100 protein-coding genes and 5 pseudogenes (2 of these 105 only partly in view) are annotated in these 113030 nt (G+C 70.5%); 46 read left to right on the top strand and 59 right to left on the bottom strand.

Annotated elements, in window-relative coordinates:
- A protein-coding gene (locus O1Q96_RS28395) for a SulP family inorganic anion transporter (protein ID WP_269250858.1) crosses the window boundary here: on the bottom strand, nucleotides 1–421 show its 5' portion. It extends 1085 nt beyond the left edge of the window; only the first 421 of its 1506 coding nucleotides appear in the window; it begins with the start codon at nucleotides 419–421; its stop codon lies beyond the left edge, outside the window.
- Nucleotides 422–837: 416 nt separating this feature from the next.
- On the opposite strand from O1Q96_RS28395, the gene O1Q96_RS28390 reads away from it, so the two are divergent.
- Complete coding sequence (locus O1Q96_RS28390; protein ID WP_269250857.1) at nucleotides 838–1248, top strand: MerR family transcriptional regulator; 411 nt, start codon at nucleotides 838–840, stop codon at nucleotides 1246–1248.
- A 169-nt stretch (nucleotides 1249–1417) separates the two neighbouring features.
- On the opposite strand, the gene O1Q96_RS28385 is transcribed toward O1Q96_RS28390, so the two are convergent.
- From O1Q96_RS28385 to O1Q96_RS28370, 4 genes are all read right to left on the bottom strand, one after another.
- Complete coding sequence (locus O1Q96_RS28385; RefSeq protein ID WP_269250856.1) at nucleotides 1418–2293, bottom strand: GAF and ANTAR domain-containing protein; 876 nt, start codon at nucleotides 2291–2293, stop codon at nucleotides 1418–1420.
- A 204-nt stretch (nucleotides 2294–2497) separates the two neighbouring features.
- Nucleotides 2498–3211 (bottom strand): GAF and ANTAR domain-containing protein, encoded by a 714-nt coding sequence (locus tag O1Q96_RS28380; protein WP_269250855.1) that lies wholly within the window; start codon nucleotides 3209–3211, stop codon nucleotides 2498–2500.
- A gap of 448 nt (nucleotides 3212–3659) precedes the next feature.
- Entirely contained in the window at nucleotides 3660–4115 is a 456-nt protein-coding gene (locus O1Q96_RS28375) for a DUF4383 domain-containing protein (RefSeq protein WP_269250854.1), read from the bottom strand.
- 224 nt (nucleotides 4116–4339) lie between these two features.
- The gene (locus O1Q96_RS28370) at nucleotides 4340–5506 is read right to left on the bottom strand and encodes an epoxide hydrolase family protein (protein ID WP_269250853.1); all 1167 of its coding nucleotides are present in this window, start codon (nucleotides 5504–5506) and stop codon (nucleotides 4340–4342) included.
- 63 nt (nucleotides 5507–5569) lie between these two features.
- On the opposite strand from O1Q96_RS28370, the gene O1Q96_RS28365 reads away from it, so the two are divergent.
- Both O1Q96_RS28365 and O1Q96_RS28360 read left to right on the top strand, forming a co-directional pair.
- A complete protein-coding gene (locus O1Q96_RS28365) occupies nucleotides 5570–6532 on the top strand; it encodes a helix-turn-helix transcriptional regulator (protein WP_269250852.1) in 963 nt (320 codons plus the stop codon).
- A gap of 181 nt (nucleotides 6533–6713) precedes the next feature.
- Nucleotides 6714–7337: a TetR/AcrR family transcriptional regulator gene (locus tag O1Q96_RS28360; RefSeq protein WP_419586962.1), complete on the top strand. Its 624-nt coding sequence runs from the start codon at nucleotides 6714–6716 to the stop codon at nucleotides 7335–7337.
- An 83-nt stretch (nucleotides 7338–7420) separates the two neighbouring features.
- Here the strand turns inward: O1Q96_RS28360 and O1Q96_RS28355 are convergent.
- The 6 genes and pseudogenes from O1Q96_RS28355 to O1Q96_RS28330 all read right to left on the bottom strand — a co-directional run.
- Nucleotides 7421–7732: pseudogene (locus O1Q96_RS28355) on the bottom strand (DUF6191 domain-containing protein); the annotation flags it as partial.
- A 78-nt stretch (nucleotides 7733–7810) separates the two neighbouring features.
- Entirely contained in the window at nucleotides 7811–8590 is a 780-nt protein-coding gene (locus O1Q96_RS28350; RefSeq protein ID WP_269250850.1) for an SDR family NAD(P)-dependent oxidoreductase, read from the bottom strand.
- A 62-nt stretch (nucleotides 8591–8652) separates the two neighbouring features.
- The gene (locus O1Q96_RS28345) at nucleotides 8653–8808 is read right to left on the bottom strand and encodes a hypothetical protein (protein ID WP_269250849.1); all 156 of its coding nucleotides are present in this window, start codon (nucleotides 8806–8808) and stop codon (nucleotides 8653–8655) included.
- 94 nt (nucleotides 8809–8902) lie between these two features.
- Entirely contained in the window at nucleotides 8903–9250 is a 348-nt protein-coding gene (locus O1Q96_RS28340) for a VOC family protein (RefSeq protein WP_269250848.1), read from the bottom strand.
- Between the two features lie 37 nt (nucleotides 9251–9287).
- Nucleotides 9288–11501 carry an RNA polymerase recycling motor ATPase HelR gene (gene helR, locus O1Q96_RS28335; RefSeq protein ID WP_269250847.1) on the bottom strand — a complete coding sequence of 738 codons (2214 nt, stop codon included), beginning with the start codon at nucleotides 11499–11501 and terminating at the stop codon, nucleotides 9288–9290.
- Nucleotides 11502–11762: 261 nt separating this feature from the next.
- Nucleotides 11763–12203 (bottom strand): Lrp/AsnC family transcriptional regulator, encoded by a 441-nt coding sequence (locus O1Q96_RS28330; RefSeq protein ID WP_269250846.1) that lies wholly within the window; start codon nucleotides 12201–12203, stop codon nucleotides 11763–11765.
- A gap of 124 nt (nucleotides 12204–12327) precedes the next feature.
- On the opposite strand from O1Q96_RS28330, the gene O1Q96_RS28325 reads away from it, so the two are divergent.
- Entirely contained in the window at nucleotides 12328–13251 is a 924-nt protein-coding gene (locus O1Q96_RS28325) for an SMP-30/gluconolactonase/LRE family protein (RefSeq protein ID WP_269250845.1), read from the top strand.
- Between the two features lie 52 nt (nucleotides 13252–13303).
- Here O1Q96_RS28325 and O1Q96_RS28320 read toward each other — a convergent pair whose 3' ends face one another.
- Complete coding sequence (locus tag O1Q96_RS28320; RefSeq protein WP_269250844.1) at nucleotides 13304–13600, bottom strand: hypothetical protein; 297 nt, start codon at nucleotides 13598–13600, stop codon at nucleotides 13304–13306.
- A gap of 218 nt (nucleotides 13601–13818) precedes the next feature.
- Here O1Q96_RS28320 and O1Q96_RS28315 point away from each other — a divergent pair, with 218 nt between their 5' ends.
- The 4 genes and pseudogenes from O1Q96_RS28315 to O1Q96_RS28300 all read left to right on the top strand — a co-directional run bounded on the left by O1Q96_RS28315 (nucleotide 13819) and on the right by O1Q96_RS28300 (nucleotide 16524).
- Nucleotides 13819–14322, top strand: coding sequence for a hypothetical protein (locus O1Q96_RS28315; protein WP_269250843.1), 504 nt, complete (start codon nucleotides 13819–13821; stop codon nucleotides 14320–14322).
- Between the two features lie 240 nt (nucleotides 14323–14562).
- Nucleotides 14563–15294, top strand: a pseudogene (locus O1Q96_RS28310) (MFS transporter); the annotation flags it as partial.
- Nucleotides 15291–15932, top strand: coding sequence for a TetR/AcrR family transcriptional regulator (locus O1Q96_RS28305; protein WP_269250842.1), 642 nt, complete (start codon nucleotides 15291–15293; stop codon nucleotides 15930–15932). The pseudogene O1Q96_RS28310 and the gene O1Q96_RS28305, both read left to right, overlap by 4 nt.
- A 109-nt stretch (nucleotides 15933–16041) precedes the next feature.
- Nucleotides 16042–16524, top strand: a complete 483-nt coding sequence (locus O1Q96_RS28300) for a GNAT family N-acetyltransferase (RefSeq protein WP_269253754.1) — start codon at nucleotides 16042–16044, stop codon at nucleotides 16522–16524.
- 121 nt (nucleotides 16525–16645) lie between these two features.
- Here the strand turns inward: O1Q96_RS28300 and O1Q96_RS28295 are convergent, their stop codons facing one another.
- The 3 genes from O1Q96_RS28295 to O1Q96_RS28285 all read right to left on the bottom strand — a co-directional run bounded on the left by O1Q96_RS28295 (nucleotide 16646) and on the right by O1Q96_RS28285 (nucleotide 20072).
- Entirely contained in the window at nucleotides 16646–18220 is a 1575-nt protein-coding gene (locus O1Q96_RS28295; protein ID WP_269250841.1) for a carbohydrate-binding protein, read from the bottom strand.
- A gap of 342 nt (nucleotides 18221–18562) precedes the next feature.
- On the bottom strand, nucleotides 18563–19429 hold the full coding sequence (locus tag O1Q96_RS28290; RefSeq protein ID WP_269250840.1) for a class I SAM-dependent methyltransferase: 867 nt from the start codon (nucleotides 19427–19429) through the stop codon (nucleotides 18563–18565).
- A 190-nt stretch (nucleotides 19430–19619) separates the two neighbouring features.
- Nucleotides 19620–20072 carry a flavodoxin family protein gene (locus tag O1Q96_RS28285; RefSeq protein ID WP_269250839.1) on the bottom strand — a complete coding sequence of 151 codons (453 nt, stop codon included), beginning with the start codon at nucleotides 20070–20072 and terminating at the stop codon, nucleotides 19620–19622.
- 241 nt (nucleotides 20073–20313) lie between these two features.
- Here O1Q96_RS28285 and O1Q96_RS28280 point away from each other — a divergent pair, with 241 nt between their 5' ends.
- A complete protein-coding gene (locus O1Q96_RS28280) occupies nucleotides 20314–21309 on the top strand; it encodes an NAD-dependent epimerase/dehydratase family protein (RefSeq protein ID WP_269250838.1) in 996 nt (331 codons plus the stop codon).
- Between the two features lie 79 nt (nucleotides 21310–21388).
- Here O1Q96_RS28280 and O1Q96_RS28275 read toward each other — a convergent pair whose 3' ends face one another.
- Nucleotides 21389–21559 carry a hypothetical protein gene (locus tag O1Q96_RS28275; RefSeq protein WP_269250837.1) on the bottom strand — a complete coding sequence of 57 codons (171 nt, stop codon included), beginning with the start codon at nucleotides 21557–21559 and terminating at the stop codon, nucleotides 21389–21391.
- 350 nt (nucleotides 21560–21909) lie between these two features.
- Here O1Q96_RS28275 and O1Q96_RS28270 point away from each other — a divergent pair, with 350 nt between their 5' ends.
- From O1Q96_RS28270 to O1Q96_RS44665, 3 genes and pseudogenes are all read left to right on the top strand, one after another.
- Nucleotides 21910–22668 (top strand): glycosyltransferase family 2 protein, encoded by a 759-nt coding sequence (locus tag O1Q96_RS28270; RefSeq protein ID WP_269250836.1) that lies wholly within the window; start codon nucleotides 21910–21912, stop codon nucleotides 22666–22668.
- Entirely contained in the window at nucleotides 22665–23282 is a 618-nt protein-coding gene (locus O1Q96_RS28265) for a TIGR04282 family arsenosugar biosynthesis glycosyltransferase (protein ID WP_269250835.1), read from the top strand. The genes O1Q96_RS28270 and O1Q96_RS28265 overlap by 4 nt, the downstream gene beginning before the upstream one ends.
- A pseudogene (locus tag O1Q96_RS44665) lies at nucleotides 23279–23788 on the top strand (class I SAM-dependent methyltransferase); the annotation flags it as partial. The gene O1Q96_RS28265 and the pseudogene O1Q96_RS44665, both read left to right, overlap by 4 nt.
- A 188-nt stretch (nucleotides 23789–23976) precedes the next feature.
- Here O1Q96_RS44665 and O1Q96_RS44660 read toward each other — a convergent pair.
- Together O1Q96_RS44660 and O1Q96_RS28250 are read right to left on the bottom strand one after the other, a co-directional pair.
- On the bottom strand, nucleotides 23977–24468 hold the full coding sequence (locus O1Q96_RS44660) for a hypothetical protein (RefSeq protein WP_269250834.1): 492 nt from the start codon (nucleotides 24466–24468) through the stop codon (nucleotides 23977–23979).
- Nucleotides 24468–25712 (bottom strand): molybdopterin-dependent oxidoreductase, encoded by a 1245-nt coding sequence (locus tag O1Q96_RS28250; protein WP_269250833.1) that lies wholly within the window; start codon nucleotides 25710–25712, stop codon nucleotides 24468–24470. Before O1Q96_RS28250 ends, O1Q96_RS44660 begins: the two co-directional genes overlap by 1 nt.
- A gap of 113 nt (nucleotides 25713–25825) precedes the next feature.
- On the opposite strand from O1Q96_RS28250, the gene O1Q96_RS28245 reads away from it, so the two are divergent.
- From O1Q96_RS28245 to O1Q96_RS28235, 3 genes are all read left to right on the top strand, one after another.
- Nucleotides 25826–27178 (top strand): hypothetical protein, encoded by a 1353-nt coding sequence (locus O1Q96_RS28245; RefSeq protein WP_269250832.1) that lies wholly within the window; start codon nucleotides 25826–25828, stop codon nucleotides 27176–27178.
- Nucleotides 27179–27295: 117 nt separating this feature from the next.
- A complete protein-coding gene (locus O1Q96_RS28240) occupies nucleotides 27296–28045 on the top strand; it encodes a response regulator transcription factor (RefSeq protein ID WP_269250831.1) in 750 nt (249 codons plus the stop codon).
- A gap of 2 nt (nucleotides 28046–28047) precedes the next feature.
- Nucleotides 28048–29160 (top strand): sensor histidine kinase, encoded by a 1113-nt coding sequence (locus tag O1Q96_RS28235; RefSeq protein WP_269250830.1) that lies wholly within the window; start codon nucleotides 28048–28050, stop codon nucleotides 29158–29160.
- A 76-nt stretch (nucleotides 29161–29236) separates the two neighbouring features.
- On the opposite strand, the pseudogene O1Q96_RS28230 reads toward O1Q96_RS28235, so the two are convergent.
- The 4 genes and pseudogenes from O1Q96_RS28230 to O1Q96_RS28215 form a co-directional block, all read right to left on the bottom strand.
- Nucleotides 29237–29619: pseudogene (locus tag O1Q96_RS28230) on the bottom strand (DUF899 family protein); the annotation flags it as partial.
- 286 nt (nucleotides 29620–29905) lie between these two features.
- Nucleotides 29906–31411 carry a DUF1996 domain-containing protein gene (locus O1Q96_RS28225; protein ID WP_269250828.1) on the bottom strand — a complete coding sequence of 502 codons (1506 nt, stop codon included), beginning with the start codon at nucleotides 31409–31411 and terminating at the stop codon, nucleotides 29906–29908.
- A 326-nt stretch (nucleotides 31412–31737) separates the two neighbouring features.
- Nucleotides 31738–32412 carry a cutinase family protein gene (locus tag O1Q96_RS28220; RefSeq protein ID WP_269250827.1) on the bottom strand — a complete coding sequence of 225 codons (675 nt, stop codon included), beginning with the start codon at nucleotides 32410–32412 and terminating at the stop codon, nucleotides 31738–31740.
- A gap of 327 nt (nucleotides 32413–32739) precedes the next feature.
- The gene (locus O1Q96_RS28215) at nucleotides 32740–33999 is read right to left on the bottom strand and encodes a PucR family transcriptional regulator (protein ID WP_269250826.1); all 1260 of its coding nucleotides are present in this window, start codon (nucleotides 33997–33999) and stop codon (nucleotides 32740–32742) included.
- Nucleotides 34000–34283: 284 nt separating this feature from the next.
- Here O1Q96_RS28215 and O1Q96_RS28210 point away from each other — a divergent pair, with 284 nt between their 5' ends.
- A complete protein-coding gene (locus O1Q96_RS28210) occupies nucleotides 34284–34613 on the top strand; it encodes a hypothetical protein (RefSeq protein ID WP_269250825.1) in 330 nt (109 codons plus the stop codon).
- A gap of 120 nt (nucleotides 34614–34733) precedes the next feature.
- On the opposite strand, the gene meaB is transcribed toward O1Q96_RS28210, so the two are convergent.
- From meaB to O1Q96_RS28195, 3 genes are read right to left on the bottom strand one after another with little or no spacing between them, the layout of a single operon-like run.
- The gene (gene meaB, locus O1Q96_RS28205) at nucleotides 34734–35717 is read right to left on the bottom strand and encodes a methylmalonyl Co-A mutase-associated GTPase MeaB (RefSeq protein ID WP_269250824.1); all 984 of its coding nucleotides are present in this window, start codon (nucleotides 35715–35717) and stop codon (nucleotides 34734–34736) included.
- Nucleotides 35714–37888, bottom strand: coding sequence for a methylmalonyl-CoA mutase (gene scpA, locus O1Q96_RS28200; RefSeq protein WP_269250823.1), 2175 nt, complete (start codon nucleotides 37886–37888; stop codon nucleotides 35714–35716). The genes meaB and scpA overlap by 4 nt, the downstream gene beginning before the upstream one ends.
- On the bottom strand, nucleotides 37888–39696 hold the full coding sequence (locus O1Q96_RS28195) for a methylmalonyl-CoA mutase subunit beta (RefSeq protein WP_269250822.1): 1809 nt from the start codon (nucleotides 39694–39696) through the stop codon (nucleotides 37888–37890). Before O1Q96_RS28195 ends, scpA begins: the two co-directional genes overlap by 1 nt.
- Nucleotides 39697–40009: 313 nt before the next feature.
- On the opposite strand from O1Q96_RS28195, the gene O1Q96_RS28190 reads away from it, so the two are divergent.
- From O1Q96_RS28190 to O1Q96_RS28180, 3 genes and pseudogenes are all read left to right on the top strand, one after another.
- Nucleotides 40010–40261: a hypothetical protein gene (locus O1Q96_RS28190; protein WP_269250821.1), complete on the top strand. Its 252-nt coding sequence runs from the start codon at nucleotides 40010–40012 to the stop codon at nucleotides 40259–40261.
- Nucleotides 40261–41196, top strand: a pseudogene (locus O1Q96_RS28185) (cation transporter); the annotation flags it as partial. The gene O1Q96_RS28190 and the pseudogene O1Q96_RS28185, both read left to right, overlap by 1 nt.
- A gap of 8 nt (nucleotides 41197–41204) precedes the next feature.
- On the top strand, nucleotides 41205–41423 hold the full coding sequence (locus tag O1Q96_RS28180) for a copper chaperone PCu(A)C domain-containing protein (protein WP_269250820.1): 219 nt from the start codon (nucleotides 41205–41207) through the stop codon (nucleotides 41421–41423).
- A gap of 98 nt (nucleotides 41424–41521) precedes the next feature.
- On the opposite strand, the gene O1Q96_RS28175 is transcribed toward O1Q96_RS28180, so the two are convergent.
- The 5 genes from O1Q96_RS28175 to O1Q96_RS28155 form a co-directional block, all read right to left on the bottom strand.
- Complete coding sequence (locus tag O1Q96_RS28175) at nucleotides 41522–42208, bottom strand: LysE family translocator (RefSeq protein ID WP_269250819.1); 687 nt, start codon at nucleotides 42206–42208, stop codon at nucleotides 41522–41524.
- Nucleotides 42209–42320: 112 nt separating this feature from the next.
- Complete coding sequence (locus O1Q96_RS28170) at nucleotides 42321–43040, bottom strand: DinB family protein (RefSeq protein WP_269250818.1); 720 nt, start codon at nucleotides 43038–43040, stop codon at nucleotides 42321–42323.
- A gap of 176 nt (nucleotides 43041–43216) precedes the next feature.
- Complete coding sequence (locus tag O1Q96_RS28165) at nucleotides 43217–43975, bottom strand: class I SAM-dependent methyltransferase (protein ID WP_269250817.1); 759 nt, start codon at nucleotides 43973–43975, stop codon at nucleotides 43217–43219.
- A 79-nt stretch (nucleotides 43976–44054) separates the two neighbouring features.
- The gene (locus O1Q96_RS28160) at nucleotides 44055–44963 is read right to left on the bottom strand and encodes a GlxA family transcriptional regulator (protein ID WP_269250816.1); all 909 of its coding nucleotides are present in this window, start codon (nucleotides 44961–44963) and stop codon (nucleotides 44055–44057) included.
- 10 nt (nucleotides 44964–44973) lie between these two features.
- Nucleotides 44974–45573 (bottom strand): isochorismatase family protein, encoded by a 600-nt coding sequence (locus O1Q96_RS28155; RefSeq protein ID WP_269250815.1) that lies wholly within the window; start codon nucleotides 45571–45573, stop codon nucleotides 44974–44976.
- Nucleotides 45574–45760: 187 nt separating this feature from the next.
- Between O1Q96_RS28155 and O1Q96_RS28150 the strand changes: the two genes are divergently transcribed.
- Nucleotides 45761–46198 (top strand): NUDIX domain-containing protein, encoded by a 438-nt coding sequence (locus tag O1Q96_RS28150; protein ID WP_269250814.1) that lies wholly within the window; start codon nucleotides 45761–45763, stop codon nucleotides 46196–46198.
- 163 nt (nucleotides 46199–46361) lie between these two features.
- On the opposite strand, the gene O1Q96_RS28145 is transcribed toward O1Q96_RS28150, so the two are convergent.
- Complete coding sequence (locus O1Q96_RS28145; protein WP_269253753.1) at nucleotides 46362–48986, bottom strand: carbohydrate-binding protein; 2625 nt, start codon at nucleotides 48984–48986, stop codon at nucleotides 46362–46364.
- Between the two features lie 745 nt (nucleotides 48987–49731).
- On the opposite strand from O1Q96_RS28145, the gene O1Q96_RS28140 reads away from it, so the two are divergent.
- From O1Q96_RS28140 to O1Q96_RS28105, 8 genes are all read left to right on the top strand, one after another.
- Nucleotides 49732–50787: a LacI family DNA-binding transcriptional regulator gene (locus O1Q96_RS28140; protein WP_217456344.1), complete on the top strand. Its 1056-nt coding sequence runs from the start codon at nucleotides 49732–49734 to the stop codon at nucleotides 50785–50787.
- Between the two features lie 175 nt (nucleotides 50788–50962).
- A complete protein-coding gene (locus tag O1Q96_RS28135; protein WP_269250813.1) occupies nucleotides 50963–52210 on the top strand; it encodes a sugar ABC transporter substrate-binding protein in 1248 nt (415 codons plus the stop codon).
- Nucleotides 52211–52229: 19 nt separating this feature from the next.
- Nucleotides 52230–53210 (top strand): carbohydrate ABC transporter permease, encoded by a 981-nt coding sequence (locus O1Q96_RS28130; RefSeq protein WP_269250812.1) that lies wholly within the window; start codon nucleotides 52230–52232, stop codon nucleotides 53208–53210.
- 80 nt (nucleotides 53211–53290) lie between these two features.
- On the top strand, nucleotides 53291–54052 hold the full coding sequence (locus O1Q96_RS28125; protein WP_419587072.1) for a carbohydrate ABC transporter permease: 762 nt from the start codon (nucleotides 53291–53293) through the stop codon (nucleotides 54050–54052).
- Between the two features lie 108 nt (nucleotides 54053–54160).
- Complete coding sequence (locus O1Q96_RS28120) at nucleotides 54161–55960, top strand: amylo-alpha-1,6-glucosidase (protein ID WP_269250810.1); 1800 nt, start codon at nucleotides 54161–54163, stop codon at nucleotides 55958–55960.
- The gene (locus tag O1Q96_RS28115; RefSeq protein ID WP_269250809.1) at nucleotides 55960–56220 is read left to right on the top strand and encodes an erythromycin esterase family protein; all 261 of its coding nucleotides are present in this window, start codon (nucleotides 55960–55962) and stop codon (nucleotides 56218–56220) included. The genes O1Q96_RS28120 and O1Q96_RS28115 overlap by 1 nt, the downstream gene beginning before the upstream one ends.
- A 95-nt stretch (nucleotides 56221–56315) precedes the next feature.
- Entirely contained in the window at nucleotides 56316–57302 is a 987-nt protein-coding gene (locus O1Q96_RS28110; protein WP_269250808.1) for a LysR family transcriptional regulator, read from the top strand.
- An 82-nt stretch (nucleotides 57303–57384) separates the two neighbouring features.
- The gene (locus tag O1Q96_RS28105) at nucleotides 57385–57927 is read left to right on the top strand and encodes a DapH/DapD/GlmU-related protein (protein ID WP_269250807.1); all 543 of its coding nucleotides are present in this window, start codon (nucleotides 57385–57387) and stop codon (nucleotides 57925–57927) included.
- A 133-nt stretch (nucleotides 57928–58060) separates the two neighbouring features.
- Here the strand turns inward: O1Q96_RS28105 and O1Q96_RS28100 are convergent, their stop codons facing one another.
- The 9 genes from O1Q96_RS28100 to O1Q96_RS28060 all read right to left on the bottom strand — a co-directional run bounded on the left by O1Q96_RS28100 (nucleotide 58061) and on the right by O1Q96_RS28060 (nucleotide 69287).
- Complete coding sequence (locus O1Q96_RS28100; RefSeq protein ID WP_269250806.1) at nucleotides 58061–59263, bottom strand: acyl-CoA dehydrogenase family protein; 1203 nt, start codon at nucleotides 59261–59263, stop codon at nucleotides 58061–58063.
- Between the two features lies 1 nt (nucleotide 59264).
- Entirely contained in the window at nucleotides 59265–60251 is a 987-nt protein-coding gene (locus tag O1Q96_RS28095) for a 3-hydroxyacyl-CoA dehydrogenase NAD-binding domain-containing protein (RefSeq protein WP_269250805.1), read from the bottom strand.
- Nucleotides 60248–60994 (bottom strand): acetoacetate decarboxylase, encoded by a 747-nt coding sequence (locus O1Q96_RS28090; protein WP_269250804.1) that lies wholly within the window; start codon nucleotides 60992–60994, stop codon nucleotides 60248–60250. Before O1Q96_RS28090 ends, O1Q96_RS28095 begins: the two co-directional genes overlap by 4 nt.
- A 1-nt stretch (nucleotide 60995) precedes the next feature.
- Nucleotides 60996–61763, bottom strand: a complete 768-nt coding sequence (locus O1Q96_RS28085) for a crotonase/enoyl-CoA hydratase family protein (RefSeq protein WP_269250803.1) — start codon at nucleotides 61761–61763, stop codon at nucleotides 60996–60998.
- 80 nt (nucleotides 61764–61843) lie between these two features.
- A complete protein-coding gene (locus O1Q96_RS28080) occupies nucleotides 61844–63013 on the bottom strand; it encodes a CaiB/BaiF CoA transferase family protein (protein ID WP_269250802.1) in 1170 nt (389 codons plus the stop codon).
- A gap of 154 nt (nucleotides 63014–63167) precedes the next feature.
- On the bottom strand, nucleotides 63168–64070 hold the full coding sequence (locus O1Q96_RS28075) for a LysR family transcriptional regulator (RefSeq protein WP_269253752.1): 903 nt from the start codon (nucleotides 64068–64070) through the stop codon (nucleotides 63168–63170).
- Between the two features lie 102 nt (nucleotides 64071–64172).
- Nucleotides 64173–64922 (bottom strand): maleylpyruvate isomerase family mycothiol-dependent enzyme, encoded by a 750-nt coding sequence (locus tag O1Q96_RS28070; protein ID WP_269250801.1) that lies wholly within the window; start codon nucleotides 64920–64922, stop codon nucleotides 64173–64175.
- A gap of 35 nt (nucleotides 64923–64957) precedes the next feature.
- A complete protein-coding gene (locus tag O1Q96_RS28065; protein WP_269250800.1) occupies nucleotides 64958–66124 on the bottom strand; it encodes a barstar family protein in 1167 nt (388 codons plus the stop codon).
- A gap of 154 nt (nucleotides 66125–66278) precedes the next feature.
- Nucleotides 66279–69287: a 3-keto-alpha-glucoside-1,2-lyase-like domain-containing protein gene (locus O1Q96_RS28060; RefSeq protein WP_269250799.1), complete on the bottom strand. Its 3009-nt coding sequence runs from the start codon at nucleotides 69285–69287 to the stop codon at nucleotides 66279–66281.
- A gap of 350 nt (nucleotides 69288–69637) precedes the next feature.
- Here O1Q96_RS28060 and O1Q96_RS28055 point away from each other — a divergent pair, with 350 nt between their 5' ends.
- Nucleotides 69638–70834, top strand: coding sequence for an MFS transporter (locus tag O1Q96_RS28055; RefSeq protein ID WP_269250798.1), 1197 nt, complete (start codon nucleotides 69638–69640; stop codon nucleotides 70832–70834).
- A gap of 277 nt (nucleotides 70835–71111) precedes the next feature.
- Here the strand turns inward: O1Q96_RS28055 and O1Q96_RS28050 are convergent, their stop codons facing one another.
- Complete coding sequence (locus O1Q96_RS28050) at nucleotides 71112–72377, bottom strand: DUF418 domain-containing protein (RefSeq protein WP_269250797.1); 1266 nt, start codon at nucleotides 72375–72377, stop codon at nucleotides 71112–71114.
- Nucleotides 72378–72894: 517 nt separating this feature from the next.
- Between O1Q96_RS28050 and O1Q96_RS28045 the strand changes: the two genes are divergently transcribed.
- The 3 genes from O1Q96_RS28045 to O1Q96_RS28035 all read left to right on the top strand — a co-directional run bounded on the left by O1Q96_RS28045 (nucleotide 72895) and on the right by O1Q96_RS28035 (nucleotide 75676).
- Nucleotides 72895–74682, top strand: coding sequence for an ABC transporter ATP-binding protein (locus O1Q96_RS28045; RefSeq protein ID WP_269250796.1), 1788 nt, complete (start codon nucleotides 72895–72897; stop codon nucleotides 74680–74682).
- 91 nt (nucleotides 74683–74773) lie between these two features.
- Entirely contained in the window at nucleotides 74774–74944 is a 171-nt protein-coding gene (locus O1Q96_RS28040) for a hypothetical protein (RefSeq protein ID WP_269250795.1), read from the top strand.
- 183 nt (nucleotides 74945–75127) lie between these two features.
- Nucleotides 75128–75676, top strand: a complete 549-nt coding sequence (locus O1Q96_RS28035) for a DUF1062 domain-containing protein (RefSeq protein ID WP_269250794.1) — start codon at nucleotides 75128–75130, stop codon at nucleotides 75674–75676.
- A gap of 116 nt (nucleotides 75677–75792) precedes the next feature.
- Here O1Q96_RS28035 and O1Q96_RS28030 read toward each other — a convergent pair whose 3' ends face one another.
- The 4 genes from O1Q96_RS28030 to O1Q96_RS28015 all read right to left on the bottom strand — a co-directional run bounded on the left by O1Q96_RS28030 (nucleotide 75793) and on the right by O1Q96_RS28015 (nucleotide 78847).
- Complete coding sequence (locus O1Q96_RS28030) at nucleotides 75793–76938, bottom strand: RNA polymerase sigma factor (RefSeq protein ID WP_269253751.1); 1146 nt, start codon at nucleotides 76936–76938, stop codon at nucleotides 75793–75795.
- Nucleotides 76939–76946: 8 nt separating this feature from the next.
- On the bottom strand, nucleotides 76947–77354 hold the full coding sequence (locus O1Q96_RS28025) for a YciI family protein (protein WP_269250793.1): 408 nt from the start codon (nucleotides 77352–77354) through the stop codon (nucleotides 76947–76949).
- 588 nt (nucleotides 77355–77942) lie between these two features.
- On the bottom strand, nucleotides 77943–78323 hold the full coding sequence (locus O1Q96_RS28020) for a hypothetical protein (protein ID WP_269250792.1): 381 nt from the start codon (nucleotides 78321–78323) through the stop codon (nucleotides 77943–77945).
- Nucleotides 78324–78349: 26 nt separating this feature from the next.
- Nucleotides 78350–78847, bottom strand: coding sequence for a GNAT family N-acetyltransferase (locus O1Q96_RS28015; protein WP_269250791.1), 498 nt, complete (start codon nucleotides 78845–78847; stop codon nucleotides 78350–78352).
- A 249-nt stretch (nucleotides 78848–79096) separates the two neighbouring features.
- Here O1Q96_RS28015 and O1Q96_RS28010 point away from each other — a divergent pair, with 249 nt between their 5' ends.
- Genes O1Q96_RS28010 through O1Q96_RS28000 form a run of 3 tightly spaced genes read left to right on the top strand, consistent with a single transcriptional unit; the run spans nucleotide 79097 to nucleotide 86050 of the window.
- Nucleotides 79097–82306, top strand: a complete 3210-nt coding sequence (locus tag O1Q96_RS28010; protein WP_269250790.1) for an ABC transporter permease — start codon at nucleotides 79097–79099, stop codon at nucleotides 82304–82306.
- Entirely contained in the window at nucleotides 82303–85110 is a 2808-nt protein-coding gene (locus tag O1Q96_RS28005) for an FtsX-like permease family protein (RefSeq protein WP_269250789.1), read from the top strand. The genes O1Q96_RS28010 and O1Q96_RS28005 overlap by 4 nt, the downstream gene beginning before the upstream one ends.
- Nucleotides 85103–86050: an ABC transporter ATP-binding protein gene (locus O1Q96_RS28000; RefSeq protein WP_419586961.1), complete on the top strand. Its 948-nt coding sequence runs from the start codon at nucleotides 85103–85105 to the stop codon at nucleotides 86048–86050. Before O1Q96_RS28005 ends, O1Q96_RS28000 begins: the two co-directional genes overlap by 8 nt.
- A 108-nt stretch (nucleotides 86051–86158) precedes the next feature.
- Here the strand turns inward: O1Q96_RS28000 and O1Q96_RS27995 are convergent, their stop codons facing one another.
- Together O1Q96_RS27995 and O1Q96_RS27990 are read right to left on the bottom strand one after the other, a co-directional pair.
- Nucleotides 86159–87061, bottom strand: a complete 903-nt coding sequence (locus tag O1Q96_RS27995) for a serine hydrolase (RefSeq protein ID WP_217456370.1) — start codon at nucleotides 87059–87061, stop codon at nucleotides 86159–86161.
- Complete coding sequence (locus O1Q96_RS27990; RefSeq protein WP_269250788.1) at nucleotides 87058–87948, bottom strand: LysR family transcriptional regulator; 891 nt, start codon at nucleotides 87946–87948, stop codon at nucleotides 87058–87060. The genes O1Q96_RS27995 and O1Q96_RS27990 overlap by 4 nt, the downstream gene beginning before the upstream one ends.
- 137 nt (nucleotides 87949–88085) lie before the next feature.
- Here O1Q96_RS27990 and bla point away from each other — a divergent pair, with 137 nt between their 5' ends.
- Entirely contained in the window at nucleotides 88086–89039 is a 954-nt protein-coding gene (gene bla / locus O1Q96_RS27985; protein ID WP_269250787.1) for a class A beta-lactamase, read from the top strand.
- Nucleotides 89040–89105: 66 nt separating this feature from the next.
- Here bla and O1Q96_RS27980 read toward each other — a convergent pair whose 3' ends face one another.
- The gene (locus O1Q96_RS27980; protein ID WP_269250786.1) at nucleotides 89106–90770 is read right to left on the bottom strand and encodes a serine/threonine protein kinase; all 1665 of its coding nucleotides are present in this window, start codon (nucleotides 90768–90770) and stop codon (nucleotides 89106–89108) included.
- A gap of 561 nt (nucleotides 90771–91331) precedes the next feature.
- Between O1Q96_RS27980 and O1Q96_RS27975 the strand changes: the two genes are divergently transcribed.
- Both O1Q96_RS27975 and O1Q96_RS27970 read left to right on the top strand, forming a co-directional pair.
- Entirely contained in the window at nucleotides 91332–92501 is a 1170-nt protein-coding gene (locus tag O1Q96_RS27975) for an epoxide hydrolase family protein (RefSeq protein ID WP_269250785.1), read from the top strand.
- A 163-nt stretch (nucleotides 92502–92664) separates the two neighbouring features.
- Nucleotides 92665–93129 (top strand): MSMEG_6728 family protein, encoded by a 465-nt coding sequence (locus O1Q96_RS27970; RefSeq protein WP_269250784.1) that lies wholly within the window; start codon nucleotides 92665–92667, stop codon nucleotides 93127–93129.
- A gap of 233 nt (nucleotides 93130–93362) precedes the next feature.
- Here the strand turns inward: O1Q96_RS27970 and O1Q96_RS27965 are convergent, their stop codons facing one another.
- From O1Q96_RS27965 to O1Q96_RS27955, 3 genes are all read right to left on the bottom strand, one after another.
- A complete protein-coding gene (locus tag O1Q96_RS27965) occupies nucleotides 93363–94100 on the bottom strand; it encodes a hypothetical protein (protein ID WP_269250783.1) in 738 nt (245 codons plus the stop codon).
- A 79-nt stretch (nucleotides 94101–94179) separates the two neighbouring features.
- Complete coding sequence (locus tag O1Q96_RS27960; RefSeq protein ID WP_269250782.1) at nucleotides 94180–95790, bottom strand: sodium/solute symporter; 1611 nt, start codon at nucleotides 95788–95790, stop codon at nucleotides 94180–94182.
- Complete coding sequence (locus O1Q96_RS27955; protein ID WP_269250781.1) at nucleotides 95787–96215, bottom strand: DUF485 domain-containing protein; 429 nt, start codon at nucleotides 96213–96215, stop codon at nucleotides 95787–95789. Before O1Q96_RS27955 ends, O1Q96_RS27960 begins: the two co-directional genes overlap by 4 nt.
- Before the next feature lie 601 nt (nucleotides 96216–96816).
- Between O1Q96_RS27955 and O1Q96_RS27950 the strand changes: the two genes are divergently transcribed.
- Complete coding sequence (locus tag O1Q96_RS27950; RefSeq protein ID WP_269250780.1) at nucleotides 96817–97470, top strand: hypothetical protein; 654 nt, start codon at nucleotides 96817–96819, stop codon at nucleotides 97468–97470.
- An 83-nt stretch (nucleotides 97471–97553) separates the two neighbouring features.
- Here the strand turns inward: O1Q96_RS27950 and O1Q96_RS27945 are convergent, their stop codons facing one another.
- The 4 genes from O1Q96_RS27945 to O1Q96_RS27930 form a co-directional block, all read right to left on the bottom strand.
- Nucleotides 97554–97709 carry a hypothetical protein gene (locus O1Q96_RS27945; RefSeq protein WP_269250779.1) on the bottom strand — a complete coding sequence of 52 codons (156 nt, stop codon included), beginning with the start codon at nucleotides 97707–97709 and terminating at the stop codon, nucleotides 97554–97556.
- Nucleotides 97710–97814: 105 nt separating this feature from the next.
- Nucleotides 97815–100691, bottom strand: coding sequence for a SpoIIE family protein phosphatase (locus O1Q96_RS27940; RefSeq protein ID WP_269250778.1), 2877 nt, complete (start codon nucleotides 100689–100691; stop codon nucleotides 97815–97817).
- 248 nt (nucleotides 100692–100939) lie between these two features.
- Entirely contained in the window at nucleotides 100940–101728 is a 789-nt protein-coding gene (locus O1Q96_RS27935) for a hypothetical protein (protein WP_269250777.1), read from the bottom strand.
- A gap of 134 nt (nucleotides 101729–101862) precedes the next feature.
- Nucleotides 101863–102390 carry a CGNR zinc finger domain-containing protein gene (locus tag O1Q96_RS27930; protein WP_269250776.1) on the bottom strand — a complete coding sequence of 176 codons (528 nt, stop codon included), beginning with the start codon at nucleotides 102388–102390 and terminating at the stop codon, nucleotides 101863–101865.
- Between the two features lie 454 nt (nucleotides 102391–102844).
- Here O1Q96_RS27930 and O1Q96_RS27925 point away from each other — a divergent pair, with 454 nt between their 5' ends.
- On the top strand, nucleotides 102845–104425 hold the full coding sequence (locus tag O1Q96_RS27925) for a TIGR03086 family metal-binding protein (protein ID WP_269250775.1): 1581 nt from the start codon (nucleotides 102845–102847) through the stop codon (nucleotides 104423–104425).
- Between the two features lie 66 nt (nucleotides 104426–104491).
- Here the strand turns inward: O1Q96_RS27925 and O1Q96_RS27920 are convergent, their stop codons facing one another.
- Complete coding sequence (locus O1Q96_RS27920) at nucleotides 104492–104767, bottom strand: helix-turn-helix domain-containing protein (RefSeq protein WP_269250774.1); 276 nt, start codon at nucleotides 104765–104767, stop codon at nucleotides 104492–104494.
- 62 nt (nucleotides 104768–104829) lie between these two features.
- Between O1Q96_RS27920 and map the strand changes: the two genes are divergently transcribed.
- Nucleotides 104830–105597 (top strand): type I methionyl aminopeptidase, encoded by a 768-nt coding sequence (gene map, locus O1Q96_RS27915; protein ID WP_269250773.1) that lies wholly within the window; start codon nucleotides 104830–104832, stop codon nucleotides 105595–105597.
- 50 nt (nucleotides 105598–105647) lie between these two features.
- Here map and O1Q96_RS27910 read toward each other — a convergent pair whose 3' ends face one another.
- Nucleotides 105648–106649 (bottom strand): glycoside hydrolase family 43 protein, encoded by a 1002-nt coding sequence (locus O1Q96_RS27910; protein WP_269253749.1) that lies wholly within the window; start codon nucleotides 106647–106649, stop codon nucleotides 105648–105650.
- A gap of 304 nt (nucleotides 106650–106953) precedes the next feature.
- Here O1Q96_RS27910 and O1Q96_RS27905 point away from each other — a divergent pair, with 304 nt between their 5' ends.
- The 3 genes from O1Q96_RS27905 (at nucleotide 106954) to O1Q96_RS27895 (ending at nucleotide 110494) form a co-directional block, all read left to right on the top strand.
- A complete protein-coding gene (locus O1Q96_RS27905) occupies nucleotides 106954–108183 on the top strand; it encodes a right-handed parallel beta-helix repeat-containing protein (RefSeq protein ID WP_269250772.1) in 1230 nt (409 codons plus the stop codon).
- Nucleotides 108184–108845: 662 nt separating this feature from the next.
- Nucleotides 108846–109178 carry a hypothetical protein gene (locus O1Q96_RS27900; RefSeq protein WP_269250771.1) on the top strand — a complete coding sequence of 111 codons (333 nt, stop codon included), beginning with the start codon at nucleotides 108846–108848 and terminating at the stop codon, nucleotides 109176–109178.
- Nucleotides 109175–110494, top strand: a complete 1320-nt coding sequence (locus O1Q96_RS27895) for a phytase (protein WP_269250770.1) — start codon at nucleotides 109175–109177, stop codon at nucleotides 110492–110494. The genes O1Q96_RS27900 and O1Q96_RS27895 overlap by 4 nt, the downstream gene beginning before the upstream one ends.
- Nucleotides 110495–110537: 43 nt before the next feature.
- Here the strand turns inward: O1Q96_RS27895 and O1Q96_RS27890 are convergent, their stop codons facing one another.
- Nucleotides 110538–110906, bottom strand: a complete 369-nt coding sequence (locus O1Q96_RS27890; protein WP_269250769.1) for an ArsR/SmtB family transcription factor — start codon at nucleotides 110904–110906, stop codon at nucleotides 110538–110540.
- Between the two features lie 145 nt (nucleotides 110907–111051).
- On the opposite strand from O1Q96_RS27890, the gene O1Q96_RS27885 reads away from it, so the two are divergent.
- Together O1Q96_RS27885 and O1Q96_RS27880 are read left to right on the top strand one after the other, a co-directional pair.
- Nucleotides 111052–112425, top strand: coding sequence for an NAD(P)-binding domain-containing protein (locus O1Q96_RS27885; RefSeq protein WP_269250768.1), 1374 nt, complete (start codon nucleotides 111052–111054; stop codon nucleotides 112423–112425).
- A gap of 37 nt (nucleotides 112426–112462) precedes the next feature.
- The gene (locus O1Q96_RS27880; RefSeq protein ID WP_269250767.1) at nucleotides 112463–112885 is read left to right on the top strand and encodes an ArsI/CadI family heavy metal resistance metalloenzyme; all 423 of its coding nucleotides are present in this window, start codon (nucleotides 112463–112465) and stop codon (nucleotides 112883–112885) included.
- Nucleotides 112886–112931: 46 nt separating this feature from the next.
- On the opposite strand, the gene O1Q96_RS27875 is transcribed toward O1Q96_RS27880, so the two are convergent.
- Nucleotides 112932–113030, bottom strand: the 3' portion of a protein-coding gene (locus O1Q96_RS27875) for a DUF2332 domain-containing protein (RefSeq protein WP_269250766.1). 999 nt of this gene lie beyond the right edge of the window; only the last 99 of its 1098 coding nucleotides appear in the window; the start codon falls outside the window, past its right edge; its stop codon occupies nucleotides 112932–112934.

The raw sequence follows: 113030 nt of genomic DNA, 5'->3' as shown, positions 1-113030 counted from the left end.
CGAGGGAGTTGACGAAGCCGACCATCACGCTGCGGGGCACGAACCTCATCAGCTTCGCGACGCCGATCGCGCCGAGAGCGATCTGGAAGACACCGGCCAGGATGACGGCGGCGACCAGGTACCCCAGGCCGTGCTCGCGATTGAGCGGAGCGATGACCAGGGCGACGGCGCCGGTGGCGGCGGAGATCATCGCGCGGCGTCCGCCGACGACGGAGATGGTCACGGCCATGGTGAACGACGCGAACAGGCCGATGGCCGGATCGACCCCGGCGATGACGGAGAACGAGATCGCCTCGGGGATCAGGGCGAGCGCGACCACCAGGCCGGCCAGGACCTCGGTACGCCAGACCTTCGGGTCGGACAGCCAGTCGGGGCGCAGGCCGCGCAATCGTGCGGCCGGGGACAGTGCGGACGTGGACACGGAAGGTACCTGTCGTGCTCGGGCACGCCCGGCGTCACGCGGGCGGGCGGGAAGAGGCAGGAGGGCCGGGACGGCCACCCGCGAAGCCCACGATCGGTGGGCCGGAGTCGGAAAGCGGCAGCGGGTGCGACCACGCGGTCCGGACGCTGCTCAGGGGCGAAGGGTCACGGCGGGCAGACGGCGGCGCGGGGCGTCATGGGCATGCGCACGCTCTCTCCTGCGGACATCGGTCTTCGTCGGGGGCACCGTCGGCCCCGACACGGCTCTCGGCCCCGGGAATGATCTTTTGCGCACCGTGGGAGTGGGAACGGCATGGAGCGGACCGATGATCACATACTCTACCGTGACGTCACGGTAGAGATCGCCGTCGGCCGTCCACGCACGGACGGCAGGCACCGCTGAGGAAGGGCGCCCGAATGAGCAGTGTGCACATGCAGATCGGCGAGGTCGCCACGCGGACGGGGCTGTCGCTGCGCTCCATCCGCCACTACGAGATGACCGGTCTGGTCACCCCCTCCGCCCGTTCCCAGGGAGGCTTTCGCCTCTACACCGAGGACGACGTCGCCCGTCTGACGGTCATCCGCCGTATGAAGCCGCTCGATCTCACGCTGGACGAGATGCGCGACCTGCTGGATGCCACCGACCGTCTCGACTCCGGCGAGGAGCTGACGCCGGGCGCGCGGCGGGCTCTGCTGGAGCGCGTCCGCGGTTACGAGCAGGGCGCAGCCGAGCGGGTGGAGAGGCTCCGCACCCAACTGGCGCAGGCGGAGGAGTTCACCCGGTCCCTGCGCGTGCGCCTGCACAGGGACCGGGTCACCACGGCTTGAGCGGCTGACGCCTTCGGCGGCTGCGACCAGCCGTACGCCGGTCGGTGGTGGCGGCGCCCCGTGGGCGGTCGCCCGGCCGGTGGATCGTCGCGCTGCGCAGGTGAAGGACCGTCCGGTGAAGGACCGCCGTGAAGGGCTCCACACCGGCGGAAGTCCGCTGTGGTGACCGTCAGTTCCGTGTGCCGTTCCTCGCTGTGGTGTGGAGTTGCTCCAGGGCGTCCAGGACGACGGTGTTCCAGTGCCAGGACAGCCAGCGCCCGGAGTCGACGCCCGTCTGCCACAGTGCCGCCAACTGGGCGTGGGTGAAGCCGGCGAGGGGCTGTTCATGGTGCGAGGACACCATTCCCAGCGGCACGCCCGCCCGGTTGACCAGCGGAACACTGTGGGCGGCCCGGCTGTTCGCCTGCAGGACGGCATGCCGGGAGGCCTCGTCGAACAACGGCGAGGTCGCGACGTCCCGCACGGTGACCTGCCGGCGCTCGGCGGCCGCCTGCGAACACAGGGTGGTGGAGGCGTCCACGAAGGCGAAGAAGTCCGTGAAGTACTTGTTGAGTCCGGCGTGCCGGGCCAGGCGCAGCCGGCCGCTCTCGGCCAGCTGGACGTTGCCCATGGGCGTCTGGGTGATGGACAGCACGCGGTGCAGGACCGCCTTCAGGACAAGGCCCTGACTCGTGTGTCTGTCCCGGCCGCCGGGCAGAAAGGGAAGTCCGGGCGGGTCGTAGCGGGGCCGGTTGGGAAACCACAGCTCCGTGTCGTGATCGGGGGCCGGCGTGCGCACGACCGCGTCGGCGAGCGTGGCGAGCTTGATGTTGCACCGCTGGGAGATGTCCTTCAGCAGAGCGAACGCCTCCCCGGTCGAAGCGAAACCGTAGCGCTTGACCAGTACTTCCTGAGCGCGGGCCACGCCATGGTGGCCGTACAGGCGGTTGCGCTGGTCGAGATCGTTCTGCCGCCACCGCGATGCGCCGGAGCCGGAGCCGAGGCCGGTGTCAGGACCAGCGGCCGGGCAGCCTTCTTCGGCAGGGGGCTGGGACAACTGATTCATGCAGGGTGCTTCCCTCCGGGCGCAGGCAATGACGCGGAGGCGCTCGGCTCAACCGAGCCGCCGCCGCCGTACCTGCTTCCCAAGCACTGCAACCGAGCCTAGCCGGGCGCTCGTCGATCGAACTGACCGTCCCGCCGTCCCTGCTCGCTGTGAGACCGCTCGTGCAGACGGTCAGGAGACCGTCGTCGTCACGTCGTCACGTCGTCACGTCGTGCGGGGCGGCTGTCGGAGAATGTCCGCGGTGATGTCGGCCAGGGTCCTCCCGGTACGGAACGCCTTGGCGCGCATGACGGCCAGAGCGTTCTCCGGACTGAGTCCTCGCCGGGAGACCACCAGGCCGACGGCGCGGCGGACGTCGAACCAGTGGGCGCGGACGACCTCTTCGGGTTCCCCGGCGGGGGCTTCCCGGCCGGTGATGAGCAGGTCACGGTTCGGCAGGAGAGCGGCGGCCACCGCGTCGGCCGCGTGCGACGCCTGGGCCAGGATGCTCCTGTCGAGCGTGTGGGATCGGAGGCCCAGCAGGTCGATGGACCCAAGAACGTAGTCGCCGAAGAAGAGGGGGAAGGCGTACACCGAGGTCACCTGAGGCAGCTTCTCCCGCATGCTCGCTCCGAAGAGGGGCCAGGGAGACAGCGAGTACCGCAGGTCGTCCACCAGTACGGGCTCGCCGGTGGCCGCGGCGCTGACGCACGGGCCCTCGCAGACGGTGAACTGAATCTCTTCCAGCAGCAGCGCGGTGTCGTCCGAGGCCGCGAGCATCTGCCGCGACGGCGTGTCGGTGAGCAGCGACAGAGTCGCTCCATCGGCTCCCAGCGTCTCGCACAACGCCCTGCACAAGCGCTGCGGGACCTCCCTGGCGGGCGCTCCCACGACCGACTTCGCAACCAGCCGCGCCGCTTCCATGTCCTCGGTCGTCATCTGCTGCTCCGGTGCGGGGGCGGCCCGTCCTGGACCGCACACTGGGTGCTGTCGGTCGCGCATGCGCGGCCGGCCGGCGACGCGGCGTCGTAGTGGTGTGCCATGGCTGCGGAGTACCCAGCGAAATGTCCGTGCAACACGATGGAGCCGACTGCTTGCCGACGGTGTGCATGTCGTTCAACGCACGCTGGCGCGATCTGCGAGGACCGGTCCCGGACCGGAGCGGACCTTCGCGTCCTGACGCGAACGACGAGCCCGGGCACGTCTGCCGGCCGTGTACCAGCCCACTCCCACCACCACGGCCAGGGCCGCCTGCACGACATCGCCGCCGTAGTACATGAGCTGGGCGCCGCTGTGCAGGTCAGTGGTCGCGTTGAGTCGGTCGCCGTGTCCGCAGCCGGCCGCCCCCGCAGGCCTGCGGCGGACGCGCGCAGCAGCTTCCCGGTGCCTACCGGCGGACGCCGCCCGCACCGGTGTTCCGACGGGTGAGCAGCACGGCCAGTGCGATCATGCCGACGCCGAGAACGAAGTGCAGCCAGTCGTCGGCCGTGTTCAGGGGTACGAAGTTGGCGGCGCTGTGATGGTCGATGATCAGGCCGTACAGCCACAGCACCAGGTAGACGGCGCCTCCGGCGAGCAGGTAGGTGTTGGCCCCGGACGCGCTGCGGGCCAGCGCGAGGCCCGCCACGCCGAAAGCGAGGTGGACGAGGTTGTGCAGGACGGAGATCTGGAAGATCCCGAGAAGCTCGGCGCCCGAGTCGTGCGAGGCGAACTCCATCGTGCCGTAGTCCGTGGTGATCCCCGGGACGAACCCGAGGATGCCGACCAGCAGGAACACGGCTCCTACCAGGAACGCCGCCTGCTGTACGGGGGTTTTGGTCGCAGTACGAGTGCGCGTCGTCATGGCAGTCCAGCCCTTCTGGGGAGGGCGCATCGGTGTGCGCGTGCGGCGCGAGTACCCATGCCCTGCGGTACAACCCTGCCGAAGCGACGGGTTCGGGACGGCGGCACCTTTGCGCCACGGTCCTCGACGGGACCGCCCGCCGGACGATGCGGCCGACGCACCCATGACCACGGGTCTTCCTCGGTCCTGACCTCCGCGGGCACGCGGGCAGCGGATCGCGCGCGTCACCGCAGCGAGCGGAAGAACTCCCTGATGTCACCGGTGAGTGTCCCGGGCTCCTCCAGCGCCGCGAAGTGGCCGCCGCGGTCCACGTCCGTCCACCGCACGATGGTGTTCTCCCGCTCCGCGTACCGCCGGATGCCGACGTCGTGCGCGAAGACGATCGCCGCCGTGGGGACACCGGAGTTCGCCTTGGGCGCGCCCCAGGCGGCCTGCTGGGCGTAACCGACGTAGGCCGCCGACGCCGCCGTGCGGGTGAGCCAGTAGAGCATGACGTTCGTCAGCAGACGGTCCCGGTCGATGACCTGCTCGGGAAGGGTCGGACGGGGGTGGGTCCATTCCCGGAACTTGTCCATGATCCAGGCGAGCTGGCCGACGGGGGAGTCGGTGAGACCGTGGCCCACGGTCTGCGGGCGCGTGGACTGGATGGCGATGTAGCCGAATTCCTCCTGCATGAACGCCTCGATGCGGGCGATCCGGTCCCGTTCGAGATCGGTGAGGGCTGCACGTTCCGCCTCCGGCAGCGGCATGGGAGGCATGGGCCCCGGGCCGCCGTTGACATGGACGCCGATGACGTGGGCCGGTGCCACCCGCCCCAGTTCCGGGGCGACGGCGGCGCCGATGTCACCGCCCTGGGCGCCGTACCGCCGGTACCCGAGTCGCCGCATCAACTCGGCCCAGGCCCGGGCGATCCGGGTGGTGTCCCAGCCGGCTTCCGACGTCGGGCCGGAGAACCCGAAGCCGGGCAGGGCCGGGATCACCACGTGGAAGGCGTCCGAAGGGTCTCCGCCGTGCGCGCGGGGGTCGGTGAGCGGGCCGATCAGGTCGAGGAACTCGACCACCGAGCCCGGCCAGCCGTGGGTGAGGACCAGAGGGGTGGCGTCGGGTTCGGAGGAGCGCACATGCAGGAAGTGGATGCGCTGGCCGTCGATGACGGTGGTGAACTGCGGGAACTCGTTGAGCTCCCGCTCCGCCCTGCGCCAGTCGTAGCCGTGGCGCCAGTGGTCGGCCAGTTCGCGCAGCCAGGACACCGGCACGCCGGTGTCCCAGCCGTCTCCCGGCAGCGGAGCGGGCCAGCGGGCCGCGTCCAGCTTCGCGTGGAGGGCGTCGAGCTCGGACTGCGGGATGTCGATCCGGAAGGGGTGGACGGCGTCGTGCGCTGCTGTGGTCATGAGTACAAGGCTAGGAGGCAAAGAGGACAGGTTCCGCCCTAGCCGACTGGAATACTTCTCCGCATGCTGGAAACCTCCGCGCGGCTGCTGCGCCTGCTGTCCCTGCTCCAGGCACCGCACGACCGGACGGGTGCGGACCTCGCGGCCCGGCTCGGCATCGACGTGCGCACGGTCCGCCGCGACATCGACAAGCTGCGCGCCCTCGGCTACCCCGTCGACGCGACGCCCGGCGTGGCCGGATACCGGCTCGGGGCGGGGGCGGACCTGCCGCCGCTGCTTCTGGACGACGACGAGGCGGTCGCCGTCGCGATCGGTCTGCGTGCGGCGGCCGGCGGTACGGTCTCCGGCATCGAGGAGAGCTCGCTGCGCGCGCTGACCAAGCTTCGGCAGGTACTGCCCGCACGGCTGAGGCACCGGGTCGACACGCTGCGGTCGGTCACCGACACGATGCCCGTCGGCGGCCCCGCGATCGACGCCGACGTACTGATCGCCCTCGCCACGGCCTGCCGCGTCCACGAGCAGCTGCGGTTCGACTACACCGGCCGTGACGGCGCGCCCGACGTCCGCCGAACCGAGCCGCATCGCCTCGTCCACACCGGCCGACGCTGGTACCTCATCGCCTGGGACCTGGATCGCGACGACTGGCGGACCTTCCGTGTCGACCGGCTCCGGCCGCGCATCCCCACCGGTCCGCGCTTCACTCCGCGTGAGGCCCCCGAGGCCGGTTTCGTCGAGCACACGGCGCGTGGGATCTCCACCTCGGCCTACCGGTACCGGGGCCGCTTCACACTCCATGTGCCCCTCGCCGTCGTCGCGGAGCAGATCCCGCCGACCGTCGGCGTGCTGGAGTACGTCGACGACTTCACGTGTTCCCTGTCCGCGGGGTCGGACTCGCTGAGCGAACTCGCCCTGTACGTGGGTCTGCTGGGGTATCGCTTCGAGGTGCACGAGCCCCCCGAACTCGTGTGCCACATCCAGGAACTGACGGCCCGTCTCACCGCCGCGGTAGCTGCCTCGCCGGACTGAGAGGGGCGGGTGCGTCGCGCCGAACGCGAGGGAGCTGACCCGCACTCGGCGCGGCCCGACGTGCGGTACTGCATGACCATGAAGCGTGAGGGCGATGCGTGGCTTGGTCGCCAGGTCCCCGCTCTGGCATCATGAGCAAACGGAACATCGTTCCGGAAAGAATACGGAACATGGTTCCGATATGGCAAGTCCGGCAGCGGAAAGGAGCGGCGCGGTGAGCGGCAGCGACGAGGGCGCAGGGCAGGCGGCCCAGTCCAAGCGGAAGGACGCCCGGCGGAACAAGGAGGCCCTGCTCGACGCGGCCGCCTCGGTCTTCGTCACGTCAGGTGTGGAAGCGCCGGTACGCGACATCGCGGCCCAGGCAGGCGTCGGCCTGGGCACGATCTACCGCCACTTCCCGACGCGGGCGGATCTCATCATCGCCGTGTACCGGCACCAGGTCGACGCCTGCGCCGAGGCCGGTCCCGCCCTGCTGGCGACCAGCGCGACACCGCACGCCGCGCTGGGGCAGTGGGTGAACCTCTTCGTCGACTTCCTGGTCACCAAGCACGGCCTCGCCGCCGTGCTGCAGTCCGACAACGCCGGCTTCGACGCGCTGCACGCGTACTTCCTCGACCGCCTCGTGCCCGTCTGTGCCCAGTTGCTCGAAGCCGCGGAGGCCGCCGGAGAGATCGACCCCGGCCTGGAGGCCTACGTGCTCATGCGCGGCGTCGGGAACCTCTGCGTCGGCGCGGGAAGCGACCCCCGCTACGACGCACGCCGTCTTGTCGACCTTCTCGTCGCGGGACTGCGCCGACCGCAGTGACTTCGGCGCGGCCTCGGACTCCTGGCGGGCCCCGGCTCCCGCGCCTTCGGACCTGAAAGCCTGCGGGCCTTCCAACGGTCGGCCCGCGACATCCGGACGACCGCGAGGCCTCCCTCCAGATCCACCGATGTGAGGTTCGGCGGAGCCCCGTCCTCCTCGTCGTCCCGCAACAGCAGGGACGACTGCCGCTCCTTGAGTTCGTTCTGCTTCCCGGGCGAGAAGCTCGCCGCATGGAGCTGCTCGAACCCGGTCGCCGATATCTGGCCCTGCCGGGCGCTGTTGCGCCACGGCAGGAGTCCGGCCCGCCCGGCACGGAGCAGCAGCTGATCCACGAAGGCCACGACGGTCGGCGCGATGACCAACCCGGGCAGAGTCATGAAGACGGCGAACTCCACGCCCTCAGTGTCCGGGGCAGGGAGCGAACCGGAAGGGCCGACGGCAGATGTCCGTCGACCCGGGACCTGCCGGTGGTGTCAGTGGACGGAGAAGCCGCCGTCGACGTGGATCGCCTGGCCGGTGACGTACGCCGAGGCACCGCTCGCCAGGAAGACCGCCGCGCCCGCGAAGTCCTCCGCCAGCCCGTTGCGCCCGGCCAGCGTGCGCGCGGCCAGGGCCGCGACCTTGTCGGGGTCGGACGACAGGCGCCGGTTCAGCGGCGTCATCACGAAGCCCGGCACCAGCGTGTTGACGGTGACGCCGTGCGGGGACCAGGCCTCCGCCTGCGAGCGGGCCAGCGATTCGAGCGCTCCCTTGGACACGCCGTAGGCGCCGCTCTGCACGAAGGCGCGGTGGGCCTGCTGGGAGGTGATGTGGATGATCCGCCCGTGACCCCGCTCGGCCATGGCCGGGCCGAAACGCTGGCCCAGCAGGAAGGGGGCGTCCAGGTTCAGCGCCATGGTGCTGTCCCAGACCTCTTCGCTCAGCTCACTCATGGGCGGCCGCAGGTTGACCCCGGCGCAGTTGACGAGGATGTCGGGCTCGCCGAAGACTTCGGCTGCCTGCTCGGCAATCTCTCGTACGCCGGCGCGGGTGCTCAGGTCGCCGCTGACCCAGGCCGCGCGGCAGCCGAGGGCGGCGAGCTCCTCGACCGTGGCAGTCAGTTCCGCTTCCCTGCGCGCCACGATGACGACGCTCGCCCCCGCGCGGGCGAGGGCCTCGGAGACGGCACGGCCGATGCCGGAGCTGCCGCCGGTCACCAGGGCGACCCGTCCGGCCAGGGAGAACAGTTCTGCGAGGTAGGGCTGCGAGGTCATGGCGAAACCCTAGAAGGGCGCCACTCCGAGCGGACCGGCGGGGCGCGGTTCGTCCCACTCGGTCACTTCCGCCTTCTCCTCACGGCGAGGTCGCGGTACCGCCGTGCGACCTCGTGGAACGCCTCCTTGGGGCGGGTCGGGCCGGCCACGGCCACGAATCCGAAGCCCGCCTTGTCGAGGTCGGCGCGAGGGTCGTCGTGATGCGGGAAGTCGGGCATGGCGAAGGTGAAGACGAAACAGCCGTGGACGCCCTCCGTGTCGTACTGGTCGATGAGTTGCCCGAGGTGCCGGGCCGGGCCGGTCGGGGATCGGTCATCGGTGACTCAGCACGTTGACCACCCTGCCGTTGGGGTCACGGACGAAGAAGCGGCGCACCCCCCACTCCTCGTCCTGCAGGGGGTGCACGATCTCCGCGCCGCTCTCCCGCAGCGTCGCGTAGGCCGCGTCCACGTCGTCCACCTCGACGCTCATGTCGGGCACGACCGGCGCGGACCTGTCGTGGGTCATGAAGGTGACTTGCGCCGTGGGGTTGGAAGGAGAGGCCAGCGTCATGACCCAGCCGAGGTTCATGACCTCCTCGAACCCCAGGAGACCGTAGAAGTCGCGGCTCTCCTCCATTGCCTCTGTTCGGATGTCGGGCATGACGCGGCGGACGGACACGGGTGGCTCCTGGCGCGGTCGGGAGCGAACGTGGCTCTCATTGTGTCCACCCGCTCGTGAGGACGACGAGTTGACGCGTCGCCCGGGTCATCGCGACATAGCGGTCGACCGCTCCTTCGGTCCCCGTGCCGAACGCCTGCGGATCGACGAGGACGACCAGGTCGAACTCGAGCCCCTTCGACAGCTCCGGGGTCAGTGACCGGACGCGGGGTGTGTCCCGGAACGCGGGATCGCCGATGACGCAGGCGATCCCGTCGGCATGCGAACCGAGCCAGTCGTCGACAACCGAGTCCAGATCCGCGACGGATCCGTGTACGACGGGAATGTTGCTGCTGCGGATGGAGGTCGGCACGTTGGCGTCCGGGAGGGCGGCCCGGATGACCGGCTCGGCCTCCGCCATGACCTCTTCCGGCGTCCGGTAGTTGATGGTCAGGGAGGTCACGTCGACCCGGTCGAGCCCGACCCGCTCGAGCCGTTCCCGCCAGGACTCCGTGAACCCGTGCCTGGCCTGGGCGCGGTCCCCGACAATGGTGAAACTCCGGGACGGGCAGCGCAGCAGCAGCATCTGCCACTCGGCGTCGGTCAGTTCCTGTGCCTCGTCCACGACGATGTGCGCGAACGGGCCGGCGAGCAGATCCCGCTCGTCGGGGGCCAGTTCGGACTCGTCGACCAGGCTGACCCGGGCGTCCTTGCCGCGCAGCATCGTCACCAGGCCCTCGCCGTCGTCACCGTCGGCGCCGGAGTCGGCGGCGGCCCCGATCAGGTTGTCCACGACCTGCGTCATGCGCTCGCGCTGGGCGGCGAGCGTCGCCTCGTGCCGACGCCTGCGGCGGGACGCCTCCGGATCGCCGAGCCGCTGTCGTGCCGCGTCCAGGAGCGGCAGATCGGACACCGTCCAGGCCTGCGTGTCCGTGCGCTGGAGGCTCCGGACGTCGTCGGGGCCGAGCCAGGGAGCACACATCCGCAGGTAGGCGGGCACCGACCACAAGTCCCCGACGAGGTCGGTCGCTTCGAGCAGAGGCCACGCGCTGTGGAGGGCCCCGGTCAGCTCCCTGTCGTGCAGCAGCGACTTCCGGAACAGGTCGGGCGAGACGTCACCGTCGAACTTGTCCATGAGGATCGTGACCAGTTCCTCCCAGACCTGGTCACGCGCTTCGTTGTGCGGGGCTCCCGGTCCCGGTGCGCCGAACGCCTCGGCCCAGTCGTCCGCGCTCAGCCAGATGTCGGACCAAGGGGTCGTGACCGTCATCCCCTCGGTGGGGGGCGCCTCGTAGAACCTGACAGCCGTCTCGATCGCCTTCACCATGTCCGCGGAGGACTTCAGCAGGGCCACGTCCGGGTCGGGCTCGGTCGCTGCCGCGTTCCCCTCGGCGACGAGGTCCCGCAGGGTGCAGGTCTGCACGCCCTCCTCTCCGAGGCTGGGCAGGACGTCTGCGACGTAGGCCAGGTAGGGCTGGTGCGGACCGACGAACAGCACTCCGCCCCGACGGTGACCGAGACGGGGGTCGGAGTGGAGGAGATAGGCGGAGCGGTGCAGGGCCACGACGGTCTTGCCCGTGCCCGGGCCGCCGTCGACGACGAGAGCGCCGCGGGATCCCGCGCGGATGATGGCGTCCTGGTCGGCCTGGATGGTGCCGAGCACGTCGCGCATCCCGGCCGACCGGTTGCTGCCGAGGCTGGCGATGAAGGCGGACTGGTCGTCGAGCGCGGCGTGGCCGACAATCCCGTCCTGGGTGAACACCTCGTCCCAGTAGTCACTGATACGGCCGCGGGTCCAGCGGTACCTGCGGCGGCTCGCCAGGCCCATCGGGTCGGCATGGGTCGCTCCGAAGAACGGCTCGGCCGCGGGGGAGCGCCAGTCGATCAGCAGCCGACGCCCGGTGCTGTCGGTGAGGCCGAGTCGCCCTATGTACAGGGGCTCGGGGTCGTCCGCGCCGACGATGTGTCCGAGGCACAGGTCCAGGCCGAAGCGGCGCAGGGCGCGCAGACGACCGGTCAGGCGGTGGATCTCCGCGTCCCGTTCCATCGCGGCCCGGCCCGTGCCGCCGGGCGCCCTGAGCTCGGCGTCGAGGCGGCCGGACAGTTCGGTGATGGTTTGTTCGAGGCTCTCCGCCATGGCCGCGAAGTGCGCGTCGTCGCCGGCGATCAGTGCCGGGTCGGCCTTGGGGGAAAGGTGGCCGGGGAGGTCGAACGCGCTGGCGGTCAGAGCGTTCGTGTCGTCAACTCCGGCCTGCGGTCGAGTCCGTGCCACCGGCTCGACGCCACCGCACGGCCCGTCATCCGACAACAAATCATGCACTCCGCGAATCTCCTATGTCTCAGGCTCCGGCTTACGGCCAGTGATTCTGCGGTAGGACCCGGGCCTTGTGGCAAGCCCCCCGGTGCGCTATAAGTTAAGAGTGGCAAGGGAATGATTTATCTCCCTTGCCTTTGTTGTTCGCTGTGGGCGGGTGATCGTGCACGGGTGTACAGCGCCCGGCCGCCGGTCCCGCGGCCGAGGTGTCCCCGGCCGTCAGGCTCCTGTCGACACCGGCCTTTCGAAGAACGTCTCCAGCACCACCGTCGCGTGGGTGCCGCTCACACCGTCGATCTCGTACAGGCGGCGTAGTACGTCCTGCAGTTGCTCGGTCGTTCCTGTCCGGACCTTGACCAGGACCGATGCGCTGCCCGCGATGATGTGGGCCTCCTGCAGCTCGGGGATCGCCGCGAAACACCCGCCGGAGTCACCCATCCACGCCGACGAGTCGACCATGACGAAGGCCAGCACCCCGCTGCCGACCGCGCCGGGGTCCACCTCGACGGTCGTGCGGCGGATCACCCTCGACTCGCGCAGCTTGCGCACCCGCTCATGGGCCGCGCCGGCGGAGAGCCCGACCTCCTTGCCCAGGGCGGCGTACGCCTGCGAGGCGTCCTCCTGAAGGAGGTTCAGCAACTTCCGGTCCACAGCATCCATGACGCTCTCCACCAAACCAGTCCCATGAGTTCCTTGCGTAGACCATACAACATCCTGCAATACTCGCTCGTTACAGGATGCTGTTCAGGATCCGAACCCGGAATCGACTGTAAGGAGAGCGGACATGGCCACTGGTCGCCCCGCGCTGTACGAAGTACTCGACGACAGGTTCCGTACGGAGAAGTGCACCGCGGGTGATCTGCAGCTGGAGACGCTCCACGTGGGGTCGCGCTGGGCGGAGGGGCCGCTGTACGTACCGGCCTGGCGCCAGCTGATCTGGAGCGACATCCCGAACGACCGCATGCTGCGCTGGGACGAGGTGACCGGTGCCGTGAGCGTCTTCCGCTCGCCCGCGGGGCACTCCAACGGCAACACCCTCGACCGCGAAGGTCGTCTGATCACCAGTGAGCAGGGCAATCGCCGGGTCACCCGCACCGAACACGACGGCTCGGTCACCGTGCTCGCCGACCGCTACCGGGGCAAGCGCCTCAACAGCCCGAACGACGCGGCGGTGAAGTCCGACGGCTCGATCTGGTTCTCGGACCCGGACTTCGGGATCACCAGCGACTACGAGGGCGTGCGCGGCGAGAGTGAGATCGGCGCCAACAACGTCTACCGGATCGACCCCGGCACCGGCGAGGTACGCCTCGCGGCCGACGGCTTCGGCGCTCCCAACGGGCTGGTCTTCTCACTCGACGAGAGCGAGCTCTACGTCTCCGACACCCGGGCCGGCCAGATCCGCGCATTCCAGGTGCGCGCGGACGGCACCCTCTCCGAGGGCCGGGTGTTCGCCGAGATCAAAGGGGTGGAGGGCGGCCGCTTCGACAACCTCCGCTTCGACGACCAGGGCCATCTCTGGGCCGCGGCCATGGACGACGGAGTGCACTGCTACGCCCCCGACGGCACTCTCCTCGGCCGCCTCCTGGTGCCCAACACGGTCTCCAACATCCGCTTCGGCGGCCCGCGGCGCAACCGCCTCTTCCTCACCGCGAACGACACGCTCTACTCACTGGTCATGGGGGTCACGGCAGCGCCCGCGGCGCTCTGACCCCTCCATGTCTTCGCCCGCCCCGGGCCCGGGGCGGGCGTGTGGACCGGGCCTAACGGGTGACCACGTTGAACACCGGGTAGGTCCGCGGTTGTACGTCCGAGAGGCCCAGTTCCTGGAGGATCGGGACGAGGGTCTCCCCGAACTGCTGGAACGCCTCCTCGGACTCCCAGACGTCCACGACCAGCCAGCCGGTGTCGGTGGGGGCGGCCGTGTGCGAGATGAGTCCGGCCACCGGCCAGTCGGCGGGGCTCTTGACCGGGCCGGGCCGGCCGGCCACCTTTTCCGCGCTCTGCTCGTACTTGGCCTGGGTCATCCCGGGCATGTCGAGAACCACGACGATCGCCATACAGAGTTCCCTTGCGAAGAGGCACTGAGTCTTCCGGCCAGTTGACCACCCTTGCGAGCCGCCCGCGCGTCGGTCCGGCCGGACGGAGGGCCGCCCGGTCGGGCGGCCCCGCGGGACTCCTCGGTGGCGCGGGCGGTGAACGGCCCGCCCCCCTTGTCCGTACCCCCTGTCGATGTCATGCCCGCTCGCTCAGGACCAGCCAGGATACGGAGAGGCACGTGCCACAGCAGCCACCACGAGGACGTACCGGCCGCACTCTCGTCGCCCGCTCGGTGCGCGGCGCCGCCCTCGTCGGCACCCTGGCGCTACTTCCTCTGGCCACTGCCTGCAGCGGGGACGGGGACGGCTCCGCCGAGAGCAAACAGACGAAGACATCCGCGAGGACCGCACCCTCGGCCGGCGTCGTGGCTCCGGCGAAGGTCGAGGTGATCGCCGCCCTGACCGGATGCAAGGTCAAGATCCGAACCGACGCGGAGGAACTGCGCGAGGGCGTCTGCCGCACTGCCGCGGGCGACTACCTCATCACGACCTTCCCCGCGGAGAAGTACAAGCTGACCTGGCTCGACAGTGCCGCCATCTATGGAGGCAAGTACCTCGTCGGCCCGCAGTGGGCCATCAGTGCGAAGCCCAAGATGCTGGAGCCGCTGCGGGCGAAGGTCGGAGGGACCATCCAGGACCTGAATGCCATGCGCACGGCGAGCCCCGCCCCGAGCGCCTCGTAGCGCAGCCGGTGTCCTCCCTGTGAGCTCGGCGCGGAACAGGGGGCGACGCCGACGTGCCGGCCGGTGGTCCGGAGGGCCCGGAGAGGTGTCGTGTCTTCGTGAGGGTTCGCGCCGACCGTCGGGAGTCCGGGTGAATGGAAATTCATCCGTAGCGGACGGTGGCTGGTGAATAGCTATTCATCTACCGTGGTGAACTGCTATTCACCATGCCGGGCCTCATGCTCAGGGAAGTGCCCATGCAGGATCCGAGCCGCACGGCCGTTGGTCGACCCCAGGCTGGCCGCTCTGCCCCAGGTGGCGCTGCCCCACCTGACCGCGCTGCTCGTCGGGTTCGCCTTCTACGCCAACTCCCTGGTCACGGCCCAACTGGTGCCGGCACCGACGAACACGGGCTACGGCCTCGGCCTGTCGATCGTCGGAGCGGGACTGTGCCTGCTGCCCAGCGGCGTGATCATGCTGTTCCTGTCGCCGGTATCCGCCCGCATCCCGACGGCACGCGGCCCACGCGTGACGCTCGCGCTGGGGGCCGTTGTGATCGTCTTCGGGTACGGGACGCGGATCGTGGACAGCCGTCACCTGTGGGTGATCATTCCGGGCGGAGCCATCGTGTCGGCCGGCACGGCTCTGGCGTACTCCGCTCTGCCGACCCTGATCCTGGGAGCGGTACCGGCCGAACAGACCGGCTCCGCCAGCGGCGTCAACGTACTGATGCGGACCATCGGCCAGGCCGTGTGCAGTGCCGCCGTGGCCGCCATACTGGTGCACCACACCGGTCCGGTCGGCGGAGTGTCCCTGCCCAGTCTGCGCGGTTATCAGCTGGCCTTCGCCATGGCCGGGGCGGTCGCGCTGGCCGGGTGCGCGATGGCCCTGGCGATACCGGGCAGGAGTGAGCCGCACAAGCCCGGCCGGCCGTCGCGGCGGCGCCGTGGACGGGCCGCGGACAAGTTGCTGGAGGGAGCAGGACAGTCATGAGGTCAACGAAGTCCGTCGACACCGTGCCGGACCGGACGGGAGTGGCCCAGGAGTCCGCGGCCGCGCTCGAAAAGGCGACGGACGGCGGCCCGGGGCGCAGGGACGCCGAGGCCACCAAGGCGGCGATCCTGCGTGCGGCCCGCTACCTCCTCGCACGTCATGCCCACGGGGACATCACGCTCAAGGCCGTGGCCGAACGCGCCGGTGTCAGCCCACCCCTGATCATGAAGTACTTCGGCAACAAGGAGACCCTCTTCGCGCACGTGATGTCCTTCGCGCAGGACGCGGCCGCCCTGCTGGACGCACCACTGGCGGACCTCGGGAGCCACATGGTCCGCCACGTACTCGTCAGCCAGACAGAGCAGGGCGCCGACCCTCTGCTACGCATCGTGTTCGCCCCTCTCCACGGCAGCCAGGGAGACACGCTCCGCGCCAACTTCCGTACCCAGGTGGTCGACCGGCTCGTCCGGCGCCTCGACGGCCCCGACGCCGCCCTGCGTGCCGAGCTCGCCGTGAGCATGCTGCTCGGCCTCGGAGTGATGTTCGGCATCGCGCGCGGCGAAGAACTGCGTGCGACACCGCTCGACCTCGTCGTCGCACGGTACGGACCCGCGGTGCAGGCGAGCCTCACGCCCTGAGCGGGGCACAGTGACCGTTCCTGCGACGCATGTCGTCGCCGCGGCCCACTGACACAATCCGGCCATGGACGCGAGCACAGAGGTGGACGAGACACAGGCGGGCCGGGTGATGCCCGGCCCCGCGCCGGACCGGCTCCTGCAATGGGCCACGCGTCCCGCCGAGTCGGCGGACGTGGAGGCGATCGTGGAGTTGCGGGCGACGGTCATGCGCCCTGATCTGGAGCGGCTGGGCCGTTTCGACGAGTACCGGGTCAGGCAGCGGCTGCGGGACTCCTTCTCCTCCCGGCACACGTCGGTCGTTCTGGTCGGTGGCGCCTTCGCGGGCTGCGTCGCCATGCGGCCGGCCGAGGACGGGCGGTGGCTGGAACACTTCTACCTCGCGCCGGGTGTGCAGGGCCGGGGGCTCGGATCGGCGGTGCTGCGAACGGTGCTGGCCGACGCCGACGCCGACGGCGTGCTGGTTCGCCTGAACGTCCTGCAGGGCAGCGCCGCCCGGCGGCTGTACGAGCGCCACGGGTTCACCGTAAAGGCCCAGGATCCGGTCGACATCTACATGGTGCGGCTGCCGTACACAGGCGCCCTCGAAGCGTGACGAGGGCGCCTGCGTACGCACAAGTCCAGTGCAGGTCGCGGGCCGGCCGGCCCGTCCGGATGCATCGGACGGGCCGGCCGGGGCGTTGCCGCCTCCGACACTCGGTCGGCGGTGGGATCGGTTACGGCGTGACCTGGTTGCCGCCGAAGGTCACCACGAGGCGGCCGTCCGCGGCGAAGGACCACTTGAGGGCGCCGCTGTACGAGGAGCACCGGGAGCCGTTCGTGCCGGACCAGAACTGGTTCGAGCTGTCGGTGTTGCCCACGATCCTGTCGTTCGTCCCGCTGCCTCCGCGGCACGACGTGTTGCCGCGGAACACCGAACTGCCCGCGTCGAACGAGTAGTTGCGCTCCTCGTTGTCGATGCTGACGTTGTCCGACACCGTCATGCTGCCGAGGTTCCTGTTGTAGGTGAACCCGTGCTTGCCGTTGTTGTAGGCGATGTTGCGCCGGATGACGTGGTTGACCCCGATGTCCTCGCCGCCGAGCTTGTAGCCGTTGCGGTCGCCGTTGCCGGCCTGGCCGCCGTTGCTGAGGGTGCCGTTGTCGAGGGCGAGGGAGTCCTCGATCGTCACCGGGCCGATGGCTCCCGTGTCCGACTTGGTGTAGAGGTCCCAGCCGTCGTCGATGTTGTTGTGGGCCACCGCGTAACGGAAGACGTTGCCGGGGCCGGAGGTGAGCTTCGCAGCGAATCCGTCGGCGTCCTCGCCGTCCGAGTCGGCGTTGTCGTGCGACTCCGCGCCGAGGACGAGGTTGTTGGACGGCCACTGTTCCTTGGGGGTACTGGACAGCATCCGCGAGAGCTGCAGACCCGTGTCCCGGTTGTAGCGGGTCACCGTGCGCTCGAAGACGTTGTTGCTGCCGCCGACGAAGATGCCGTTGTCGCCGGCCCGCTCGACGACGATGCCGGAGACGTGCCAGTACGATCCGTTGACGGCCAGCCCGCGGTTCGCCGTGTCCTCGCTCTGGGCCGAGAAGTCCAGCACCGGGGTCTCACCCGGATAGGCGGAGAGTTTCGTCCGGGCGCTCGCGGTGCCGTTGTTGCCCGCCGGGATGGTGATGGTCTGCGAGGGCCGGTAGGTCCCGCCGCGCATGTAGATCGTCCCGCCGGGTGTGATGCGGGTGATCGCCGAGGTGAGTGTCGTCGGTGCCGACTGTGTTCCGGCCGCGCTGTCGGTGCCGCCCGGTGCCACGTACAGCGCGCTGCTCGACGGCGGCGGGGTCGTGTCGCCCGTCTCGGCGTCGAGGTGGTCGATGTTGGGCAGGCCGCCCGCGTTGGTGGGGCTGAGGCGGATGGTGTTGCTGCCCGCCGTCACCGGCACGGTGAGCGTCTTCGTCGCCCATGTCCCCCAGGCGCCGGTGCCCTCGAACGAGACCGAGGTGGCCGCCGAGCCGTTCACCGTGAGACTCGCGGGCCGCGCGGCGGTGGTTCCGTTGGCGAACCGGACCTTGAGCGTCGCCGTTCCTGACGCGGCTGCGGTCACCGTGAACTGCGCGTGGGCGCCGGTCGCGTTGGTGCCGTTGCAGAACCCGCTGCCGGTGTAGCCGGCCCAGTCGGAGTCGATGGTGCCTGTGCAGATCGCCGGGGAGGTCTCGGCCTCGTACCGGGTGGTCGCGGCGTGTGCCGTGGTGCCGGAGAGTGCGACGAGTGTGCCGGCCACGAGGGCGAGGGACGCTGTCACTGGTCTCGGTTGCATCGTTCGTCTCCAGGTTGCTTGGCTCGTCCGACCGGAGTTCGGTGAACGAGTGCCGAGGAACTGTGCGGTGGGACGTTCAGTGCGCCCGAGCTGCCGGTGAGGCGTGCCGGCCCCGTAGTTCCGGGGTCTCGCATGTGGCAAAGTTGCAGGTTCGAATACATGAACCGGTCGCATGACGGGGACACTGCATCGCAAGGGGAGAAAGCGCTTTCCCGGAAGTTAGAGGCTGGCGATGCGGGGCGTCAATAGACGTGTAGGTGATTGGTGTTCATCATCATGAACGGCGGGTGGGCGTGGAGCCCCCGCCTCATCGCCCGACCGTGGGATGCCTTCCTGGCGGGCTCAGGAGGCCGGTGGAGACGTCGGCCCGGCAGGACCCTTCCGCCAGACGAACACCTCGGTGCTCGGCAGGCGTTCGGAGAACAGACCCGAGGGGGACGCCTCCCGCAGTACCCGGCGCAGGTCTGCCTCGAAGTCGTCGCGGCGCGGGCCGAACAGGTGCGGAGCCGAGAACGACATGGAGAACACCCCCGCGACGACGTCGTCACTCGTGCGTTCCAGTGCCTGTCCGCCGGGGACGACATGACGCTCGGGGCCGGCGAATCCCGCCCGGGCGAACACCGAAGCCTCATCGCCGGGCGTTCCCCGCGGCAGCACCCCTCGGCCGGCCCGTCGGACAGGCCCCAGATAGCGCCTGACCAACTCCTCCAAGTCCGCACCGGGCACTGCCGGATGCCCAAGCCCGTCGACCGACCTCGTCTCCGACTTGAGGTCGGAGATGTGCACGAGCGCCCCGCCGGGCCGGAGCATGTCCCGGATGGTCGCGGCCACCAGCTCGCGGTCCATCCAGTGGAACGACTGGCCGAAGGCCGCGACGCTGAACGTGCCGAGACCGGCGGGCAGATCCTCCGCCCGGGCCCGCACCCACCGCGCCTTCCCGGTCAGGGCACGCTCGGCGGCTTCGCGGGAGGCTTCGGCGATCATCCCGCGGTCCGGGTCCACACCGACGATCCCGCCGAACAGGTGCGCCAGGGTCAGCGCGAGGGTGCCCGGCCCGCATCCCACGTCGATGAGGGTTCCTCGTCCGTCGAGCCCGAGAGTCTCGGCCAGTACGTCCGCCAGGGCGGGGGCGTACGGCAGCCTTCCGCGCCGGTAGTGGGCCGCCGTGCCCGCGAACAGCGTCTCGTCCCATTCCCAGTCGGCGGACATGTCCACCCACCGCCTCTCGCAGACATCGGATTCGTTCCGGTCCTGCGCCGAGCGGCGCAGCCGCCCCGGTGCGTGGCGCGGGGTCCGCATTGCCGGGTCCGGTCGCTGACCAGGGCTGCCGCGGACGTGCTCGGCGCCTGTACCGGCTCCTCCGTGCGACCCGCCTGCCCATCCCTTCCGGGCGACTCGGTCAGCTCATCAGCCCCGCGGCGAGGGTGGCCCCCAGCTCCCGGCACGCCTCGATGTCCGCCTTGTTCGGCTCGCCCGTCACGGTCACGGCCTCGGCGGAACGCTGCCAGCCCAGGCCCTTGGTGAGCGACTCGATGCCCCGCACCGCTCCGGTGACGTCGTTGCCCCCGTGGACGTAGAAGCCGAAGGGTCGGCCTCGTGTCGCGTCCAGGCAGGGGTAGTAGACCTGGTCGAAGAAGTGCTTCAGGGCACCGGACATGTAGCCCAGGTTGGCCGGAGTGCCGAGGAGGTATCCGTCGGCGGCCAGCACGTCGGCGGCCGTGGCGGCCAGCGCCGCCCGTCGGACAACGCGTACGCCCTCGATCTCCGGGTCGTTCGCGCCGGAGACGACGGCTTCGAACATCGCCTGGCAGTTGGGCGAGGGCGTGTGATGCACGATCAGCAGGGTGGTCACCCCCGAACCCTCCCGCGAGGACCCTTTGGGCCGCAAACGGAAGCGTCGGCGCCCGGCGCCGTCCCGGTCGGTGCGTCAGCCGCTCGTCGTGCCCTGTCGTGGACATCGTGCGGACGATGGCGACGGCCACTCGCGCGGGTCCGCGGGGGTGAGGTCCGAGGGCTGCCGAGGTCTTACGGGCCTGTGACGTCATGGGCGCGTGGCTGCCCCACGACGCGCTGGTGGTCCTAGCGTCTCGTGTATGCGAGTACTGGTCACCGGCGGAGCCGGGTTCATCGGGTGTCATGTCGTCGAGGCGCTGACCGCGCGGGGGCACGAGGCGGTCGTGTTCGACCTGCGCGACGGTCCGGACGTGCGCGACGCGGCGGCGGTCGCCGCCGCACTGCCGGGCGTGGACGCCGTCTGTCATCAGGCGGCGATGGTGGGGCTCGGGAAGGGGTTCTCGGACGCGGTCGACTACGTGTCGCACAACGACGTCGGTACGGCGGTGCTGCTCGCCGCCATGGCCGACGCGGGAGTACGACAGCTCGTGCTGGCTGGGTCGATGGTGGTGTACGGCGAGGGCTCGTACGCCTGCGAGTGGCACGGGACCGTGCGACCCGGCCCCCGGACCGTGGCGGACCTCGACGCGGGGCGGTTCGAGCCCCGGTGCCCGCGGTGCCAGGAGGCGTTGACGCCGGGGCTGGTCGGCGAGGACGCTCCGGTCGACCCCAGGAACGTGTACGCGACGACCAAGCTGGCCCAGGAGCATCTGGCGGCGGCGTGGGCCCGGTCCACGGACGGCTCCGCGATCTCGTTGCGCTACCACAACGTCTACGGGCCGGGCATGCCGCGCGACACCCCGTACGCGGGGGTCGCGTCCTTCTTCCGGTCCGCACTCGCCCGGGGCGAGGCCCCGCGCGTCTTCGAGGACGGGGGCCAGCGCCGGGACTTCGTGCACGTACGCGATGTGGCGGCGGCGAACGTGGCCGCGCTGGAGGCCGGACCCCGGGCCGGATCCCTGGTCGCGTACAACACCGGCAGCGGCGAGCCCCACACGGTCGGCCGGATGGCGCAGGCACTGGCCTCCGCCTACGGCGGTCCTGAGCCCGTGGTGACGGGGGAGTACCGACTGGGGGACGTACGCCACATCACGGCGGACTCGGCGCGGCTGCGAGGCGAGTTGGCCTGGAAACCCGAAGTCGGGTTCGAGGAGGGCATGCGGGAATTCGCGACGGCCAGGCTGCGCGGCGAGTAGCGCTCGGCCCGGCAGCGAGGGAGCGCTCCTCGGCTGTCGGGCCGGCGGCGCCGATGAGGCAGCGAGGGTCGGCCGGTTCTCAAGGGCGTTGGCGTCCGCGGTTCCTGAGCTGCTGTGCCGCGAACGCGACCAGGGCGACGGTGAAGAGGACCGACACGGCGACGCGCGAGGCGAACCACGCCTCGCCGGAAGGGTCCCAGACCGCGTCGGCCAGGTTCAGAACGACGGCCAGTGCGAAAGTCGCCGGCAACGCGGTACTCGCACGCCGTGACCTCTCTTGAGGCGTCGGCATCGGATTCAGCTCTCTTCGCGAGGCATGGTGCTTCCAACTCCCGGCCGGTCGAAGCGATGTGCAATCCATGGGTTCCCGCGGGTGACGGTGGTGAACCGGCCGTGCCTCGCGCGAAGCCCTCTGTCTTCCGTGTCCGGGTCACGTCGTGTCCCCATGAAGTGGGTCCGGTGTGCGGGGACTTGCGCCACTCAGGCAAGCGGTCCGCTTCCGCATGCCCCGGTCGCGCTCTCCCGCGGCCCCGACGTCCGCGTTTCGTAAGAAGCCGGAGCCCGCTATATCCCCTTTGTCTTCGTAGGGTGAAACACGTGATGACCTCTCCCGCAACGCAATCGGAAGCGGCGACGACCACGGCGTCCGTCGACGTGGTTCTTCCCTGTCTGAACGAGGCCGAGGCCCTGCCCTGGGTGCTCGACCGCATCCCCTCCACATGGCGTGCGCTGGTGGTGGACAACGGATCCACGGACGGCTCACCGGAGTTGGCCCGGAACCTCGGCGCGACCGTCGTGCACGAGACCCGTCGCGGCTTCGGCGCCGCCTGCCACGCCGGGCTGACCGCGGCCACCGCGGACATCGTGTGCTTCTGCGACTGCGACGCCTCCCTCGACCCGTCCCTCCTCGTGCCCTTCGTCCGCGAGGTGGAGCAGGGCGAGTCCGACCTCGTGCTCGGGCGGCGCCGCCCGCAGGGCCGTGGCACCTGGCCCGCGCACGCCAGGGCGGGCAACCTCGTGCTGGCACGGATGATGCGCCGCCGCACGGGGCTGCGTCTGCACGACCTCGGACCGCTCCGTGCGGGCCGCCGCGAACAACTGCTCGGCCTCGCGCTCACGGACCGCCGCAGCGGCTACCCGCTGCAGATGGTCGTCCGCGCCGCCGACTCCGGCTGGCGTGTCGTGGAGCACGACGTGCCGTACCTGCCACGCACCGGTGACTCCAAGGTCACCGGCACCTGGCGCGGCACCTGGCAGGCGGTACGGGACATGAGCCGGGTCCTGGCCGAACCACCGGTCCCCCGCGACGGGGCCGTCAACGGCTCATTCGCCGTACTTCCAGGAGGAACCTCCCAGTGACCACACTCCTCGTCATCGCCAAGGAACCGCGGCCGGGACGGGTCAAGACCCGCCTCACCCCGCCGTTCACGCCCGGGGAAGCTGCGGCGCTCGCCGAGGCGGCACTCGCGGACACCCTGTGTGCGGTGGCGGCCACCCCCGCTCGGCGTCGTGTGCTGGTGCTCGACGGCGCTCCGGGCCCCTGGCTGCCGCCCGGCTTCGACGTCGTCCCGCAGTGCGCGGGAGACCTGGACGAGCGGCTGGCCGCCGCCTTCGACGCCTGTGACGGACCCGCGCTGCTCATCGGCATGGACACCCCACAGGTGACCCCGGAACTGCTCACCGTGGACTTCACCGGCTGCGACGCGTACTTCGGGCCGGCCGAGGACGGCGGCTTCTGGGCGCTGGGGCTCGCCCACCCCGACCCCGGGCTGCTGCGCGGCGTACCGATGTCGACGCCCACGACGGGCGCCGTGCAGTTCGAGCGGCTCGTCGTCGCGGGCCTGCGTGTGCGTGAGCTGCCGCGCCTCCGGGACGTGGACACGGCCCGTGACGCGGAGGCGGTCGCCCTGGCGGCCCCGGAGAGCCGGTTCGCCGCTGAGCTGGGACGTCTTGGGGCGGCTGCCCGTCGATGAGCACCGCACACGAGATCACGTCGTCTCGGGGGGCCGGCCCCGATCGTCCCGCGCCCCCTGCGGCCCTCGGGCCCCTCGCGCCCGTCGGCATCCCCCGTCCGTGGGCCGCCGACCCGTACTCCGAGGCACTGGCCACCGGCCGCGGGCCGCTCTTCCTGCGCCGCACCGACGGCTGGCTGATGCCGCTGGAGGTGGAACGCTGGTGCGCCACCGCCGACACGACCGACATCAAGGTTCTGGACCACTGCGAAGGGGCCGTCCTCGACGTGGGGTGCGGACCGGGACGGCTCGTCGCGGAACTCGCGGCCAGAGGCCGGCCCGCGCTGGGCGTCGATGTCAGCGAAGCAGCCGTCGCCCGCACCGTGCGACTCGGCGGCCAGGCGCTGCGGCGCTCGGTCTTCGAACCGCTCCCCGGAGAAGGGCGCTGGGACACCGCCCTTCTCATCGACGGGAACATCGGCATCGGCGGTGATCCGGCGGCCCTCCTGCGGCGCATGTCCCAACTCCTCAACCAAGAGGGCTTGTTGCTCGTCGAGACCGTCCTGGACGGAGACGTCGACGAACGGGTCACCGTCCATGTCGTCCACCTGGCCGCAGGTACTCACGGCACGGCCGGCCCGCACTTCCCCTGGGCCCGCCTCGGCACACCGCCTCTGCTCCGGCTCGCGACACGCGCCGGCTGGCGCCCGGAGCGTCAGTGGACGGCCGGGGGCCGCTCCTTCGTCGCCCTGCGCAACCGCAGCGACCTCAGCAGGAGCAGTACCGCCGAACCGCCGAACAGCACCGCCGTGATCAGCAGCCAACGGGACAGGAACCCGTCGCCGGACATGCTGGTGGCAGATCGATAGCGGTCGGCCACCTGCCCGCTGATCAACGGAAACCAGATCAGCAGCAGCAGACCGGAGAGCGCCGCCGGGACGCGTACGAAGACCGTCCACTCCCGGCGGCCGGCCATGCCCAGCGCTCGCGTGACGGCCCGGTCGGCGCCCGCGTACAGGGGCAGCAACACCAAGTCGTGCACCAGCGCCGCGCCCACGAACCACAGCGCGACCGAGAGCCAGTCGTCTGCGAGCAGCCGCACACCCGCATACCCGGCGAGAGTGAACGAGCAGGCCAGGAGCAGGAGTTGAAGCGGGCTCCCCGCGTACCGGCGCACCGGAAGCCGTCGTGTCGCACGTCGTCGCATCACAGGTCTCCGAAGGTCATCCGAGCCACCCACTTGGTGTTGAGCACACCGGGCGCGGCCGGCACGATGATCCGCGCCGGATAGCCGTGGTCCGGGGTCAGGGGCTCACCGTTGACGAACAGGGCGAGCAGGGCACGCGGGTCGCGCACCTGGTTGTCGCGCAGAGCGGCCCGGCGGAACGACCCGTGCCGCTGGAGCGACTCCACCAGTACGTCGGGCGCCGCGCCGCGCTCGTACCCGACCAGGGCCGCAAGGTCCCGCAGGCGGACACCCCGCCACGACTGGTCGGACGTCGACCACCCCTCCACACAGGCGATGGGCAACGCGGCGCTGTGCAGGGAGAGTCGGGCGAGATCCGCCCGGCTCAGGCGAACCGTCCGTCCGTTCCCCTCGACGACCAGCCGCCACGCCTCGTCACGCGTCTCCGCCGCGCTGATCCCACGCGACGCGGCCGTCTTGTTGATCTGGAAGCCGCCGGGCCCCGAATCCGGTTCGGGGCCGCCGTGCGGAGCGAGCAGAGCTGTCTCCCGCAGGGGTCCGTCGAAGCTCCGCCCCGCCGTCGTCACGAGCAGGAGCAGGGAACCACCGCCTACGAGGCCGAGCGCGCCGCGTCGCGAGACGGTGGGCGGGGCGGGAGCCGGGGAGACCAGCTCGCTGCCCTCCTCGCTGCCCTCCCCGCGCAGGTGCCGCAGATTGCGCAGCGCGGCCGGCACCCGCAGCACCGCGTGTGTCACGAACGCCGCGAAGAACACCCAGGCCCCGTAGAAGTGCAGCGGATAGAAGGAGCCGGGGAAGAGGTAGTCGAGCTGGACGTTCAGCACGCCCGTGACGAACACGAACAGCGCGCCCCCGACCAGCAGAAGCAGCGAGACCCGCTCCAGTGCGTGCGCGAGCGACCGCACCGGCGGCAGGGTGAACAGCTTCGGCAGGACCGACCACAGTTTCGCCAGCAGTACGGGGATCAGCACGATGCCGAGAGTGACGTGGACGCCCTGGGTGAGCCGGTAGAGCCAGGGCGGGTCGGTCGGCCAGGCGAACAGGTAGAAACCGAGCAGACCCTTGTCCGGGGTCTTGTCGTTCACCGGCGACAGCTCCGGGTTGTAGGCCGCGTACGACAGAAGGCCCGTCACGAACAGCACCGTGATCCCGACGAGCAGCACCATGCCGAGGACGGAGGTGAACCAGGGGCCGCGCAACGGGCTGCGCCAGAAACCGGGGGAGGTGGGGAGTCGATGGTCACGCATGCCCCGACCGTAGGCCGGGACATGCCGAGGACAGGGCCCGCAACTCATGACGAAACGCTGACGTCCGAGGTCCCCGCAGTCCCGTCCGGCCCTCCCCGGCCTAGCGTGCCGGTGTGAACCGCGATCTTCTCCGCGACCTGTTCGCGGCCCTGGCCGCAGCGCTGCTCGTCACGACGGCGGCTGTGATCGGCACCGTCATGGAGCACCGGTACGGAACCCTTCGTGTCAGGTGGCCACCCCTGTACGCCTACTGGGAGCCGCACGCCGGCCCGGGCACCCCCGCCGCGATCATCGTCGCCGTCGCCGTCGTCGCGTACGGGCCGCGCGTCGCCGCCCGGCTGCCCTGGCGGGCCCTGCTGGTCACGGCGTGGGGTACCGCCCTGGCATGGACGTTCTCGCTCGCGCTGGTCGACGGATGGCAGCGCGGTGTCGCCCGGCGGCTGACGACCAAGTACGAGTACCTCCAGGTCATCGACCCCGTCAACCGCTTCCATGACATCCCGGCCGCCCTGCGCGACTTCACCCAACACATCCTGATGCACTCACCGGACGCCTGGCCCGCGCACGTCGCCGGACACCCACCCGCGGCCACCCTCACCTTCGCCCTCCTCGACCGGCTCGGCCTGGCGGGCGGGGCGTGGGCGGGCGTCTGGTGCGTCACCGTCGGGGCGACAGCGGCGTTGGCGGTCCTCGTCACCGTGCGCGCACTGTGCGGAGAGGCACTCGCCCGCCGGGCCGCGCCCTTCATGGTCCTGGCCCCGGCAGCCGTGTGGATGGGCACCTCCGCGGACGGGTACTTCGCGGCGGTCGCCGCCTGGGCCGTCGCGTTCCTCGCCCTTGCGCTCACAGGACACCGCCCACGGTCGGCAGGCCTCGCCTCCGGGCTCCTCTTCGGCCTCACCGCGTATCTGTCGTACGGGCTGACCCTGCTCGCGGTGATCGCCGGCGGCGTCCTGCTGCTCGGCTCCCGAAGGCTCCGACCGCTCCCGTGGCTCATCGCCGGATTCGTCGTCGTGCCGGCCGCGTTCACGTTCGCGGGCTTCAACTGGTGGGAGGCGTACCGGCTGCTCGTCACCCGGTACTACCAAGGGGCCGGCGGGATCCGGCCGTTCGGGTACTGGGTGTGGGCGAACATCGCGTGCACGGTCCTGGTGATCGGCCCGGCGACCGTCGCGGGCCTGCGGCGGGCCGGCACGGCTCCGGTGCGCAAGGGCTTCCGCAGGTGCCTGCGCTCGGTCGCCGTCACCCCCGACGCCCGGCTCGCCCTGCTCGTGGCCGCCGCTCTGCTCGCACTCCTCACCGCCGACCTCTCCGGGATGAGCAAGGCGGAGACGGAACGCATCTGGCTGCCGTTCGCGCTGTGGCTGCTCCCCGCGTGCGCGTTCCTGACCCGGCCCCGCGCCTGGCTCACCGCCCAGGCGGTCCTCGCCCTCCTCGTCAATCATCTGCTGCTGACGGGATGGTGACGGCGTAAGCCCGGCCTGCCGCGAGCTGGCGAACCACGTGGACCTCAGGTCCTTACGAAACAAGGACGTCGCGGAGGGGCCGACGCACCCGGGCGCGACGGGTGGCAAGCTGCGGTCATGCAGCAACCGCACGAACCCCCGGGCTCCGGCTCCGCTCCTCGCGGACACGCGGGCGCGCCCCGCGTCCTCGTCGTGGACGACGACCCCACCGTCGCCGAGGTCGTCTCCGGCTACCTCGACCGCGCCGGGTACGAGGTCGACCGGGCCGAGGACGGGCCGTCCGCGCTCGCGCGGGCCGCCGCGCACCGGCCGGACCTGGTGGTACTGGACCTGATGCTGCCCGGCATGGACGGCCTGGAGGTGTGCCGCCGGATCCGGGCCCGCGGACCCGTGCCGGTCATCATGCTCACCGCCCGCGGTGACGAGGGGGACCGGATCCTCGGCCTGGAAGTGGGCGCCGACGACTACGTCACGAAGCCCTTCAGCCCTCGTGAGCTGGTGCTGCGGGTCGAGTCGGTCCTGCGTCGGACCCGGCCCGCCCCCGCCGCCCAGCCCGTGCACGCGGCGGGTATCACCGCCGACCCGGCCGCCCGCCGCGCCACCAAGAACGGCATCGAACTCGGCCTCACCCTGCGCGAGTTCGACCTTCTCGTGTTCCTCCTGCGCAACCAGGGCCGCGCCTACAGCCGCGAAGAGCTGATGCGTGAGGTGTGGGGCTGGGACTTCGGCGACCTGTCCACCGTCACCGTCCACGTACGGCGGCTGCGGGGCAAGGTGGAGGACGACCCGGCCCGCCCTCGACTGATCCAGACGGTGTGGGGAGTGGGCTACCGCTTCGACGTCACACCACACGAGGAGGCGGTCTGACCGTGCTCGACTTCCTGCTGATCGCCCTCTTCGCCCTTCTCGGAGCCGTCGTGGCCGGGCTGCTCGGGGCGGGTGTGCTGTGGCTGATCCGGCGACGCTCACTGACGGCGTCCCTCACGGTGGTCGTGGCGGTGGCCGTGGCGTCCATGCTCGCGGGCACGCTGGCCGTGGCCTGGGCCATGTTCCTGAACTCGCACGACCTGACCGTCGTCACCATGGTCGTCGCGATGGCGGCGGTCGTCTCCCTGGCCACCGCACTGCTGCTCGGCCGCCGGGTCGTCGCGGGCAGCCGGGCGATCACCGCGGCCGCCCGCTCCTTCGGTGAGGGTGGTCATTTCGCGGCGCCCGCGGGCTCGGTGACCGCCGAGCTCTCCGAGCTGAGCCGGGAGCTGGCCATGACCAGCGCGAAGCTGGCGGAGTCCCGGGACCGCGAGCGCGCCCTGGAGACATCGAGACGCGAACTCGTCGCGTGGATCTCGCACGACCTGCGCACTCCGCTCGCCGGGCTCCGCGCCATGTCCGAGGCGCTGGAGGACGGCGTCGCCGCCGACCCCCAGCGCTATCTCCGCCAGATGCGGACGGAGGTCGAACGCCTCAACGACATGGTGGGCGACCTCTTCGAACTCTCCCGTATCCACGCCGGGGCGCTCGCTCTCTCCCCTGCGCGTATGTCCGTGTACGACCTCGTCGGCGACGCCCTCGCGGGAGCGGACGCCCTCGCCCGCGAGTACGGGGTATGGCTGGTCGGCGACCGCATCGAACCGGTACCGGTCGAGGTGGACGGCAAGGAGATGAGCCGGGTGCTGGGGAATCTGCTGGTCAACGCGATCCGCCGGACCCCTTCGGACGGTACGGTCGCGGTCGCCGTCGAGCGCTCCCCGGACGGTGTGGTCCTGTCCGTCACGGACGGCTGCGGCGGTATCCCCGAGGAGGACCTGCCGCGGGTCTTCGACACCGGCTGGCGTGGCACGCACGCCCGCACCCCGCCGGCCGGTGCCGGCCTCGGTCTCGCCATCGTCCGGGGCATCGTCGAGGCACACCGAGGTCAGGCGGCGGTGCGCAACGTCCCGGGCGGCTGCCGATTCGAAGTGACACTGCCGGTGGCCGGGGCCTGATCACGGGCCCCGCGGCGGGGTGAGTCCGGCGCGGGGCACCTCGCCGACGCCGTCGACGAGGTGCGTCAGTGGTGGGGTGGCCGTGCCGGCCGAGAGTTTCCACGGTTGTCGCCCCGGGGCGCGTCCACTGCGGCACGGGGCGGCTGGTCGGCCCCCAGGTGGCGACACCGGCGGCGTCCGAACGCCAGTACCAGCAGGCCTGGCGGCGCCCCCGGAGGGGTCGCCCTGGCCGGGGCGCCGATCACCGGAGGCCCCCGGGGTGGTCCTCCCACGACCTCGACCGTCCCGTCGAGCTCCGCCATCGGCAGTCGGCGACGGGCCGTGGCAAGGGCCTCGCCCTCCCGGGTGTGGGCCTTCTCGCGGATCAGGAGCTCGTCACGTGCGGCCTGCCAGTCGGCCAGGCCGACGACGGGCGGGCGGCCGGGCAACGCCGACCGGGTCACTCGGGGTGGTCGTCATCGAGTCCTCCGCGATGTTCCGGTGCCGGGCAGCGCCGTACGCGGCCCTCTACGACAGTGACCACGGCAGACTCCCGGCCCGGCGGAACTCATCGCGGCAGGGGCGCCGCCGTCGCGCGAGGCCGACCGGGACCACGACGGGCCGCCAGGTCCACGGACGCGCCATGAGACCGGGACACGTGTGGGCGACGGATGTACGCCATCCGTCGCCCACACGTGTCCCGGTCCCAGCCGTGCGCCTCGCCGGCCGTGGTCGCGGCCGGGGACAGCGGCTCAGGGCCGGGGGTTCACTGGCACTTGCGGCCGGTGTTGATGCACTGGACCATCTTGTTCATCAGCTGCTCGTCGAAGACGTTGACGAAGTCGCCGTGGTCCGTGACCGGCTTGTGCATCTGCTCCGGGAAGCCGTCCACCGCGTAGAACGGGCTGGTCCGGCCGCCGTCGTCGAGGCTGGGAGCGTCCACGTCGTAGACGAGCCGCTGCACGAGCTGGGGAACGGCCTTGAAGCCACTCGGGCAGGCACCCGACTTCGGATCGGCGAACGCGACGTGGGCGCGGTGATTGGCACTGTCGGCGTTCTGGCCGTCCCAGCAGCTCTGGAACTTCGACGTCCGCACCAGGCTGCTGCCCTCGGGACAGACCGGGTACTTGTCCGTGAGCTGGCGGTCCTCGAAACCGGTGCAGCTCCAGGCCGCGTTGGCGTTCGTGGTGCCGTTGGTGAACGCCTTGGCGTCACCGGTGATGATCCGCAGGAACCTGGGCATGGCCACGACCCGGCTGCGGGCGTTGCCCACGTAGTCCAGCGTCACCTCCGACGCCGTGAGGATCTTGCCGGTGTTGCCCTCGGCGCCGCCGCCCTGCTGCGTGGCGTCGAACTCCTCGGTGCCGTCCTGCAGGCGCAGGACCGGCCAGTAGTAGGAGGACTTGTCACCCTGGTTCTGGCATGTCGTCGCGCCGCCCGCGAAGTCGTCGTTGTCGGCGAACGCGTCGTTCGCCTGGTTGCCGACGTAGTCGTGCGTGTGGTGCGCGCCGTTGTCCACACCGGGCGCGACGATGACGTTGTCGGAGTTGTACAGCTTGTTCTCGTTGACTCCGCACCGGGTGGTGAAGGTCCCGCGGGAGGCCTGCTTCGACCGGCGGGGTGGCGCCACGTTGGGCTGGGCCGAGGTGATGTCGACGAAGTCGGCGGCGACGGGCCCGTTGCCTGCGACCTGTCCTCCGTCGGCGGGCTGACCCTGCCCGCCGCCCTGCTCCTGCCCCTCTCCCTGGCCCTGCTCCTGGCCGTTTCCGGTGTCGCCCTGGTTGCCGGAGGCGCGCAGCGTACAGGCGGCCAGTGACCCGAGGCCCTGGGGCCTGTCCCCCTGCCTGCCGATGGCGACCACTATCCGGTCGATCGTCGCGACCCGCTTGTCCTTGAGGGGATTCATGATCGCGTTGTTCGCGAAGCCGCTGTCCTGCTGTATGGCCCGAGCCGAACCCTGCAGCCTCCGGTAGGCCTCGGAGATTTGGGTGTCCAGTGCGGCGAGTTCCCTGTCGACCTCCGCACGGGCCTGGTCCGGCACCTGCCGCAGCCCGCTGCCGACGTCGGGGCAGTCGATGGTCGAGGCCTGCGACGCGGCGGCCCGGCCGACCCCGCCCTGGGACTGCTTGACGGTGTTGCCGCCTGATGTCTCATGGGCGGAGGCGTAGACGTTGACGACCACCAGCCCGCCCGCTCCGAGGGTGAGAGCCGCAGCGGCGGCCATGACCTTGCCGCTCGTGGTCTTCGACCGCTTACGTGTGTGGGGCCGCATGGTTCTCCTCCGAACTCCTCCGGGTGATCTGCCACTTCACGACGTGGATCAGGCCCAGGAAGAAGTCGACGCTTGTGTCGAGGTCCTGTTCAGGAACCAGAGTTGTCCATGGGGCTGTCGGGACGGAGGAATCTGATCATCGCGTCAGGGTCTCGTAAGAACTCGGAGTGTGACCGCGTCGTGGGTCCGGGAGCGGGCCGACCGGGGCTGACTGTCATGCGACGCCGGGCGACCGGGGCCATCGGCGCGGGTGCCGCGGCCGCGACGGAAAGTGCCCGGCAGCCGTCGCCGCCGGGCACTTCGAAGCCGCTTCAGGAGTGGGTGCGTCAGACTTTGCCGGCTGCGAAGGCGGCCGCCTCCTCCGCGTCGTCGCGGTAACTCAGGTGGGCCAGAGTGTCGTTGCCGCCGCTTTCGCAGACCGGGTCGCCCTGGGCGCAGACGTCATGGGTGCGGTCCGCGTACGTTCCGGTGACGCTCTTCCCCAGTGACCGGATCGGATTGCCGAAGAGGAGCACCGCGGAGACCTTCGGCTCGACGTCGTCGGGAATGGTGGCGGTGATCGCGCCGCCGACCGGCGAGCCGGCGCTGCTGATGCCGATGGAGTTGTCCACCACGTTCGCGCCCTGCGAGTAACCGACCAGGATGAATTTCTGAGCCGGGCAGGAACTCGCCTGGCTCTTCACGTGGTTGACCAGGTCGGTGTTGCCCTGGGCGCTCGAGCCGAGGCTCAGGTCGGCCGGATAGTCGACCTTGTGACTCGTGAGGTTCTTGCCGGTGAGGCGCTTCTGCAGCGCGGAGAACACCGGGTCGCCCACGATCGTTCCGAGGGTGCCGGGCTCGAACGTGCCGCGGGCCGAGACGACTTCGATGTCGGAGCAGGCGGCCGACGCGCCCGGAGCGGTCAGGGCGATCACACCACCTCCGCCGGCCAGGAGGGCGGCGGCCGCGGAGAGGCGTACCACCGGTCGTCGCCGCCGACGGTGGGCTGAGGACTGGCGCATGGGGGTTCCTCTGTACGTCGTGCGCGGCCGACCGTACGAGGCGGAGGATGCCGCGCTGTCATTGGGGTTCCCCAGAACGTAAATGGCCGTGCGCGTACGGCGTTAGAGAGGCGATGACAGTACGCGGGTGCAATCTCTTGCCGAAAATGAGTACAGCCTCGCCGCCGGTACGGACCAGACGTGCGGGGGGACGGGCCATCTCCGGCCGGCCCGTCCTCACGCACAACGACCCACTGCTTCTGCGAACCGCTCCTCCTCGCGGCGGCCTCGCCTGCCGTGGCGCCGAGGCCGGGCCCGGACGGTCGGATGGGCCGCGGACCCCCGACGTCAGGGGCCGGCGGACCGGAGCCGCGGAGGCGGCGGGACCGCCGACGCGTCCACGGCCCCGCCCCCGGACCGGCCGGGCTCGGCCCCCGCCCGGAGAGCGAGTTCCAGTTCGAATCGGCTCTGCGGATCACGCAGACGGTCGCCGAACAGCTTCTCCAGCTGGCGCAGGCGGTAGCGCACCGTCTGCGGATGGATGTGCAGGCGCGTCGCGACGGCGACGCTGTTGCCGCTCTGCAGCCACGCGAGCAGCGTCTCCGCCAGCCGCTCGCGCTGCGGAGTCTGCACATCGTCCAGCGGTACGAGAATGCGGCGCGAGACCCTGCGCAGCAGTGGTTCGTCGGCGTGCAGCAGCAGCGTCGGCAGGTGATCCGCGCACCGCACGACCCCCATGTCCAGGGACAGCACCCCGCTGCGTACGAGATCCAGGGCTCGCGTCGCCCAGCGCAGCGAGTCCCGGGCTTCGGTGAGCGGGACCGTCGGCCCGATCGCGGTCGGCTTGTCCCGGAGCGCGAGGAGCGACGGACGCCCCGACCAGGCACCCGACCTGTCCGGGTCGGGGAGCAGGAGGCGGGCCGGGCGGCTGTCGGTGTCGGCCAGCACTCCCGCCGGCAGCAGCAGCCGTTCCTCTTCGTCGGTCTGCGCCGCGTTGTCGAAGACCAGCACGGCGACCCGGCGGGGCACCGACCACCGCGCGGCGTGCGCGAGTTCCCGTGTGGCCTCGGGCGAGGCCGGGGACTCGGCGAACAGCAGGTCGAGTAGCCGTTTTCGGCGGCGTGCCAGCTCGCCGTCGTTGCGCAGCCGCTCCTCCGTGTAGCCGGCCGTGGCGGCCTCGGCGATCTCGTGCATGTGCAGGATCGCCGCCTCGCCCAGCGCCGCCACCACGTGCGAGTCGAGCTGCAGTTGCTCGGCGAGAAGGCCCATCCGCCGCCACGCCACCCGGCCGCCGAGTCGCAGGGCGGTCTGCAGGGTGTCCAGACTCCGCCCCTCCACGGCCTCGCCCCGGCCGATCTCCTCGTACGCGTGGGCGACGCGGCCCCAGTCGCGGCCGGGCTCGGCGATCCGGTCGATGAACAGGGCGAGGGCGTCCACGACGCCGGCTCTCAGCGTACGCACGTAGATCTCGTCCGACGGGCGTGAGTACTCCGGAACGCCCTCCCGGACCTCGCGCTCCACCTCTTCGGAGACCTCCTCCAAAGACATGCGCATATGTCCGGTGATTTCTGCCGCGAGGGCGCGTGGTACGGCGGCGAAGGGATCCATCCTGGACATTCCTTCCGCGGTGTACGGCTCGGCCGTTGACACCGTTCGGTACGGATATGGACCGGACTTGTCTCGCGAGGAGGGCATCCGTTCTGAGATCGGCTGCTTTCGCTCGGTCACGACGAGCACATGAGGCGCTTCCCGCGAGGGCCGAGCGTGAGCGGCGCGACGCGGCAGGGGAGTGCGTGGTCCGCGAGCCGCCCTCGTGCTGCGAGCCTTGTCCCCCTGCACAGCGGCCATAACCACCGCGTACCGTGGCTGCATCACAACGGGAGGTCACACACATGTCCGCGCTACCGCACGAGCCGAGCCCCGAAACATCTTCGGACCTGTACGGGTTCGAAAACGTCGAGGGCCCGCAGACGCTCGCCGAGCTGCGCGCCGCTCTCGAGACGATCAGTCCGGAGGTGGTGACCGCCTTCAACGCCCGGCTGGACGCCGCGACGTTCGGTGCGGACCATATGGAGGTCATCGCCAAGGCGCGCCGGGCCGTGGCGTTCCAGGAGCGGGCCCGGGCGGCGGCCGCCGAGGCGGCAGCTCAGGAGGCGGCGGCCGGGGCGCAGGAGGTCGACGACCCCTGGGCCGCACTCGACGTGCGTGACAGCAGTTCGTGACCCACTGATCGTCACTGTCGCGTTCCGCCTCTCCGAGAGGTTCGCCCGCCGTCCCGATCCGGCGGAAAGGCGGTCAGTGCGTGCTCCGGCCGTCGTCGTCGGCCTCGGCTCGTGGACGGGTCATCGTGCCGTGTCGCCGAACGCCCGCAGGATCTGCTCGGCGGCGAGCGTGGCTGTCAACTCGCCGTCGCGTACTCGCTGTTCGAGCATCGGTGCGAGGGCGCGTACGGCGGGATCGGCGTGCAGACGGCCGAGCAGCTCGTCGCGGACCATCGTCCAGGTCCAGTCGACCTGCTGGTCGCGGCGCTTCGCGGCGAGCCGGCCGGTGGAGTCGAGGAGCGTGATGTGCTGTTCGAGGCGCTGCCAGACGGTGTCCAGGCCGGCCGACTCGCGGGCGCTGCAGCTCAGCACGGGCGGGGTCCAGGCCGCGTCCTTGCCGTGCATCAGCCGCAGGGCGCCCGCCAGCTCCCGTGCGGCGGCCTGGGCGTCTCGTTCGTGCGGCCCGTCGGCCTTGTTGACGGCGATCACGTCGGCCAGCTCCAGGACGCCCTTCTTGATGCCCTGGAGCTGGTCGCCGGTGCGGGCCAGCGTCAGCAGCAGGAAGGAGTCGACCATGTTCGAGACCGCGGTCTCCGACTGGCCGACGCCGACCGTCTCCACCAGCACCACGTCGTAGCCCGCCGCCTCCATGACGACGATCGACTCGCGGGTCGCCTTGGCGACCCCGCCGAGGGTGCCGGCCGTGGGGGAGGGCCGGATGAAGGCCGCCGGGTCCACGGCCAGGCGTTCCATCCGGGTCTTGTCACCCAGGATCGAGCCGCCGGTCCGGCTGGAGGACGGGTCCACGGCCAGCACCGCCACCCGGTGCCCCAGCGCGGTCAGCATCGTGCCGAACGCGTCGATGAACGTCGACTTGCCCACGCCCGGCACACCACTGACACCGATCCGCCGGGCCCGCCCGCTGTGCGGGAGCAGCTCGGTGAGCAACTCCTGTGCCAGTTCCCGGTGTTGGGGGCGGGTGGACTCGACGAGGGTGATGGCGCGCGCGATGAGCGCCCGCTTCCCGCCGAGCACACCCTCGACATAGGTGTCGAGTTCGATCACAGGTCGTGCCCGAGGTCGGTCGCGAGACGCTGAACGAGGTCGTACGCGGCGTCGGGGATCACCGTCCCGGGCGGGAACACGGCTGCCGCACCCATCTCCAGCAGGGTCGGCACGTCCTGCGGCGGGATCACCCCGCCCACGACGATCATGATGTCCTGCCGGCCCTCCGCCGCCAGTTCCTCCCGCAGCGCCGGCACGAGGGTGAGATGGCCGGCGGCGAGCGACGAGACACCGACGATGTGCACGTCCGCCTCCACCGCCTGGCGTGCCACCTCGCCGGGCGTCTGGAACAACGGGCCGACGTCCACGTCGAAACCGAGGTCGGCGAAGGCGGTGGCGATCACCTTCTGGCCGCGGTCGTGGCCGTCCTGGCCCATCTTGGCGACCAGGATGCGCGGGCGGCGCCCCTCGGCCTCCTCGAAGGAGTCCACCAGCGTGCGGGTGCGGTCGACGGACGGGGACTCGCCTGCTTCGTTGCGGTACACGCCGGAGATCGTACGGATCTGTCCCGCGTGCCGCCCGTAGACCTTCTCCAGGGCGTCGGAGATCTCCCCGACGGTGGCCTTGGCGCGGGCCGCGTTCACCGCCAGCTCCAGCAGGTTGCCCTCGCCTCCGGCCGCCCGCGTCAGGGCGTCCAGCGCGTCCTGGCACGCCCGCGGGTCGCGCTCGGCCCGCAGCCGCCGCAGCTTCTCGATCTGCTGGGTGCGCACGGAGGAGTTGTCGACCTTGAGGACGTCGATCTGCTCGTCGGTCTCGACGCGGTACTTGTTGACACCGATCACCGGCTGGCGCCCGGAGTCGATCCGGGCCTGGGTGCGGGCCGCGGCCTCCTCGATGCGCAGCTTGGGGATGCCCGCGTCGATGGCCTTGGCCATGCCGCCCGCCGCCTCGACCTCCTCGATGTGCTGCCAGGCCCGCCGCGCGAGGTCGTGCGTGAGCCTCTCCACGTAGGCGCTGCCGCCCCACGGGTCGATGACCCGGGTCGTGCCCGACTCCTGCTGGATGAGCAGCTGGGTGTTGCGGGCGATGCGCGCCGAGAAGTCGGTGGGCAGCGCGAGCGCCTCGTCGAGGGCGTTGGTGTGCAGCGACTGGGTGTGGCCCTGGGTGGCCGCCATGGCCTCGACGCACGTACGGGTCACGTTGTTGAACACGTCCTGCGCGGTCAGCGACCAGCCGGAGGTCTGTGAATGGGTGCGCAGGGAGAGGGACTTGGGGTTCTGCGGGTCGAACTGCCGCACCAGCTTCGCCCACAGCAGCCGCGCGGCCCGCATCTTGGCGATCTCCATGAAGAAGTTCATGCCGATCGCCCAGAAGAAGGAGAGCCGCGGTGCGAACGCGTCGACGTCCAGGCCGACTTCACGCCCCGCACGGATGTACTCCACGCCGTCCGCGAGCGTGTACGCCAGCTCCAGGTCGGCCGTCGCGCCCGCCTCCTGGATGTGATATCCCGAGATCGAGATGGAGTTGTAGCGCGGCATCCGCTGCGAGGTGTAGGCGAAGATGTCGGAGATGATCCGCATCGACGGCTTCGGCGGATAGATGTAGGTGTTGCGGACCATGAACTCCTTGAGGATGTCGTTCTGGATGGTCCCGGCCAGCTTCTCCGGCGGTACGCCCTGCTCCTCCGCCGCCACGATGTACAGCGCGAGGACGGGCAGCACGGCACCGTTCATCGTCATCGACACGGTCATCCTGTCGAGCGGGATGCCGTCGAAGAGCTGCCGCATGTCGAGGATCGAGTCGATGGCCACGCCCGCCATGCCGACGTCACCCGTCACCCGCGGGTGGTCGCTGTCGTAGCCGCGGTGGGTGGGCAGGTCGAACGCGACCGACAGGCCCTTCTGGCCGGCGGCGAGGTTGCGCCGGTAGAAGGCGTTGGACTCCTCGGCCGTCGAGAAGCCCGCGTACTGCCGGATCGTCCAGGGCTGGTTGACGTACATGGTGGGGTACGGGCCGCGCAGGAACGGCGCGACGCCCGGATAGGTCCCCAGGAAGTCCAGACCCTCCAGGTCACGGCCGGTGTAGAGCGGCTTGACGGCGATGCCCTCCGGGGTCTCCCAGAACGTCTCGTCGCCGCCGGACGCCGCCTTGACGGCCGCATGCCAGTCGTCGGTCGCGCCGCCGGAGGTCGGCTTCCCCAGCTCGATTCCGGAGAAGTCGGGGATTCCCATCAGGACACTCCCATGCGGTCGAGGGTGGAACAGAGCACGGCCACGGCGTCGCAGCCCGCGAAGACGTACGCGTCGACGTCCGTGTACTGCCCGGGGCGGCCGGCGAGGAACACATGCCGGGCGCCTGCCGCCTTGAGGTCGTGGGCGGTGCTGTCGGCCTGCTCCTCGTACAGCGCGTCGCTGGAGCACAGGCACACCTCGGTGGCCCCACTGCCCTCGAAGGTGCCCTCCGTGACGGGTTCGATGCCGCCGGCCTGGAAGAGGTTCGAGACGAACGCGGTGCGGGCGGAGTGGGCGGCGGCGGGGCCGATGGTGGCCAGGTAGACACGCGGCCGGGCTCCGGTGGCGGCGAGGTGCGCGTCGGAACGGGCACGCAGGGACTCGTACGCCTCGTCGCGCCGCACCTTCGGAAGGCCCCCGGACGGCGGCTCGGGTGCGGGTTCACGCTCGACCGGTCGCTCGGCGAGGTTCGGGAACTCGCTGACCCCGGTGATGGGCTCGCGCCGCTTGGCGAGCTTCGCGGTGCGGGCCTCCCAGGTGTTCGCCAGGTCCTCGCCGAGACGGCCCGAGCGCAGGGCGGCCGCCTGACCGCCCTGGCCCTCGATGTGCCGGAAGAACTCCCAGCCCGCGTGGGCGAGTTCGTCCGTGAGCCGCTCCACGTACCAGGAGCCGCCTGCCGGGTCGATCACTCGCGCCAGATGCGACTCCTCGACCAGGATCGTCGAGGTGTTGCGGGCGATACGGCGCGCGAAGGCGTCCGGCAGACCGAGGGCGTGGTCGAAGGGGAGCACGGTGACGGCGTCGGCGCCGCCCACTCCGGCGGCGAGCGTGGCGATGGTCGTGCGCAGCATGTTCACCCACGGGTCGCGGCGCGACATCATCACCGGTGAGGTCACGGCGTGCTGCACCTGCGCGCCCGCCCCCGGCGCCGCGCACACCTCGGCGACGCGCGCCCACAGCCGGCGCGCGGCGCGCAGCTTGGCGACGGTCAGGAACTGGTCGGCGGTGGCCGCGTACCGGAACTCCAGTTGCGCACAGGCCTGTTCGACGGTGAGCCCCGCCTCGGTCAGCTTCCGCAGGTAGGCGACACCGGTCGCCAGGGACGCGCCCAGCTCCTGCGCGGCCGAGCCTCCCGCCTCGTGGTACGGCAGCGCGTCCACGGTCAGGGCGCGCAGCCCCGGGTACTCCTCGGCGCTCTGCCGGGCGAGAGCGGCGGCCGGTGCGAAGTCCAACGCCTCGCCGGTACGTGCCTCATGGCCGAGCGGGTCCGCGCCGAGGCTGCCGCGTACGGCCTCCTTGGCGATGCCGCGCTCCTCGTACAGTCGCAGCAGCTCCCGCGCGGCGGACTCGGTGTCACGTCCCGCGTCGAGGACGACGGGCGCCAGGTCGAGGTAGACACCCTCGAGGACTCGCGCGAGCGAGGACACGGGGAAACCGCCCTCGCCGACGACCAGCCAGAGCGAGGTGACGCCGTTCTCCAGGTCCGCGAGCACCGCGCCGGAGTCGGCCGTCGTGTGCCGCTGCCGTACGCCCCAGCCGCCGACGGTGTTTCCTTCGGGGCGGCCGCCTCGTACAAAGGGTGCGAAGCCGGGAAGGCCGGGATCAGGGGCGTCGTCGAGCGCCGTGTACAGCGGGCGGGTGGTGAGCCCGTCCTCCAGCGCGGTGGACAGGGCTGCCTCCGCCGTCTCGTCCGAGACCACCTTGCCCGACTTGCTCAGCACGCCCGCCACCAGGCGTCGCCACTGCTCATGTGTCGCGGAAGGGAACTCGGCGGCCAGCGAGAGCCCGTCATTGGGCAGGACCGTCATGCTCGGATGCTAGGGCAGATTCGTCGAGTCACAGCAGAGGCAGGGGCTGTGACCTTGCCCTCGCGGCCTTCGTGATCTCCGCCTCACCGGCCGCGCTCGCCTCGACGAGGCCTGGACGCGGCCCCGACACGGCGAGTCGATCCGTCGCGGCCTTCGGCCGCGTCCGCCTCCTGGAGCGACATGCCAACGGATGCCATGCGTGTGACGTGCGCCATAGAAGCCGAGAGGAACTCGATTCTCGGTCGGCCCGACCACTGAGTCGGTACGGCGCGATCCGAGTGACGCCGTACGACGTCATCGGGAGAAGCGGTTGATGGACGAGTCCCGGCAATCCTCGACACCCGGCGCGGCCGCGTTCCTGCGGACGGCGGTACCCCCGCCCGCGCTCTGCGGCTTCCTCCTGCTGCTGGCGCTGATCTTCACAGGCGCGTACGCCGCCGGAGCCTCCGTCGGACCCGTCGCACCCGCAATGCACGGCCCCGGCACGAGCGGCAGCGGCACCGGAGAGGCCGAGAACACCGGGGACATGGGCGGCATGGACGGTATGCACGAGGGGGACCGCTGATGGGCGCGGAACCAGCGGCCGTTCTGGTGGTCACCGATCTGGCTGTCGGCGGAATGACCTGCGCGGCCTGCGTGAACCGTGTCGAGAAGAAGCTCGGCAAGCTGGACGGGGTCACGGCGAGCGTCAACCTGGCCACCGGCCGGGCCCGCGTGACCCATCCGGCGGACATCGGTACCGGCCAACTCGTCGCGACCGTCGAGAAGGCCGGGTACACGGCCACCCTGCCCGAACCGCCCCAGCAGAGGAAGCAGGGGCCCGCGGACCACGACGAGCCCGAGGACACACGGCCGGAGCGTGACCGGCTCGTCGTCACGGCCCTGCTCGCGCTGCCCGTGCTCGTCCTGTCGATGGCGCCCGCTCTCCAGTTCCGCAACTGGCAGTGGCTGTGCTTCGCCCTCACCGCGCCCGTCGTCGTGTGGAGCTCCCGGCCCTTCCACGTACGGGCGGTACGAGGACTGCGGCACTCCACGGCGACCATGGACACCCTGGTGTCGCTGGGCGTGGTGGCCTCCTTCGCCTGGTCGGCGTACGCGCTGTTCCTCGGAGGGGCGGGCGACCCCGGGATGCGGATGCCGTTCACCCTCGTGCCCTCCGCCCCGGACGGTGTCGCGCACATCTACCTCGAAGCGGCCGTCGGCGTACCCCTGTTCGTGCTGGCGGGCCGCTTCCTCGAGGCGCGAGCCCGGGGCGGGACCGGGGCCGCGCTGCGCTCGCTGGCCCAACTCGCCGCCAAGGAGGTGTCGGTACGCGAAGACGGCACCGAACGGCTCATCCCCGTCGAGGAGTTGCGGGCCGGACACGTCTTCGTCGTGCGGCCGGGGGAGCGGGTCGCCACCGACGGCGAGGTGGTGGAGGGCAGTTCCGCCGTCGACCTGTCCCTGGTCACCGGCGAGAGCGGCCCGGCCGAGGTGCCGACGGAGCCGCCAGGCTCAGCAGCCACCGCATGACCGGCGCCCGGTCGGCCTCCGCCCGGACGGTGGCCCCGGTCCCCGTCCCGGCAGGCGCAAGCATCGCCATGTCCCCGAGCGGCCTCGACGTGATCGTGCCGGCGAACGCGGACTGGCAGGCCGGTGACCTCGTGACCTTCACCCTGCACTTCGAACGCGGCGGACCGGTGAAGTACCCCGCCGTCGTGGTCCGCCCGGGCCAGGAGGGAACGTGACCCGGCCACGCCCCAGCAGGCATGAATCCAGAGGCCGTTCGGCCCCGGCCCGGACAGGACGTCCTCCATGTCGGCCCGGTCGGCAGCGGCGTCCGCCGTCACTCCGTCGCGGCGACGGAAATGCCGATGGCGATGAAGACGCAGCCGGTGATCGGCTCCCAGCGGCGCCGCCAGGCCGGGCGGCCCAGCACGGACCGCAGGCGGGCGGCGAGGCCCACGAGCCCCAGCCAGTAGAAGACTCCGATGACGACGTCGAGCGCGCCGAGAAGGAAGATCTGTTCGGTGAGCGAGCCGCTCCGGTCGACGAACTGGGGCAGGATGCTGAGGAAGAACAGGGCTGCTTTGGGATTGAGGACGTTGGTCAGGAAGCCCTCCACGAAACTGCCACGGCGATCGTCGTCGGCGGCCGCGCTCGGGCCGGCCCCGTCCGTGTCCTCCGGCGTGGACGCCCCGGCCGGGGTTCCCCGCCGCGCGGCGTGCGGGGCGTGCCGCCCAGCGGCGCCGCGCCGGGCGTCGAGCAGAGCCCGTACGCCCAGGTAGACCAGGTAGGCGGCGCCCACCAACTTGATCGCGGTGAACGCGTAGGCCGACCTGGTGGCGATCACCGACAGACCCAGGGCGGCGGCACACATGTGGACGCAGAGCCCGGTCTGCGCACCCAGGGCGGCCGCTCTGCCCAGCGAAGGCCGCCGAGCGGCCGCCCGCACGATCACCAGGAAGTCGGGCCCGGGCACCAGGTAGGCGAGCATCACCACGCCGAGGAATCCCACGAGATCGACCGACATCGTCCAACTCCGTCCTGCGGGCCCGACGGTCGGGCTCACGTCCGACGTCCCGTGTGCCACTCTCACCGCGTGTCATGCGGCGTGGGGGTTCACCGTGGTGGTGTGCCTCGGCCTACCCGGACGTCGTGAAGCGGGCCTGCCACAGGTCGCGGAGCAACGCGATCTCGGCCATGTGGTGGATGAACTCGAGGTTGTCCCCCGACAGCACACTGATGAAGGGTTCCTCGGAGTGGGAGCCGTACGGATACCGGGAGAAGCCGACCGTGTCGAGCTGCTCGTCGGTGACGCTGCCGAGTCGGGCGCGCCAGCGGTCGATCTCCTCCCAGAACCGCTCGACCGCCAATGCGGCGGAGGGGGTGAAGTCGACCAGCAGCTTCGGATCCTGCCGTCGCTCGCCGAAGGTCCACTCCCAGGCGCCGGCGAACTCGAAGTGCAGGTGCGCCAGCCGCCAGGCGATGGTCGTGACCGGCGTCCTGTCGGGCCCCGGCGCACCGGTGTGGGCGAGGATCTGCTCGACCCGCTCGGCACTCACGCTCCAGTCATCGGCGATCTTGGTGACGCTCATACCTCCGGCGGCCTGCCGGGCGACCTCCGCGTACTCGTTCGCCGGGATGTCCGGGGCGCCCAGGTCGAGCACCCACTCGCCCGGCCCGAAGGCCCTGGGCGTCGCTGCCTCGTTCCGGCGCCGGAGCGACCAGCAGTCGGGCACGGGCTCCCACAGGAACTCCTCGTCGCTGAGCCCCGTCAGGCGCACCTCGGCCATCTCCCTGGCACGGTCGAACTGGTCGAGAAGCAAGCCCAGACGGTCGGTCCGCACGCCGTCGATCTCCATGCCCGGCTCCCTCGTTCGCGTCTCGTACCTCGTTGTGCACAGGCGGAAGCTAATGGCTCGGCTCACGGGGCGCCACCGAATTCCTCTCGCCCGCGCGGCGTGGCACCACGTGTGGGTGCGGCCTTGTCCGGCTCAGCCGCGGTCGAACCGGCAACACGGTTCGTCGTCGGCCCCGGTCATTCCTGGGCGGTGGCTGACCGCACGACGGTCAGACCGCACCGGTACGGCTCGTCGAGGTCCCCGTCGGGGAAGAGCCGCGTCAGCGCGGCACGGTTCACGCCGAGGAGCTCGGCCCGCTCCTCGGGGTCCATGACCACGAAATGCGAATGTGTGCCGAGGTTGCCGATGCGCTCCTCCACAGTGATCCGGCGCGACCACGTGATCTCACGGGTGGTCACCCGCACCGGAAACGAGGTGAACAGCTCGGCCACGGTCGTCGGGTAGCCGCGAGTGAAGGGCGCGAGGCGGTCCTCCTCGGCCTGGACCCAGTCGACGCGGGAGTCGGCCTGGTTCCACCACAGGGCCAGTACGCCGTGAGGGCGCAGCACACGCAGTGCCTCGGGAACGGAGTGGGCCGGGTCGGTCCAGTGCCAGGCCTGGGCGTACGTGATGACGTCGAAGCTGCCGGAGGCGAAGGGCAGGTGGTTTCCCTCGCCCCGCACCAGCGGGACGGCCGGCTCGGTCCGGCGCAGCTGTGATGCCATACCGGCGCCCGGCTCCAGGGCGACGACGTGGGCGCCCCGCTCGCGCAGCAGCCGGGTGGCGATGCCGGTGCCGGCCCCGCAGTCCAGCACGTCGGCGCCGGTCAGCGCCCGGCCGGCGAGTTCCTCGAGAGCGTCGAAAAGAGCCGGCGGATAGCCCGGGCGGACGGCGGCGTACTGCGTGGCGACTGCGTCGAAGGACAGGGCTCGGGCGTGGTCTGCCTGGGGTGCCATGCCTGTGATCCTCCCCGGCGGAGCGCGGAGATGCCAAGGGTGTGCCGTCTCGGGCCCTGGGTCTGCGTCCCTGGCCCGGTCAGGCTGTGCGGGCGCGGAGACGGCGCAGCATGCGTGGGTCCTCGAAGCCCACCGAGCGGGCGGCGGCGTCGATCGTCGTGCCGTGGCTGATGAGGTGCTGGGCGCGTTCCAGGCGGAGGGTCTGCTGGTAGCGCAGAGGGGTGAGTCCGGTGGCACGGGTGAAGAGGCGGGTGAGGGTGCGTTCGCTCACCCCGGCGGCCGACGCCAGAGCGGCGAGCGGGAGTGGCTGGTCGAAGCGGGCGTCGATGAGGTCCTGTGTGTGGTGCACGGTGTCGTCGAGGTGGGAGCGGTGCCGGAGCATCGCGCTGGACTGCGGTTCGTGGCCGTTGCGGCGGGCGTAGACGACCATCTCCCGGGCCACCTGGGCGGCCACGGCAGGGCCGTGCCGGGACGCGACCAGATGCAGCGCCAGGTCGATGCCGCTGGCGATGCCGGCCGAGGTGATCACTCGGTCGTCGGAGGTGAACAGGACGTCACGGACGACGACCGCCCGTGGGTGGTGTTCGGCCAGCTCGTCCTGCACGTCGTGGTGCGTGGTGCAGCGCCGGCCGTCGAGGAGACCGGCGCGGCCGAGCGCTTCGGCTCCGGCGCAGACGCTGGCCACCGTGCCGCCCCGGGCGTGGTGGTCCCGCAGAACCCGCAGAGACGCGGTGCCGATGGCCGGGCCGTCGGGCGACGTGCCCGTGCGCCAGCCGGGCACCATGATCAGGTCGTCCGGCCCGAGTTCGGGCCAGTCGAGCCCGGCCACGAGTGGCAGGCCCTGCGCGGTGGGGATCTGTGGCCGCTCGGCGACGTAGGTGAGGGTGTAGGGGCGCCCGAAGTCGGCGGCCGTGGAGAAGACCTGGGCGGGGCCGGCCAGGTCCAGCAGGTGGACTCCGGGCACCAGGAAGAAGACGATGTGGCTCACGATTCGGTCATCATGCCCGATGCGCTGCCGCCGCCTCCAGCTCGTCGACGGTCGCGATGGTGGCGAAGCGTCCGGCCAGGGCGTACTCGGTGCGCCTGATGACCTCTTCGGCGGACAGGGTGCGGGGGTCGGCCAGCAGGTCGGCGACGCTCTGCCCGGCGGGGGCGTCGCGGTGCGGGATGGGGTTGGTCGCGGTGGCGTCGGTGACGAAGGTGACCTGGTAGCCGAGGTCGCCGGCGACGCGGGTGGTGGTCTCCACGCACTGCTCGGTGCGGATGCCGCACACGGTGAGCTCGCGGACTCCGCGTTCGGTGAGCAGCTGCTGCAGGTTGGTGGTGGTGAAGGCGTTGTGCGAGGTCTTGTGGATCAGCGGCTCCCCGTCCGCTCGTTCCAGCTCCTCCATGAGCCGGACATGGCCGAGGGCCGGGTCGAAGACATCCCTGGAGCCCGGCTCGGAGTGCAGTACCCACACCACCAGGTCCCCGGCCCGACGGGAGATCTGGACCAGTCGGTTCACCTGCTCGGAGATCTTCGGGTCGGAGATCGTCGCCCACAGGGGACGGGCGCGGAAGGACTCCTGGACATCGATGACGATCAGTGCTCGGGTCATGCCCCAAGCCTGTGCCGTGCGGTCGGTGCGGGGACAGGCCGCATCGGGTCCGGCAGCGGACCGATCCGGTCACTCCGGGCCGCGCAGGTGGAGCCCTGCCCGCCGCGTGACGACCGAATACGGTGTCGGGTGAAGCAGGCCCACGAAGGGCAGGCCCCGCCGGAGCGGGCGCACTACTGTCGCGAACATGAAGGTCCGTCACAAGGCGCGCGCGATACTTTTCGATGGCGGACGGCTGGTGTTCCTGCGCCGGGGATGGCCTGGCTGCCTCCCGTACTGCACTGCTGTCGGCGGGAGCGTCGAGCCCGAAGACGCCGGTCTCGAAGCGGCCCTGCGCCGTGAGGTCATGGAGGAGATCGGCGCCACGATCGGCCCGGCCACCGAGGTCTTCACCTTGACCGAACCGGGCAGGACGACCGCCGTCGTCCAGCACTACTTCCTCGCCGACGTGCTGGACATGGACCTGGGCCGCCGCCACGGCCCCGAACTCGACGATCCCGACAGCGGCGTCCACGAACCGGTCCGGGTCACGCCGGACATCCCGGCCGTCTTGGCACTCAACCTCCAGCCGGCCGAGTTCGCCCGATTCGTGCTCGACCATGTCACGGCATGGGGCGCCCAGTGACCGACGCCGATTTCAGGTGCCAGCACCGGGACCGGGCACCGGCGAGGTCGGAACGGCCGTTGGACGGGCGGCTCGGCCGTCCGCCCGGCATGCAGCGTGCGGCAGGCCCGGGCGCCGAGACCTGTCGGGGTCGGCGCCCGGGCGTTCGTGCAGGGCAGGGCGGCTACTTCTCCGTCAGCGGCGTGACGGAGACCTGGTCGATCACCGGCGCGTACGGGGAGCGCTGGCCGTACTGGTTGTGGGTGTCGCCGTCGAAGTCCGGCAACTCATCGGCTGTGAAGGTGAGTCGGTTCGCGCCCTTCTTGAGCGTGACGGGGACGGTCAGGTCCCGGAAGCTGTTGAAGTGGAAGGTGGTCGGGAACAGGATCCGGCGCGCCGTTTCCCCGTTCACGGAGAGGTCGGCATGGCGTGCGATCGGGTCGGGGTTGTAGTGGGTGGCGGGTGCCTGTTCGGCGTTGGAGTAGCGGATGGTCACCGCGTGCCGTCCGGCCCGCTCGGCGACGACGTCGAGGGTGAGGGCGTTGGCCTTTCCGTTGCCGATGTCGGTGACCGACCTGCCGCCCGTGGCGAAGGTGTACGCCCCGGTGGCCTTGGCGGCGCCGCTCAGCGTGCCGGCCTCCGCCTGGTACACCTTGGGCACCAGGTTGCCGCTGGACGGCGCGACCCGCAGCCGGTCGAGGACCAGTTGGCCCGAGGCGCCGGTGACGGTGACCTTGTTGACGCCCGCGGACAGGAACATCCGCACGACGTCCGTGCCCTTCCTGGCGGCTCCCACCTTGGGGATGTCGAGCTTCTCGCCGTTGAGGGACACCTTCGCCCGGCCGCCGCCGAGGTGGTCGAGGGACACGGCGGCCTCGCCGTCGGCGGGGGAGTGGACCCAGAAGGTCGCGGAGGCACCCTTGGGCAGCGGGGCCGCACCCGGTCCCGAGACCTCGGGATAGCCGTAGCGGGGCCGGGTTCCGGCGAGGGTGGCGTACTCGGCCTCGTAGCTCGCGGGCCGCGTCACGTTCTCGTCGCGCAGTGACAGGTCGATCTTGTCGATGATGGCATCGCCCTTGGTGACGCCGAGGTCGGGGTCCTGTGCGGCCAGCGTGATCTTGTGCTTGCCGGCGGTCAGTCTCACCGTGGTGTCGGTGTGGCCCCAGACCACCCACTTGTAACCGAGCGGCAGCCGCAGCTCCTGCGGAGAGCCGCCGTCGACGCGCAGGAAGACGTTGGTCGGCCCCTGCTCCTTGACGAGGTCGTACAGGTTGTAGGAGTTGGCGAAGACGCTCAGGTCGTACGTGCCGTCCCGCGGGACGTCCACGTCGAAGGAGAGCACGCCGTCGGAGCCGGTGCGCAGCCCGCCGACGTTGTAGTTGCCGGACGTCGCGAACTTCCCGACGTCGGAGGGTGTGCCTTCGGGGCCGTTCCTGGAGTAGCCCTTGCCGGTGTAGGCGGCGTTCTCCGCCTCGTAGGTCTTGCGCCAGCCGACGGAGGGCTCGGCGGGTGCGCCGCCGTTTCCGCCGGGGGAGAGGATGACCTGGTAGGCGGACATCTCGTTCATGCCGGTCATGGGGAGGGTGACGGTGCCGTCGGCGCCGACCCGGACCTCCTGGTCGGCGAGTCGCAGAGGCTGCGCCGAGTCGCCGACCTGCCCGGTCCACGGGATCTCCTGGACGGTGGCGTGGACCGTCTTCCCGAACAGCTTCGGGTCCACGTTGTCGAAGACGATGTCGGCGTCACCGGCCTTGCCGCCGAAGATGGCCCGGGACTGCTTCTTCTCCTCGTCGAGCGTGGCCACACCCTGGAGGGTGTACTGCTGGTTGGGGTGCGGGGCGGTCACCCGCACGGTGTGGCCGGTCATCTGGCCGTAGGCGTTGAACAGCCACCACTGGCCGTTGCCCTTGTTGGCGTCGACGGCCGAGTCGTTGAGGTTGCCGTCGATGTTCCAGTAGGCCAGATCCGCGTCGATCTTGGAGTCCTCGATGGCGGAGACCCACTGCACCACCTGACCGGGGACGGAGAGGTGGTAGTTGTGCCCGTACTCGTTGACGTTGATGGGCAGTGGACCGATGCCGATCTCGCGCTCCCACTGCCGGTACCTGGCGACGCTCGTGCGGACCGCGGCGGGGCTGGACAACTCGTGCCAGGTCATCACGTCCGGGACGACGTCGTTGGCCTTGGCGTACTGCAGGAAGCCCTTGACCTGGTCGTAGAGGACGGAGGTGTTCGGGCCTGCGATCCGTGCGTCCGGGTCCATGCTCCTGATGAGGCGGTAGGTCTCCTTCCAGGCCGCGAAGAAGTCCTTGGGGTCCGAGAGCCAGGAGGTCTTGTCGTAACTCCAGTTGCCGGTGCCGAACATGTTCCCTTCGGGTTCGTTGAAGGGGACGTAGACGACGTGGTCCTGGTAGCCGCCCATGGTCAGGACCTGCCGGACCTGCTTCTTGATCTTCTCCTGGAAGTCGGCGAGCCTCGCGGGACCGTCGGCACCCGGCCACTCGTACGGGAAGCCCCGGTAGATGTCCGTCATGTAGATGTAGACGTCCTTGCCACCGGAGTCCACGAACGGAGGCAGGATCTCCAGCGCGTCCGCGCCGGGGTGCTGCGGACCGTCCTGCGCCTTGGTGGACACCGTGCGCAGGTGCATGCCCTCGATGAGGTTGCGGCTCGGTGCCCCGTCGCCGTAGATCCCGTACAGCGAGCCGCTGGCCCCGCCGTGGAAGGCGCCGGTGTCGGTGCCGAGATCGATCACGAGCCGTTCCTGTTCCGCTGCCTGCGCCATGCCGGCGGACGGTACGGCAAGCATGGTGGTGAGGACGGCCGCCACCGCGGCGCCGGCTCCGATCGTTCTTCTTCTGTATCGCACTGAGGTCTCCGTGGATTCCGTGCTTCTCGGACACTGGATCTGATGCGCCTCGTACGTTCGGGGCCGGTGTTCAGAGATCCGGCGCCGTCCTGTCGGGGGAGTGGTTGACGGGGGTCGAACCGGTTCGACTTCGCACGGCGCGACCGGGGCCACGTCAGTTCGGTGACGCACAGGCTTGCGGGTTGTGGGCTGCCGGCCGGCCTCGGCGAGGCCGGCCGCATGCAGGTGCGGCAGGCGTTCGGCAGCACCCTCCGGCCGGAGGGCGCACAGAGTCGGGGCGCTCTGCAGCGCTTCGGGGCAACGCCTCGAAGGATGTGGTGAGTACCCGCTACTTCGTCGAACCGGTTCGGGGAAGCTAGCACCGAGGAAACCTGTCAGCAATACCCTCGTCATGGATCCCCCGGGCCGTACGGAGTCGGTCGTCGGGAGGGAGTCAGGGCGTTCCCGCGTATCCGGTACGAGGGCGGACCGGCCCGTGAGCAGGGGCGTGGCCGGGCGCGCAGGGGGTTATGTGTCCGTATGCCAAGGCTCCCGGTCCGTTGTGAGAAGTTCGGTGCGAGGCGTTGACACCCGCCGTGGTTGCTCCTACCTTCACTTCACGCGAACCGGTTCGACGATCGGTACCAGTCCGGTCTTGTCCCTGTGAAGTATCGAACCGGTTCGACCCTTCCCGGCGAGGAGCCTCGTGAACATCGGTGAGATTGCCAGGCGGGCCGGTGTCTCGCGGAGCACCGTGTCCTACGCGCTGAGCGGTAAGCGCCCCGTGTCCGAGGACACCCGCCAGAAGATCCAACAGGTCATCGACGAGCTGGGCTACCAGCCCAACGCCAGTGCGCGGGCCCTCGCCAACGGCCGGACCAACACCATCGGTCTGGTCTTCCCGCCGGCCGGGAACCACTACACCGGCATGCAGCTGGACTTCATCGGCAGCGTCACGGAAGCCGCCGCGGCCTACGACTACGACGTGCTGCTCTCGCCGAGCGGCGCGGACAGCGACCGCTCGTTCCAGCGGCTGCTGGGCGAACGCAGGGTCGACGGCGCGATCCTGATGGAGATCCGCCTCGAGGACGACCGGCTCGATCACCTCGCCGCGGTGGACTTCCCCTCCGTCGCCATCGGCCGCACCGCCAACCCGCAGGGCAGCTGGTGGGTGGGCCTGGACCACACGGCACTCGCGGCGGCGTGCGTGCACCACCTCGCGGACCTGGGCCACCGCAGGATCGCCTTCGTGAACCGGCCCGAGCAACTCCTGCGGGCCGGGTACGAGTCCGCCCATCGAGGGCTCGAAGGCTTCACCAAGGCCGCGGCGGAGCGCGGGCTGACCGTCCGGACGTACTGCTGCGGGGACGACGCCGCCTCCGGCCTCGCCTGCCTGGAACGGATCCTGCACGACGACCCCGCCACCACCGCCCTGGTCACCCTGAACGAGGCCGCGCTCGGCGGCCTCTACCGAGGGCTGGCCGCGGCCGGCCGCCATGTGCCACGCGACTTCTCCGTCACCGGCGTCGTGGCGAGCCGGTGGGCCGAGACGGTGACTCCGCAGCTCACCGCGGCCGACGTACCGGCGGAACAGATGGGCCGCCTCGCCGTCGAGTTGCTCGTCGAGCGGCTCGACCACCCCGGCACCCCGGCTCGGCACCATCTGCTCGCGCCGCCGATCTCGTTGCGAGCGAGCACCGCGCCCGCCGGTACCAGGCCGGCCGACCCGGCCCCCGACTTCGGTCCCTCCACCACTTCCTGACCACCCACCCCGCGCAGTCCGCTTCGCCCTCCCGTTCCCCGTCCACGCCCCACGTCGGCGGCCCGTGCGGCCGACCGTCCGGTCCGGCGAGCCCAGCCGCCGCAACGACCCCTCCCAGGGCACACGTGTGCCGGTCCCGGGGCACCCCTGTGCCGAAAACCAAGAGGAACCCACCATGAACAGATCTGCCGGCCGGCGTCTCACCGCCGCAGCCCTCACCGTCGTAGCCGTCACCACCGGCGCCACCGCCTGTTCCTCGGGCGGCGGGAGCGGCAGCTCCGCGAAGGCCGCGGACAGCGGCACGTACACCGTCTGGGACCCGTATCCGCAGTTCGACAAGAGCTCGGAATGGGCCGAGCTGCTCGACGACTGCGGCACCAAGGCCGGCGTGAAGGTGAAGCGGACGGCCTTCGACACCAGTGACCTGACCAACAAGGCACTGCTGGCGGCGCAGCAGGACAACTCCGCGGACGTCCTCGTCGTCGACAACCCGGTCGTGTCGACCCTCGCCGAGGCAGGGGTGCTGACCACGACCGACGACAACAAGCTGGACACCTCGCAGGTGGACCCCAACCTCCTCGCCGCGGGACAGACGGACGGAAAGACGTACGGCACACCGATTGGTGCGAACACCCTGGCCCTCTACTACAACAAGGCGGTGCTGAAGAAGGCCGGAGTGGACATAGCCTCCGTCACGGACTGGAAGACACTGACCGCGGCTCTGGCGAAGGTCGACGCGGCGGGCAAGAAGGGCATCACCTTCTCCGCGACCGGGACCGAGGAGGGCAGCTTCCAGTTCCTTCCGTGGTTCTGGGGCGCGGGCGCCCAACTGACCGAACTGGACTCGGCCGAGGCCGTCTCGGCGCTGTCACTGTGGAACGACTGGCTGAAGAAGGGCTACGCCCCCAACTCGGTCATCAACAACACCCAGACCACCAGCTGGCAGGAGTTCGCGAGCGGCGACTACGCGTTCGCCGAGAACGGCACCTGGCAGCTCGCGGGCGCCGAGAAGGCCGGCTTCGACTACGGAGTCATCCCCGTCCCGGGCGCCGAGGGCGGCAACGCCGCGGCCCCGACGGGCGGTGAGTTCGTCACCGTCCCGGTGCAGGGCGAGACCGACCGCTACGCCACCTCGCAGAAGCTCGTGTCCTGCCTGACGAGCGCGCAGAACCTGCTCGCCACCGACACCACCCTGTCCTACGTCGCCCCCACCGCCGCGGTCCAGGACAAGCAGGTGGCCGCCGACGCCAAGCTGAAGCCCTGGGTCGACGCGGTCAAGGCGGCCAAGGGGCGCACCAGTGACGACCTCGGCACCAAGTACCCCAAGATCTCCGAGCAGTTGTGGAAGGCGGTCCAGAGGGCCCTCAGCGGGTCGGCGTCGCCCAAGGACGCGCTCGGGTCCGCACAGTCCGCCGTCAAGTAGCCGAATCCCCGACCCGCCGATGAAGCACACGACACGGCTGCCGGACCGACCGCCCGTGCACGAACGGGCCGGGGCGGCGACCACCGCCCCGGCCCCGGCACGCACCACCACCCGCCGCCCCACCTCCCAGCAATGGGCCGCCTGGGGATTCCTCGCCCCCGTGGTCCTCTACCTCACCCTCTTCTACGCCTATCCGCTCTACCGCAACATCGATCTGAGCCTGCGCGACTACACCGTCCGTTCCTTCGTCCAGGGCGACGCACCCTTCACGGGCCTGCAGAACTACCTGACCGTCTTCGACGACCCCACCTTCGGCCCCGCGCTCGTGCACACCGTGGTGTTCACCGCCGTGTCCCTGCTCCTCCAGTACGCCATCGGCCTGGCGCTCGCGCTCTTCTTCACCCAGCACTTCCGTCTCTCGGCGACCCTGCGCGCGCTGTTCCTGGTGCCCTGGCTGCTGCCGCTGATCGTGTCGGCCTCGACCTGGTCGTGGATGCTCAACAGCGATTCGGGGATCGTCAACGCCGCCCTGCACGCCGTCGGTGTCGGCCCGGTGAACTGGCTGACCTCACCGGACTGGTCACTGACCTCGGTGATCCTCGCCAACGTCTGGATCGGCGTGCCGTTCAACCTGGTGGTCCTCTACAGCGGCCTGCAGTCGATCCCCGCCGGCCTGTACGAGGCGGCGGCCCTCGACGGGGCGAACGCCTGGCAGCGGTTCTGGCGCATCACCTTCCCGCTGCTCCGCCCCGTCTCGGCCATCACACTGCTGCTGGGCCTCGTCTACACACTCAAGGTCTTCGACATCATCTGGATCATGACCAAGGGCGGCCCGGCGGACTCGTCCACCACTTTCGCCACCTGGTCCTACCAACTCGGCTTCGGCAACCTGCTCCCCGCCTTCGGCCCCGGAGCGGCTGTCGGGAACCTGCTCGTCGTCGCCGCTCTGGTCTTCGGCCTGATCTACATGCGGGTCCAGCGAAAGCAGGGGTTGTCATGACAGGGGTTGCCGTGACCCGACGCGACCGACGCAGCCGCACCTGGTGGAAGACAGCCATCGGCCTCCTGCTGACCGCGATCATGCTCTTCCCGGTCTACTGGATGCTGAACGTGTCCTTCACCCGCGACCAGGACATGCGCAAGAGCCCGCCGGACCTGTTCCCCGCCGACGCCACTCTGGAGGGCTACCGGGCCGTCGTCGACCAGCAGTTGCCCCACCTCGGCACCAGCCTCGTCATCGGCCTGGGCACCGTCGTGCTGACCGTGGCTCTGGCGGCCCCCGCCGGATACGCGCTGGCCAAGCTGCGCCCGCGTGGCGGTGGCCTGCTCGGTTTCGTCCTGCTGGCCGCCCAGATGATTCCCGGCATCATCATGGCGATGGGCTTCTACGCCATCTACCTGAGCCTCGGCCTGCTCCAGTCCGTGCCAGGCCTCATCGTCGCCGACTCCACCCTGGCCGTCCCCTTCGCCGTACTCATCTTCACCGCCTTCATGTCCGGCATCCCCGGTGAACTGCTGCAGGCAGCCAGGACGGACGGAGCGGGTGCCGTACGGACCTTCTGGTCCATCGTCCTGCCGATGAGCCGCAACGCCGTCGTCACGGTGTCACTGTTCGCGTTCCTGTGGTCCTGGTCCGACTTCGTCTTCGCCAGCACCCTCGCGAGCGGCGGCGCCCACCAGCCGATCACCCTCGGCATCTACCAGTACATCGGCAACAACAACCAGGAGTGGAACGCCATCATGGCCACCGCCGTCGTGGCCTCGTTGCCGGCCGCGGTCATCCTCGTCCTCGCCCAGCGCTACGTCGCCGCCGGTGTGACCGCCGGAGCCGTGAAGGACTGACACGGTGGCGACCACCCCACCAGCCTCTGCCTGCCAGGACCGCCGCGCGAGCGCGTCACCCCGCTACGGCAGCCGGCCACCTCCGCTCAAGAAACGAGTAACGCCTCCATGACCGCCGCCCCGCCCGGCCCGGCCTTCTCCGTCCACGACATTCCGTTCAGTGCGCACGGATCCTGGTTCGGTATCTCTCCCGTGCTCGCGGAGAAGGTGCGCGCCGAGGACCTCCACCTCGTCTCGCACCAGAACGGCATGCACGCCGTCCTGCGTTTCGTCCCGCTGGAGCCGTCCACGGGTGACCGGGCGCCGACCGACGTCCGAGCGACACCGAGCCGGCTCACCTGGACCGGCACGGGCGGCCGCATCGAACTCGCCTACGAGGCGCCGGACACCGTCCGCCTGCGCGGTGAGGGCATGGGCCTGCGTGTCACCGCGGCGGCGCACACCCTGACCCCCTTCAGCGGAACCTACTTCTACCGCGACCCGGTGGACGGCGCCCACACGTTCACCTCCTACGAGACCGGACGCCGCTACCGTCTCACCGCGCTGTCCGGCACGGTGACGGACGTGTCCGGCGCCCAGACCCTGGGCGCCGCCGACCGAGGTCTCACCGTTGCCGGCGAGGCGGACGGGTCGTGGGATATCGCGGTCGAGGAACTCGACAGCGCGCGACGCCCCTACAGGTCGTCGTCGACGTTCGGGCAGGTGGCAAAGGCCGCGCAGCGCTCGTTCACCGAGTTCGTCGACGAGGTGGCCCCGTGGCGCACGTCGGCCACTCCGGCAGCCGAACTCGCCGCCTACGTGGTGTGGTCCGCGACCGTGCGGCCTGCGGGCCTGGTCACCCGTCCCGCGGTGCTGATGTCCAAGCACTGGATGGACAAGGTCTGGAGCTGGGACCACTGCTTCAACGCCCTCGCACTGGCCCCCGGATCGCCGGATCTCGCCTGGGACCAGTACTCACTGCCCTTCGACCACCAGGACGACAGTGGCGCCCTCCCCGATTCGGTCACCCACTCCGAAGTCCTCTACAACTTCGTCAAACCGCCTGTCCACGGCTGGGCTCTGGGCCACCTGCGCCGACGGCTCCCCGAACCCCTCGGCAGAGCCGAACTGGCCCGGGCGTACGACAGACTGGCCCGCTGGACGGACTTCTGGCTCACGGCCCGGCGCGCCCCCCGAGCCGCCCTGCCCCATTACCAGCACGGCAACGACAGCGGCTGGGACAACGCCACCACCTTCGACCCCGAACGGGTCGTCGTCACCGCCGACCTGTCCGCGTTCCTCATCCTCCAGCTGCGCGAACTCGCGGGCCTGGCCGCCGAACTGGACCGGCCGGACGACGCCCGCCGCTGGACGCGTACGGCTGACGAGACCCAGGCCGCGATGGTCGACCAGCTCTGGAACGGCGAAAGGTTCGTCGCACGCGGCGTCCACAGCGGCGACACCTGGACCAGCGCCGGCCTCCTCGACCTGATGCCCATCGCGCTGGGCGAGCACCTGCCCAAGAGCATCAGCGGCGTGCTGGCCGCCCGCATCGAGGCCCACCTGACCGTGCACGGACTGGCCACCGAACTGCCCGGCTCGCCCCACTACCGTGCCGACGGCTACTGGCGCGGCCCGATCTGGGCCCCCGCGACCGTCCTGATCGAGGACGGCCTGCGCCGCGCCGGTCACCCGCACCTGGCGGACGAGATCAGTACCCGGTTCCGTGCCCTGTGCGAGACCCACGGCTTCGCGGAGAACTTCGACGCCCTGACCGGGACGGGCCTGCGCGACCGCGCCTACACCTGGACCGCCAGCAGCTACCTCCTGCTCGCCGAGGCCCACGAACTCCGCTGCGGCGAGGCTGCATCATCGGCTTCAGTTTTCACCGAGGTGCCTTCAAGGCGTTCGGCACCGAGGACAACGTGATGCGCACCCACCGGGTGGACGCCGCGAAGCCGGGCTCCAACGAACACACCCTGGACAAGGCCCGCCAGGACGACTATGTCCTGGACATGCGCACCGCCCCCGACTCCGCGCGCACATGGCTGGACAAGCCGCGCACCACCTGGAACATCGGCGCCGGATGGCCCGACCCCATGGAGTACGAGATCGCCCTCGGTGAGGCGCACGACATTCTCATCCACCTGAACGAAGTCGAAGCGACCAGGTATCTCGGCACCCCTTGAGGGACTTCCGTCGTGGTTGCCCGATCGCCTCACCGAGCGGACAACCGGCCCCGGGCGAGCCACAACCATCGGTTGTGCAGGCCTAAGGTGAAGCAGTGGACACCAAGGCACTGCGAACGTTCGTCCGGGCGGCCGAGCTGGGCCGACTGCGGCACGTGGCCGACGAACTGGGCGTGACGCAACAGGCCGTCTCCAAGCGGATCGCCGCCCTGGAGCGTGAGCTGGAAGTCCGTCTGTTCACGCGTACGGCCCAAGGGGTGGAGCTGACGCTCGACGGTCAGGCGTTCCTCCCTCACGCGCGGAGTATCGTCGCGGGCGTCGAGCGTGCCGTCACCGCGGTCGGGCCGGGCTCCCGGGCCCTTCGGATCGACGTTCTCGGCCTGCGCAGCGCCCAGGCCGTCGTTCTGCACGACTACTGGCGGTCCCACCCCGAAACGCACCTCGACGTGGTGACCCTCCGGGTCGACGACCCGCGCAAGGCGGCCGCGGCCGTCGAAGCGGGCGACATCGACGCCTCGTTCCGTACCGTCACCGACCCGGACAGTCTGCCGCCGGACCTGCACATGACGCACGCGTTCGACTCGCCTCTGGAACTTCTCGTCGGCCCGAGGCATCCGCTCGCCTCCGCGCGAAGACTGACGCCGGCCCACTTGCGCAAGCACCGGATATGGGTGCCGGGCATCGCGCCCCACAGCGAATGGGCGGAGTTCTACGACCAGCTCACCACCGCATTCGACCTGCGCATCGACGCGGCGGGCCCGCACTTCGGCGACGACGTACTCCTCGACACCCTCGCGGACTCCGCGGACGTGGCCACCCTCGTCGGGGCACGCGACCGGTACGTCTGGCCGACGAACCACGACCTGCGCCGCATTCCCGTGGTGAATCCGACCCTCGCGTACCCGCTCTCCCTCATCGTCCCGAGAGCGAATCCACATCCAGGACTCCGTGGAATCGTCACCCACCTCACAAACCTGCCAAGGCTCCCGGAAACGGCCTGGCGTCCCTCCTGGGCGCCGACGCCACCACCACGCGGCAGCGACGTCCCCGACGCGCACAGGTCCCGAGCCCGGCAGAAGTGACCCGGGGCCGCTGCTCGCAGCGGCCTCCAGCAGGGCCCACTGCGTCCCGTCCAGTCACCGTCACACCAGAAGGGGCCGTGGCATGTCCAACGACCGTCTCATGCGCATTCGAAGCGCCGAGTTCCAGGCCATGGCCGAGAGGGTGCTGCGGGTCACCGCGCTCACCTCCCGACTGAACGTCCTGCCCTTCGAGGACGAGGCGGGCAAGGCGGAACTTTTTGCACAGATCCTCGGCAAGGCGCTGCCGCCGAGAGTCACGATCTATCCGCCCTTCTTCACGGACCATGGCCTGAACCTCGACCTCGCCGAGCGCGTTTTCATCAACCAGAACTGCACGTTCCTGGACTATGCCGGCATCCGTCTCGGCGAGCGCGTGATGATCGGACCGAAGGTCACGTTCATCACCGGCGGTCACCCGGTTGATCCCGAGGAGCGGCAGTTGTACCTCACCGGCGCACCCATCGACGTGGCAGAGAATGTGTGGATCGGTGCCGGTGCCACGATCCTTCCCGGCGTCACCATCGGCCGTGACGCCGTGGTCGCCGCCGGCGCGGTCGTGGCCGACGACGTTCCGCCGGCCAGCCTGGTGACCGGCAGCAAGGCGACCGTGCACCGGACGTGGTGACAGCCGAGGTCGGGCGACTCCACCGCACGTACGACAGCCCTTACCACAGCGGTCGGACCGGAGGGGGCCGTCCCTCGCTCTGATGCGAGGGACGGCCCCCTCCGGCCCGTTTCGGCGGAGCCAGGGCCCGCGGTCACACGAAGGCGCTCTGCCCCGTGATCGACTTGCCCACGATCAGGGTGTTCATCTCACGGGTGCCCTCGAAGGAGTAGATCGCCTCGGCGTCGGCGAAGAAGCGTGCGATGTCGTAGTCCAGGACGATGCCGTTGCCGCCGAAGATCTCCCGGCTCCAGGCGACGACCTCGCGCATCCGGGAGGTGACGAACGCCTTGGCCAGTGACGAGTGTTCGTCGCGGAAGATCCCGGCGTCCTGCAGCTTGGCGAGCTGGATCAGCATGCCCCACGAGGCGGTGATGTTGCCCAGGCTCTTCACCAGCAGGTCCTGCACCATCTGGAACCGGGCGATCGGGCGGCCGAACTGCTCGCGCTCCTTGGCGTAGTCCAGGGCGAGTTCGTAGGCACCGACCATCACACCCAACGCCTGCCAGGCGACCCCGCCGCGGGTGGCGCGCAGGATCTCCGCGACGTCGCGGAAGGAGTTGATGTTCTGCAGACGGTTCTCCTCCGGCACCCGTACGTCGGTCAGGGTGATCTCGGCGTTCTCCACGATCCGGAAGGCGATCTTGCCCTCGATCTTCTCGGCGTGGAATCCGGGGGTGCCCTTCTCGACGACGAACCCCTTGACGTGGTTGTCGTCGACGTCCCGTGCCCACACCACGACGTAGTCGGCGAAGGTCGCGTTGCCGATCCACTTCTTGGCGCCGTTGAGGACCCAGGTGTCGCCGTCGCGCTCGGCCGTGGTGCGCATGCCGCCCGCGACGTCGGACCCGCCGAGCGGCTCGGTCATGGCGAACGCGCCGATCTTGTCCATCGCGGCCATCCGGGGCAGCCAGCGGTCGCGCTGTTCCTGGCTGCCGCCGGAGTGGATGGAGTACATCGCGAGCCCGTTGTGGACGCCGAAGAACGTGGCCACCGAGGCGTCGGTGCGGGTCATTTCCATGGCCAGCATGCCGCTCAGCAGGTTGCTGACGGCGGGGCGGTGTTCGCCGTAACCCTCGTAGGGCAGTCCGGCCAGCCCGCTCTCACGGAAGATGCCGATGAGCTCGGTCGGGAACCGGCCCTTGCCCCAGTTCTCGTTGACCAGTGGCTTGACCTCGTCCCGCATGAGGGCGCGGGCGCCGAGGAGGATCTTGCGCTCCTCGTCCGGCAGCAGCGACTCGTAGTCGTAGAAGTCCGCGACCAGCTGGTCGTCGAGCGGTTCCATGGTGGCAGTCATCTCAGTTCTCCTCCTTGGCGATGTCGGCGGTCTTGGCTGTCCTGCCGGCGCTGTCCAGCGCGGACAGGACAGCGAGTTGCCTGCGGTCGCGCGTCTCGGTGAGTTCCGAGTACGTGGAGGAGCCGTAGGCCTTCTCCACGGCTTCGATGAGCCGTTCCTGTTCCTCTTCGTTCTGCGACGGGGTGCCGAGTTCGGCCCACATCTGTTTCATCGACGCGCCGATGTGCGCGGCCATGTGCCGGTAGCCGCCGGGGCCTCCGCCCAGGTGCGAGCCGAGGAACGGCCCGACCGTCGACCAGCGGATGCCCAGCGAGTTCGTCATCACCCGGTCGAGGTCCTCCGGGGTCACCACGCCCTGTTCGACGAGATGGACGGCCTCGCGGCTGAGCGCGTTCTGCAGCCGGTTGCCGACGAACCCGGGGATCTCCTTCCGCTCGACGACCGGGGTGCGGCCGACGAGGGTGTAGAAGTCCACCGCTGCCCGGACGGCGTCCTCACTGGTGCGTTCGCCGGGGACGACCTCCACCAGCGGGATCAGATGCGGCGGGTTGAACGGGTGTCCGATGAGGATCCGGCCGGCGTCATCGAGCTCCGCTGTGAAGGCGGTCGACGGGATCGCCGACGACGAACTCAGCAGCAGTGCGTGCCCCGGCGCCTCGCGGACCAGGGTGGCGAAGAGGTCCTTCTTGAACTCGACGCGCTCCGGGCCGTTCTCCTGGACGACATCGGCGTCCCGGACGGCTTCGGTCACGTCGGACGCGATGTGGACCCGGTCGGCGAGGCCCTTGACGTCCAGGCCCCGGGCGGCGAGGTGCGGGGCGAAGCCGGCCAGGGCCTCGGCGACGGCCTCGGAGAGGTCCGGCCGGGGGTCGCTCACCCGGACGGTGAGTCCGTACCCGGCGAACAGTGCCGCCCAGGACAGCCCGATGGTGCCGGCTCCGATCACCGCGGCGGTGCGGAACTCGCGCGTCGTCAACTCCTGTGTCATGACGCCCTTCCTTCCAGGTAGTCGTAGACCGGCTTGACTCCGCCGAGCGTCAGGTCGGCGAGGATGTGGCTCGCGGAGACGACCTCCAGGACCGGCAGGTCCGCCAGCGGAGCGAGCACGTGCTGGAACAGCTGGAGCCTCGCGGGGCCGGTGTAGGCCCACTTGACCGTGATGTCGGTGATCTCGGTGCGGACGAGTTCCTGCACCCGCGGCGAACCGTCGTAGCCCGGGATCGTCTTGAGCATGAACGTCGGCACGGTGATCTGCGCCTCGGCCTCGCGCCGGTCGAGCTCGTGGTGCTTGTAGCCCATGGTCGCGGTGGCGACCCGCAGCGTGCCGTAGTCCAGTGAGCCGATGAGCACGCCGTGGTCGACGTAGAGTTCCGGTGCGCCGATCGTCTTCGGGTACGCGCCGACCTCGCGGCCCGACGCGGTCGCCGGGAAGTTGTCGAGGTACATGGCGTGCAGGTACTCGCCCTGTTCGCCGTCGAGGCTGACCGGGATCGCCTGGCCGGACTCGGTGTACGGGCCGTATCCGCTGACGTCGCCCATCTTCATGACCTCGAACCGGACCAGTGGCTCGTCGATGGTGAAGGGCTCGGGGACGACGGCGCGCAGCGCGTCGGCGTCGGTGCGGTACACGATGTTGAGGTATTCGCGGTCGGTGAACCTCGGGACCACCGGCGCGAATGCCGGGCTGGTCAGCGGGGTGGTCACGTGACGCCGGACTTCTTCGATCCTCATGTCACTTGCCCGTCCACCGCGGGGCGCGGCGCTCGGCGAAGGCGGTCATGCCCTCGCGGACGTCGGCCGAAGCCGTGAGGCCGGTCATCTCCTCGCGCTGTACGGCGAAGGCGTCGGCCTCGGGCACTCCGTCGGCGGCGCGCACGATCCGTTTCACGGAGGCCAGCGCGAGCGGGGCGTTCAGCGCGAGTTGCTCGGCGAGTCGCAGCGCCACGGCGGTGGCGTCGCCGGTGCCGGTGACCCGGTTGACCAGGCCCAGCTCGCCGGCCCGGCGGGCGTCGACCGGTTCGCCGGTGAGCAGGAACTCCATGGCCAGGTGGTAGGGAATGCGCTTGGGCAGGCGGATCGCTCCGCCGCCTGCGGCGATCAGGCCGCGCTTGACCTCGGGCAGCCCGAACCTGGCGTCCTCGGCGGCGACGATCACATCGCAGCCCAGCGCCAGTTCGAACCCGCCACCCATGGCCCAGCCCTCGACGGCGGCGATCAGTGGCTTCGTCACCTCGGCCTCGGTCAGGCCGCCGAACCCGCGGCCCTCGATCTCGGGCGACTCACCGCGCAGGGCAGCCTTGAGGTCCATGCCGGCGCTGAACGTGCCCTCGGCGCCGGTCAGGACGCCCACGCGGAGCGCGGGGTCGGCTTCCAGGCGGTCCAGCGCGGTGGCCAGGCCGGCGGCCACCGCGGCGTTCACGGCGTTGCGCGCCTGCGGACGGTCGATCGTGATCAGCAGGGTCGAACCGAGCTGTTCGGTGCGCACTTCGGTGGTGCTCATGACGTTCTTCTTTCTGACTGCTGACTGCTGACTGCTGACTGCTGACTGCTGACTGCTGACAGCGGCCTCGTGCCGGGGGATCAGCGGGTGGCGAGCTCGGCGAGAACGTCGACGGTGTCCTGGCCCGGGACCGGGGCCAGGCGGCGGATCGAGCCGGGCGTCGCGGAGAACCGCACCGGGATGCCGACGGTGCGGATCGCACCCTCGGTCGGGTGCTCGACGGTGTCGAGCAGGTGTCCGTCGCGGACGTACTCGTCCTCGTGAGCGCGGTCCAGCTCGAGGACCGGTGCCATCGGAATGCTGTGCTTGGTGCAGACCTCGGTCCACTCCGCGGTGGTCAGCGCCGGGGCACACGCGTCGATCAGCCCGGCCAGGGCCTCGTGGTCGGCGCTGTCGATGGCCTCGCCGTTGACGCGCGGGTCCGCGGCCAGATCGGGGCGACCGGCGGCGGCGAAGAAGTCACGGAAGTTGTGCGGGTTGTAGGGGATCACGCACGCGAGACCGTCCTTGGTACGCACCGCCCGGTGGCCCTGCGTCATCGACAGCGGGAAGCCGGTGGAGCCCTGCGCGGGCTCGTACACATGCCCGGACAGGTGCTCGACCAGGTTGAAGGCGATGAGAGTGTCCGTCATCGGGATCTCGATCTGCTGGCCCTGTCCGGTCCGGCTCCGGTGCACCAGCGCTGCGAGGACGCTGTAGGCGATGGTCAGTGACGACACCTTGTCGCCGAGGATGGTCGGCAGGTAGACCGGCTCGCCCAGCGCGCGGTTGGCGATGTCGACCAGGCCGGAGGCAGCCTGCACGGTCTCGTCGTAGGCGGCGTTGCCGACGCGGTCGGAGTCGCTGCGGAAGCCCTGGGCGTGGGCGTAGACCAGGCCCGGGTTGCGCTGGGCGACGTCTTCGTAGGTCAATCCCAGGCGGCTGAGCGCGTCGGGGCGCATGTTGGTGATCAGCACCTGCGCCGTGTCGATCAGTTCGAGGGCCTGGGCGCGCTCGGTGGCGTCCTTGAGGTTGAGAGTGACGCTGCGCTTGTTGCGGTTGACGTTGAGGTTCAGCGGGGTCATGCCGGGGGTGGTGCGGTACTGGCCCACGCGGACGGTGTCGGCCGGGGACTCGATCTTGATGACGTCGGCGCCCAGGTCCCCGAGGATCTGGGCCGCGTACGGACCCATGACGACGGTCGAGAGGTCGATCACCCGTACACCGTCCAGAGGGCCGGCGACGGTGGTGGTGTTGCTGGTGTCCGTCATTGTTCGTCCTTTCGCACCTTGCTTCGCTGCTCTGCGATCGAAGTTAGTTGCGAAGGGAGAAAAACGGAATGATCTTGTTGCGAACATTGGTATGTCCGCAGCGGTCATACCAATGGGAAGAGCGCCTTCGGGGTGTTTTTCGTCCCCGTCCCTGTCAAATGCTGAGGGGTTCGGCGAATACCTCGCGGGCGGCGTCGACGAGCTCTTCGAGGTCGCCTCCATGAGCGCGGTCACGGTTCCAGAGCAGGGCGGTGTCCAGGCGTGGGTGGAAATCCGTGATGGGCAGTGCGGTCACGTTCTCCATCCGGTAGCCCTGCATGGGGCTCTTGGCGTCGAGCATCGAAATGGAGAATGCCAATCCGCAGGAGATTATTTCGGCGGCTCCGCCAAAACCCGTGTGAGCGAGTTTGATGCGTTTCTTTATTCCGAGCTCGGACAATTGACGGTCGAGCTGGTCGAAGTACGCCGGAGTGATTTCCGCCGGAGAGGCGACGTAGGGGAGGTCGGTCAGCTCGGCCAGAGCGATGGAGTCCCGCCCGGCGAACCGGTCGGCGGGCACGACGGCGCCGAGCCGCTCCGACATCACGGCCAGTTGCTCCAACGCCGGGTCGGCCACCGGGAGCCGGGCCAGCGTCAGCGCGAGCCTGCCCTCGCGCACAGCGTTGACGAGGTCGGCGGTGGCGCCGGGCCAGCGTTTGAGCTCGAACCGCTCTCGGACGAGCCCGGCGAGGGTGCTGATCCGTTCGCGCAGTTCGGGATGCACGCCGGCGGGGACGCCGAGGAACACGGTGCTGCGCTGCGGCCGAGTCGCCTCGCTCAGCCGCCACGGGATGGAGTTGACCTGCTCCAGTACGTCCCGAGCGATCGGCAGCAACGCGGCGCCGGCCGGGGTGAGCATGACGTGGTGGGTGCTGCGGTCGAACAACCGCTGCCCGATCTCGTTCTCCAGATCCTTGATCCGCTGGCTCAACGGGGGAGTCGACATGTGCAGTCTGCGAGCTGCGGCGGTGAAGTTCAGTTCCTCGGCGACGGCGACGAAGTAGCGCAGGTGCAGCATTTCCACAGGGTCAGCCTACCCTCCGGGCACGGTGCGTGATCTTGCTTGCGGGGACCGCGGAGCAGAGTGCGGTCCCCGTGCAGCAGGTCTCGGACCGGTGGCTCAGTCCAGGTCGGGCCAGCTCAGAAGCCTTTCCAGGGTGGCGCGGTCACCCTCGCTCCGTAGCTGGTCCAAGGGGAGCCGGCCGTGCAGGACGAGCAGCAGGTCGCTCGCCGATCCATGGAGGTGGGCGGTTGCCCCGTCCGGGTCGTCGACCACGTTCGAGCCCGACTGCGTCACGTCGATCAGCCATGACTCACCCTCGGTGGTGTGCAGGCCGATCCGGGCCGGCTCATATGGCCAGGGGCCGGCGGTTCCGTGGCTGACGCCGATGAACTCGGCTATCCCGTCGAGTGCGACGACCGCGGGGACGGGCTCGGGAGTTCCGGCGGCCAGCTGGGCGTCGAAGGCGTGGACAGCAGCCTCCTGGACCTGATGGCGAGCCACGGCGCCGGTCGTCATCGGGACGCCGGAGCCGTCCCACCACGTCCAGCAGCCCGCCGCGGGATCGGCGGATCGCAGGGCGGCGATCAGCTCCTGAGTGGCTGAGGCCGAGCGCGCCAGCAGGTCGGCCGGCAGTGCGTCATCGGCCGGTACCACGGCCGGGGGCTTCTCGCTGGGGCCGGCGACGACCGCCGCCGCCCAGAACCGCTGCACCTCGGTCAGGTGCTCGACGAGTTCGCGCAGCGACCAGTCGGGGCAGCTGGGGACACGGACGTCCGGATCGGGGAAAGCGGCGACGCTGCCGCGCAGGGCGGCGGAACGGTCCTCGACAAGGGTCAGAAGCTCTTCGTAGGCAGGTGTCTGCGGCATCCCCGTTTCCTATCACCCGGCACTGACAACGGCCCTCAGTCCAGGAGGACGTCGACCCTGTGCTGCGCGAAGAACTCGAGGATCTGCTCGAAGGAAGGGGACGCGTCATGGGTGAGCGGGGTCCGGCCGAGGCAGGCGCGGGCGATGTGGTGGTCGTGCCAGACGAGGGTGAACGGCCGTCGGCCTCCGTGGCCTTCTTCGAGGCAGTACTCGATGGTGCCGAAGCAGTCGCCGAAGTATCCGCCAGGCCCGTTCATGGTCTCGCCGAGGGCCAGGGAGAAGCCCCCTGAGTCGGTGATGTGCCGGCCGTCCAGGTGGTACGTGGCATTCGGGAGCGGCTCAGGTCCGCGGCGGGCCGCCGAGTTGTGCTGTGCGGCTCTCGACCACGCGGCGCGGCCCGCCGAGTCGAGTGCGGCCCAGCGATTGGGTTCGGTCGGCGGTCCCGCCGACCAGAGCTCGTGGGCGGCGCGAGCCGCCGAGCTCCGGAAGTCGTCGCAGGAGACATCCAGCGTGAGGTCGACCCGGCTCGCACCGGCCGCGGAGTACGACCACGACTCGACGTGCAGGCATGTCCAGTGCTCTTCGATCGAACGGCCTGTACGGTCGAGCGGCCCCAGATGGGCCGAGCCCAGGTCGAAGCGGTCGTCACCCGACTCCAGCGCGGCAAGCAACCGCCCGCTCGGCTCGCACCTCAGGAGTCGCAGCGGTACCGGCTCGGGCTCGGGCTGTCTGCCCATCAGCGCCACCTGTCGGCACGACCCCCAGGGTTCCTCGTCCCTGCCGTAGAGGCGGAAGCCCTGATACAGCGGTGGTACCCCGGGAACCTCCGGTAGTTCGTCCACCCCGGCCGCCATGGCGTCCAGGCTTCCTTCGACAGTGACGTCGACCACGCTCGGGTCGGTGAAGCCCGGGCGAACGTCCAGCACGCGCGCGTCCTTGAGGCACCACACGTCCCAGGCGGGTTCGACGGGCTTCCCGTACCGGTCCAGGGCGTGCACGGTCAGCGAACCGAGGGTCGCGGAGCCGTCCTCCTGCGCCTGGGCAGCCGCGTGCGCCAGTTCGCCCTCAGCGGCGCAGTCCCGAAGCTCGTACTGGTGGCGTGCGGGAGGCGGCCGGTCCACGTAGTAGTTCTCGGCCTCCGCGCAGAGGGCCAGCGTCTCCTCGGGCCCGTGCGGGGTCTCGCCCGATATCCGGAACCGCACCTGTGGGTTCACCTCACTGCGAAGAGCGTGTCCGATGGGGCAATGCCGTGCCGAACGGCGTCGAGGGGACTGGAGCCGGCAGCGGTGTCGCGGACGGGCTCGATACGAACGGGGAAGCCGGGCACGGTGAAGGGGAACCGGGCCCGGCTTCGGATCATGTCAGAGGTTCCAGTCTGATGTTGCGGAACCTGACCTTGTTGCCGTGGTCCTGCAGACGGATGGCTCCCGCCGCCGGTGTCTCGGATCTGCCCGAAGCGGTGGGGCCGTCGAGGGTGATGTCGTCGTGCACCTTCTGGCCGTTCCACACCACGGTCAACCGGGCGTTCTCGGTCTTGCCGCCGCTCTCGTCGAAGCGGGCGGCGCGGAAGACGATGTCGTAGGTCTGCCAGGTCTCGGGAGCCTTCGCCGCGTTCACGTCGGGCGCCTTCTTCAGATAGATGGCTCCGGCTTCGTTGGTGTCCAGCGTGGTGTCACCGTAGGAATCCAGGATCTGAAGTTCGTAGCGGTCCTGGATGAAGATTCCGCTGTTCCCGCGGTTCTGCCCGGTGACGTCGGAAGGCAGCAGCGGAACGCGGAACTCGACGTGCAGCTTGAAGTCCTGGTACGCGTCGATGGTCCGGATGTCACCGCAGCACACCTCCATGGACGATTCGTCGGAGAGCGGCCACTCCAGTCGTCGGCCGTCCGTGTGCTGCCACTGCGACTGTGAGGCGGCACTCCCGTCGAAGAGTGCGAGCGGCGCACCCTGCCGGCGGACGGTGATGAGGTCGAGGTTGACGTGGCCGCTGTCGCCGGCGTCGTAGCGATAGGAGATGGTGTTGTCTCCCTCGCGCAGCGCTATCGGTTCGGTCTGCGTGGACCACGAATCCCAGTCACCGGTGGAGGCGAGCCGTATCTGCCGCAGCTTCTTCCCATTGGCGTACAGGGAGACCGACTTGGTCCCCTGGAACGGGTTCGGGCCGTTGGAGTAGCGCAGGTTGACGTCGTAGGTGCCCGCTCTGGGAACCTTCACGTCGAAGGTGGTGGCTGCCTTGCCCTCCGTGTTGTACCGGTCGACGAAGCCGCTGCCGGAGTGTCCGACGTGATCGGTGTTGATGCCGGCCGTACCGGTGAGACGGGCCTCCTCGGCCTCGTACTGGGTTGCGGCAGGTGGTTGCTTGCCGGGCATGGCGTTGAGCGTGTACCAGGCCTCGGTGTTCCACAGCGACTCACCGGACTCGGAGGTGAAGGGGCGCGGCGAGCGCAGGTGCACCACCCGGTCGGGCTTCAGGTTGTCCAGCCGCAGCTTCACGGTGCGCCTGTCCTTCGACAGCTCGGCCGACCGCACGGGCAGTACCTCTTCGGCGATCTTCGGGCCGCCGTAGTCGGTGGTCGGCGTGTAGCGCCACTGCTCGGCCTTGTAGTGCTTGGCCAGCTCCTCGGCCGTTTTCGCGGACACCGGCTGCGTGTAGGTCAGGTCGAATCCGCCCGGCACGGCACGCATCGTCTTGACGTCGAAGGTGTTGCCACCGGTCGGTGTGAGTTTCTGCAGACCGAACTTGAGCTTGCCCTCCTGCCCCCAGTTGCCCTCGGCGCCCAGACCACCGGCGTAGATCGAGCCGTCGGGACCGTAGGTGAGGCGGTTGACGCCGGCTTCGAGACCCTGCGAGTAGCGGAAGACGGCGCCCTGATACTGCCCCTTCACCTTCTCCAGGTACGCGCGCTGCAGGCCGCCGTAGGTCACGTCGCCGATCAGCATCTGGCCCTTGAACTGGCCCTTCTTCACATACAGCGGTGTGGAGGGCGAGTTGGCGATCTCGTTCTGCGGCAGCCACAGCACCGGAGCGGTCGGGGTGGCCGCGTCGAAGGGGCCGGACGGCTCGGTGTAGTGGTTGAAGAAGCGGCCCTGCTTGACGTGGACGAGCTTCGACGAGGGCAGCCAGCCCCCCTGGTTGTCCGTGGCGAAGATCTCACCCTCAGGACCCCAGCCGATGCCGTTGGGCGTGCGCAGTCCGCCCGCGACCGGACTGATCTCGCCGGTCTTCTTGCTGATCTTGTACGTGGTCCCGCGGCCCGGTGCCGGCTGCGGAACCGTGGTCGCGCCGCCGAGGTTGATGGAGACCGACAGGTTCACGTAGAAGTGGCCGTCGCGGTAGAGGAGGCCGAAGGCGAACTCGTGGAAGTTCCCTCCGTACGGCCAGGTCGCGACCTTGCGGTACTCGTCGGTGACGTCGTCGTGGTTCTTGTCGACGAGCCTCGTCAGTTGGTGCTTCTGCGAGACGTACAGCGAACCGTCGACGTACTTGATGCCCATGGGTTCACGCAGTCCACCGGCCACCTTTTTGACGGTGACCTTGTCCCTGCTGGTCGCACCGGTGACGTTGTCCAGCAGGTACACCTCACCGGCAACGTTGTCAGAACCGCCCCAGGTGCTGATCGCCAAGCGCCCGTCGGGCAGCCAGTCCATGCCGGTGACCTGTGGTTCGAAACCGTCGGGCCGCAGATCGGTGAGCGTCAGGTCGGGTCGGACGAACGTGAGGGGGAGGCCGTCGCCGGGGGAGTCGCCGCTCGCCTCGCAGTCCTTGCGTCCGGGGGCGGTCACCCGGACGACGTCGGCATCCGTACTCAGCGCTTCGCGGGGAACGACCGTGAAGTCGCCCTCGCCCGGCGGCTTCCAGGCCAGTTGCAGCTGCTGTCCGCCGTCACGTTCGAAGTGATCGATGCGCAGGGGGTGCAGCCCGGCGGTGAGTGAGACGGAACCGTCCTTCGGCTCCGCGCCGTGGAGTCCGTCGTGGTCGATCACCACGGCGTCGTCGATGGACAGCCGGGAGCCGTCGTCGCTGGTGAGACGGAACTCGTAGGTGCCGTCCCGCGGCACGACCAGGTTGCCGGTCACCTCGGTGACGAAACGGTCGGAGAAGCCGCCGAAGTCGTCGGTCGTGGACCAGTCCACCGTCGGCTTGAGCGAGTCGTGGTTGGGGGTCTGCCCGGGTTTGAGGGTGCACAGCTTGCTCAGCGGGGTCTGCACGTCGAAGACGCGCAGCGTGACGCCGGGGTCCTGCGGCGGGATGTCCGACGGGGCGGCCGTGGACGCCGGGGCGGCCCAGAGTCCACCGGCCAGGACGGCTCCGGTCAGCAGGGCGGGGAGAAGTCTTCGGGCACGCAGGAATGGATGGTGGGACAACGGTCCTCCATGAGGCGGGACCGGACCGTGCCGGATTGCGTTCCGGTCTTCGATGTGACTGCGTTGCGCCGCCAACCTAGAGGGCTTTCGCTCAGCATGTCCATACTTTGTCATCCAAGTGTTCAAAGTCTTTCGCGGAGACTGACACCGCATCAGTTGTCCCCGTGGTGACGTTCCCCACGCGGTCGTCCGGGGTTCCTCGCTTTCGTCCAAGCGCCGACGATCTTTGTCCATGGACGCGCCCGCCGCCGACGGGTGAGGGTGGGCCATGAGTGAACTGAGGAGCGAGGACACGGATTTCCCGCCGGCCGGACGCCAAGTTGCCCAGCCGCACGGCAGTTGACCCGCGGATGCCCACCGGGCTTGTGGCGCTGGCGCTCGGCGGTTTCGGTATCGGTCTGACGGAGTTCCTGATCGCCGGACTGCTGCCGCAGGTGGCATCGAGCTTCGCGGTGTCCGAGGCAGCCGCCGGCCGGCTCATCTCCGGGTACGCGTTGAGTGTCGCGATCGGTGCGATCGTGCTGACCGCGGCGACGGCACGGCTGCCCCGCAAGCAGGTCCTGGTCGGCCTGGTGGCGTTGTTCGTGCTCGGCAACCTGCTGTCCGCCGTCGCGCCGAACTATTCGGTCATGATGCTGGGTCGGATCATCGCGGCGCTGTGCCACGGTTCGTTCTTCGGTATCGGCTCTCTGGTCGCTCGCAGCCTGGTCGCGCCGGAGAGGAAGTCCCGTGCGGTGGCGGTCATGTTCGCCGGGCTGACGCTCGCGAACGTGCTGGGTGTTCCGTTCGGTGCGCTGGTCGGTGAACGCTGGGGCTGGCGTGCGGCGTTCTGGGCGGTCACCGGCGTCGGCGTGCTCGCGCTGGCGGGAATCGTCACGCTCGTGCCCGGCGGGGGCGAGAAGCAGAACCCGGCGGTGACGGGCCGTGCGGGCCCACGGGCGCCGAGCGGTCTGCGGGCCCAGGTCCGTGCCTTCCGGTCGTGGCAGGTGTGGCTGACCCTGACGGCCACCGCGCTCGGCTACGGCGGGATGTTCGGAGCATTCAGCTACATCGCCTACACGTTCACCGAGGTCGGCGGCTTCTCCTCCGCGGATGTCGCATGGCTGCTCATGGTGTACGGCGTCGGCCTGGTGGTCGGGAACCTGGTGGGTGGGCGAGCGGCCGACGGCGACCGGGACCGTGCCCTCGTCATCGCCCTGCTCGGACTCAGCGTCACCCTGGCTGTGTTCGGACTGCTGGCAGGCAGCGGCATCGCGTCCGTGATCCTGGTCTTCGTGATGGGGGTGTTCGGGTTCGCCGGTGTGCCCGGCATGATCACTCGCGTCACCGACTTCGCCCACGGGGCGCCGCTGGCCGCCGGCGCCAACGTGTCCGCTTCCAACGTCGGCAACGCACTCGGCGCCTGGCTCGGCGGTCTGGCCATCACCGCGGGTCTCGGCTACAGGGCGCCGCTCTACGTCGGTGCCGTACTCGCCCTGATCGCCGTCCTCGTCATGGCCGTCGCCGCTCACCAGGCCAGGCCCTACGCGGGACAGGGCGACCGTTGACGGTCCTGCTCCAACCTTCGTACGGCTGGGTGGAGCCGGCGACGATGACAGCCTCGCCGGTCTCGCCGTTGCCGTCAGCCAGGTCCACCTGTCCGCCGCCGCAGGTGTGCGGAGCTTCGGGCCGGTCCGGCCCAGCGTCTGTTTGAGTATCCGGATCTTCGCACGCTGCCGGTCGAGCAGTCGGGTCGGTGGAGGCCACTTCGCTCACTGACCAAGTGGATCTGTGAGCGGGCCGTGCCGGGGTGGGATGTGGTGGTCGACTCACCCCGGCTGGGCCTCATCGGATGCGATGCGCCGGCTTGGTGGCGGCGTTGAGGAGATATTCCAGGGGCCCGCGGCGGAAGAAGCGGGACCAGACCGTGGCGAACACGATCGCCCCGAGGACGAAATTGATGAGCGTGACCCAGGACTCCTCGGCGTAGGTCGCGCCCAACGAGGGCAGCCAGCCCTGGATGACGAAGTGGCCGACGTAGGCGGTCAGGGACATGGTGCCCACGGCGATGACCGGTTTGGCCAGGCGGCGCAGGCGCGGCAGGCGGTCCATTGCCACTGTCGCGCCCACGATCACGAGGATCGTGACTCCCACGCTGCCGATGATGTCGAACGTGGTGCCGCTGTGCGGCCCGGCCGTCAGGAGCGACGAGGCCTGGGGCTCGAACGATCCGCCGTCGGGGGGCATCGAACCGGAGCTGCCGGACATGGCCCCGGAGCTGCCGGACGACGACCCGTCTTCCGCCGTGCTCCTCAACGCGTGCATGCCGGCGAGCAGCAAGGACATGCCGTACGCGGCCGTGGTGAGAGCGGCGCCGAGTGCGGCCAGGCGCCACTGGACGGCGGCCTGGGACAGGTCGAGGCGGGCCAGCGCCATACCGGCGATCACGAACGACATCCATGTGATCGTCGGGTAGAAGCCGGTGAACAGCAGATCGAGCACTCCCACGTCGCTGAGCCGGTGGAGCGGGTCGTAGGCGTTGATGCTCTGCCGGACCGGCTCGGTCAGCAGTGAGTTCAGGGCGAACGACAGTTGCGGTGTGACGAGGGCCAGGGCGGCCGCGGTGATCGCGAGTGTCCTGGCGCGCAGTCGCACCAGGGGCAGCGCCAACAGGAAGTAGACCCCGTAGAAGCCGAGGATGACCACTCCGCCGTACTCCATCGCCATCACGGTGCCCAGCGCCAGCAGGATCACGGCGCGGATCGCGATCCTGGCCTTCGCCTGCCGGCCGGCCAGGCCGGTCTTCGGCTCGCGGCGGCCGGCGATCAGCATCAGTGAGAACCCGGCGAGGGTGGCGAACAGGACCGACGAGTGACCGTCGGCCATGTACCGGACCCAGCTGGCGACGCCGTCCGTGGCCGACAGCGGGGGACCGATGTGCACGACGTACATGCCGAACACCGCCAGCGCGCGGGCCAGGTCCACCCCGACGAGGCGTCCCATCGAGGGGCCGGGTGAGGCCGGCGGGGTGGACTCGGGGGAAGTCCGGGGCTGCGGAGGCGCGTTCTCCTGGGGAGCTGATGTCTCCTGCAGCGGTTGCATCTTTGTCATACGGCGAATCTCGCGTGGACGTCCGGGGGCGGAACATCCGGCAGTCTTCGGTACCGGCCCCGCCGATCGGCGTGGATCACCCCGCTGACCGGCGGAGCCACGTGCCGACCGGTCCGTCCCGACCGGCCGGCGGTCTCTTTTCAGCCACTTGGCGGGGGTGGACCCGACGGTTGCCGGATGGGCGAGGACCGGCCGGGCTTCCAGGCTGGAGGCATGACACACCGTCCGCGACACAGCACAAGGGAGCCCGGGGAGTTCCCCCATCACCGGCCGACGTACCGGGCTGTGACGCGGTCCCTGGCAGGGGCGAGTTTCTGGAGTTTCTCGGCCTGACGCCGGCGGGGGGCGCTTTCGTCCTGTGCTTCGTGCGTCGCTGAGGTGTCCGAAGCGCCGGTGCACACCCTCTCCGTGAGGGCGGCCGGGCTCGTCCCCTGAGCCGAAACCGACACCTGCTCACGTAACTGGTGTGCCGGACCGCTGATGCGGTGCCCGGCAGACCGCAGAAGAGAGGATTTTCGTGAACACCGCACCCGCCCCGGTGGTGGATGAAGCATCGCTGTCCGCCCGAGAGACGGTCACAGCACTGTGCGGCTATGTGCGGCCGTACCGGTGGGCCGTCGCTCTCGGCCTGCTGTGCGCCCTGGTCGGGGCCGCCGGTGGACTGCTGCAGCCGCTGGCCACCAAGACACTGGTGGATCGGCTGGCGACCGGTGAGACCATCGCCGGGATCCTGATCGCGCTCACCGTGCTGGTGCTGCTGGGCACGGCGGTCGAGGCGTTCGGCGCGTATGTGCTGGAGCGGACGGCGGAGTCGGTGGTCCTGGCCGCACGGCGCACCCTGGTGGGGCGGTTGCTGCGGCTGCGGATCTCGGAGTGGGAGCGGATCCCGCCGGGGGACCTGATGTCCCGGGTCACCTCGGACACCACGCTGCTTCGGGCGGTCAGCACCCAGGCGGTCGTCTCCGCGGCCACCGGCGCGGTGTCCTTCGTGGCGGCGATCGTGATGATGGCGTTCCTGGACGTCGTGCTGCTGGGTGTGACGCTCGGCGTGGTCGTGCTGGTCGGCGGGGCCTCCGCGCTGGTGATGCCGAGAATCGCCCGCGCCACCGAGCGGTCGCAGGAGGCGGTCGGAGAGATCTCCATCGCGCTGGAGCGGGTCTTCGGGGCGTTTCGCACGGTGAAGGCGTCCGGTGCCGAGGAGCGGGAGACCGCCCAGGTGGAGGTGGCGGCACAGCGGGCGTGGCGGTACGGCGTGAAGAGCGCGAAATGGGAGGCCGTGGCAGGCTCGGCGGACGAACTCGCCGTACAGCTGGCCTTTCTCGCGGTGCTCGCGGTCGGCGGAGCGCGAGTGGCGTCGGGGGAGATCCCCGTGTCCACCCTCATCGCCTTCCTGCTGTACCTCTTCTACCTGATCGAACCGGTGTCCAAGCTGGTCGACGCCGCGTCCTCCTATCAGGAGGGGGCAGCCGCGATCTCCCGCATCGCGCACGTGGAACGCCTGTCGACGGAGCCGGCCGCCCGGCGGAAGAGCGCTCTGCCCGGGCAGCGGGCAGCGGTGTCGGGTCCCGCATCGGTCCGCTTCGAGGACGTGTCCTTCCGCTACCGTCCGGGCCGGCCGTCCATCCGTCAGCAGGTGAGCTTCGAGGTACCGGGCGCCGGGCTGACGGCCCTCGTCGGCCCCTCCGGTGCGGGCAAGTCGACGGTGTTCGCGCTCATCGAGCGGTTCTACGAGGCCACCGGCGGGCGGGTCCTGGTCGACGGCAAGGACGTACAGGACTGGTCCCTGTCCGAACTACGGTCTGCCATCGGCTACGTGGAGCAGGACGCTCCGGTGCTGGCCGGCACGCTGCGCGAGAACCTGGTCTTTGCTGCGCCCCGCGCGACGGACGACGACATCCGCGACGTCCTGGCCCGGACGAGGCTCGACACCGTCGTCGAGCGCCTGCCTCACGGCCTGGACACCCCGGTCGGACACCGCGGCTCGCAGCTGTCGGGCGGTGAACGGCAGCGCGTCGCCATCGCCCGCGCCCTGCTGCGCAAGCCCCGGCTGCTGCTGTTGGACGAGGCAACCTCGCAGCTCGACGCCGTCAATGAGCTGGCGCTGCGGGAAGTCATCACGGAGGTGGCCCGTGAGAGCCCCGTACTGGTGGTGGCCCACCGCCTGTCGACGGTGACCGGCGCCGACCGGATCATCGTCATGGAGGTCGGCCGGGTTCGGTCGGTGGGCACCCATGAGGAACTGATGGCCCAGGACCGGCTGTACGCGCAGCTGGCGGCCACCCAGCTCCTGGCCCCCGCGCGATGACCCACCACACGCGGGGTGGGCCGGCCGACACCGCGCGCGAGGGTGCCGCCAACGCTCTCGCCGCCGCGAACGAGGCAGGTCCGACGCCGAGGTGCTGATCCGTGCCGCCCATGAGTCGTTCGTCGACGGCCGGCAGCACGCCATGTGGGCCGGAGTGGCTTTCATGGCCGCGCTGTTGCTCCACGTACTGGCCCGCGGTCCCCAACACCCCACTCATGCACCGGCGAACGAGCCGGAACCGGTCGAAGTGATCGCCCCGTAGACCCGAAAACCGGTGGAGCAGCACCGCTGCACGCCATTACCGTGCTGCCGAACCGAGTTGTCCGGGTAAGGACGTGCCGTTGTACACCGTGTGAGACCTCCCGAGTGCTGATTCGTCGCGCGTCGCGCAGTTGCGCCGCGCTGCCTTTTGCTGCGGACTTCTCACTGGAACCGGTGTACTTCTGTGCTCAAAACCTGGGTGGTCATGCCCACCTGCCTGCCCCTCGTGCTGCGCCGTTGCCACGCGTGCGCGTCCGGCCGCTTCCGGGCAAGCGGTAAGTTTCGCGTCAACGCACACCACAAACTCATCGATGTCTGGCTCCTCGTGCTCTGCACCGGTTGCGGGGACACGGCCAAGCTCACCGTGCTGGAGCGGACACACGTGCGCTCCGTACGGTCCGACCTGCTGGACCGACTGCATGACAACGACCTTGGTCTGGCAGCCGAGTTGCTCCAGGATCCGGTCGTGCGGCGCCGCAATCGCATCGCCCTCGACTGGGACAACGCCTGGCGCCTCGACACAGGCGGATCGGACCACCTCAATCACGAGGTGATCGACGTATCGGTCCGCTTCGCGGCGCGGATCCCTGTCAGGCCGGTGCGACTGATCGCTGAAGGCTGCGGTCTTTCGCGGGCCGAGGCCGAGAGACTGATCACGCAGGAGAAGCTCGTTTCGGCAGTCCGGCTGAGCGGCAAGCTCTCCGGCGACTTCACCTTCACCCTCAAGCGCTGAGCCGCCCCGGAACCCGGGGAACCAAGGGTCAGGGGCCTGCCTGGCACAGCACGCCGGGCAGGCCCCTGCCAGCTGTTCCTGCGGGCCTCCGGGCCTGTAAGCACTCGTGCGCCCCGTCAGCGACCCCGGTGGGTGTTGAGCCGGGCGGCTTGGCGTGTCAGGTGGTTGCGTTCGGGGAGGTTGGGCGCCTTCTGCGCCGCCTCGGCGTACAGCCGCGCCGCCTTCGTCAGGTCGCCGTCGCGCTCGTGGAGGTACGCCGCCACCGCTGTGTGGCGGGGCAGGGAGTCGTCCAGCGCCGCGAGCGCCGCGAGGCCGGCGCGCGGTCCGTCGGCCTCACCGACGGCCACCGCACGGTTGAGCCGGACGACCGGGCTGTCGGTCAGGCGCACGAGCTCGTCGTACCACTCCACGATCTGCACCCAGTCGGTCTCCTCGGCGGTGGGCGCGTCGGCGTGGAGTGCCGCGACGGCGGCCTGTGCCTGGAACTCGCCCAGCCGGTCGCGGGCGAGAGCCGCCTGCAGGATCTCGACCCCTTCGGCGATCGACTTGGTGTCCCAAAGGCCGCGGTCCTGCTCGGCGAGAGGCACCAGGCTGCCGTCGGGCGCTGTCCGGGCCGCCCGCCGGGCGTGGTGGAGCAGCATCAGGGTGAGCAGCCCGGCCACCTCGGGGTGGTCGATCGCGGCCGCGAGCTGCCGGGTGAGCCGGATGGCCTCGGCGGCGAGGTCGACGTCACCGGAGTACCCCTCGTTGAAGACCAGATAGAGGACTCGCAGCACGGTGGCGACGTCCCCCGGCTGGTCGAACCGGACACCGGAGACCGTGCGCTTGGCCCGGCTGATGCGCTGCGCCATGGTCGCCTCGGGCACCAGATAGGCCTGAGCGATCTGTCGGGTGGTCAGCCCGCCGACGGCGCGCAGCGTGAGCGCGACCGCCGACGACGGCGTCAGCGACGGATGGGCGCACAGGAAGTAGAGCTGGAGTGTGTCGTCCGTCGCGGGCCCGGGACCGGGCGCCGGTTCCTCGTCCACGAGGTCCTCACGCCTGCGGCGGGCGGTGTCCGCCCGGGTGGCGTCGAGGAACCGGCGCCAGGCCACGGTGACCAGCCAGCCCTTCGGGTCCCGCGGCGGGTCGGCGGGCCAGACACGGACCGCCTCGACCAGCGCGTCCTGCACGGCGTCCTCGGCCGCCGCGAAGTCGGCTCCGCGGCGGACGAGGATTCCGAGCACGCTCGGTGTGAGGCTCCGGAGCAGGACCTCGTTCACGTGAGAGGTCACTCCGTGATGGTGGGCGGCGTGGTCAGGAAGGGGCGCAGCTCGAGCCACTCGTGGATCGGCTTCCCGCCTGCCCCGGGGGCGGCCGACAGCTCTCCGGCCAGCTCGACGGCTCGCTCGTAGCTGTCGACGTCGATCACCATCCAGCCGGCGATGAGGTCCTTGGTCTCGGCGAACGGGCCGTCGGTGACCGGCGGGCGCCCCTCGCCGGCGTACTGGACGAACGTCCCCTCGGGGGCCAGCGCCTGACCGTCCACGAATTCGCCCGTCTCCTCGAGCCTGGCTGCGAAGTCCCGCATGTACTGCACGTGGGCCGAGATCTCCTCCGGAGTCCACTGCTCCATGGGGACGTCGTTGACCGCAGCCGGGGCGCCTCGGTAGTGCTTGAGCAACAGGTACTTGGCCATGGTGTTCTCCTCGATCCGGTGCGAGCCATTGTGGTCGCGTTCACAGCGGGGACGGAGCGGGTCACGGGTTCTCGACATCGCCGGCCAAAGTTTTCTCGAAGTCTTTTCGGCTTTCTCGGGTGAGCCCCGGCAGGGGATGGTGCCGGCCGGGAGTCCGACGCCGCCGACCTGCGTGACGGGCCGCTCGGCCCACCCACCGGCCGACCGCGTGGGGGAGCGTCGCCGCGGCGCCGGTCGGGCGGCCCGACGAGTGCCACTGGCCGGTGCCGACCGTACGCGGCCGTCCGATGGGGTCACAGCTCTCGTTCGAAGCGCGCCCACCAGGGTGTCCGCACTCGGCCAGGAGGAGCGGACGCCTTCCTGCGGCGGCGTCCGACGATCAGGAGCGCCGATGCTGTGACGGCCGCGACCGAAGCGGTGGCAGCGACGAGCCGCAGGCCGGCAGTGCGGCCATCAGCGCGAGCGGCGCGGCGACGGTGAGAACTCGACGTGACCCGACGGGAGTTCATGGACACACCCTCACACCCGTGCCGTACGACTGAGCCGGGGGCTGCCGCGGGCGTGACCTTCGCCGGTGCACCCCTACCCCTAGCAGTGATAGCCGTCCGGACACTCGGCGAACAGCATGCCGAAGACCCAGAAGAAGAGCACCGGCAGGCTGGACACGGTCCCCATGACGACGAAGCGCCGACGAGCCCGCCGCCGACGCCCGACGAGTGCCACCGCCAGTCCCGCGGCGGGCGCGACCACCATGCTGAGCAGCGCGGACAGCCCGAACAGTCGGCCCCACTCCTCCCGCACCTCAGGGACACCCATGGCGTGGGCGACCGCGGGAGTCAGCAGGATGACGGGAGCGGACAACCACCACCACGACAACCCCGTGATCACCCGGTCCACCCCGGACGGCGACCGGTCGCCGGACGGCACAGCACCGGGGCGCAGGTCCGGTGTGACATCGGGAGGGGGCATGCCCGAAATCATATGGCCCCCATGCGTCATGGAGCCGGGGGTGACCCGAGCTCCTTGCCGTACCAGATCTCCATGTACTCGCCCCTGCAGTACGCCGGGATCTCGTCGTAGCCGTGACGGACGTACAGGGAGCGCGCCTCGGTCAGGTCGAGGCGCGTGTTGAGCACCATCCGGCGGGCTCCGAGCCTGTGCGCCTCGGCCTCCAGCAGCTCCAGCAGGAAGCTCGCGCCCTTCTTCCCGCGGAACGCGGGGCGCAGGTAGACGCGGGTGAGTTCGGCACGTGCGGCGTCCAGCATCAGCACCCCGCCGCAGGCGGCGGCCTCCCCGCCGTAGCGTCCGACGACGAACCGGCCCGTGGGCGGGGTCAGCAGCTCGACGCCGTCGCCGGCCAGGCCCTGGTCGATCTCCTCGGCGGTCGCAGGCCTCTTCCAGTAGCGGCTCGCGACCTCGGCGTAGTAGTCGCGGCGCAGACCGGTCGCGTCGGGTGAGTCGACTGCTTCGGGCGCCAGGCTCCAGGACGTCATGAATCCTTCTATAGCTGATGAGTACACCCCGGCAGAAACGCATTTCGGTGAGAGGCCGTCAATGCGGCCGTCAGGGCGGAAGGAGCAACAAGCTGACGATGCACGTCAGTTGGGCGTCACGCCGGGTACCCGCCCGATCGCGGTCGGACCGGTCCGGACGATTGCGGCTCCCGGACGGACGGACCCATACTGTGGCTGGCCGTACGGGGGGAGAGCGGCGAGTTGAGTGGGAGACGTGCGCCTGCCGCCATGCGTGCGACGGTGCACCATGGACTGGTGCTGGGGGCCGCGGGGCTTGCCGTGCTGCTCGCTGCCACCGTCCTGGCAGCCCTCGCGGCGCTCACCGACAGGGCCGTCGAAGGCGGGGTGCAGCGGCGGCTCGCCCGTGACCCGGAGGCCGTGGTCGAGGTTTCCGGAGCGTACCGGACCCGTGGTGCGGGAGAGGTCGATCGCCTCGTACGGGCCGCCGTCGACCGGGCCTTCGGCGGCGTACCGCATCACACCTGGTCGGCGTTACGGGCCCCGGCCAGTCGTTCCTCGGCGCTCAGTGTGACCGAGGTGGACGGCCGTCGGCGGGACGCTGCCGCCGTGACGCTCGTCGGTCTCCAGGAGATGCAGCGGCACGCGGGGTTGGTGGCGGGACGCTGGCCGCGGGCAGGCGGCGCGGGGATCGTCGAGACGGCGCTCAGTGATGTGTTCGCCGCGGAGCTTGCGGTGCGGCCCGGTGACGAACTGCGGGTGCAGCCCGACAGCGGACGCTCGGTGACCTTGCGGGTGGCAGGGCTGTACCGGGTGGGCGACCGCAGTCCTGCCGTCTGGGCGAACCTGAGCCCCACTTTCGCCGCTCCGGAGTCCATGGCGCTGGTGCCGCGTGCGGCGCTCGCGGCGACACCCGGCCTGGCAAAGGCCTCCGACGCGCTGTGGCTGGGTGTGCCGGACACCCGTGGGCTCCGGCTCGGTGACATCGGGCCGCTGCAACGGCGTGCCGACGCCTTCGCCGGCAGTGACGTCTCGCTGTCCGTCTTCCGTGGTGGGCCGGTCCTGGCCGAGCTCGATGCCCGGTCCACGCTCGACAACGCGCTCGACGACCTGAGCACTCCCATCGCCGTGGCCCGGGCCGGCCTGTACATCCCGGCCACCCTGCTCGCCGCCCTGGCGGCCGCCGCTCTCGTGCTCACGGCGCGTCAGCTTGCCGAGCACCGCCGCCCCGAACTGGCGCTGCTGGCCGCGCGGGGTGCCGGAACCACGCGGCTGGGTCTGGCGACGGCGGGACAGTGGGCGGCCGTGGCGGTGCCCGCAGGTGTGGCCGCGCCGTACCTGGCGGGACCGCTGTTGCGCCTCCTCGACGGGGCCGGGCTGATACCCGGCGACGTACCGGCGACGGCGACCCTGGCCGCCGGCTGGGTCGCCGCGCTGCTCGCCGTCCTGGTGCACGGCGTCGCCCTGCTGCTGCCGACCGTGCGCACCGTGCGGGACCGGCACGCGGTGCGCAGGCTCCGGCTGCGCCTCGGACGGTTCGCGGGAGCGCAGCGGCTCGGAGCCGACGTGGCACTCGCCGCCGTCGCCGTGCTCGGCTGGCTGCAACTGCGGCAGTACCGCTCGCCCGTCACCGGCGGTGGCGTCGACCCGGTGCTGGTCCTCGCGCCGGTCGCGATGACCTGCGCGGCCGCATTGCTCGTCCTGCGGGCGCTGCCCCTGGCCGCACGGATCACCGATCCGCTCGCGCGACGCGGCACCGGACTCGTACTGGCCCTGGGCGGCTGGCAGATCGCGCGGCGGGCCGCGCGGCATGCCGGTCCCGCACTGCTGGTGACGCTCGCCCTGGCCGTGGCGGCCCTCAGCAGCACCGCACTGGCCATCCTGGACCGCGGGGACCACGACCAGGCGGTCTTCAAGGTCGGCGCCGACCTGCGGATCGTCCCCGGGCAGCGCCTGCCGCTCGCGGAGCGGCGTGCCACGTACGCCGCACTGCCCGGTGCCGGGGCCGTCACGCCCCTGGTCGAGGCGAACGGATACCTCGGCCAGAGCTGGCTCACCGTCACCGGCGTGAACACCGCGACCGGTCCCGCTCCGGCCCTGCGGTCCGACCTCGGCGACCGGCCGGTCGCCGAGCTGGTCGCCCCGCTCGGCCGGAACATACCCGCCTACGGGCTGCCGTTGAGCGGCTCGGCACGCGAACTGCCGCTGCGCGTCCGGCTCTCCGCCGACGGGCCCGGCACCCCCGTGCCGGTCACGCTCACCGTCCACTTCGTGGACGCCGACGGGCTCACCCGAGCGAGCGAGGCCGTCATCGAGGACACCGGTGGCGCGGTCCGTACCGTGCGGTTGAAGGTCCCCGTCGACGGCGAAGGCGCACGCATCGTCCAGGTGGGTCTGAGCATGACCGGAGAGACCGTCCGACGCACGTACCGCCTGTCCGTCGACGGCGTGCCCGGCCTCACCCGGCCCGCGGCCTGGCGCGACCTGCGCACCGACGCTCCCGACCGGAAGATCGCCGGATGCCCCGACGCCACGCCGCGGCGCTCGCCCCGGAGCGCTCCGGGGCCGGTGCTGTGCTCCGACCGCCCGGCGCCCGGCACACTCCTGGACGCGGTCCTGCGCGGTCCGGACGTCACTCTCAGGTACCCGACCTGGAGCGTGCGGCTGGGCACCGACCGTGCCAAGGGACGTCCGGCCGCACCCGCGCTCGCCGACCGCACGCTCCTGTCGTCCGGTGTGGCCCGCGTGGGAGACACGATCACGGTGCAGCGCACCGGTGGCGGCACCGCCCGCATCAAGATCGTCGGGAGGATCGACGCCGTGCCGGGCGCCGACCGCGACCGGCCGCGGCTGTTGGCCGACTCCCGGGCCATGGCCGCCCAGTTCGCGCTCGGCGGAACACTGCCCGTCGCCGAGTCCGCCTGGTGGGTGGCCGCCGACCGCGGCGACGCGACGGCGGCACTGAGAGCCGTGCGTGCCGATCCCCTCCTCGGCGCCGCCGCCGACGTGCCGCGGATGCGGGCCCGGCTGGCCGCCGATCCGCTGCGGCAGGGCGCGCGCGGGGCACTCACCCTGTGTCTCGTCCTCGCCCCGGCGTTCGCCGTCGTCGGCTTCACCCTGCACACGGCACTCTCGGCGCGGGCCAGAACACGGGAGTTCGCGCTGCTGCGGGCCCTCGGCGTGCGGCGCGGGCAACTCGCCGCGTACCTGTGGACGGAGCAACTCGTGCTGGCCGCGGTGGCGGCGGTCCTCGGCACCCTGCTGGGCACCGCACTGGCCGCGACGATCATGCCGGTGGTGACCGTCGACGACACGGGAAGGCCGGTCTACCCGGGACTGCTCACCGACGTGCCCTGGGTGCGGGTGGCCCTCACGGCAGGTGCGACGACGCTCATGATCTGCGCGATCGTGTCGGTCGTCGCCCGGTTCCTGGGACGGGTCGACCTGGCCCGTGTGCTGCGCGCGGGGGAGGACCGATGAAACGCCCTTCGCGACCGCTCCGCTTCGTCGCCGCGCGCGAGGCACGCGCCGACCTGCCGCTGCTGGTGTGCCTCGCCGTTCTGGTCGCGTTGCTCACCGCCGTCGCCGCCGCCGGCCCCGGGCTCCTCGACCGGCTCGCCGGGCGCGCGTTCGCCTCCCGGCTGGCGCAGGAGCAGCGGGCGGAGCCCGGCATGCTGCTCAGCGCCCAGTTCGAGCCGGCGCAGGACTCGGATTCCGATGCCTGGGCGAGCGACCTGGCCGAGGACCTCGTCCCGGTCACCGACGTGATCGTGGACGCGGCTCCCGATGACCTCGACGGCGGTCTCGTACACGACTCGACCCGCGTCGGCCTGCCGCTCCTCGACGCCACGACAGCCGCCGGAAAGGTGGGGCTGGGCCTGACATACGCCTCGGACGCGCCGGGCCGCAGGGCCTACGCCGAGGGACGGCCGCCCGACCCGGACGGCGAGAGCGTCCAGATCGCCGTCTCCACCCGGACCCGTGACGTGCTGGAACTGCGGCTCGGACAGCAACTCCCGCTCACACCGGGCGCGTTGGACAAAGTCCAGGCCACCGCCGTCGTCGTCGGGTTCTTCACGGCGGACGGGACCGGCCCCGACAGCGCCGACGCCGGGGCCCGGCTGTGGCGCGAACAGCCCCTGCTGACACGCCCCGCCAGGCAACCGTCACGCAGTGCCCAGGGGCTCGACTGGGAGGCCCGCGCCCTCGTCGCGTCCCGCACCGTCACCGCCCTGCAGAAACAGGCCGGCGCCACGCTCACCGTCACCTGGGGGATGCGCCTGGACCTCGACGAGCGCACCGCCGCACGGTTCGCCGACGATCAGGGAGAGCGCGATCTGCAGCGCCTGCTCGCCCAGTACCCGGACGACGCACGATCCGTCTTCTGCGGCGACATCGCCGACTACGGCGGCATGTACTGCGAGATCGGCCCGCACACCTCCTCCACGCTGCGGCACAGCACGCACCTGCCGGACGCCCTCACCGACTTCGGCCGGCAGTGGCGCCAGGGCCGTGTCGTGATCTCCTTCGCGCTCGCCTCCCTGCTCGTCGTCGGACTGCTCACCTCAGCCGTCACCACGCTCCTCGCGGTACGCCGCAGCCTCGACGCCCATCGTCTGAAACGCGCCCGCGGCGCCTCCGCGGCAGGCCTCGCCCTGGCCCGGGCGGCACAGACGGCACCGGCCGTGCTCCTCGGCCTCGCCGCGGGAACCGCCGCCGCCCGATCGCTGCCGGGCCCCTCTCCCGCGTACCGGTACGGACTGCTCGTCGCCGCACTCGTCTGGCTGCTGCTGCCCGCCCTCACCTGGCGTGCCCTGCGCGACCGGGCCACCCGCACCGGGCACGAGCCGGCCCCGCACGCGGCAGGCCGCCGTATCGTCGCCGAAGCGTCGGTGCTGCTCCTCGCCGCGGCCGGGGTCTTCGCGCTGCGGGCTCGTGGCACCGTCGCCGAGGCCGGTCCCGACCCTCTGCTCGCGGCGGTGCCCGCGCTGCTGGGCCTGGCCACCGGCACGGTCCTGGTGCGCTGTTACCCGCTGCCGGTGCGGATCCTGGCGCGCTGGTCCGCACGCAGGCGCGGCGTCGTCCCCCTCATCGCGCTCTCCCGGGCCGCGAAGGAGGCCCCAGCGCGCGCCCTCGCGCTGCTGGTCCTGGTGGTGACACTGGCCGGAGCGGTGTTCGGCGGCCTGGTGGCCGGGACGCTGACGGACGGCCGCCGTGAGGCCGCCGCGTGGCAGGTCGGCGCCGACGCCTCCTACGTAGGCGCAGGCCGCGACCCCGACATCGCCGAGCGGCTGGCCCAGGTGCGCGGAGTGCGCGACACCGTCCGTGTCAGGCAGCTGCGCGTCGACCCGACCAGCGCGACCAGCGGCGACCGGTACGGCATCGCCAGCCTCGTCGGCATCGACGGCACACAACTGAGGGCGGCGGCGCCCGGCTCGACGGCCGCGCGTGCACTCGACGCCGCCGGAATCACCCGCCCGCGGTCCGGTACCGACATCCGGGTCCTGGCCACCGGGGCCCGCGCCGGCGACCGTCTCACCATCACGTCGCACGGCAGGAAACTGCGCCTGCGCGTCGTCGGAACCCTCCCCGAGGACGTGCTCCATGACGCGGCGCTCGGCCCCGTCCGCCGCACGACGCCACCGCGTGAACGCCTGCTGCTCGCCGACAACCGCGACCTCACGGCCATCGCGGAGAGCGACTTCGAGGAAACCTCACTCCTGCTGTACGGCCCGAAACTGGACGCGCAGACGATGCGGACCCTCGTGCCGCGCGCCGCCAACGGCGCCGCCGCCGGAGACCTGCGCATCCGCTCCGAAGAAGAGGCCGAGGCAGCGGCCGACGACATGATCGACGTCCTGACCGCCGCGCACACGGCGTGCACCGCGCTCGCCGTGCTCCTCGCTCTGCTGGCGCTCGTCCTCGAACTGCTGCTGTCCGCCCCGGCACGCGGCCGAACCACCGCCTACCTGCGCACCCTCGGCCTCGGCGACCGGGCCACATCGGCGCTCCACCTCCTGCAACTGCTGCCTTTGGTACTGGCGGCCGTGGCGGGCGGAACAGCCCTGGGGCTGACCCTGCCCGCGCTGCTCGGCCCCGCCCTGGACCTGCGCGAGTTCACGGGCGGACCCGCCGCCCCGACCCCGCGCCCCGACCTGCTGCTCACCTCGGCCCTGGGCGCAGGCCTGGCCGTACTGGTGGCCGCGGCGGTGGGCGTGGAGACCTGGATCGGACGACGCCGCGGGCTCGGCGCGGTCCTGAGACTGGGGAGAAACGGTGACTGACCCTCTCGGCAGCGACCTGCGGCAACTGGTGGAGCGAGCCCGCGAGGCCCAGCGCCCGCACGCGGAGGAAGGGCTCGTCGTGTGCGACAACCTGGTCCGCGTCTACCGCACCGACGAGGTCGAGGTACAGGCGCTCCAGGGCCTCGACCTGGTCGTCGAGGAGGGCGAGTGCATGGCACTCGTCGGCGCCTCCGGATCCGGCAAGTCGACCCTGCTGTCCATCCTCTCCGGCCTCGACCTGCCCACGGCGGGCCGCGCGAGGGTCGCCGGGCACGACCTGCTCGCCCTGCGGCGGCGCGAACGGCTCGGCTACCGTCGGCGCACCGTCGGCTTCGTATGGCAGCAGACAGGACGCAACCTCCTGCCGTACCTGACCGCCCTGGAGAACGTGGCACTGCCGATGAAGTACGCGCGCGTGCCACGCCGCAAGCGCGCCGCCCGAGCCGCCGAACTCCTCGACGTCCTCGGTGTGGCCTACTGCCGCGACCGGCGGCCCGCCGAGCTCTCCGGCGGCGAGCAGCAGCGTGTGGCCGTCGCGGTCGCCACGGCCAACGCGCCGCGGGTGCTGCTCGCCGACGAACCCACCGGTGAACTCGACACCGCGAGCGGTGAGGACGTGTTCGCCGCGCTGCGCCGCGCCAACGAGGAACTCGGCGCCACCGTCCTGGTGGTCACCCACGACCCCCTCGTCTCCGGGCAGGTCCGCCGTACGGTCCGTATCCGCGACGGCCGTACGTCGACGGAGACCCTGCGCGGGCCCGGCGGCGGGGGCGCGCAGGAGTACACCGTCCTCGACCGCGCGGGCCGCCTCCAACTGCCCCGCGACTACGTGGAACGCTACGGTCTGCGCGGCCGGGTCCGGCTGACCGGTGAACCGGATCACGTGGGGGTGTGGCCCGACGCGACCGATCGCCCGCCAGGTCCTGACTCCTCGCCCTGACCGGCGGACCGCTCTGCACGTTGACGGACCGTGGTCGGCACCGCCAGGAGACCTGGACCGGTGCGAGGCCAGGAGCCCGCGGTGCGTCAACGCCCGTCGACCGGGCCGCTAGAGCTGCCGCAGATGGTCTCGCAGTGTCCGGGCGACCTGCGCCAGAAGGGCCTCGGCACCGGGCTGGGAACTGGCCGGAACAAGTGATTCCGTCAGGGCGGCGATGGCGAAGGCCTGACCGTCGGAGTGCTCGACGACACCGATCTCGTGACGGAGATTCAGGAGCGTGCCGGTCTTGGAGGACCAGGTGGTGGCGTCGGAGCTGAAGTCGGGGGCGAGCCGGTGCCGGAGCACGTTGTGGGACATCAGGTCGCGCACGTGCGCGGCCACCTCGGGGTGGATCTTCGACGGTGTCCACAGGGCCTGCAGCAGTTCGACCCAGGCCCGCGCGCTGCCCGTGTTGGCGCGGGTGGTGTCCAGTTGCGGCACCCGGTGCCCGCGGCCGCTGGTGCCGGCGTCGATGGCGAGGGCGTGGGCGAGATCGACGTCCGCCGGGTCGAAGCGCTCGACGGGTGTGTCCATGAGCTCGTACATCGTGTGCCGGACAGCGATGTCGCGCAGGCCGAGGTCCTGGAGGATCTCGGCGACCCGGGCGGGTGGGGTGAGCCCGAACAGCGCGTCGGCCGCGTGGCTGTCACTCAGGCAGGTGCTCAGGTAGAGCAGGTCGTCGACCGCGATCCGGGCCGGGTGACGGAACCGGCTCAGTCCGATGGGGCCCGCCGTCGTGATCCGCCCGGGTGCCACGTCGAGGGGCGTCGCTCCGTCGAGTTCACCCCGCCGCACGCGTTCGAGGGTCGCCACCGCGAGCGGGACCTTGACCAAGGACGCGGACGGCAGCCGGGTGTCCGGCTCGATCCCCAGTTCCTCTCCCGTGTGCAGGTCCCGCACGAGCAGGCAGCCGTGCAGGCCGCCGTCGCGCAGTTGCCCGCGCAGTTCGTGCAGTAAGGCTTCGGTGCTCAAGTCCTGGCCCTTTCCGGGGTTGCCGCACCCAGACAGCGGGCGACGGCGTCGCCCAGGCGCGCTTCGATGAGCTGTGGGTTGCCGTCTCCGGCGGAGGCGAGGGCGAAGCCCCGGCCGATCGCGATCTCGCCGATGGGACGCCAGGCCAGGTCCAGTTCCTCGGCCTGGGCGGGGGAGCACAGCAAGAGGTCGCGGGAGCACAGGACTTCCGCCGCGGCAGCCGTGAGACCGGGCGCGGCGGCGAGCTGGGCGGGCCGCAGGCCCACCGCGTCACGCAGCCGCGTCAGCGGGTCGCGGATGTGCGGCACGTCGTCCTCCGGCTGGATCCAGACGCGGCGGGCGGGGCCGGTGGTCGCTCGTCCGACCCGCAGTGTCTCCAGGTAGACGCGCTTCACGCCCGGGTCCCGGGCGGCGGCGAGCCCGAGCGGCACGGACCATCTCGCGTCGTCCGACGGCACCGCGAGCAGGGCGGCTCGCACCTGTTGGGCGTGGAGGAGCTCCGTGCGCTGGGCCGGTCCCGCGACGCGCAGATCGAGGGTGATGCCGTGTCCGCGTGCCTCGGCGACGAGGCGGGCGAGGCCGGCCGTGGAGCAGATGCCGGGCACCGCCAGCCGCCACGGCTTGAGCTTGGCGGCCTCCGCCTCGTGCAGCAGCACGTCGGCCGCCTGCACGAGTTGCCTGGCCGTCGGCAGCATGTCCCGGCCGAAGGCGGTGAGGACGGCCCGTCGCGAGGTGCGCTCGAACAGCGGCTCGCCGAAGCGTTCTTCCAGGGCGGCGACGCGACGGCTGGCCACCGACTGGGACATCCGCGCGGCGGCCGCCCCGACGGTGAAACCGCCGTGCTCGCTCACGCTGACGAACGCACGACACGCTGCCACCAGATCCACAGCCGGAACCCTATGCCAGATCCACCACCCGATTCCCATGCCGGATCGGCATGGAACGGATCGTTCGCGTATTGGACCGCATGGCCGCCCGCCGGTGAAGGTGATCCGGAACTCATGACCACCCAGGAGGCTGGACCATGCAGACCACGCAGTACACCCATGCCCGCCGCACCCTTCGCGGTGCGCTCGCCGCGCTCGCACTCGTCGTCCCGCTCGTAGCCTGCGGCCAGGACGGTTCCCGGGGCTCGACCGCCTCGTCGCCGTCCCGGTCCGCCGTGAACACGGTCCCGGTCGCGGCGGCGACCGCCCCGTATGCAGGCGAACTCAAGGAACTGGAGCGCAAGTTCGACGCCCGGCTCGGCGTGTACGCCATCGACACCGGCACCGGGCGCGAGGTCGCCTACCGGGACGGCGAGCGGTTCGGCTATCACTCCACGTTCAAGGCGCTCGAAGCCGGCGCCGTGCTGCGGAAGTACTCCCTGAGCGGCATGGACAAGGTGATCAAGTACTCGAGCGACGACCTGGTCGCCAACTCGCCCGTCACCGAGAAGCACGTCGAGACCGGGATGACCCTGAGCGAGCTGTGCGACGCCGCCGTCCGCTACAGCGACAACACCGCAGCCAACCTGCTGTTCGAGGCACTCGGCGGTCCCGAGCGTCTCGAGTCGGAGCTCAGGAAGCTGGGCGACAAGGTCACGCTGATGGATCGCATCGAGCCCCACCTGAGCGACTGGGTGCCGGGCGAGACGCGGGACACGAGCACCCCGCGGGCGCTCGCCAAGGACCTGCGCGCCTATGTTCTCGGGGACGTGCTCCGCAAGCGCGAACGAGCTCAGCTCACGACGTGGCTGAAGACCAACACCACCGGGAACGAGGTCATCCGGGCCGGGGTGCCCGCGGGCTGGGTGGTCGGGGACAAGACCGGCAGCGGCAGTGGCTACGGCGCCCGTAACGACATCGCCGTCGTGTGGCCTCCCGACTCCGCCCCCATCGTCATGGCGATCCTGACGAACCGCGGCGAGGCGAAGGACGTCCACGACAACAAACTGCTCGCGGAAGCGGCGTCCGTGGTCGCCGAAACGCTGTCCTAGCAGGACACAGGGCGGACACGCCCGCAGGGCCGTCCGCCCGTACCGGCGCCCTCGCCGCCGCAGCCTTCACCCACCCGAGGTGACGCGGAAGGACGTCAGGAAGGTGTCGAGGGCCTGCTGGTTGGCGGGGGCGTTCCACTCGTCGGCGGGAGTCGTCCACCGGATCGAGTAGCCGAGTTCGGTGTCGACGATGAGGGCACGGGCGAGCGTGCGCGTGCGACCCGTGCCCTCATCGTCGGCGAACCACTCCAGATCGGCAGCCGCCGCACCGGAATGCTCCACGGGCTCGATGTCGCCGATGCGGTCGAAGCCGTGGTTGAGGCGCCGCAGTGCCGGTTCGGCGCTGCGCCAGACGGCGACGGGGTCGGACGAGGGGACTCTGCCGAAGGTGATGCTCAGTGCGCGTGGATCGCCCGAGGCGCCGAACGTGACGCTGAAGGCGTTGCCCGGTCGCCCTGTGTCCTTGACGCGCTCCCACCCCGAGGGCAGCTCGACCGAGAACCCTTCCGGCGCGTCGTAGCGCTCGGTGGCGGGCGGTGCCTTCTCCCCGGGCGAGTCGCTGGGGGAGGGGGGCGGGGGCGCGGCGGGGTCCGCTGACGCGGACGGGGCCCCGCTGGTCGGGGTCGCCGAGGGGCGAACGGGGGTAGGAACTGCGGGAGGAGGCACGGCAGCGGAGCCGGACGCGATGGGCGGGGCGCCGGAGGCGTCGGACGCGTCCGAATCCGGCCCGCTGTTCATGGCGAGGATGACCGGGACGGCCACGACGGCCAACGCGGACCCGGCGATGGCGAGAATGACGGGCCGCCTGCTCCTCCGCGGCCGTTCCGACCCCGGAGAGGTTCCGTATGCTCCCCGCAGCCTGAACGCGTACGGCGGTACGGCCGAGTCCTCGCTGATCATGCGTGTCAGCGCCTTGCGCAGGACCGGTTCGGTGAGCCGTTCCTGCGGGTTCTCGCGGAGCAGTCCGTGAATGGTCTGCCGCAGACGACCGGCGGGCAGGCCACCTTCCGGGGCTGCCTCCTGTTCTCTTCGAGCCGCCCTTCCCGAGTCGCCGTTCACGGAGACCGGGAAGCCTTCGACGTGCCCGGGGTGCGTGGAGGGAGGACGCCCCTCGACCATGGTGTGGAGCAGCGTTCCCAGAGCCCACAGGTCCGTCGAGGGTTCGACCGCCTCGCCGCGGGTCTGCTCCGGGGACGCGTACGAGGGTGCGGTCGCCCTCAAGGACCGGGTCGCTCCGCTCAGTCCGAACCCGGTGACCACCACCCCGCCGTCCGTCCTGACGAAGACCTGGTCGGGGCCGAGGTCGCCGTGTGTGACCCCCGAGCGATGGGCGGCCGCGAGCACGTCGAGGATCTCCAGGCCGACGCGGGCCGCCCGGGGTTGGTCCAACGGCCCTCGTCCGCTGATGAGTTCACTCAGGGACGAACCCTCGATGGGTTCCATGACCGTCCACAGCCGGCCGTCCTGTTCGGTCACGTCAAGAACGGTGGCCACCCGGCCGGGGGCGGCGGCTTGCACGGCGTCGGTCTCCCGCAGTACCCGGGCCGTGGTCTGCCGCGCGCTCTCCTCGCGGAGAACCGCGGGCAGTCGAGCCTCCGCGATGTACACCGGCCGGCCGGACGCCATGTCCTGGCCGTGCCAGCCGATCCGGAACTCCTCTCGGTGCAGGATCTGGAGCGGTCGATACCTCCCCGCGATCATCTCGGTCGTGGAGGACTGCGCTTCTGACATGCTGATCCTTCATTTGCGCACGGGGTTGCACCTTCACCATGAGTACGAACGCGAAGCGGGTCGGTGTTCAATCAATCGTGCCCGCAATTTCCGGCGTCGCGAGATCGATGCCCCGAGACGCGATACCACCGAACGACGCTTGGTTCGGGGCCGGCCGCAAAGCGCAGCCCCCGGATTACTCCGTGAAACAAGGGGCACTCGAACGTGATGACGTCTGAGGAAAACAGGCTCTCCCGACGTGGCGTTCCTCGTGTCGGGCACCGTCTGCGGAGTCTGCGTCCTCACCACGCCCTCTGTTGACCCGCGGCCCAAGGCGTGGGCCGCGAAGACGAATGCCTCTGCCTTCCCTCTCCGGAATTCGCCCGGCGTCGGCCGGGTGAAGGGGAGGAGTTCTCACGCGGGTTGTGTCATGGCGGCGGAGAGTGGGACTGCCCGGCGTCGGCCCGGTAAAGGAAAGCCTTCGTATGCCGTGTCAATGGCGTACGCGTCTTCCGGGAGCCTGGGCTTCGGGCGCGCGGGTCCTCAACTGATGGCTGTGTCCGCCGCGTTAGCATGCGAGGCATGTCCGAAGCGCTGTCCCGTCCGGAACCGTTCACCGTGCAGACCGACCCCGCGGTGCTCGAGGACCTCCGCGCGCGGCTGCGTGCGACACGCTGGCCGGATACGCCGGAGGACGCCGGGTGGTCGCTCGGGACCGACATCGCCTACCTTCGTGAGCTCGTCGCCTACTGGGCGGACGGGTTCGACTGGCCGGCGCAGGAGGCGGCACTGGCCCGACTGCCCCGCTTCCGCGTCACGTTGGGCGGTCTGGGGGTCCACTTCGTGCACGCCCGGGCCGTCGCGCCCGCCGGCCCGGTCCTGCCGCTGGTCCTCAGCCACGGCTGGCCGGACTCGTTCTGGCGCTATTCCAAGGTCATCCCGCTTCTGACCGACCCGGGTGCGCACGGCGCCGATCCCGCCGACGCGTTCGACGTGGTCGTGCCCGACATGCCGGGCTACGGATACTCCGACCGCCCCACCGGTCAGCCGCTCGACTCCATCGCCGTCGCCGGGCTGTGGGCCGAACTCATGGGCGTACTGGGCTACGCGCGGTTCGGCGCGGCCGGCGGGGACATGGGCAGTCACGTGAGCCGCTACCTGGCGCTCGACCACCCCGACCGGGTCGTGGCCGTCCACCGCACGGACGGGGGCCTGCCCGTCTTCTCCGGCGACCGGTCCGATCTCACGCCCGAGGAGCGCGCCTGGTTCGAGGAGGTCGCTGCCTGGGGTGCGAGTGAAGGGGCCTACGGTGCCATGCACCGCACGAAACCCCAGACCGCCGCCGTCGGTCTCACCGACTCGCCGGCCGGACTCGCCGCGTGGATCGTCGAGAAGCTGCAGGCGTGGAGCGACTGCGGCAAAGACATCGAACAGAGCTTCACGAAGGACGAGATCCTCACGAACGTCACCCTCTACTGGCTCACGGAGACGATCGGCTCGGCGATGCGCATGTATCGCGCGAACGCCGCGATCGCGCCCGAGCAGCTCGCCCGCCGGGTCGAGGTGCCGTCCGGGTTCTCGATCTTCCGCGGTGACGTGGTCCGCCCGCCACGGGCATGGCTCGAACGCACGGCCAATGTCGTACGCATGAGCGAACCGGCGCGTGGAGGGCACTTCGCACCGTTCGAGGAGCCCGAGCTCTACGCGGAGGAGCTGCGCGCGTTCTTCCGCCCTTACCGGGCGGCGACGTGACCTCCACCCTGCCGTGCGATGCGGACGCCGCCGTCGCCGCCGGACGCCCCCAAGACCGGCTACGTCGTTCTGTCGTCCTGATGCGCTCGTACGCGGTGACGTCGCGGACGGGTGCACCCGGACCGCCTGTATGAGAACGGGCCGCCCGCGGTAGGCATGCTGTGTGCAGACCTTTCTTCCGTATCCCGACTTCACGCAGTCCGCCGAGGTCCTGGACCAGTCGCGCCTGGGCAAGCAGCGGGTCGAGGCCCTCCAGGTGTTGCGCGGCCTGACCGTGCCCGGCTACGGCTGGCGGCACCATCCCGCGGTACGCATGTGGACCGGCTACGAGGAGGCCCTGGTCCGCTACGGCCTGGACGTGTGCGCCATGTGGGTTGCTGAGGGGCGCGCCGACACATGTGCCACCACGATCGTCACCGACTTCACCCGGTACCGGCCCGGCGCCGCTGTACGTGTCCAGGAGGAGCTGGCCGACGACGGTGAGCTGCCGCCCTGGCTCGGAGACCCCGCCTTCCACCGCAGCCATCAGTCGGCGCTGGTGCGCAAGGCACCGGAGGTCTACGCCCCGTCCTTCCCGGGCGTTCCGGACGACCTGCCCTACGTCTGGCCGGTCTCCGACCGGGGCTGACCCGGCTCGTGCCGCGTCAGGTCCCGTGGGCGCGGCCGGGTGCGAGGGCCGGGGTACGTCCGGCCGCGCCGTGCGCGACGACGACTTGAGGAGGTGAGACCGATCGACGCAGGGACTGCAGGTCGGGACTCCCTCCCCCGCATGGTCCGGGGAGCGCCCGCGGGCGTGGCTCAACCATGAGCAGTCGTGCGTGATTTGAGCTGCGGCTCATGGGCCTCCGTACCGCCCACCGGTCAGTTGTGCCGCATCCAGACGTTGGGCTCCTGATAGATGCCTTCGTCGGTCGAGTGGCTGATCCGGAGGAGGCTGAGCCCGTCCGGGATCACATAGTCGCCTGCTTCGGGGAAGACCATCCCGGTCCAGCGTTCCCACTCGGCAACCGTGCCGGTCATGGTCTGCGAAGCCGGGGCCGCCGACAGTATCCGGGCCCCGAGACGCTGATGGGTCCGGATCCAGGGATCGAGAGCCAGCCCGTCCTCCCGGCTCCACCGCATGAAGGTCTCGATGGGTGTCAGCGGGTACTGGGCCTTCATGGTCGGGCGAACCGGGGCGACGACTTGCTCCAGCCCTGTGTTCCTTGCCGTCCGACGCAGCGCCTTCAAGGTCTCTCCCGCCAGGCCCCGTCCTTTGAGTGACGGGGTGACGATCGCTCCGCAGATCACCAGGGTATTGGCCTCCACCTCCTGTTCACGGCCCTCGACGGCACGGACGAGGGCCTGGGTGTACCCCGTGGGAAGGGATTCCGGGAGGCCGTCCCAGCGGATCGGTACACCCCAGCCGGAGGCGACCGGTATCTCGTGGTCGTCGATCAGCATGAGGTTCAGGTCGGCGAACCACTCCCTGGCCCTGCCTATGTAGTCCTTCACCAACTTGTCGGCGGTGATGAACTCTGGAAAGCCCTCGCTGAAGAGCTCCCGCAGGTGCTCATCCGGTCGGGTACGTGCGTCGGTCCGCTCGATCTTTGTGATCACCGGCTGTTCCTAGCACACGGGTGTCTTCGGACCCTCCGTTCCCGATCGCGTCGAACATCGACGAGATCCCCGGTGCTCGTCATCTCGGCCTGGGCTCCGGGCCCGCGAGGATCCTGGCCTCGATCCGCTCGTAGTCCTTCTGGCGCCGCCGCGCCTCACGGCGTCCCGAGAGCAGCGTGCCGAGCAGTCCGAACGCGAAGCCGGCCGGGATGGACAGCAGGCCGGTCGTGGTGAACGGCAGCCAGTTGAAGTCGGCTTGGGGAAAGGCCGCCATGGGTGTCCCCGACACCAGCCGGGTGCCCGGCATCAGCAGCAGGACCGTGAGCGAGCCGCCGATGAGTGTGCTGAGCAGACCGGCGCGGGTGTAGCGGCGCCAGAAGAGGCTGTAGATCAGCGCCGGGGCGATGGCCGAGGCGGCCAGGCAGAAGGACACTGTTGCCAGTGGCTGGAGGCTGCGGTGCTGGATGAGACCGGCGAGCAGGATCGTCGGGATGCCGACGGCCAGCGCGGAGACGCGGGCGACGGTCATCTCCCGTACCGGTGAACGGCGGGTGGAACGGCTCGCGTAGACGTCGTGGGCCAGGGAGTTGGCGCAGGCCAGGATCATGCTGGCGACCGAGGCGAGCAGGGTGAGGAAGATCGCCGCAGTGACCGTGGTGAACAGGAAGGTCTCGGCCCGGGAGACGTGTGTGCCGAAGACCGCCCGCGAGCCGAGGAGGTAGGCCGTGTTGCCCCGCGGGTCGGCGGCGGCGATCCCGGCCCGTCCGATGAGCGCGGTCGCACCGATCGCGACGATGGTCATGACCAGCATGAACAACGCCACCGACGACACCGCCCAGGACATCGAGCGGCGTACCTGACGAGCGTTGTCCGCCGTGAACATGCGCATGGTGACGTGGGGCAGGCAGGCGCCGCCGAGCACGATGGCGAACTGTGTGCTGATCATGTCCAGAGCGGCGTGCGGGCCTCCGGCGAACTGCAGGCCGGAGCGCAGGAACGCCGTGCCCACCCCGCTGCGGTCCGCGGCCGTGCGGAACATCGCTCCGGGGTCCCACGCGAAGGCGCGGAGCATCAGGAAGGCGACCACGGCCCCCGAGCCGAGGAGCATGACCATCTTCAGGATCTGGATGAGAGCGGTGCCCTTCATCCCGCCGATCGCCGCGTAGGTGATCATCAGGCCGCCGACCCCGACGACGCATCCGGTCTTCATGGTGGTGCTGGTGAAGCCGAGGACGAAGGCGAGCAACTGCCCGGTGCTGGCCAGTTGGACCAGCATCATCGGCATCAGAGAGGCGATGGTCACGACGCATATGGTCACGCGCACGGACCGTCCGGGCATCCGGTGGGCGAGTGCGTCACCCGGGGTGAAACGGCCGGTGTTCCGTAGGGGTTCGGCCAGCAGGAACATCAGGAGCAGCAGGGACAGAAGGGTGCTGAGGGCGAGGACGACGCCGTCGTAGCCGCACAGCGCGATGACGCCTCCGATGGTCAGGACGGTGGCCGCGGAGATGTAGTCGCCCGCGATGGCGAGGCCGTTGCGCATCGGGGACAGCGAGCGGTACCCGGTGTAGAACTCGTCGAGGTCGTCACGGTCCGGGCCCGCGATGACGCAGAGCAGAAGGGTCACGGTGACGACGGTGCAGAAGGCGACCAGGGACCACGACTGCGCGGTGCCGTTGAAGTCCGTCATCGGCCCGGCTCCCTCTCGGCGAGCAGGGCCGTGCGCTGTCGCATCCGGCGGGCGAGTGGATCGACGTACCGGCTTGCCGTGTACTCGAAGAGCGTGATCGCCAGCCAGGTGACGGGGAGTTGGACCAGGCCGAGCACCATGCCGGTGGACAGGCCGCCGGTGACGGGCCTCGTCATGAAGGACGGGGCGAGAGCGGAGAGGACCAGGAAGACGGTGAAGTAGCCGAGGGCCGCGCAGGTGGCGATTCGGCGTTGTCGGCGGTAGGCGCGGCGCAGGATGCGCAGGTCCCTGTGGTGTCCGGGAGGTGAGGGGAGCGCTCCGCGCCCGGGTAAGTGATCTTCGGCGGTGGCCCAGGCGGGCCGGGTGGTGGGGTGCCTGGCGCGGTACGGCTGGACTGTGTACGCATCCGAGGGGTTGTCGGACATCCCGGTTCTCCTAGCGCGGCAGGGGCCCGGTACGTGCACGGACCGCAGGGAGGTTGGGAAGAACTGTTCGAGTGCTCGCACGCTATTCGGCGGATCTGGGGAGCGAGGGCTTTTGCGCGATCTGGCTCGTTTGCGCGTGTCAGTGGCGTCGACCTTGGAGTTCGGGCCCGCAAACCGGTGACACATGGGGGTGAAGGGGCGAGCGAAGCCTCGCGGGAGGTCTTCGGTGTTTCCGGAGGAAGGGCTTTCGGCCCGCTGGGGGTGATGCTGGGTCGCTGGTCCCGGTGCCCGGTGCTCCCTGCCCCCGTCGGCAGCCGTCAAGGCTGGGGGGAGGGTCCCGCCAACAGCCCCTCCCGCCATGGGGTTTCCCACGCCTAGGAATATCGTCGATCTGACGATATTGTGACGGTGTCGCCGACCGTAAAGGGGAGGGCGAAGTCGTCGCACGCCCCTGCGGCGAGTCGCACACCGCGCGCATCGCCCACCGGCACTCGTCGAAAGGCCCCATGGCTCCCGCACGCCGTAGCTCCGCCCTGCCCGGAAGCGGGACCACGACCGTTCGTCTCGTCCCGCAGACCCCGAGTGGCTCCACGACTTCTACATGACCCACGATCTCCTGCTCGCCCCCCATCACGCGGCCTGGTCCGCCAGAGAGCGTGGCGTCGGCGAGCACATCGCGCCTCCCTGGCCGGCCGGGCTCGAAAACCTCACCCGCCTCGACCCGACTGCCTCGCTGGACGCCTGGAGCAACATCCACCGGGCCTTCCCGCCGGTACTGCGCAGCCGCAACATCCTGCACGAGACGCGGGACCCCGCCCGCCGCAGCGGCCTGCGCGCCCCGGACGGCAGGCGCCTCGTCCCGCTCCACCCCGTCATGGTCGACGAGGCGGACCTGTGGGCGCTCACCCGCGTACGTCGCGCCATCCGTGCGGGGGCGAAGGCCAGTCCGTCGATACGGGTGACCCGCCATGCCGACGGCTCGGCGGACATCGGGAGCGTGGCGGGCCCCGGCGACTACCGAGGCACCGTCGACCGGACCGTGGCGGTCCTGGCTCTCACCCCTGACGAGGACGTCGAAGCACTGGCCTCGGTCCTTGCCCCCGAGGCCCCCGAACCCGTCGACGCGGGGACGCGTCGCGTCGACCTGTCCGACCAGGAGTACGCGGCCTACGAACGCTTCGCCGACCGGCTCGCGGCGGCGGCCATGACAGGCCAGTTCCCGGGCGACCGGGCGTTGTTCAGGGAGCGCTACTGACAGGTGCTGCGTCCGGCGGGGCGCCGGCGCCCACACCGTGCGTCAGGGAGGCGTGCCGCTGGCCGTTTCCGGGCACCGGCACGTCAGCGCCGTCCTTGACTCGCCGCCAAGCCGATCCCGATGACGGCGAGTACGACGACAGTGATCACGAACCAAGTGGGCATGGTCTCGAGGCCCTTGTAGGCCAGCGGTGCGGCGTCGGTCGACAGCATCTGCGTCTCCTCGCTCGGATGTTTCACAGGTGCCCTGATACGGGACCGGCAAGCTTCGGCCGCAGCACGGCTGCCCCGGTCTTCCGCGGAGTCGCCACGGCACGCGGCGGCAAGGGTGGGTCACTTGGGCGTTCACCGCGCAGGCGAGCCGCCGCCCGCCGCGTCAGCCGTGAGCGGCAGCGTGTACCAGACGGTTTTGCCGCGCGGGTGCGGGCGGGTGCCCCAACGGCCGGCGAGGGCGGTGAGGAGGGCGAGCCCGCGACCGGATTCGTCCGTCGTACCGGCCTGCCGTATCCGCGGCGGCGTGGAACTGTGGTCCGTCACCTCGACCGTGAGTTCGGTTGCGGAGCGGTTCACTCCGAGGGTGAGAGGGCCGCGTGCGTGGACGAGCGCGTTGGTCAGGAGTTCGGACGTGAGCAGACGGGCCGTGTCGATCACATCGGCGGGCAGCTTCCAGGTGGTGAGGGTGCTGGTGAGGAAACGGCGCCCGGCGGGGACCGCGTGCGGACGGGGCTCCAACTCGGTGCGGGCGCAGGCCGGGGGAGGCACGTGGATCAGTAGCAGCGTCACGTCGTCGTCGTGGCCGTCGTCGGCCGGCAGGAGGGTGGTGAGGAGGTGGTCGGCGGCCGGCTCCAGCATGGCGGGGGAGGACCCGTGAGTGCGCAGGGCGGTGTCGAGGGCGTCGGTCAGAAGGCCGATCTGGTCTTCGATGTCGGTGCGCGGGCGCTCGATGAGCCCGTCGGTGTACAGCGCGAGGGTCGCGTCGGCCGGCAGGGTCCGGCTGGTCTGGTGGTGCGGGAAGCCGCCGACGCCCAGCGGAACGCCCACCGGCAGATCCAGTGGGTGAGCCGGCCGGCCCGGCGCGGCGAGCAGAACCGGCGGATGGCCGGCCGAACAAGCGGTCATCTCCCCGGTGTTGTGATCGATGACCAGGTAGCAGCAGGTCACCATCTGGTCGGGCAGGTCGCAGACGAAGGCGTCCAGGGCGCTCATCAGCCGCGCCGGAGGGAGGCCGGCCTGGGCCAGCGCATGGGCGGCGGCGCGCAGTTGCCCCATGACGGCGGCGGCTTCCAGGCCTCGGCCCATGACGTCCCCGATGACGATGCCGGTGCGGCCCGAGCCGAGGGAGATGAAGTCGAACCAGTCACCGCCCACCCCGGCGCCCTGGACGGAGGCCAGATAGCGTCGCGCGCTGGGCAGCTCCTCCACCGTGGGTGGGCTGCCCATGAGGCTGCGTTGCAGGGTGTACGCGATGTGGTGCTGCTGCTCGTAGCGGGCGGCGCGTTCGGCTTCGGCCCGCTTGCGGTCACTGATGTCGCGGATGGTGAGGGAGACCAGCAGCCCCTCCTCCGTCTCCAGCGGACCCAGGCTCACCTCCACGGGAAACTCGCGTCCGTGGCTGTCGCAGGCGGCCAGGTCCACCTCCGAGCCCATCGACCGGGCCTGCGGACCGGCCAGGTACGCGCGCAGCAGCGCGGCCTGCCGTCGGCGCACGCGGGCGGGGGCCAGGTCGTGCACGTTCGTTCCGACCAGATCCCTGCGCGGGTGGCGGAAGAGAACTTCGGCCTGGGCGTTGGCCATCACCACCGTTCCCTGACCGTCGCTGATCAGCGTCGCGTCCGGGGCGCACTCCAACAGGGCGCGGAAACGCTGCTGGGCCCGTTCGCTGTGCTGCTGGGCGAGGACGCGCTCGGTGGAGTCGGTGGCGATGCCGCACACCGCGTAGGGCGCACCGGAGGTACTGGTCAGCGGGAACAGAGTGGTCAGGAAGTGGTGCGGTCCGTCATCGAGACGGAGAGTGTCCTGGCGCTGAAGGCTGCGGCCGGCGGTCTGCACCTCCAACTCGGCCTTGCGCAGCGGCTCCGCGCTCGCCCTGGGAAGTACGTCCTCGATGCGCCGTCCGAGGATGTCCGCGCGCCCGGCGCCGGTCAGCCGCTCGAAACCGGCGTTGACGGCCAGGTAGCGGCCGGCACAGTCCTTGATGAAGATGGCCGCCGGGGTGTGGTCCATGAACAGCTGCAGCCAGGCGTACTCGCGGATGCGGTCCTGGACGCGATCGTGGGCGAGCTCCGCGCGGCGTCCCACGGCCAGGGCGATGAAGCCGACCACGGTGAGGACCACGGCGTGGGCGCAGGCCACCAGGGCCGTGCCCATGCGGTTCTCGTACAGACCGGCGTCCTGCCCCATCAGGCGGAACCAGCCCAGAACGGGAGGCACGACCAGGGCCGCGGCGGCCATCCAGCGGCCCTGGAGGCCGGTCGTACCCGGATTCATCAGCAGCACCGCCAGCCCCCGGTCCGGCCGGGCCAGGAACGTCGCCACCCCCAGCAACACGAGAGCGAGCGCGGTGTGCAGCGCCATCCGGGTGTAGTCGGCGATCTGGCCCAACTGCGGTACCTGGTAGACGAACCCGTACACCCGCAGCAGTCCGAGGACGAGGACGACCAGCGCGCACACCTGTGACAGCCGGATGCCCCAGGTACGTCCCCGGTCGAGCGTCAGCTGGGCCAGACCGGCCAGCAGCAGAGCCAGGGCGGTGTTCGGGGACATCCGGCCCGGCGGTTCGCCGGCCGTGTCCGTGCCGGAGCGGAGGAGGAGCTGGTCGATGCCCGGTTTGGTATCCAGGAGGTACTCGGCCAGCGTCAACAGACCGATGGCGAGGGCCAGTCCGGCGCCGGAGCGGCTGAGACGGACCAGCACCGGACTGCCCGGACCGCGCAGCGTCAGCAGGAGCGAAGCGGACAGTGCCAGCAGTGCGACGGCGGTGTTGGGCTGCATCGATGTCTGCCCCGCGACGACGCTCTTCAGCACCTCGACGCCGAAGGCCCATCCGGCCAGGCCGCAGCACGCGAGCAGCGCGCAGGAAGCCGCCGCGGCGCGGGCGAACGACTGGCCGCTCGCACCGGACGCCACGCCCAGTCGCGACACCTGTGCGTCCCGCGCCGGTTGATCGTGCACACCCAACTGCCACTGGGGCTCCCCGCCCCGATGGCCCGTCGCCTCAAGCACTGCCCACCACACCTGCCGATCAACGCTTCCGCACGCCGGCCTCGGCTTCACTGCTCCGGCGCGTGGCCGTGCTCCTGCCCGGGCGGGTTCTCGCCCCTGGTGTGCACAGCTGACCAACGTAGGCCCTGTCGCGGAGGGTGTGCCGCAGGCTCCCGCAAACTGATCACACAAGGCGGCGAAGTTGCCAAAAGGGGATTGGAGGCGAAGGGCGGGCGAGGCACAGCGATCACATCCGGCTCGACGGACACTCAGGGCACGAGCCCGAGTGGGGCCGGGTCCTGCCCGCCTGAGTGGGCTGCGTGCCGAGGAGTCAGGCGCAGGCCGCCGTCGATGGTCGTCGCGTCGAAGGCCCAGCGTGCGCCCTCGGCAACGAGCAACAGGGTGACGGGGCCCTGGGCTGTGATGTCCATGAGTGCCGTGTACTTGCGCCGGTGGTTCGGCTTCACCGGTTCACGCCCGTCCAGGCTCAGGCGAAGCAGCGAGGCCAACAGGCCCAACAGGCTGTCCGGCCCATGGATCCTGGCCTTGGCCTCCATCGCGATCATCGGAGCACCATCGGTCTCGACCACGGCGTCGAACTCCCCCTTCTCGAAGCAGATGTCCGTCCCGGCAATGTGGTGGACCGAGGTCAGCTCGGCCGCGGCTGCGAGCTGGATCAGATACTCCAGGTTGAGCGCGACGCCGGGGCCACTGCGGCTGAAGAGGGCGTACCGGCCGCCGGAGGCCTTCCGTCGAAAGCCCTGCGGCACGACGAATCCGGCAGAGTCCGCGTGCAGCACCCGGGCGTCCAGAGCTGCCAGAAACCCGGCGGCCTCGTCCGGCCCAAGCCCTCGCCGGAACTCCCCCAGGTCCGGCGAGAGGACGTCTTCCCGCACCGCGGCGAACCCGATCGCCCAGGCTCGCAGCAGTGCGTCCAGCCGTGCCACCGCCCCTGGGCACCGGGCTTCCGCCGCCCGGGTCAGGTCATCGGACTGCTTGAGCATCCCTTCCCACCAGGTGTCGCCCAGTACGTCCCGGACCGACTCGGCATCCCTCACGGCTCCCCCTGCAGTCCCCGGCGGCATCGCCATGCCCGCGTAGCGAGAAGAGTACGGTCGGCGCTCGAACTCGTGGCGGGAGGCGCCGGTGAAAGGGGAGACCCACGGCTCCGAGGGACTGGCGACAGGCCGCGTCAGGACTTCGGCTGTGCGTTCCGGGAGCGATGCCGCATCACCGCTTCGGTGTTTCCACAGCGTGCTGAGCAGTAGCGCCGCCGCCCGTTCCTTGAGGTGTCCACATACGCCCGGGAGCACTCGGGGCGCCTGCATCGCCCCAGCCTTGCTCCTCCTTCCCAGCACAGGACGAACGCGAGACCGCCGGCGGTGACTGCCTTGACCCGGGAGAGCACGTCAGCCTCGTCCGGAACGAAGTGCAGGTGGGGCTGCAGACCGTCGTGGGTGGTCACCCACGGACGGATGGTCGCCTCTACCAACAGGTCGTTCACGGCCGAGCACTGCTCGGCCGGAGTGTCGGGACGGAACACCCGCGCCAACTGATCCCGCCAGTGCCGAAAGCCCTCCACATGGAGGTCCTCGACCTCCGGCCGACGGATTTCGTGCGCCTCGAGCAGGGTGTGAACGCTTGCCGCGCCCACCTCCGGCAGATTGATCAGATCGGCGGACAGCACCGCCCCCAGGCGGCCGTAGTGGTTCTGCTGCACGTCACCTCCTCCGGGATCACGAAACCCCGCGCTTCGCGGACCGGCGTTCCCCGCTCCGGCCGCTCACCTGGATCAGCTGGAAGTCGGAGCGAGTGACGATCCATCCACTGGTGGTGCACCACAGGTACCTCACCATTCGCTCGGAGGTGAAGTGTTCCGAGACCGGTCGGCAGGCTTCCGAGGCGAGGCCGCAGGAGGGGCACCACCACGATCCATGTCGCACATCCGTGATTCGTTCCATGTCCGCCAGGGTGGGGTCATGGGTCAAATACATTCAACCATTACATCCGGGGGTGTACGGGATGCCACCCGTCGCCGTCCGTGAAATGGAAAGATCGCCTTCCTTCGGCGCGACATCGCAGGTCACCGTGCATGTACGTGCCGGGGCAGAACGCCGGGTGGGCCGGGCGGCTGCCGGTCACCTGTTGACTCTCCCTTCGTGGGAGACCCGAGGATGGAACGCATGCACGTCGGCGACGAAACGTTCTGGAGTATCGGAGACGTCGCCCGGAAGACCGGGCTGACGGTGAAACTGATCCGGCACTGGTCCGACACCGGGGTCATCCACCCGGCCTGCCGGACTCCTGCCGGCTACCGGATGTACGGCACGGAAGCCCTTGCCCGTCTGCAGTTGGCGCAGACACTGCGAGGGCTCGGTCTGGGCCTGGCGGCCATCCGGGACGTACTGGAACGCGAGGACACCTTGTCGGAGGTGGCCGCGACGCACATCGACGCGCTGGAGGCGCAGATCCGCACGCTGCGGTCGCAGCAGGCGGTGCTGCGCTCCGTCACCCGCCGCGACACCACTGCCGAGGGACTCACCATCATGACCGAGCTGGCGCGCATGTCCGCCGCCGAACGGCGCACCATCATCCACGACTTCGTGACCGAGACCCTGGGGGAACTGGACGTTCCCACCTATCGACGAGGCCTGCTGGCAGCCACCCCCGACCTGCCTGCCGACCCGACCGACGAACAGGTCGACGCCTGGCTCGAACTGGGCGAACTCGTCCGCAGCCCAGGTCTGCGCGAGGGCCTGCGTCGCATGGCCCGCTACGCGGCCGAACACCATCCGGGCGAGCACGGGGACGGCGCGGCGCGGGCGGCGGAACAGGTGACGAACGACTGGCTGCGCAGGGTGGAGACGGCGATGCGGCAGGGCATCGCCCCGGACTCACCGGCAGCCGACCCCGTCGTCACCGCCGTCGTCGCGACCTGGATCCCCACCCAGGCCGCCCAGGGCGCGACCCTTGTCGACGACGCCCAGGCCAGGGCCCTGCTCCTGCGACAGCTCGAAGTCGCCTCCGACACACACATGGAGCGGTACTGGCAGCTGCTGTGCATCATCAACGGCCGGCCCGTACGACCGAGTATGGCCGCCGCCGGCCGATGGCTGACGACGGCTCTGCGAGCCAATCCCGAGCCGGGTGCGCGAGCCGCTCAACTCGACGCGGTGTACGACGCCGACGACGACGCGTGGGAACCGCTCGGCGTGCTCCATGCCTGCGAAGAAGCTCTGGACGCCGTCGAGTTGCTCGTCTCCGCGGTGCGGCGGGACCGGTTCGACCGGCCAACTCCCTGCGCCGACTGGGACGTACGCACCCTGCTCAACCACATTGTCTGGGAGAACCTGCTCTGGGCGGGCCTGGCCGACGGCACTCCTCGCTCCGACTTCACCGCGGACCACCTCGGGGACGACCACCTCGCGGCGTTCCGTGCCGCGTCCCGGGCCGCCCGGTCGGCCTTCTCGCGACCGGGCATGCTGGAACAGCGCTACGGACCCGCGCCGGGGCATCGGCTCGTGGAGCAGCTGGTGATCGAGATGCTGGTCCACGGCTGGGACCTCGCCCGGGCCGTCGGGCATCCGTCCGGCATCCCTCAGCACCTCGCCGAGGCGGCGCTGCCCGTAGTGCGGGAGGCCTACGGTGATCTGCCCCGTACGGCCGCCGGTTCCTTCGCCCCGCCGCAGCCGGTACCCGAAGGCGCCGGCGCACTCGACCGTCTTGCCGCCTGCATGGGGCGATCCGTCGACTGACGGACACTCCCGGGTCAGGTCAGGACCACCGTCCGCCTTCGGGCCGGACGGCAGGTCTCCTGACGTTCAGGCCGACAACGCCTGGCCGCTGTCGTCGGCGTCCTCCGCGCAGGCCGCGGCCAGGTCGTCAAGTGACAGGCCCAGCGCGTGGGCCAGGGCCGCCACGGTGAAGAAGGCCGGAGTCGGGGCCCGGCCGGTCTCGATCTTGCGAAGGGTTTCGGCGGACACCCCGGCAGCCGCTGCCACGTCCACCATGCTGCGGTCACCGCGGAGCTCGCGGAGCAGAGCCCCGAAGCGTTCACCACGTCGCCGCTCTTGCGGACTCAAAGGAACTCTCACCATGACCGTGATACTAATACCGGTATAAGTATTGGGTTGCATCGCATCGCAGGGAGTCATGGCACATGGTGGAGATCAAGACCGACACGGCACTGGAGGCGATGCGTGAAGCGGGACGGGTCGTGGCCGAAGCCCTTGCGGCCGCCCGCCGGTCGGCGGCCGTGGGGGTCCGCCTGCGTGAGCTGGACGAAGCCGCCCGCACCGTCCTGACCAAGGCCGGGGCGAGCTCTCCGTTCCTGGGCTACCGGCCCTCCTTCGCCCCCACCCCCTTCCCCGCCGTGATCTGCGCCTCCGTGAACGACGCCGTCTCGCACGGCATCCCCGGCGACTACCGTCTGCGCGACGGCGACCTGGTCAGCATCGACTGCGGAGCCGAACTCGACGGCTGGACCGGCGACGCCGCGATCAGCTTCACCGTCGGCACTCCCCGCCCCGCCGACCTGGAACTCATCGCCGCCACCCAGGAGGCTTTGGACGCCGGTATCGCCGCCGCCACGGTCGGCCACCGCATCGGAGACATCTCCCACGCCATCAGCACGGTCGCCCGCAAGGCCCGTTGCGGCATGCCGGCCGACTTCGGAGGTCACGGCATCGGCCGTCAGATGCACGAAGACCCCCACGTCCCCAACCACGGACGACCCGGCCGCGGTTACCCCCTGCGCCACGGGCTCGCCCTCGCCATCGAGCCCATGCTCATGGCAGGAGGGCGCAACGACTACGGCACCGACCGCGACGGATGGACCCTGCGCACGATCGACGGCAGCCGCGCCGCCCACATCGAACACACCATCGCCATCACCCGGGACGGCCCCCGCATCCTCACCCTGCCCTGACCTCTGACCTCTGACCTCTGACCCGTGCGCCCTCCGGCGGTCGCGCCGTGTCAGTCTCCGCCGTCGAGGTCGTCGCGTCGGCGGAGCACCCGCAGCTCGGAACCGGTGAACTGCATCTCGTAGAGCTTCCCTCGCGCGTTGTCGAAGGGGCGGTGGAGGATCATCATCAGCCGCCCGTCGAACGTGTGGAACAGCATGCCGTGACCGCTGTCGTCGCGGACCAGCGGCCGGTGCTGCTGCCACGGCCCGGCGATGTCGCCCGACTGCGAGACGGCAAAGGTCTGCACGTAGCCGCCGCTCACGGTGCCGTCCTCACCGGCCACGTTCTTCTCGTACGTCGACCACAGCATGAGCAGGGAACCGTCAGGGGTGCGGTACAGCTGTGGGCCGTCGGTGACGTAGGGCGCCAGTTGATGCGGTACGCCACCGGGGATCTGCTCGCCGAGCCAGAAGGCGTCCGAGCCCTTGAACAGGAAGAGCGGATCTCCGATCGTCCGGGACAGGTCAGGAGCCAGCCGGATCGCCTCTACGGTTCCGTCGACGGTCTGCAGCCACTCGTGCGCGTACACCATCCACGGCTGCCCGGAGGGGTCGACGTAGAGCGTGCCGTCGAGGGTCATGAGGTTCTCGGGCGGGGTGGGGCGTGCCGGGTCGACGACGGAGAAGGGGCCCAGCAGGGAGTCGGAAACGGCCGTGATCGTGCCGCGCATGTGGTTCGGGAGCTGGAACGGCGTGCCCCACGGGCCGGGTGGTGGCACCGCGAGGGGTCTGTTCTCGTTGTGCAGCGTGGTGAACAGGTAGTACCGGCCACCCCACTCGTGAACCTCCGGTGCCCAGCCGCCCTCGGTCGCCCACAGCGCATCCTGCTCCGAGGTCAGGAAGACCACGACCGGACGTCTCCAGTCCCGGAGGTTCTGGCTGCGGTAGACCATCGTGCCGACGCCGTCCACGCCCGACACCGCCGGGTCGTTCGACGTGTAGAGGTGGAAGGTGCGGCTCTCGTCGTCGGCCACGATGAACGGATCGTGCAACGGCATGTCGGGCAGCCGCATCAGGTCGGTCTCAGTCACGGCGAAAGAATACGTCGGTGCGGTAAAGCGATGATCGACATGTCGGGCCGCTCGGCCGCGGAGTCGTACCGGGCGGCCGTACCGGGTCATCGGCTCCGGTGGCAGCGCATGGTCATGGGAAGGCGCCGGTGACTCGGGTACGGGCGTCACGCGCACGAGCCGCTGGTTCAGTGATGTGAACGAGGGGCGCGTACGCATCTATTGACGTGCTCAGAGCAAGTCTCTTACGGTCACCTCAGAAAGCGCTTTCCCCTCGTCCTTGCGCCGCCGCACCCAGGAGACGATCATGCGCCCGAAGTCCGTCACCCTGTCCACCGGTCTCCCGGGACTCCTGGCCGGCCTGCTCGTCCTGTCCTCAGGAGGGGCTGCGCACGCCGCTCCCGCGCAGCGTGCCGCGGAGGGCGGCAGTCAGGTGCAGGCGACCGACCTGTATGTGGCGACCAGCGGCAGTGACAGCAACCCGGGGACGCTCGCAGCCCCGCTGAAGACCATCCAGCGTGCGGTGGATCTGGCGCAGGCGGGGGTCACGATCCAGGTCAGGGGCGGCACCTACGCGCCGAGCACCAACATTCAGTTGATCAAGAGCGGCACGGCAGGTCAGCCCATCACTCTGCGCGGCTACAACGGCGAGCGTGTGGTCATCGACGGCGAGAACATGCCGTACACGCCGGGTGCGGTGGACTCGACCATCCCGCGTGCCCAGCGCGGCGCGGTCCACATAGAGGGGGAGCACTGGCGGCTGGTCGGCCTGGAGATCATTCACGGCCCCTACGGGGTGTTCGGTCTGGACACCGGCTCCAACGTCTTCGAGCGCCTGGTCACCCGCGACAACTACGAGTCCGGGTTCCATCTCCAGGGCTCGTCCGGCAACAACCAGATCCTGAACCTGGACAGTTACGGCAACCGTGACCCCCGCAAGAACGGTGAGAGCGCCGACGGCCTGGCCATCAAGGAAGGCTCCGGCAGTGGCAACGTGGTGCGTGGCGCCCGGCTCTGGAACAACGCCGACGACGGCCTGGACTTCTGGATGTTCGCCGACTCGCCGATCCTCGTCGAGAACAGTCTCGCCTGGGGCAACGGCTTCAACCGATGGAACCTGCCCGACTACCAGGGGGACGGCAACGGGTTCAAGATGGGCGGCAACGGCGTCGCCGCCGACCACACCGTGCGCAACAGCATGGCCTGGGACAACTCCGCAGGCGGCTTCGTCGACAACAACAATCCGGGCAGGATGAAGATCGACCACTGCACCGCATGGCGTCACCCGAAGACCGGGTTCAACTTCAACCGTTCCGCCAGCACGCTCACGAAGAACCTCGCGGTGGACAACGGAACCAACGCCTCGCTGGGCTCGACCTCCACAGGAAGCGGCAACTCCTGGAACCTCGGAGGAAGTTGGTCGTTCGCCAACACCGACGCGCGTGCGATCACCGGACCCAGGACAACTGCCGGAGCCATCCCGTCCTCCACGTTCCTGCGTCCCGACAACGGCGCGGACGTCGGCGCACGGCACTGAGCGCACCGGACGACATCCACAAGCCCGACGGAACCGGAACGGCTGTCGCATCGCGGCGGCCGTTCCGGCCCTGCCGGACGGTGACGGCGCGGCCGGGATTCATGCTCCTGTCGGTGTTCGTGACGTCGCGTCCGGTCCCGGGGCCAGGGGAGCGGTCAACGCTTCGACGAGCCCGGCGAACTCGGCACGTTGCCGACCGGTCAACCCGGCGTAGAGCGGAGCCTGCAGTTCATCGGTGAGCTGCTCCGCTCGCTGCCGGAGAGGGACCCGGGCGGCGGCGACCGAACGGGCCTCGCGCCAGCCGTATCGGGCTGCCTGCTCGACGCCGAGATTGATGACCATCGCCTCTCGGGCGCTCAGCCCACACAGCCGGACCGCCGCCAGATGGCAGGCACCGCGGTGTTCCCGCAGGACGGGTACACCTGCATGGCCGCACCGACCGGGTCGTCGCCGGGACAGGGCTGATCCCGCCAGTCGGCAACAGAGGCAGTGCGTCGGCGTCGGCGCTGTCCGTCGGCCGCCCGACCTTCCGTACCTGCCTGTGTTTCTGTGTGGCGGCCCATGCGGCGCATGGCCGGGCCCGCTCGTGCCTGCTCGCGTTCCGGAAAGATCCGGTTCCGCGTACCCCACCTCACCCATGCGCGGACGGCGATACTTGGGCGATGGACAGCTGTGAGGGCGCCGCGACGCTTGAGTGGTGGGCCAATCGGTCGACCTCTTTGGGCAGTTTCGGCGTGCGCGTCACGGTCCGCGTCGCCGGGAGCGACTGGGCGTGCGACGCGATCCTTGATCATCCTCCGACTGGGGAGGACCGGGAGGGTTTCGACTTCCTGAGAGAAAACGATCCGCTCTTCAGGCTGCGCTTCGACGAGGGTTCCACGGTCCTTGTCGACGTCGTCGCTGTGGAAGACGGCGGACGGCTCATCCTGACCGCCGGACCAAGACCGTGTCCCTCGCCGGACCGCCGGCCCCGACAGTTGAGGAAGCGCCTGTGACCACGACGCACCGCACCAAACGGAGAGCCGCCGCCCTCGCCTCGAGTGCCGCGCTCGTCACTCTTCTCGGAGCATTTCCTGCCGGAGCGGCCGCGCCCGGCCTCCCGGTCGTGACGGCTGTCAGTGAGACCGCCCCGCTCTTCGACGACGAGGCGGGCGGCAACTCCGACGCCGACGACCCGGCGATCTGGCGCAACGCCGCCGATCCCGGGCGCAGCCTCGTCGTCGCCACTGCGAAGGAGGGCGGCCTGCGGGTCTACGGTCTGGACGCGCGGCTGGTGCAGTCGCTGCCCGCTCCGCGTCCGCCGGGGCCCGGCGACGCCCCGGGCCGTTTCAACAACGTCGACCTCGTCACCGGCCTGCGCACCTCGACCGGCCGGGCCGACGTGGCGGTGGTGAGCGACCGGGGCAGCGACCGGCTGCGGATCTACGGCATCGACCCGTCGAAGCCGGGCGGTCCCCTGACCGACATCACCGACCCGGCGGCCACCCCGGTGTTCTCCACCGGCCAGGACGAGGTCAACGACCAGCGGACCACGTACGGACTGGCGACCTGGACCGACAGGGCCACCGGCCGTACGTACGCGCTGGTCAGCCAAAGAGAGAGAACCCGGCTCGCCCTCCTCGAACTGACACCGTCCACGGGCGGCACCGTCGGCTACCGCAAGGTGCGAACCCTCGATCTGCCGGACTCCTTCCGTCTGCCCGACGGCACGACATGGAGCCCTTGCGCGGAGCCCGGAGAACTTCCCCAGGTCGAGGGCATGGTCGTCGACCCGGCCACCGGCACCCTCTACGCCGGGCAGGAGGACATCGGCATCTGGCGGCTGCGCGCCGACCTCACCGGCAGGCCGGTCCTGGTGGACAAGGTGAAGGAGTACGGAGTCCCCGGCGTCTACGACGAGGAGACCGAGGAGTGCACGCCGGGCGCGGACCCCGGTCATGGCGGCAGGCGGCTGTCGGCCGACGTCGAGGGCCTGACCCTGTTCCAGGAGAAGGACGGCGACGGCTACCTGCTCGCTTCCAGTCAGGGCGACAACACCTTCGCCCTGTACGACCGGGAGGTGCGCGAGGGCAACGAGTACGAGGGCGGTTTCCGGATCGGAGCCGCCACCGAGACGCTCGACGGTGTGGAGGAGTGCGACGGCGCCGCCGTACTCAACGCACCGCTGGGGGAGCGGTATCCACGGGGTCTCCTCGTCGTCCAGGACGGCCAGGAAACGCCGGCCGTGCCCGACGGCGAGGGCGGCACGCGTACGGCCACCGGCTTCAAGTTCGTCGACCTCGGCACCGTGGTGGACGCGGCCGACATGTGACACCCCGCGTACGGCCGCCGGGCGCCGCCCGGCGGCCGCGCGCTCAGACCCTGGGGGTGAGAAGGCTGCCCAGCGCGGCCACGACCGACGGCTCGACGCGGTAGTAGACCCAGGTGCCGCGACGCTCGGAGGTGAGCAGCCCGGCTTCCCTGAGCTTCTTCAGGTGGTGGGAGACGGTCGGCTGCGAGACACCGACGTCGGAGATGTCGCAGACGCACGCCTCGCCGCCCTCGTGCGAGGCGACCAGGGAGAACAGGCGAAGCCGGACAGGATCGCCGAGTGCCTTGAACATCCGCGCTGTCCTCTCCGCCTCTTCGGCGGTGAAGGGCCGTTCGGCCAGCGGCGGGCAGCAGGGCGCCACGACTTCGGGAGTCGTGGGCTCCAGCAGGGGCAACGCCTTGACGTTCGACATGTGTCTATGTTGACACACGTCGAAGCAGGAGCGCGAGCCCCGGCCCGATGGTGATTCGATGAATGTCTATGTTGACGCTTGTCGAATCAGGTGTAATGCTGGCACCGCAAGCCATCGACGAACGTCGAAGCAAAAGGGGAATCCCGTGAGCAAGCCCACCGCCGACCACCTGCCCGTCGTGGTGATCGGGGCCGGTCCGATCGGCCTGGCCGCCGCCGCCCACCTCGTCGAGCGGGGCATCGAACCGCTGGTCCTGGAAGCCGGCCCGTCCGCGGCCACCGCCGTGCGCGACTGGTCGCACGTGCGTCTGTTCTCCACCTGGGCCGAACTCGTCGATCCCGCCGCCGAGAAGCTGCTCGCGCCCACCGGCTGGGTCCGCCCCGACGAAGGCACGTATCCCACGGGTGGTGACTGGGCCGAGCGGTACCTCCAGCCGCTGGCCGATGCCCTCGGCGACCGGGTCCGTTACGGCACGACCGTGACCGGAGTGGCCCGCGCGGGCCGTGACCGGATCGTCGACTCCGGCCGTGACGAGCAGCCCTTCACCGTGCACGTCACACGCGCCGACGGTCACGAGGAGCGCATCACCGCCCGCGCCGTCCTCGACGCCTCCGGCACCTGGTCCGTACCCAGCCCCATCGGCGCCGACGGCCTGCCCGCCCTCGGCGAGAAGAGCGCCGCCGAGCGCATCTCCTACCGGGTGCCCGACCTGAAGGACCCGGCGGTCCGTGCCCGATACGCGGGCAGGCGCACCGCGGTGGTCGGCTCCGGAGCGTCCGCCTTCACCGCGCTCGCCTCCCTCGCCGACCTGGCGAAGAGCGAGGAGGACGGCACGCACGCGGTGTGGATCCTGCGCCGGGGCATCGGCGCGGGAACGTACGGCGGCGGCGAGGCCGACGAGCTCCCGGCCCGGGGCGCCCTCGGACTGCGCGCCAAGGCCGCCGTCGAAGCCGGCCACGCGTCCGCCGCCACCGGCTTTCGCACCGAAGCCGTCGAGCGCGACACCGACGGGCGCCTGGTGCTGGTCGCGGAAGACGGCCGCCGTCTCGACCCGGTCGACGAGATCATCGTCCTCACCGGCTTCCGCCCCGACCTCTCCTTCCTCTCCGAGATCCGCCTGGGCCTCGACGAGCGCCTCCAGGCACCGTCCGCGCTGGCACCGCTCATCGACCCGAACGTCCACTCCTGCGGCACCGTCTACCCGCACGGCGTGAACGAGCTGTCCCACCCGGAGCGGGACGTCTACCTGGTCGGCATGAAGTCCTACGGCCGCGCCCCGACCTTCCTCGCGATGACCGGCTACGAGCAGGTCCGTTCCGTCGCCGCGTCACTCGCCGGGGACCAGGAGGCCGCCGAACGCGTCGAGTTGACCCTGCCGGAGACCGGAGTCTGCGGTGGCGCAGGCGTGTTCGACGACCCCGACGCGGCGCAGAGCGGCGAAGGAGGCGGATGCTGCGCGCCGGCCGCCACCCTGCAGATCGGAATCGGCTCCCCGGCCCCGTCCGGCGGAGGCTGCTGACACGTCACCCCACCCCGCACCCGCCAGGAGGCTCGCCATGACCCGCGTACAGCTCGCCCTCCGCGTTCCCGACCTCGCCGCGTCCATCGCCTTCTACACCAAGCTCTTCGGCACCGAGCCCGCCAAACTCCGCGACGGCTACGCCAACTTCGCCGTCGTCGAACCTCCGCTGAAGCTCGTACTCATCGAAGGCACGCCGGGCGAGGACACCCGTATGGACCACCTCGGCATCGAGGTCGGGACGACCGAGGCAGTGCACGCCGCCACCACCCGGCTCGCCGAGGCCGGACTCGCCACCGCTGAGGAGAAAGACACCACCTGCTGCTACGCCCTCCAGGACAAGGTCTGGGTCCGCGGCCCAGGCCGGGAACCCTGGGAGGTGTACGTCGTGAAGGCCGACGCCGACACCCTGGCTCGCAGCCGGACAACACCTGCTGCGCAGGCCCCGCCGACGACCTGACGCGTGCCGGGAGGAGCAGCAGAAGCCCCACTCGGCGCAACGGCCACTAGGAATCTGCCAGCCACGCCAGCAGGCGGCCCCGTGACCAGCAGCGGCCGATCGCCTCGGCGCGCGGAGCCGGGCGATCGAGCAGCGCCAGGCCGAT

It is taken from the genome of Streptomyces aurantiacus (assembly GCF_027107535.1).
In the GTDB taxonomy this organism is placed as follows: Bacteria; Actinomycetota; Actinomycetes; order Streptomycetales; family Streptomycetaceae; genus Streptomyces.
The sequence above is the reverse complement of the archived record's forward strand: the minus strand, read 5'-3'. Positions and strand labels throughout refer to the sequence as shown.

Bases quoted from the DNA above. Each gene is read 5' to 3' on its own strand.
- O1Q96_RS28390 (WP_269250857.1), top strand. From the start codon at position 838: ATGAGCAGTGTGCACATGCAGATCGGCGAGGTCGCCACGCGGACGGGG.
- O1Q96_RS28385 (WP_269250856.1), bottom strand. From the start codon at position 2,293: ATGAATCAGTTGTCCCAGCCCCCTGCCGAAGAAGGCTGCCCGGCCGCT.
- O1Q96_RS28380 (WP_269250855.1), bottom strand. From the start codon at position 3,211: ATGACGACCGAGGACATGGAAGCGGCGCGGCTGGTTGCGAAGTCGGTC.
- O1Q96_RS28375 (WP_269250854.1), bottom strand. From the start codon at position 4,115: ATGACGACGCGCACTCGTACTGCGACCAAAACCCCCGTACAGCAGGCG.
- O1Q96_RS28370 (WP_269250853.1), bottom strand. From the start codon at position 5,506: ATGACCACAGCAGCGCACGACGCCGTCCACCCCTTCCGGATCGACATC.
- O1Q96_RS28365 (WP_269250852.1), top strand. From the start codon at position 5,570: ATGCTGGAAACCTCCGCGCGGCTGCTGCGCCTGCTGTCCCTGCTCCAG.
- O1Q96_RS28360 (WP_419586962.1), top strand. From the start codon at position 6,714: ATGGCAAGTCCGGCAGCGGAAAGGAGCGGCGCGGTGAGCGGCAGCGAC.
- O1Q96_RS28350 (WP_269250850.1), bottom strand. From the start codon at position 8,590: ATGACCTCGCAGCCCTACCTCGCAGAACTGTTCTCCCTGGCCGGACGG.
- O1Q96_RS28345 (WP_269250849.1), bottom strand. From the start codon at position 8,808: ATGCCCGACTTCCCGCATCACGACGACCCTCGCGCCGACCTCGACAAG.
- O1Q96_RS28330 (WP_269250846.1), bottom strand. From the start codon at position 12,203: ATGGATGCTGTGGACCGGAAGTTGCTGAACCTCCTTCAGGAGGACGCC.
- O1Q96_RS28325 (WP_269250845.1), top strand. From the start codon at position 12,328: ATGGCCACTGGTCGCCCCGCGCTGTACGAAGTACTCGACGACAGGTTC.
- O1Q96_RS28320 (WP_269250844.1), bottom strand. From the start codon at position 13,600: ATGGCGATCGTCGTGGTTCTCGACATGCCCGGGATGACCCAGGCCAAG.
- O1Q96_RS28305 (WP_269250842.1), top strand. From the start codon at position 15,291: ATGAGGTCAACGAAGTCCGTCGACACCGTGCCGGACCGGACGGGAGTG.
- O1Q96_RS28300 (WP_269253754.1), top strand. From the start codon at position 16,042: ATGCCCGGCCCCGCGCCGGACCGGCTCCTGCAATGGGCCACGCGTCCC.
- O1Q96_RS28295 (WP_269250841.1), bottom strand. From the start codon at position 18,220: ATGCAACCGAGACCAGTGACAGCGTCCCTCGCCCTCGTGGCCGGCACA.
- O1Q96_RS28290 (WP_269250840.1), bottom strand. From the start codon at position 19,429: ATGTCCGCCGACTGGGAATGGGACGAGACGCTGTTCGCGGGCACGGCG.
- O1Q96_RS28280 (WP_269250838.1), top strand. From the start codon at position 20,314: ATGCGAGTACTGGTCACCGGCGGAGCCGGGTTCATCGGGTGTCATGTC.
- O1Q96_RS28270 (WP_269250836.1), top strand. From the start codon at position 21,910: ATGACCTCTCCCGCAACGCAATCGGAAGCGGCGACGACCACGGCGTCC.
- O1Q96_RS44660 (WP_269250834.1), bottom strand. From the start codon at position 24,468: ATGCGACGACGTGCGACACGACGGCTTCCGGTGCGCCGGTACGCGGGG.
- O1Q96_RS28250 (WP_269250833.1), bottom strand. From the start codon at position 25,712: ATGCGTGACCATCGACTCCCCACCTCCCCCGGTTTCTGGCGCAGCCCG.
- O1Q96_RS28240 (WP_269250831.1), top strand. From the start codon at position 27,296: ATGCAGCAACCGCACGAACCCCCGGGCTCCGGCTCCGCTCCTCGCGGA.
- O1Q96_RS28225 (WP_269250828.1), bottom strand. From the start codon at position 31,411: ATGCGGCCCCACACACGTAAGCGGTCGAAGACCACGAGCGGCAAGGTC.
- O1Q96_RS28220 (WP_269250827.1), bottom strand. From the start codon at position 32,412: ATGCGCCAGTCCTCAGCCCACCGTCGGCGGCGACGACCGGTGGTACGC.
- O1Q96_RS28215 (WP_269250826.1), bottom strand. From the start codon at position 33,999: ATGGATCCCTTCGCCGCCGTACCACGCGCCCTCGCGGCAGAAATCACC.
- O1Q96_RS28210 (WP_269250825.1), top strand. From the start codon at position 34,284: ATGTCCGCGCTACCGCACGAGCCGAGCCCCGAAACATCTTCGGACCTG.
- scpA (WP_269250823.1), bottom strand. From the start codon at position 37,888: ATGGGAATCCCCGACTTCTCCGGAATCGAGCTGGGGAAGCCGACCTCC.
- O1Q96_RS28195 (WP_269250822.1), bottom strand. From the start codon at position 39,696: ATGACGGTCCTGCCCAATGACGGGCTCTCGCTGGCCGCCGAGTTCCCT.
- O1Q96_RS28190 (WP_269250821.1), top strand. From the start codon at position 40,010: ATGGACGAGTCCCGGCAATCCTCGACACCCGGCGCGGCCGCGTTCCTG.
- O1Q96_RS28180 (WP_269250820.1), top strand. From the start codon at position 41,205: ATGACCGGCGCCCGGTCGGCCTCCGCCCGGACGGTGGCCCCGGTCCCC.
- O1Q96_RS28175 (WP_269250819.1), bottom strand. From the start codon at position 42,208: ATGTCGGTCGATCTCGTGGGATTCCTCGGCGTGGTGATGCTCGCCTAC.
- O1Q96_RS28170 (WP_269250818.1), bottom strand. From the start codon at position 43,040: ATGGAGATCGACGGCGTGCGGACCGACCGTCTGGGCTTGCTTCTCGAC.
- O1Q96_RS28165 (WP_269250817.1), bottom strand. From the start codon at position 43,975: ATGGCACCCCAGGCAGACCACGCCCGAGCCCTGTCCTTCGACGCAGTC.
- O1Q96_RS28155 (WP_269250815.1), bottom strand. From the start codon at position 45,573: ATGACCCGAGCACTGATCGTCATCGATGTCCAGGAGTCCTTCCGCGCC.
- O1Q96_RS28150 (WP_269250814.1), top strand. From the start codon at position 45,761: ATGAAGGTCCGTCACAAGGCGCGCGCGATACTTTTCGATGGCGGACGG.
- O1Q96_RS28145 (WP_269253753.1), bottom strand. From the start codon at position 48,986: ATGCTTGCCGTACCGTCCGCCGGCATGGCGCAGGCAGCGGAACAGGAA.
- O1Q96_RS28135 (WP_269250813.1), top strand. From the start codon at position 50,963: ATGAACAGATCTGCCGGCCGGCGTCTCACCGCCGCAGCCCTCACCGTC.
- O1Q96_RS28130 (WP_269250812.1), top strand. From the start codon at position 52,230: ATGAAGCACACGACACGGCTGCCGGACCGACCGCCCGTGCACGAACGG.
- O1Q96_RS28125 (WP_419587072.1), top strand. From the start codon at position 53,291: ATGCTCTTCCCGGTCTACTGGATGCTGAACGTGTCCTTCACCCGCGAC.
- O1Q96_RS28120 (WP_269250810.1), top strand. From the start codon at position 54,161: ATGACCGCCGCCCCGCCCGGCCCGGCCTTCTCCGTCCACGACATTCCG.
- O1Q96_RS28115 (WP_269250809.1), top strand. From the start codon at position 55,960: ATGCGCACCCACCGGGTGGACGCCGCGAAGCCGGGCTCCAACGAACAC.
- O1Q96_RS28105 (WP_269250807.1), top strand. From the start codon at position 57,385: ATGTCCAACGACCGTCTCATGCGCATTCGAAGCGCCGAGTTCCAGGCC.
- O1Q96_RS28100 (WP_269250806.1), bottom strand. From the start codon at position 59,263: ATGACTGCCACCATGGAACCGCTCGACGACCAGCTGGTCGCGGACTTC.
- O1Q96_RS28095 (WP_269250805.1), bottom strand. From the start codon at position 60,251: ATGACACAGGAGTTGACGACGCGCGAGTTCCGCACCGCCGCGGTGATC.
- O1Q96_RS28090 (WP_269250804.1), bottom strand. From the start codon at position 60,994: ATGAGGATCGAAGAAGTCCGGCGTCACGTGACCACCCCGCTGACCAGC.
- O1Q96_RS28085 (WP_269250803.1), bottom strand. From the start codon at position 61,763: ATGAGCACCACCGAAGTGCGCACCGAACAGCTCGGTTCGACCCTGCTG.
- O1Q96_RS28080 (WP_269250802.1), bottom strand. From the start codon at position 63,013: ATGACGGACACCAGCAACACCACCACCGTCGCCGGCCCTCTGGACGGT.
- O1Q96_RS28075 (WP_269253752.1), bottom strand. From the start codon at position 64,070: ATGCTGCACCTGCGCTACTTCGTCGCCGTCGCCGAGGAACTGAACTTC.
- O1Q96_RS28070 (WP_269250801.1), bottom strand. From the start codon at position 64,922: ATGCCGCAGACACCTGCCTACGAAGAGCTTCTGACCCTTGTCGAGGAC.
- O1Q96_RS28055 (WP_269250798.1), top strand. From the start codon at position 69,638: ATGCCCACCGGGCTTGTGGCGCTGGCGCTCGGCGGTTTCGGTATCGGT.
- O1Q96_RS28050 (WP_269250797.1), bottom strand. From the start codon at position 72,377: ATGACAAAGATGCAACCGCTGCAGGAGACATCAGCTCCCCAGGAGAAC.
- O1Q96_RS28025 (WP_269250793.1), bottom strand. From the start codon at position 77,354: ATGGCCAAGTACCTGTTGCTCAAGCACTACCGAGGCGCCCCGGCTGCG.
- O1Q96_RS28020 (WP_269250792.1), bottom strand. From the start codon at position 78,323: ATGCCCCCTCCCGATGTCACACCGGACCTGCGCCCCGGTGCTGTGCCG.
- O1Q96_RS28015 (WP_269250791.1), bottom strand. From the start codon at position 78,847: ATGACGTCCTGGAGCCTGGCGCCCGAAGCAGTCGACTCACCCGACGCG.
- O1Q96_RS28010 (WP_269250790.1), top strand. From the start codon at position 79,097: ATGCGTGCGACGGTGCACCATGGACTGGTGCTGGGGGCCGCGGGGCTT.
- O1Q96_RS28005 (WP_269250789.1), top strand. From the start codon at position 82,303: ATGAAACGCCCTTCGCGACCGCTCCGCTTCGTCGCCGCGCGCGAGGCA.
- bla (WP_269250787.1), top strand. From the start codon at position 88,086: ATGCAGACCACGCAGTACACCCATGCCCGCCGCACCCTTCGCGGTGCG.
- O1Q96_RS27980 (WP_269250786.1), bottom strand. From the start codon at position 90,770: ATGTCAGAAGCGCAGTCCTCCACGACCGAGATGATCGCGGGGAGGTAT.
- O1Q96_RS27975 (WP_269250785.1), top strand. From the start codon at position 91,332: ATGTCCGAAGCGCTGTCCCGTCCGGAACCGTTCACCGTGCAGACCGAC.
- O1Q96_RS27960 (WP_269250782.1), bottom strand. From the start codon at position 95,790: ATGACGGACTTCAACGGCACCGCGCAGTCGTGGTCCCTGGTCGCCTTC.
- O1Q96_RS27955 (WP_269250781.1), bottom strand. From the start codon at position 96,215: ATGTCCGACAACCCCTCGGATGCGTACACAGTCCAGCCGTACCGCGCC.
- O1Q96_RS27950 (WP_269250780.1), top strand. From the start codon at position 96,817: ATGACCCACGATCTCCTGCTCGCCCCCCATCACGCGGCCTGGTCCGCC.
- O1Q96_RS27925 (WP_269250775.1), top strand. From the start codon at position 102,845: ATGGAACGCATGCACGTCGGCGACGAAACGTTCTGGAGTATCGGAGAC.
- O1Q96_RS27920 (WP_269250774.1), bottom strand. From the start codon at position 104,767: ATGGTGAGAGTTCCTTTGAGTCCGCAAGAGCGGCGACGTGGTGAACGC.
- map (WP_269250773.1), top strand. From the start codon at position 104,830: ATGGTGGAGATCAAGACCGACACGGCACTGGAGGCGATGCGTGAAGCG.
- O1Q96_RS27910 (WP_269253749.1), bottom strand. From the start codon at position 106,649: ATGCGGCTGCCCGACATGCCGTTGCACGATCCGTTCATCGTGGCCGAC.
- O1Q96_RS27905 (WP_269250772.1), top strand. From the start codon at position 106,954: ATGCGCCCGAAGTCCGTCACCCTGTCCACCGGTCTCCCGGGACTCCTG.
- O1Q96_RS27900 (WP_269250771.1), top strand. From the start codon at position 108,846: ATGGACAGCTGTGAGGGCGCCGCGACGCTTGAGTGGTGGGCCAATCGG.
- O1Q96_RS27890 (WP_269250769.1), bottom strand. From the start codon at position 110,906: ATGTCGAACGTCAAGGCGTTGCCCCTGCTGGAGCCCACGACTCCCGAA.
- O1Q96_RS27880 (WP_269250767.1), top strand. From the start codon at position 112,463: ATGACCCGCGTACAGCTCGCCCTCCGCGTTCCCGACCTCGCCGCGTCC.